The following is a 95886-nucleotide window of genomic DNA, read 5'->3' as shown; positions in this document are numbered from 1 at the left end:
CTTGCGCCACACGCTCGTGCGCGCCGGACACATTGCCGCTGGTCGTATCGAGCTTCACCGCCACGTCGCCGAGCAACGCCGTCGAACGCGCTTCAAAGGTTTGTGCGAATCGTTCCAGCGCCACACCGAGGTCTTGCGTGAGCGCGTTGTGCGCGCTTTGCTGCTGCGCAAGCGCTTGCTCCCAAGCCTGCGCGACAGTCGTCTGCGCGGTGGCGATGCTGCCGGTGGCGTTATCGAGGCGCGTGGTCACGTCGGCCAACAACCCCGCAGAGCGAGTTTCGAAAGTTTGTGCGAACTGTGTGAGTGTCGCGCCGAGTTCCTTCGCGAGCGCATCGCTGGTGCGTTGCTGCGCCGCGAGCGAGGCTTCCCATGTTTGCGCCACACCGGCGTGCGCCGCGCTGACCTGACCGGTTGCGCTTTCGAGTCGGGTGGCAACGTCGTCGACGAGTCGCGCCGAGCGTGTCTCGAACGTCTGCGCGAATTCGCCGAGCGCGCCACGCAGATCGATCGCGAGCGACTCGTTGGTGCGCAACTGCGCATCGAGCGAATCCTTCCAGACATTCGCCACGCGCGACGTCGTCGCTTCGAAGCGATCGGACAAGCCGTCCATGCGGTCTTGCATGGCGGACGACACCGTCTGGTGCCACGACGCCGTCTCGCGCGCCAGACTGGCCATCGTCGCTTCGACTTCGGGGCGAATCGCGGCACCGGCGGCGGTGGCCGTAGTCGTCACGCTGTCTTTCAGATACTGCTGCATCGCGTTTGTGAGCTGCGCGTACGAGGCATCCGTGCGGGCGTGCAAGGCATCCTGATTCGCCACGAGCCGTTCGCCGAGGCCCTGACTCTGGCGCTCCATGGCGGCCATCATGTCTTGCAGACGGTCGACCAACGCGGGCATTACCGCGGCTTGCTGCTGGAGCAGTTGCAGCGTGGTTTCGCGCTGATGTTGCTGCGAGAAGCCGCGCAGCGTCGTGACAATGCGCGCGTCGAGCGATTGCACGACTTGCGCGCGCTGCTTGCGGGCGAGCGCGGCGAGCAGGCCGAGCATGGCCGATGTGGCGACACCGGCGACCGAGGTGCCGAAGGCAAAACCGAGGCCCTTGACCGGCGAGGCAAGCGACGCACGAATGGCTTGCAGGTCGGTCGCGCCTTCGAGGGCGATACCGGTGCCGCGCAGCGTTGCCGCCATGCCGAGGAACGTGCCGAGCATGCCGAGCAGCACGAGCAGGCCGACGAGATAGGGCGTGAGCGCCGGGCCGGGCAGGCCGACGCGCTCGCCTTCCACGCGCAGGCGCACGGCGGTGCGCAGGCCGGCGGGCAGCGTGTCGAGCCACGACGGCAGCGACGTCGGCGGCGTATTCAGTTCGCCAACCGCCTTTGCTAGCGCGTTGGAAGACTGATGAAAGCGTTTGAGTTCAAGGGCGCCGAACAGATAGACGGCGGCGATGACCAGGGTGACGGCCAGCGCGAGGGTGTTGGTGCCGGCATAGCCGATGGCGATCCAGCCGACAACGGCCAGTCCGGCGACAAAGGCGACGAGATCAACGAGGTAACGATTCATGTTGTCCGGGTTCACTAACGTTTTCGCCGGGTTCAATCGCGAGTTGGGCGGCGAGCAGCCCTTCAAGCGGTTGAAGGCGGATATCGAGTTCTGCGAGCAGGATGCTCTGCATGTCCCGGTGGAAAGTGTCGAGCCACGTGCCTGCCGGGGCGAGCGGCGGTGCACCGGGCACGCGCGGTGCGGCCAGCGCGGCCTGCTCGGTATCGCGCAACTTCACGAAATGGCCTTCGAGCAGGTTCGGCACGCTGGCGAGCAACGTGCGCTCGCGGGCGCCCAGCACGCGCTCCATGACGGCATCGACGCTGGCCAGCCGGGCGGCGTCTGGCGACATCAACGCCAGCTGTGCGCGCATGCGGGTGCGCAGCGCGCCGATGGACGTGTCCATGGTCTGTTGCGACGTGGCGTAGCGCTGCCGATAGGCGGGAAACTCGGCAAACGAGGCGGCCCGTTGACGCTCGGCGGCGCTCATTGCCCGAATTTGCCCGCCGGGGGCGGCGGCTAGACCGCAATCGCGGGCGATGGCGGCGGCGAGGTCCGTGCGTACGCGTGCCAATTCCCGGCTGCCGCTGGCCGAAGCCGGGGCGGCCGTGCGCCCGCCGGGCGTTTCGGCCGGCGAGGAGGCTTTGAGAGCCGACGACAGGGCGATGGCGTCGGTCCAGCCCAGCCACTCACTCATGCGGTCCGAGAGCGACGGCGCGGCCTCAGGCGGCGTGAACGTGCTCAGACGGGCCAGCGAGCGTATGAGTGTCGGGGCGCTGATTACGGGACGCCGGGGCACTTGCACCATTCCACTGGGGGGTCAAAAACCCAGCAGTTTACACTGCGCGGCCCCCGGCACCTCCGGGTTGAGGTTCGCCGCCCGTGCCGACGATACTCATGACGCTCTCGTGACGCGGGATCTATCGCGCACAACGGTCGGTGGTGAACGGAGAGTGGGTGCTGACTGGCGGCGTGCCGATGGCCCGCACGGACCGGTGCCGAACCGTCTCTGGGCGTATCTCCGCCGCGAGGTGGAAGCGGCGGGCGAGGCGAGCCCGGAGACGGTGTGACGCCTGACGGCGAACGCGTTCAGCAGGTCGCGTCAGCGGTTTGTGCAAGGCCGCTGCGCAGATACGGCAGCAGGCTGGCGAGACCGATGGCAGCCATGGCGGCGCCGATCCAGAGCGGCGCGCGCATGCCGTAGCCCGCGTCGATCGCGGAGCCGCCTGCCCACGTGCCGAACGCGAGACCTGCCGTGATCACGGAGGTGTGCATCGTATTGACGAGCGGCCCCGGCGCGGCGGCGCGCATCACTCGCGCGACCATGGCGGGGTTGAGCGACACGCCGGTCAGACCGATGGCGGCAAACGCGGCAATCCCCACGGGCGTGATGTCTGCCCACAGGGCGAAACTGACCAACGCGAGTGCCAGCACGCTCAGGCCGACAACCAGCACGGTGAGCGTATGGCGGTCAGCAAACCGGCCCGTCACGGCATTGCCGATGATGTTGGCGATGCCGTACATCGCGAGCAGATTCGGAATCGTGGCAGCGGAAACGCCAGCGACGTTCAGGAAGATCGGCGAGAAGTAGCTGAACGCGGCGAAGGTTGCGCCGATGATCAGGCCGCTCGTGATGAAGGCGGCCCACAGCGGACGATTGAGCAGTGAACGGAATTCGGCCGCGAGGCTGACCGTTTCGCGCTTCTCGGTGGCCGGTGCCCACAGCGCGACCGCCACGGTGCAAAGGGCGGCGAGTACGGCCACCAGCCAGAAGCTGGCGCGCCAGCCGAAGTGCTGCTCGATGAACGCCGTGAGCGGCACGCCCACGACGGGCGAGAACATCAGGCCGCCGAGTACGAACGACGCGGCACGGCCGCGCACCGACGGCGCGACGAGGTCGGCGCACAGCGTGAGCGCGACACCGAACGTGGCGGAACTGGCGACGCCCATGATGATGCGAGCGAGTGCCATCACCTCATAGCGCGTGGCAACGGCCGCGAGCACACCGCCTGCCACGTTGATGACGAGCAGCCAGACGAGCGCTTGCTTATGCGGCGTGCGCAAGGCGAGCAGGAGGGCGGTGAGCACCGGGCCGCCGATGGTCATGCCCAGTGCATAGAGCGAGATCAGGTTGCCGATGTCGCCAATGCCGACGTTCATCGCATGGGCCAGCGCGGGCATCATGCCGGCGACCATGAATTCCGCCGTGGTCATGGCAAAGACGGTGAGTCCTAATAAGTACACGACCGGTGGCATGGAGGTTTTTTGCGTCATATTTGTAACGATCATTCAATATTTGGGGGAAGAAAAAGCCCGGAGGGCTTTACGCGCGAATGTCGGGTGGAGCTGGTGTATTCGGTGTGTTGCGGGTCGCGTTGGCGTCGACAGTCGAAAGCGTCAGAGCTGGGCGATCGTGCCTTCCATGATGTCTTCGAGAAACGTGCGATCGCTGACGGTGCGCCCGAGGGCGCGCAATCCGAAATAGCTGCTGAAGTACATGCGGGCGACGAGGAGTGCGGGCCGATCGGCGGAGAGTTCACCGCTGTGTTGTCCGATGGCGATCAGATGCACGAGCACCTGTTCGATACGGGTGAGATAGGCCTGACTGATCTGGCGCACTCTGGGGTCTTTGCCGCCGCGTTCGAGGGCGGCGAAAAGACCCATGCAGCCGCGTCCCTTCTTGGGATCGAGGTCTTGGTCGATCCCCCATTGCATGAGCGCGCGCAGCCGGTCCTTGACCGCGCCGGGCGCGTTGAGAATGTCGACTTGCGTCCGAAGCCCGAGCGTTTGATAGCGCTCGAGGGCTTCGTGATAAAGGTTCAGCTTGTTGCCGAAGGCGTTGTAAAGACTGCCGCGCCCGAGCCCCGTGCATTCGACGAGCGTCTGCGCCGACGTGCCTTCATAGCCGTTCGTCCAGAATGCATCCATGGCGGCGTCGATGACGGCCGCGTCGTCGAATTCTCTGGGTCTGCCGCTCATGTTGATGTGCCTTGATGTCAGGGGACGAAAACGGGGTAGCGCATTGGACGTTGTCAATGCGCCAGTCCGGTAGACGAAACTATAGGCGATTATTTAACGACTGTTCCAATAACCTGATATCGGTTGTGGAATTGGTTCAAGGGCTGTGGGAGATGCGGCGCGCAGAAACAAAAAAGCCGTCACGAGGACGGCTTCTTCGAAGAATCTTTGGAGCGGGCGATGGGAATCGAACCCACGGCTCTAGCTTGGGAAGCTAGGGTATTACCATTATACGACGCCCGCGAAGAGCGACATTTTAAGCGGGAAGCAGACAGTTTGGCAATCATGATCTGATCGTGGTGATCGGGGTTCGAGACATCGACCACCACGACCCTTCGGCGCGTTTAGCGCAGTTCCGGCATATTCAGCAGGGTGTCCTGCAACTTGATCATGGCGTCTGCGGTAGCTCGACGGCCGGAGAGCGAAAAGTCGCTCTTGAATTCGCTAAAGTCTGCGTGGCCGGTGCCGGTCACGGTCTGTGTGGCGAAAATTGTGCCATCCAGATTGCGAATCTCGCACTTGAGACTCACCGTGAAATCCGTTGCGGGCCACGTGACCAGGCTGGACGAGGACGAATCCGTCGTTATCGTAGGAACAACGACATAAGCGAGCGCGCTTTTCTTCGTCGAGGCATTGTCATCGACAGATTTCAGACGCGATACGTCCGTGAATACGTTCGAAAACACCTTGTAGAACGCAGTCTCGGTATCGGCATACGGCTTATAACTTATCTTGTCGCCCCCGCCGCCGGGTGTCGTAACAATCAGTTCGCGCAACTGATCCGTGATAACAAAGCCCACGTGCTTATCGATGCGCGTGGCGCCTTCCGGGGCATTCACTGCCGCGATGTCCGGGCTCATGCTGACCTGATGCGCGCAGCCAGAAGCCAGCACCACGATGAACATGGCGCAGAGTCGTTTGAAAACTCGCATTTTTTTCTCCGCTTCGGATGGCGTTTATTGAAGTGCCTTCAGGAATGCGTCGTCATTGAGCAATGACGTCAAGAGCTTCTGAACAAGCTTGGGATACGCCTCAGTGGCGCGCGGAATGGCGATGGCCGCCACGAAGTTCGATGACCACTCCGTCTCGGCAGATTTCACCTGGTCATAGCGCGTCGTGTTACCGCTGGTCACGACAATGCGTGCCTTGATGACGCCCTTACCGGTCGCGACACCCGTGTCGACGTCGTTCTCCAGCAACGTGCCGGTAATCTGAACGGGCGAAGCGGGCGCGAGCTTGCCGGCCAGCGACAGCTCCTGCTTGATCGCCTCTGCGAGATATTGGCTATAAGAGTTGCCATAGGGTGAAGACATGGATGTCGTGCGCAGCGCGATTTCTGACTCGGTCTTCAGGCCCGTCGCCGGTGCGAACTTGCCAACGGTGACTTTGTAATCGCCGTCCGCCTTCAGTTTGTCGACGTTATCCAACGAAGCGCTGTAGGTCGGTGCCGTCGTTGAGCACGCGCTGAGCAACGCGGCGCAGGACACCGCGAGTACAACCCCGATTCTCTTAAACATGGAAATCCCCGGATGACGTGTGAATGCTTCGCTACTCTGACGTTGCGTCGTAGCTGGTCTAATACTTTTATTTGTAATGCCGAGAAAGGATATGAGGCTGGATTAGGCCGTGTCAACCGTATTCCACATGAAAAAGAATCGATGTACGAACGATGCAACAACCTGATTTTCTCTCAATGGATCGCTCAGCGATTCTCTGAGTCCGGCGAAATACAGTGGGGGTACTTCTGGTGTTTCTGGCGATCGATGCGTTTCATCGATGGCTACAGTTCCGGGAAAAATTCTTGAGATCGATTCCCTCGATCCTCCAAATTCTTTCTTTTTACTTATCCATCGAATGCAGTATTGACGGCATTCCCGATGTGGTGCATTTCGCGCGCGCAACGTCTTTGAAGGGCCGCGAAATGTGCTGAGACACCGATGTTCCTTGGCGTCCCCCTCTCGTAACGTTACGGATTCGCCCTTCGTAACGCTTTCTCTGCTCCGCACCTCATCGCATTAGTTCGAACGTTGCACACACCGATCGAATTATTCAGATCCCATCGTCTCGATCAACTGAAGACAGTCATGGCGAAGACGTGTGCCTCTCGGTCTAAACCCTGACGCCGATTTTCAATCCCGATTCTTGATTGGCATACAAGTTGCTCAGTCTCTCCGCAGACGAACGGCAAGCTGGATTGGACGCAACCATAACGCGCTCACCAGTGATCCGATCGTCTCGGGGGGATGATCACACACGAGGCGACACATCGTTCGCACGTGCTCGGTGGCCATATCTCCAGTGCTTTGAAGCCCATAACAGAAACAAAATTGGAGAAGCCACACCATGAAAAAAGTCTCATTGGCCCTGCTCGCTTTGTTCGCCTCGATTGGCGTTGCCCATGCTCAAGTGCCGAGTGCTTCGGGCACCGGCATCATTAGCAACACCACCAACGTTTCCGGTTCTGCCGCCGCCGTGGCCCCCGGGCAGTCGTACACCGGCGCCAGCGCCACGCAGATGTCGTCGTTCACGCTGCAACCCGGCTCGACGACGAACACCTACGCCAGCACGCAGATGAATCTGGTGGGAACGACGCAGACGTCGGGCTCGGCACTGGCGTTTAACGCGTCGGTCGGCGGCGGTAGCGGCGGCGCCATCGCGCAGGGCACGACGAGCTCGACGGCCAACGGCACGCTTGCCTTCCCGAGCGCGCATGGCACCGGTACGGGCAGTGCGACGTCCGGCACTTCCAACTACGCGCAGGCCGGGAGCAACGAAGCCAACTCGAACGCGTCGGCCAGTGGTGCGAATTTCTACAGCTCCATTCAACAAGACGTTGCCTACACCGGACCGCAGTACAACGGGTTCTCGGTGACCAACACCACGAGTGCTGGCGGCAGCGCGAGTGTCGACAACATCGCTGCGACCGGGCTTGCCGCACTCACGAGCGCCAACATCAATCTTGCCAACATCCCGAACGTGAACCAGATCGGCGCGGGGGCTACTTACAACGAGTCGTCGGGCTTCGCCAACACGCTGCACAACACGGCGAGCAGCAATGCGTCGTTTGGTGTGACTGTCAAAGCGGACAACACGTCGCCGCTGGCGGTCGTCCAGCTGCCGACGCCGACGCACTAAGTAGCCGGTTGGCGCATGTCACAACTGCAACGTGACTTCGCCAACCGCTCGCCGGCAGCATCGCGTCGATAACGCATGACGCGCGCGAGCGGACAGGTGCCTTACGCATCATCGGCACCTCGTCCGCCGCGCGAGCGCACACAAAAAACACACTGAGGGGAAACATCATGAAGAAGATTGCACTCTTCGCCGGTCTCGCCATGCTCGCGTTTTCGGCGATTGGGCAGTCCATGACCGGCATGGGCAGCGGTACCGCTTCGTCGGGCGCGACCGGTGGTGCGCTCAACATGGACTCACACGCGATCTACAACACCGACACGCGTTTCTCGGCATCGACCGCCGTGGGGCCCGCGCTGACGACGTCAACCGACACCTGCATGGGATCGACCAGTGTTGGTGGCTCGGGCACGATGTTCGGCTTTTCGATTGGCACCACTTGGACGGACCATCATTGCGAGACGCTCAAGAACGCGCGAGAACTGCGCAGCATGGGGCAGGTGAAGGCATCGGTGGCGGTGTTGTGCACCATCGCCGAGAATCGCTACGCGTTGGCGGTGACAGGGGTGCAGTGCCCGATGACCCAAGACGAATGGGAGCGCGCCGGGCGTCCGACGCTAAACTCGGAAGGGCTCGCCAATACCAAGGAAGGCAATCTGGGGTTGGTGGTGCTCAACGATGCCCTCGCCGCACAAGCACAACCGCAGCCGGTATCGACACCCCAGACCAAGCAGGACGAAATCGAAAGGCGGCTCGCTCAGGTGCGTGTCGAGCAGGAACAACTCGCACGGGCACTTGATATCCAGCTTCGGGCCTTGCGTATCGCGCAGTCGGACCGCACGAAGACTGGTTCGAATTGAGCCCATGCGTTCTGGCCCCCGCGACCTTGGTTCTGCGACGAATGATGCGTCGCGTTCAAGGCACGCGGGAGTGCCACTGCTCACCTGACCCCGCCAAAACTGCGTGGCCCGTTGCCTGCCGTGGTTTGCCTGTAATGGCATTGCCCGTTCAGCCGGCTGCCGTCGAAACGCAGTTTTTCCGGATAGCCGTCATTCGCCGATTTACACGCAATGAATTCGACTGGGCTCGTATTGTCTGGCGCGTTGACCTCGATGAACGATGACGCGCCGACAACGACATTGGCCGAAGCACTCGTGCGGTAATTCGAGCAGGCATTCGATGTGACATCGAAACCGGTGCGTGCCGCATTGCTGATGCTGGTGTAGCAATAGATCATCGACACTTCAAAACCGCAGCTATTGTTGATTCGCATCGAATACTTGTGACTGCGCGTCAGGCTCAGGCAGTTGTTGACCATCGGCTGCGTCTCGGTGCCGTTCATCGCGCTGCTCGCATTGCCACCGGCCGCTGTGTTCGGCGCGCTGTACGCCCGTGCAGCGCTGCTACCACCGCCAGCAGAACTGTTCATGACAGACGCCGCGGCCTGAAGCTGTGCGGCGTTCTTCCCGCCCGCCGCTGCCAGACCCTGCGCGATCGCGCCCAACACTGCGCCGAATCCGGCACCGCTGCTCGTTTGATTTGACGCCTGTGCCGGCTCATAGCGCAGCGCAATGCGCTTGCCATCGGTGTATCTCGCGATGGCCTCGCCATTGGCGGCGTTCAGGTTGCCGTTAATGAAACTGCCATTGCTTTGATCGCCCTCAAAGCGATTGCCGTTCGCATACGTGTAAATGCCGTATCCGGTGCGCTGGCCGTCGACAAAATCACCGGAATACGTGTCGCCGCTGCTCCATGAGTAGGTGCCTTTGCCGGTACGGAGGTCGTTTTCGAACGCCCCTTGATAACGATCGCCGCTCACCCAGTAATACTCGCCAATGCCCTGACGCTTGCCAGCACGCATGGTGCCGACGAAACGTTGCGAATAGCCGCCGTCCTGAAACCAGGTCAAAGTCCCCGGGCCGTCGACATAGCCGCCGACACACGCGCCATCCCAAGTCACGGTTTCGGTGCTCGTCGCTGATGGCGTTCGGTTCCACGTCTGGCAGCCTTCCGTGGTCATTGTCCAAGTCGATGGAAGGGCTGGCGCGCGCGGCGCCGATGCGCACGCGGCAAGCGTGCTCAGGCTGCCCAGCAATACGAGTTTCGTGAAATCCAGTGCGTTTCTCATGGTCTTCTCCCCACGTTCTGAGTGCTATCGATCCGACGCTCGTATGGATCCGAATCCACCGGGTCGTGAGGACGGAGGCGGCAAGCGCGGACACCCTTGTGCAGGGTTTCGCAAGCGAAGATTACTCAGTGGGAGCCATAAGCTCCATCATCCAAGTTGATGATGGTCGAACGGCGGGGGATGACCAGCGCGTGATGCCGGTACTCGGAAAACAGTCGAGCGAGCGCTATGCCGCTTCCGGCTTTACCGCACGCGAGCGATGCAATTCGACCACCTGCACCTCGCTAGCGGCACCAGCAACGGCACGCGCGCGCAACTGCCCGCAACCGCCGTCGACGTCCTGACCGGCGCTGTCTCTGACTTTGGTCAACACGCCACGGCTGTGCAGATAGCGGACGATCTCGCGAATGCGTTCGCGATCGGGGCGCTGGTAGTCGTCGCCTTCGAGACTGTTGAAAGGAATGACGTTGAGCACGCCATATTTCCCTTTGAGCAGGCGCACGACGGCGTCGAGTTCATCGTCGCCGTCGTTGATGCCTTTGAGCAGCGTCCACTGGTATTGAATCGGATACCCCGTGTCGCGGGCGTACTTTTCACCGAGTTCGACCAGCGCGTCCGGCGCGATCTTCGGCGCACGTGGCAGCAGATGCGCGCGCAGTTCCGCCTTGGTAGTGTGCAGCGACAACGCTAACGCAGGCTTGATGCGCTGGCGCGGCAGCGCCTCGAACACGCGCGGGTCGCCGACGGTGGAGAACACGAGATTCTTGTGACCGATGTTGCCTTCGGTGCCCAGCAGGTCGATGGCTTCGAGCACGTTCTCGAGGTTATGCGCCGGTTCGCCCATGCCCATGAAGACGACTTTCTTCACGGCACGCAAACGTCGCGCCAGCACGACCTGAGCCAAGATTTCCATGCTCGAAATCTGGCGGATCAGACCGCTCTTGCCGGTCATGCAAAACCGGCAGCCTACCGCGCAGCCGACTTGCGTGGAGACGCAGAGCCCGTCACGCGGCAGCAACACGCTTTCCACCATCTGCCCGTCAGCGAGTTCCACGAGCAGGCGCGAGCCGTCGTTGCCGGCATGCTCGGAACGCACGCGCGCGAGCGCGTCCAGTTCTGCGGTGATCTCGGGAAGGGCGTTACGCAGCGCCAGCGGAAGAAAGTGCTCCGAGCTTCGACGCCGCGTGCCGGTGTCGAGCGCCTGACCGTTCAGCCAGACGCGCGCCACCCGGCCGCGATGGACGGGCTGAGCGCCGAGGGCGGCGAGGCGTTGGTCGAAGTCGGAGAAGCGCATAGGGTGCGGATTCTACGCCACTTGCGCTCGGGCACTCAAGGCGACGGCATGACATCATTGGAAGAGCCATATCACGCCGCGCCGTGACACTTCGCGCCTTGGGTCAGGTCAACCCATCACCACCGATACCGATACCCCACCTGCCCGTACACGTTCCGACGGTAATCGCCGCCCATGTTGCGGGCGTACTTCACGCTCGCGTAAAGCGACGACGTGCGCCCGAGGGTTGCATCCAGACCGGCACCGATTTCAAACCACGTCTTTGTGAGACTGCTGTCGAAGCTCGCGCCCCCCACGTTGGTCGCACCCGGCGACAGGAAGTCGTGCACGACGTCGGCGCTCAGGTACGGAGACGCCGACCCAACCCCGGCGACGTTCGCCAGATCCGGTGCAGCGAACTTGACGCCCAAACGGCCACGCAACGCATTCGTCGTGTTGCCCGACACCGTCGACAGGCTGTCGCTGAACCCGTTCAGATGCAGATACTGATACGCCAACTGTGCCTGCGGCTCGACGGTGAAGCCTGAGCCGAGAATTGCGAACCGGTGACCGATCTCGCCGGAGAGCGCGGCACCGAAGCCATTTTGCGTGGCCCCAATACCCGTCACATCGCTGTACTTGTTGCGATAGTGTGTGATCTGCGTCGTCACGTCGGCATAAGCGCCCTGCGGCAGAATTCGCGTCCAGTAGGCGCCCACCGATTGCGCCTGCATGTTGACCGAGCCAGTCGCCGCCGAGAGCGTCGGGTCGAGCGTACGTGCGCTGTCGGAGAACGACGCCGAGGCCGTGCCGAACGTGGCCGTCACCCCCGCCAGCGTGCTGCCGCCCCAGCCCGAGGCGTCGGTATTCAAACGCCACTCGCGCCCGAACTGTGCCGCGAACATGCGCTCATCCGCATCGAAGCGCCCCGACATGTTGGCGTCCATCGACTTGCCATACACGCGGCCCCACACGCCATTGGACGTATCGTCACCCGCCGTGCCGGTGGTGCGCGCGTTGCCCATGCGTTCCTGCAAGCGGCCCAGCATGGTGAAACCGAAATCGGTGTTCAACTGCGGCGTCATGGCGTAGGCAACCGTCGCTGCGCGGTAAGCGGTCTGGCCTGAGGCGTATGACGTCGACAAGAACCAGCTAGGGTCACCGCCCGCCGGACCGATCTTGCGAAGCAGGTACTGATATGCGCCCGCCTGAATCGGTGCATCAAGCTTGAATGCGCCGTCCGAGGCCGTCCCGTTGACCTGCACGAGCTGAATGCCACTGCCCGAAGTCGGTGTGCCGGTGCCCGAGACCTTCAACTTGAGCAGAGTCGTGCCGCTCGCATTGCCGTTGATGACGAGTTTGTCGGAAGCCGTTGTGCCATCGGCGGCGATGGTGGCCCCCATCAGCGCGGTTGCGTTGTTGCCGACGTAGTCGCCCGCGATCGTGAACGTGCCGAGATTGCCCGCAGTGGCCCCGGGCGACGCGCTGCCGACCGCGAGGATGCCCGCGTTCGTCACGCTGCCCAGCGTGCCGCCGTAACCGGCCAGCGTCGCACCGGCGGCCACCGTCGTCAGGCCGCTGCCCAGCGTCGCGTTGCGGTGCGAGGCGTCACCAACGATAACGGTGGCACCGCTGCCAATCGTCGTCGCGCCGGCGTACGTGCTCGCCCCGTTGAGAGCGATCGTGCCCGCGCCGAGCGCCACTGCCGAGAAGTTCGAAATCGCGCCGTTGTAGCTGAACGCGTTACCGCTGCCCGGCGTGATCGTCAGGGTGCTGGTGCCCGTGCCGCCGGACACGTCGCCGTTCACTACCGCCGCGCCGCCCAGAATCTGGAGGCTGCTGTTGCCGCTGCCCAGATCCACGGCCTTGCCGCTCTGGTCGGCCGTGATCGTGCCGTAGTTGATCACCGTCGCGTCGTTGGCACCGGTATTGACGGCAGCTGCCGTCGCGCCGCCGCCTTCAAGGACACCGCCCGCCTGATTGATGATCGTCACCGTCATGGTGTTGCGGCTGCCGGTCACGGCAATCGCCGAGTCGCTTTGCCCGCGAATGAGGCCGCTGTTGACGATGGTCGAATTGACGTAGATGCCTTGCGGCGCGATGGCCAGACCCGTGGCCGGGTCCTTGTCCACGCCGGCGAGCGTAATGCCGCGGCCGATGCCGCCGGGCGTGTTCTCGCCGACGATGGTGCCGCTGTTGACGATGGTGCCGCCACCGACCGTGACGCCTTCACTCACGTCGTTGAAGGCGCGTGCGCCGCGAATCGTGCCCGAATTGGTGATGTTGACGATACCGTCGACGTCCACGCCATCGCCATCACCCGTCACGCCATTGCCGATGATCGTGCCGCTGTTGTTGATCGTGACGACTTCCTTGGCATTGAACCCGTCGATGTTGATGCCCGAACCGTTCATGCCCTGAATCGTGCCGCCGGCATTGTTCGTGACGGAGAGCTTGAAGGTCCCGTCCGTGGTCGTGTCGACGCCGCCGGTGATGCCGTGGCGGGCGCCCTGAATCAAACCGGTGCCCGCGTTGACGACGGTGATGCCGCTGTTGGACTGGGCGTCGATACCGTCGCTGCTGCTCGTGCTGCCGGGGTTGTTGGTCGAGCGGATGATGCCCGCGTTGTTGACCACGCCGTTGACGCCGGGCCGCACGGCATCGGCTTCGTTCGCCTGAATGACGCCACCGGCGAAGTTGTTGAGGACATTGGTGCCGGTAGTGATCGCGTTGAAGTCGATCGCCTGACTGCCGCCGCCGGAGTTGTTGGTCGAGGTCAGCGTGCCGTAGTTGTTGAACACGACGTTGCTGTTCGCCTTGTTCATCTGGATCACGTCCGCGTCGAACGTGGTGATGCTGGCCCCGGCCCCGTTGGTGACCGTCAGGGTCAGGCCCCCGGTGTTGTCGCGGATCGCCCGGCCGGTGCCCGTCATGTTGATCGAGCCGTTGTTGACGATGGTGGCGTTGCCGGTCGCGGTAATGCCGACGGTGCTGCCGCCCACGGACAAGACGCCGCCGCTGGCAATCGTGCCGGACTGCCCGCTGGAGAGCGTCTGGGCCGTGTTGGACGTCTGTCCGTTATTGATGAGGAAGTTGGCGGCGAAGGCGTGCTGCTCGGCGAAAAGCGCGATGACGCCTGCCAGAATGGCAATTGGTTTCATAAACCCCGATGTCCTCTTTGGAACTTGTTCGAAGTCGCAGAGTATTCGTCGGTGTCATGACGAATTGATGAAATGCGGTGAAAGATTGGCGCGATCGGCGTAAATCACGTTATCAATTCAGTACAACCCCGCTACCGTATTTTTCTGTAAATCCCGGTCGTAGGTCTGCGCATCAAAATGGCCGCCGCTCAGGCGTTTATGCATCTCGCCGGTACTCGGCAAGCGGTCTCGGGGGATTTGTGTTTCCTGATCCCACAAGCGGGAGCGCACGATTGCCTTGGCGCAATGGAAATACACGCGGTCGATCGACACCACGATGACTGTTTTCGGCAGCTTGCCGCTGACTTCAAAACGCGCGAGCAAATCCGGGTCTACCGAGATGCGGGCGCGTCCGTTGACGCGCAACGTCTCACCAATGCCGGGAATCAAAAAGAGAAGCGACACGCGTGGGTCGGCAATGATATTGCGCAGATTGTCGATTCGGTTATTGCCCGGCCGATCGGGAATCGCCAACGTCCGTTCGTCCAGAATCTGAATAAAACCCGCCGCATCGCCTTTCGGAGAGCAGTCAGTCCCTTCATCGCCGACGGATGCCAGCGCCACGAACGGACACGCTCTGACGAACGCCTGATAGTCCTCGTTGAGGTACGTCAGCTCTTTCCAGATCGCACGCTCACCTGGCTCGCCGTAAATCGCGGCGAGTTGTTCCACACTATTGACATCATGATTCATGCGACGCTCTCGTAAGTTTCGGTACTGGTGCCATCCGCTGCGGGCAGTATAAAGTCGCTGCCGTCGCGAGTATATGGCGGTACCACCGAGGCATCACACGACGGCCGGCGTTTTACCCGCGTAGATGATTTGCAATCTGCCGACATCAAGCTACAACGCCCGCAACGCCGTCTTCAGCACCTTCCCGTAGTGATTCTTGGGCAATGCATCCACCGTGACATACCGCTTCGGCCGCTTAAATCGGGCGATGTGCGCGAGGCAATGCGCATCTAGCGCGTGAGTATCCAATTGCGTACCGGGGCGGCTCACCACGTACGCCACGATCACCTCGCCCCATTCCGGGTCGGGCTCACCGATGACGGCCACTTCGGCCACGTTGTCTGCGCGTAACAGCACTTCCTCGACTTCGCGCGGATAGATGTTCGTACCGCCGGAAATGATGACGTCTTTCGAGCGGTCCTTCAGCGTGAGAAAGCCGTCGTCGTCGAGCACACCGATGTCGCCCGTCCACAGCCAGCCGTTACGAAGCGTCTTTGCGGTCGCTTCTGGATTTTGCCAATACCCCTGCATCACAACATCGCCGCGCACCACGACCTCACCGGGCGTGCCCGGGGCCACGGGCACGCCATCGTCATCCACCACTTCGACTTCCACCATCGCGTGCGCGTGGCCGACCGACGCCAGCCGCTGTGCCCACGCCGAGTGCTTACTCGCGGCGATGCAATCGCGCGGCAACACCGTGATCGTCATCGGCGACTCGCCCTGACCGTAGATCTGGACGAAGCGTGAACCCATCACGGCAAGCGCTTGTTCGATATCGGCCGTGTACATCGGCCCGCCGCCGTAGACAATCGTTTTGAAACCCTCGGACGAGGCGCCCGAGGCCTGCGCATGGCGCACCAAACGATTGACCATTGTCGGCGCAGCGAAGCAGGAGATGCCACCGAGTGACGCCGCCAGCGCGAACATTTCCTCCACGTCAAAGCCACCCGAGGCAGGAAAAACGTGTCCCGCCGCCTGCATCATGAACACGACGCTATACAGTCCGGCGCCGTGCGACATCGGGGCCGCGTAGAGCGTGCGGTCGTTGCGTCCAATCGCATCCACATCCGCGAGGTAACACGCCGCAAGCGACCAGAGATTGCGATGCGACAGCATCACACCCTTGGGGCGCCCCGTTGTCCCGGACGTGTAGAAGATCCACGCCAGATCCGCATTCTCCCGGGAGACGGCTGCACTCGTTTGCGATGCCGCGCCACCCGCAGCATTCACCCAGCCCCCGATGCGTTCATCGTCCGGCGCGATGCGAATCGCCGGGACGTCCAGAAACTCGGCAACGGCATGGAGATCTTCCGCTTCCGCCAGCACCACCTCGGCTTGCGCATCATTGACGATGAATGCCGCCTCGCGCGGATGCAGCTTGGCGTTGATCGGCACGGGGACCAGACCCGCCCACCAGATCGCATACAGCCATTCGAGATACTCCGGGCGATTGCGCATCCACAGCGCGACGCGCGCACCTTCCGCCAGACCGAGCGAGCGCAGGCCGCCGGCAATGCCGGCACAACGTCGCGCCAGCGTGGCGTAGTCATACTGCGGCGATTCACCAAGATAGGTGGCAATGTGCGAAGGGTGCCGCGCAGCAGCGCGGGCAAGCGTATTGGCAATGTTCATGACAGGAAGCGATCGCGCATCACCCGGTGAGCGGCTGATGCGCGATCAGAAGGAAGTAGGAAAACAGAGCAGAGCAACCCGCGCGCGAAATCCGTCGCGCGCGTCGTCAAATCAATGCGCAGGCGTACGTGCGGCACCCGGCGCAACACGACGGCTCGCGTCCCCCGAGCGTTGCGTCGCCACCGTCAGAAACGCGAAGAGCAGCAGCCCGTAGAGCAGCACCATCACACCGAGCGTGCTCATGCTCGCGCCGTATCCACCGAAGGTGTCCTTCGCCCAACCCGTCAGATACGGGCCGACGAAACCGCCAAGGTTGCCGACCGAGTTCACTAGGCCGATACCGGCTGCCGCCGCAGCCCCCGTCAGGAACATGGGCACCAGCGGCCAGAACAGGATGTTCGACGCCAGAATTCCCGACGCGGCGATGCAAAGCCCGACGATCCCCATGACCGGTGAAGTCGCATTCCCCGCGATCACCAGCCCCACGGCACCGATTGCTGCGGGCACGAGGATGTGCCAGCGCCGCTCGCCGGTCTTGTCGGAGTGCCGCGCGTTGATCACCATCGCGACACCCGCGCACAGATAAGGCAACGCGCTGAGCAGCCCGGCGCGCGTGTTGTCCAGACCGCCGATGCCCTTGATGATCTGCGGCATCCACAGGGTGATGCCGAACAGTGCGGTGATGTTGCAGAAAATGGCGAAGGCCAGCAGCAGCACCTTCCCGGAGAGCAGCGTCTGCATCACGCTGTACTGACGCGCACTTTCCTTCGCCGCCCGTTCCTGTGCGAGCGTGCGCACGAGCCAGTCGCGCTGCGCGCCGGTGAGCCACGTCACCTTGTCGGGTGAATTGCCGAGTACGAAGTAGGCGATGACGCCGACCACGACCGCGAGCGCGCCTTCGAGCAGGAACATCCACTGCCAGCCGCGCAGACCAGCGAAGTCGTGGAACGACGTGAGGATGGCGGTGGACAACGGTGCCCCGATCAATACCGCGAGCGGCAGACCCAGAATGAAGATCGCCGTCGCGCGTGCCATGGCGCGTCCCGGGAACCAGAGGCTGAGGTAGAGCACGATGCCCGGGAAGAACCCCGCTTCGGCGACACCCAGCAGGAAACGCATCACGTAGAACGACGTCTCCCCTGACACAAACGCGAAGCCTGCCGAGACGATCCCCCACGTGACCATGATGCGGGCAATCCAGATGCGTGCGCCGACCCGGTGGAGAATCAGGTTGCTGGGCACCTCGAAGACGAAATAGCCAATCGAGAAGATGCCCGCACCGAAGCCGTAGACGGTCGCGGTGAACCCGAGATCGCCATTCAGATGTAACGCGGCGAAGCCGACGTTCACCCGGTCGAGAAACGCCACGATGTAGCAGAGAATCAGAAACGGCAGAATGCGGCGCAGTAGCTGACTGATCGTCTCCTGCGCGAGACGCGAGTCCAGCGCGGCGGCGTTATCGCCGCTCGCGACCGGTGGGCTCGCCTGAGATGCGGGGGTCGGGTTCAAGGGGTGTCTCCGTCATGGTGCTGTTATGAATGCTGGTCGCTGCCAGCTGAGTGATACGAACTTGCGGTATTGCACGACTTCTTTACGATTTTCTGATTCACTGACGCTTTACCGGCGTGGCCCTCGCGCCAGCCTCACTGCTTGTAGTCATGCCCGTGGCGTTCCAGCTTGCGCAACAGCGGCGGCCATTCGCGATCGCCCGAGCCGCGCAGATCCGTCACCCATTGCTCTGCGGTCAAGGCGGCAATGTCATGCGGTGGAATTCGCAGTGCAGCGCCCGTCGCCTGCGCGAGCAGTTGCGCGCGAGCCGCTTTCTCCAGATAGAACATTTCCACAAACGCATGTCCGACCGAACGCCCGACGGTGAGCGTGCCGTGATTGCGCAGAATGAGCGCCGTGTGCTCGCCGAGGTCGAACAGCAACCGCTCGCGCTCATCGGTAGTCAGCGCGATGCCTTCGTAGTCGTGATAGCCGAGACGGCCGACAAAGCGCATCGCGTGCTGGGTGATCGGCAGCAGACCGTCTTCCAGCGCGGAGAGCGCCATGCCGGCTTCGGTGTGCAGATGCATCACGCAGGCAGCATCCTCGCGTGCTGCATGAATGCACCCGTGAATGACGAAGCCAGCCGCATTCGGGCGATAGAGCGAGTGGCCGATGACGCGGCCTTCAAGGTCGATCTTCACGAGGTTCGACGCCGTGATTTCGTCGAACGACAAGCCCAGCGGATTCACCAGAAAGTGATGCTGCGGCCCGGGCACGCGCGCCGACAGATGGGTGTAGATGAGATCGTCCCAGCCGTTGAGCGCACACAGTCGATACGCCGCCGCGAGATCCTCGCGCACGCGCTGCTCGCCCGGCGTCGTGCCGGTGTCGGCGAGGACTTCGCCGGCGGGCAGGTCAAATGAAGAAAAAACTGTGTCAGACTTCTGCATTCCGTTCTCCGAACCGACGTACCGCTAGCAAAGCGGCGACGATATTTATAAACTAAACGTTCAGTTTAGTATTTGTCTGGACCGAGCGAATGTCAAGTCAGTTGAATCCCGAATCTTCCACGTCAGGCCGGCGCGGTCGCAAACGTAGTGTCGAAGCGGAGCGCGCTGTGCTCGACGCGGCTTATCGGTTGTTGCTGGAGCAGGGGCTGGCCGCCACGACGATGGAGGCCATCGCGACGGCTGCCGGTGTGAGCAAGGCGACGATCTACAAGTGGTGGCCCAACCGCGCGTCGGTGATCATGACGGCGTTTCTGCGTGAAGCGGGGCAGGCGCTGCCGTACCCGGAAGAGCTCAAGCTCGACAGCATCTTTGCGCGCTTGCTCAAGATGGCCGAAGAGTTTTGCGGGCCGATGGGCACGATGATCAGTGCGCTGATCGCAGAAGGGCAGTCGGACCCGGAGATCGCACAGGCGTTTCGCGACGGTTACGTCTCGGCCCGCCGCCAGCAGGGCGTGGAGATTGTGCGCGACGCCGTGGCGCGCGGGCTCATCAAGCCGGGCGATCCCGATGTCGTGCTCGATATCCTCTACGCGCCGCTCTACTACCGTCTGCTTGTCGGCCACAAGCCGCTGACGCGCGCGTTCGTGCGTGAGCACGTGAACCTCGTCATGCAAGGTCTGATCGGGCCGAACGGCACCGTGCCCACCTTGGCTGCGAAAGCCGCACGCGGTGCAAAAACGGTGCCGTCGAGAGGCGCGACGGCTAAAGCGGCGGCAAAAAAAGCTTGACGCGTCGAACCGGGTTGTGAATAAACTAAACGAATAGTTTAGAAATTAAAACAACGATACAACCTGACGGAGACGCCCTGTATGAACACATCTTCTGGCCGCACGAAGCGCACCTCGTTGGACGCGTTGCGCGATAGCGAACATGCTGTCGTTGTGACGGGGGCGAGCGGCGGCATCGGTCTGGCCGTCGCCAACCGTCTCTACGACGATGGCTGGCACGTGGTGGCTACCGACCTCGATCTTTCGCGACTGCGCGATGTATTCGGCGCGCGCGCCGGTGAACCGAGAATGACACTGGCCGCCATCGATGTGACCGACCATGCCGCCGTCGACGCGCTCGCTGCATCGCTGGGTGAACGTGGCGGCGTGGCTGGACTCGTGAATGTGGCGGGCTTGTTGCAGGACGCCATTCCGTTGCTCGAGATGGACGACGCCATGCAGCGCCGCGTCTGGGAAGTGAACTACTTCGGCGCGCAGCATTGCCTGCGTGCGTTTGCGCCGCTGATGACGCAGGCCGGAGCGGGCGCCGTCGTCAACATTACGTCGATCAACGAGCTGCGTCCGCTACCGCTGCACGCCTATTCGCCCACGAAGGTAGCCTTGGGGGCGCTCACGCAACTGGCAGCGGGAGAACTTGGCGCGTCAGAGATTCGCGTGAACTCGGTGGCACCGGGCTTCACGCTGACACCGATCTTTGAAGACAAGCTTGCGACCGGCAAGCGCAGCGCATCGGCCATCGAAGCGCATTCGGCATTGGGGCGTCTGGTGGGGACCGATGAGATCGCGGCGGCGGTGAGCTTCCTGATGTGCGACCAGTCGAGCGCGATCACCGGTGTCAGCTTGCCCGTGGACGCTGGCTGGCTGGTCAGTTCGCACTGGATGAACTTCCGCGAACTGGCACGCGCCGGCGCAGCGTAAAACGGGGCAACAGGTAAGAGAGATCTTGCGGCGGGTGCAACATCCGCCGCAGGGGCTTACATGAAGAGGCTTGCGGTGTCCGACATGAACTTTGCGACCGGAGCGAGCCGGCTTGCCCACGAACCCACTGCAACCATTCCGTCCAAGATAGCCATCCAGGGCATTTCACACCTCCAGTGTTGGGTTTCATCGATCTCGCTGTGTCGGCGAGTTGATGCAACGATACCGGGCAGGGGAAATTGGCGAAACTGAGACAAATCACAGTCGGCCGTTACTTCGCCCTCGCACGCACTACCGGGGCGCCGCCAAGCAGTTTGACCAACATCAGTGCGCCGGCGCCCCCGCTTGCGATCGCCAGCAGCCACCACAGGGCCGGCATGTCGAAGACCGTCAGATTCTTCTCGTCTGTCGGCAAGTTCATGGTGCTTATAACCACGGCGGTGTTGTAGAACACATGCAGCAGGATGCCGGGGAGCAGTGAGCGAGTCCGTTCGTACAGTTTTCCGGCCACCAGTCCGAAGATGAGGGCGACGACGAACTGATAGACGTTCAGGTGAGCCAGACCGAAGACTGCGGCTGAGTGCGCGATGGCCGTGCCCGCCGGATACTGCCGTAGAAAGCTGCGCAGGATGATGCCGCGATACAGCATTTCTTCGACAAATGGTGCGACCAGACACACGAGTACGAAGGAGCCGAGCCCGGTCTGCCGGTAAAAGTCATTGGAGGCTTGCAGCCATCCTCCTATCGGGAACATCTTCTCCACGCCGGTGCCGATCACCGTGATGACCAGCATCAATCCCGGCGTCAATAGCAGGATAGGCACCGTGAAAAGTCCCAGCGTGGCGCGCATTGAAGCCCGCCCCTGATGAAACAGGTCCCGATAGCTGAGCCTGGTGTAGTGAAGCATTGCCCAAAATGCCAGCCCATAAGCCAACACGCGGCCAATGCTGTACGCCGCCATCGGGCGAATGCCGACGATATAGCTCAGTTGCACCACGATCGCATCCGTCACCATCTCGACAAAGAAGATCGCGATCACAACAAAGAAAGCTTCCAGCAAGTTCGGGAAGCAGTATTCGGCCGGTCTGTTGTTCATGTCTTATGGTCTTGGGGGCTGATCGATGATTGCCCGCTATTGGTCCGCTATTTGCCAGTCACTTCCCGGTCGTATTCGCGACGCCCGCCAGTACGGTCGGTGCGACGAGCGTCACATAATCCTGACCACGGTTCGCGACAATCTGTCGGAGAAATCCCGTGAACTGCGATGCCTTGTCGACGGTTTGCTTGCCGTTTGCCGAGTCGATTTCGAAGCCGAAATACGTGGGCACGACGACCTTGTCGTTCACGGCCCACTGAATGACTTCCGTGACGGACTTCACACCGTCGTACTTCGCGTGGAGGTTGGCAATGTCGGCGGCAGCGCGGTCCTGATAGCTTTGCATCGACGCTTTCAGCGAATCGGCATTGCCGCCGGCCTTTGCCTTATCCAACTCTGCCTGATAACGCTCGACTTCCGAGACCGCGTAAGCGCGGGAGGTGTCCAACACCTGCTTGGCTTTCAGGGCGGACGGGCCGTCCATGCCGGCCAATTGCGCCTGACTCTTTTCGTCGATTTGCTGAACGACGGCCTTCTTTTCTTCCAGCAGTTTCGCGTAGCGATCCACGTCACCGGCGGTGCCCTCGATGGCTTTGCTCAGGTTGTCGTTGCTGGCCTTGAGGTAGCCGTTGATGTCATCAATCTGCGCGTCACGAACCTTGTTCAGCGCGGCGACGGCGTCGTTGAGCTCACAGCGATACTCCACGGCCGATCGATTGCTCGCGTCCTTGAACGTTTTCCAGCTGGTGCTCTTGCAGGCCGCACGATCCGACAACGCCGAACCGTAGGTGTGGGTCTGATCGCCCGGGTAACTGGCCGCTTTCACCGAGCCGATTTCCGAGTCTTCGCAGCCCGTCAGCAGGCCGCAGAGGAGTGCCGTGGCGACGCAATATCGAATGCTTAAATTCATTTTTCCGCTATCTCACAAATCTCACATGAACGACAGGCCATCCCCGGCGAGTCCACCGCAGAGATAACGGCATCCGTCCAAAGATATTTAATCTCTTAACGGAAGACACTCTCAATTTTGTGAGGTGTCGCGCAAACAGAAACGGGCGCGCCAAAACTACGGCGCGCCCGTTTCATTACGTCAAGCCAACGGTATTACCACCGATATTTAGCCGTCCCGATCACCGATGCCGTCGAGCCGTAGTAGCAGGCGCCGCCGGAGCAATACGCCGCGTACTTGCGATTGAACAGGTTGCTGCCGTTGACGGCAAAAGACCAATTGCCGGTGTCGTAATGGATGGCGGCATCGAACAGTGCCACGGCCGGCACGTCGAACGTGTTCTGCACGTCGCCCGCCGACGGTCCGATCACGCGCACCCCGGCACCGAAGCCCAGCCCGCGCAGCACCCCGCCATGCAGCGTGTAGTCGAGCCAGAGCGAGCTCAGGTAACGCGGCATCATCGTCGGACGCTTGCCCAACTGCGACGCCGTGTTGGTCTTCATGACCGTCTGATTCAGATACGTGTACGACCCGATCGCGCTCAGCGAGTCGGTCAATTGCAGACGCGCTTCGAGTTCAATACCGCGTGAGCGCACCTCGCCCGTCTGGATCACCGACCCGTTGTGCGCCGGATCGGCCGTGGTCACGTTCTGCTGCGTCAGGTTGTAGAACGACACCGTGTACAGCGCGTTATACGACTTCGGTTGGTACTTCACACCGATTTCGTACTGCTCGCCCGTCGTGGGCTTGAGCGCCTGATTGAAGTAGTCGACGCCTGCCGTGGGCTGGAACGACTTGGCATAGCTGAAGTACGGGGCAATGCCGGAATCGAACAGATACGACAGCCCGCCACGCCACGTGAACGCATGCGGACTCTGGTTCTGAATGCTCGCACTCGTGGTGGTCTGCGTTTGCACGTTCATCGACGTCCAGTCCTGACGCAGACCGAGCAACGCGGTCCATCCGCCGTACTGAATCTGATCTTGCGCGTACATGCCGAACTGGTTGGTCGCCGTATCCACCCGCTTGTTCGTCGTGGTGATTCGACCCAGCGTGCTGTAGTTGGGCGCAAACACGTTGAGTGTGCCAATGGGCCCCGTGCCGCTGCTGGTGCCGCTAAGCAGGCGCTGGTAGTCGAGCCCGACCAGCACCGTGTGCTGAAGCGGTCCGGTCGACAGCTTGCCTTCGATCTGGTTATCCCACGCGAACTGGCTCAGGTGCTCGCGGTCGAGAAACGCGTTCATCGATACCGTCGAGGTCGAGCCCGACAGGTAGTTCAGGAAGAACGACTGGTGATAGTCGATGTCGTCGTGCAGGTACCGCAGATTCGAGCGGAATTTGAGGGTGTCGTTGAACGCATGTTCGAACTTGGCCCCGAACGAGTACTGCGTGCGCCGGAAGTAATCGACATCCGGGTTGCCGACGTAGGTATTCGGATCGATCTTGCCGTTCGGGTTGCCGCTCACGACACCGCTGACCGGCAGCGAGTTGAACAGCCCGCCGGCCGGGTCGCGCTGGTAGCTGGCGAACAACGTCAGCGAGGTGTCGCGCGACGCCCGGATGGTCACGCTCGGCGCAATCGCCAGACGCTGGTCCTTGATGCCGTTGACCTGCGAATTGGCGTCGCGCGCCAGACCCGTCACGCGATAAAGGATCGTGCCGTCATCCGTCAGCTTGCCGCCCATATCGAAGCCCGCTTCAAAGCGGCTATGGCTGCCGACCTGCAACATCAGCTCATGCACGGGCTCGTCGCTCGGCATCTTCGTAATCAGATTGACGATGCCCGCAGGACTGCCCGCGCCGTAAAGCACCGACGCCGGGCCGCGCAACACTTCGATGCGTTCAAGGAAATACGGATCGATGCGCGGATTCGCGTAAAACGCGTTCGGCTGAAGAATCAGCCCGTCGAGGTAGGTGTCGTACGAAAAGCCTCGGCCACGCAACTGGTCGAAGCGGAAGTCGGTGGCGTCCTGCGACGACACGCCCGGCGTGTAGCGCAGCGCCTGATCGATGGTGGTCGCGCCCTGTGCGTCCATCTGGTCGCGGGTGACGACCGACACCGATTGCGGCACGCGCACGAGCGGCGTATCGGTCTTGGTCGCCGACACACTGCGCTTGGCGACCACGCCGTCGGTGCGCCCCGTCGGCGACTCCTCCCGGTCGGCCCGCACTTCCTGGGTCGGCAGGGCCACCGCGGACGGCACCCCGCTGTCTTGCGCGTGCGCCGTGCCAGACAAGGCAGCGAAGGCCAGCGGCGCGCCCAAGGGGGCCAACAGCGGCGCCCAGATCAACCCGCTTCCCCGGCGCCGCAGCCATCCCGGAACGCCCGTCCGGTGCTTGGCTGACTTCAGATTGCGCGACGGCTGCCGCGCGACGTTATCGTGTGTGTTTGTCATGTTAATAAAAATGCGTATCATTAACTTTTTACGTGAAGCGTCGTCCGCGGCGTCTTTGTCGGCCGGGGTACGGAGGGTTTGGCGGGGGAGTTGAGTTGTGTGCCGCGACGGTTCGGGCCGGCGCTGGCAGTCAAGGAGTGCCTGACGGGAGCCGATCATATCGCCGTTGGGGCAACGTGCGGCGACAACAATCGCCGCGAATGCGACAGATTTTGTCCTGACGGGACGGATTTGCAGATGTTATCAAGCGAGATGGACACCAAACGTACGCCAGTCACCGCCACCGGTCGGCGTCCGTTACCCCCGGTGATCGCCAATGCGATTGACTACCCTCATGGCATGCGGGAGCCCGCGCACACGCATTCGCGGGCGCAACTGATCTATGCGACGGCGGGGATGATCCGCGTGCGCACACCCGGCGCGTCGTGGGTGGTCACGCCCACAATCGGGCTGCTGGTGATGCCGCGCGTCGAACACGAGCTGGAAATGGTCGGCGACGTGGCCTTCCGCACGATCTATCTCACGCATTTCGAGGCCCCGCAGGACGATCTGGAGGGGGTGCTGATGCCCGTGACCGGCCTGCTGCGCGAAGCCATCGTCGCGATGACCGAAGCCCCCGAGCACTATGCGCCGGATAGCGTGCCGGGGTTGCTGGCCAATCTCATCGAGCGGTTGCTGGGCGACGCGAGGCCGGGCGAGTTGGACGCGCAGTGGCGGCTGCCGCTGCCGGTACACCCCCGTCTGCGCAAGATTTGTGAAGCCCTGCTCGCCGAGCCCGCCAACAACGACACGCTCGAACTCTGGGCCGACCGGCTCGGGGCCAGTTCGCGCACGGTATCGCGCTTGTTCCAGCGCGAAACGGGTGTCGCTTTCGCCAAGTGGCGTGAGCATATGCGGGTGTGCGAGGCGATGTGCCAGCTATCGACGGGCTGCGCGCCCGGTGACGTGGCCTCGGCGCTTGGCTACGCGGATACGGCCACTTTTGCCAGCATGTTCCGTCGTGTGCTGGGCGTGACGCCGCAGCGCTATCAGGCCGGGTTCGTGGCGACGCGGGCTGCTCAGACGTCCTGACCGAAGAAGCTGCGAAAGGCGGTGGGCGGCAGCCCGAACTTGCGCTGAAAGACGCGCCGCATCTGCTCTTCCGAGGCGAATCCACAACGGCCGGCGACGAGGGCAATGCCACTGGTCGTTGTCTCCAGCATGACCCGCGCCCGGGAAATTCGTACTTCCTGTACGGCGGCGAACGGCGAGCATCCCATCGCGAGCCGGAAGCGCCGTTGAAACGTGCGTGAGGTCTGCCCCATTTCGGCGGCCAGTTCGTCGACGCTCCACGTTTTGTGAAGACTTGATGCCACCTTGGCCATCAGCGATGAGAACTCCGCTGCCCCCGCGCGCTCCTGCATCAGCAGCGTTTCACTGAACTGCGCTTGCCCGCCGGGCCGCCGTAGATACACCACCAACTTCCGGGCAATCGACGCCGCCACACGGTAGCCGCAGTCCGCTTCGACCAGCGCGAGTGCCAGATCGATGCCTGCGGTGACGCCGGCAGACGTCCACACATTGCCGTCGTTCACAAAGATCGGTGATGGCTGCACGGTGACCTTGGGGTAGGCGGCCTGCAAGTCGTCGCACCGCCCCCAATGCGTTGTGGCGCGACGGCCGTCGAGCACACCAGCCGCTGCGAGCAGGAACGCCCCCGTGCAAACCGAACAAAGCCGACGGACCGACGCGTGCCCGTCGGCAATCGCATGCCGGATGTCAGCGTCTGCGCAGGCGTCGTCGACGCCCGGTCCGCCGGGAATCAGCACGGTGTCGGCGTCGGCAATGGCGTCGAGACCCGCGTCCACCACGATGTCGGGCCCGGCACTGGCACGCACGTGCCCGGGGCGCACCGTTGCCGTAGTCAGCACATACGGGGGAGCGGGCAGGTCACGATTCGCGAGCGCGAAAACCTGCATCGGACCGGCCAGATCCAGCGGCTGATATCCGTCGTATACGACGAATACGATGTTGCGTGGCGGAGGTGGCAGGAAAGGTGGGGAATTTGAGTTTTTTTCCATTTCTCACCTCCTAGAATCGGCTCGTTCATTTCTGATGTGAGGGTCGATGGTATGACGAATGCCGCGTTTCGTGTGGGGGTAGTGATGTTCCCGGGGATGACCCAACTGGACATGACCGGCCCGTTGGAAGTCCTGAGTGCCGTGCCGGGCTGGACCGTCGATCTCATCGGGGAGACCTTGTCGCCGGTGCGCTGCGCGCGAGGATTCTCGTTCATGCCGACGGTCGATTTTTCAAACGCCCCGCAGTACGACTTGCTGGTGGTGCCCGGTGGCCCCGGGGTGGACGAGGCGATGTTGAACCGCTCGCTCGTCGCGTTTGTTCGTGATCAGGCGGCCCACGCCGCCTATGTGTTCGGCATCTGCACCGGATCGCTGCTGCTCGCGGCGACGGGCTGCCTTGCCGGGCGCCGCGCTAGCTGCCATTGGCAAGCGGTGGAATTTCTCACGCACTTCGGCGTGGTGCCGAGTCGTCAGCGCATGACCATCGACGGGCGGTTTTTCACGTCTGGCGGTGTGACCGCTGGGATCGACATGGCGTTGAAGGTGGTCGGCGAGATCGTTGGCGTCGAGGCCGCACAAGGGATTCAGTTGTTGCTGGAATACGACCCTGAGCCGCCGTATCGCGCAGGCACGCCCGACGTCGCACCTGCGGCCGTGGTCGAGCGGCTGACGCTGGCCAGCGCGCAACGCAAAAACAATCGGTTGAAGGCCGTGCTGGCGGCGTCGCAGGCGATCGGCGGGACCGGGACCCAACCGGGCGGCTATCCGTTCTTCTGAGCGGACACGATGACGAACAGGAGACACCCGATGCACATGAACAACGAGACAGGCGAGCATGCGTCGCCAGACGCGCCGAAGAGCGCGTCGGTGAACGTACCGGAAAAGCCCATCGACTGGCGCACGATTTATCTGGCGAGTGTGGGCGGCGGGCTGGAGTTCTATGACTTCATCGTCTACGGCATTTTTGCGACCTACGTCGCGAGGTCATTTTTCCCGACGGGCACCGGCACCACACCGTTGATCGCGACGTTTGCCGCATTTGCCGTGGGTTATGTCGCCAGACCGCTTGGCGGACTGGTGCTGAGTCATATCGGCGACAAGTTCGGCCGTCGTGTGGCGTTCCAGCTCTCGCTCGTCGTGATGACGTTGACGACCGCAGGGATGGCGCTCATGCCGACCTACGAAGCCATCGGCGTGACGGCAAGCATTGCGTTCGTGGCGTTGCGGTTCTTGCAGGGCGCGTGCATTGGCGGCGAGCTGCCCGGGGCGATCGCGTATGTCGTCGAGACGGCCCCGAAACGCAGCGGTCTTGCGTGCGGCGTCATGTTTGCTTGTGTGAATTCGGGGAGCCTGCTGGCGACGCTCGTCAGCGTCGGGTTGCACGCAACACTGACGCAAGGCGAGATGCTTTCGTACGGCTGGCGCATCGCGTTTCTTGTCGGCGGCGCACTAGGGGCGGCGGGGGCGCTGATGCGCCGCGGGCTGCGAGAAACCGAACTCTTCCTGTCGATCAAGCAGCAGAAGCGCGCCCGGCTGCCGGCCGTTGACGTGGTGCAATACCACTGGCGCCAGATCGTCGCCGCTATCGGTATCGTCGGATTGAATCAGGCGCTCATTGCGCTGCTGAGCGTGGCGATGGTGCCGTACCTCATGCAAGTGGCGAGCTATCCCGCGAATACCGCGAGCGAACTGGTCATGTTCGCCATCGCCACGATGTCGGTCTGCATTGTCATCGTCGGCTATCTGAGCGACACCTTCGGCAAAGCCAGAATCTACCTGCTGGGGGCCGTCTTGATTGCAGCGGGGAGCTATCCGTTCTATGTCGCCGTGGCGGCGGGGGCCACCCATCCGTTTCTGCTCTTCGGTCTGGCCGCCATCGCGGTGTCGTTCATCGCGGGAACATTCGGTGCGCTCGCATCGGAGTTGTTTCCGACGAGTCTTCGGTTCAGCGGACTGGCCATTGCCTACAACCTGGCGGCGGCGCTGCTGGGCGGATTTACGCCGCTCGTCACGTCGCTACTGACCAGCGCCACCCATGACCGCGCCGCCCCCGGCCTGTTCATCACGGCAGTGTCGCTGGTGGGATTGCTGGGCGTCATTGCGACAGTGGTCGGGAAGTCTCGGACATCGACACGGCACTCGCAGATGCGGGTTGAGCGCGGGGAAGCTGTCCGATAGCCGTTTTGCCGGTTGCCCCATCGGAACACTGTCACATTGGCCGTCTAACGTGGAGGTCCCTACCAAGCTGCCGGGCCTCTGCGATGACTGCTCACGACACCCAACCCGATGATGGCGACGCCATTCATGATGCGAATTGCGACGTGAATCTTGAGGTCGCGCCCGATCTCGCACGCCGTCGTCTGCTCGCCGCCGCGGGCATCGGTGCTGTGGGACTGATGGCACCGTTTGGCGCCGAAGCCGCAGGCAAGGCAGCAGCAACGACGGCCCCGGCAGGCGCCTCGTCCGATCCCGTTGTCACGCCGCCGGTCGCAGGCTTGCATCTCCAGTTCGGTGCCGATGCCTCGCGCGAGATCGTGGTGTCGTGGCACACCCTCCAGCCGGTCAAGCGTCCTCGCGTACTGCTCGGCCGCCCCGACGGCCGGCTGGAGAAAACGGTCGCTGCCGATGAGGTCCACTATGTCGACGGCAAGTCGAAGCAGACGGTGTATGCCTATCACGCGAAGATTGGCGCTCTGGCTTCCGACTCCGCGTATCTCTATGCCGCGCTGCACGACGGCGCAGAACCGCAGTTCGGCACGTTCCGCACGGCACCGCGCGGACGCCAGCCGCTGCGCTTTACCAGTTTCGGCGATCAGGGCACGCCGACGCTCGGCAAACTCTTCACGCCGCCCGCCGGTGTCACCTTGCCGCCGACGTACGTGAACGACAACCTCGGTTCGCCGGTGGCAGGCGACACAGTGCTCGGCGTCGAGCGTTTGCGCCCGCTGTTCCACCTGTTCAATGGCGATCTTTGCTACGCCAATCTCGCGCAGGATCGCGTGCGCACGTGGTGGGACTTCTGGAACAACAACACGCGCAGCGCCCGCAACCGCCCGTGGATGCCGTCACCGGGCAATCACGAGAATGAACTCGGCAACGGACCGATCGGCTATCAGGCTTACCAGACATATTTCTCGGTACCGCCCGCCGAGGGGCAGTCGGATATAACGCGTGGCCTCTGGTACGCCTTCACGGCGGGGGCCGTGCGCGTGATCGCCATCGCCAACGACGACGTGTGCTATCAGGACGCTGGCGACTCTTATGTGCGCGGCTATTCCAACGGCGCGCAAAAGGCATGGCTGGAAAAAGAACTGACGGCCGCCCGTGCCGACCGGTCGATCGACTGGCTGATCGTCTGCATGCATCAGGTGGCCATTTCCACCGCCGACAAATTCAACGGCGCCGATCTGGGGATCCGTGAGGAATGGCTGCCGCTGTTCGACAAGTACGGTGTCGATCTGGTCGTGTGCGGCCATGAACACCACTACGAGCGCTCGCACCCGATCCGGGGCCAGCAGGCCAACGGCACGCTGACGCCGATTCCGGTCGCTACCGGCACGCAAGTCATCGACACCACCCAAGGCACCGTTCACATGGTGATCGGCGGTGGTGGCACTTCGGCACCGTCCAATCAGTTGCTGTTCAACCCGCCGTGCTGCCGGGTCATTACCGGTGTGGGCGAGCGCGACGAGAAAACCGGCAAGCGCCCGCCGATCTACGTCACGGAAGACGCGCCGTGGTCAGCCGTGCGCAATGCGGCCCGCGCTTACGGCTTTGCGTCGTTCGACGTCGATCCGGGGCGCCATCCCGGCGATATGACGGAGATTCGCGTGACCTACTTCGACGTGGTGGGGCTGGACGGCCAGATCGCGCCTTTCGAACGATTCACGTTGCGCCGTCCGCGTCGCGATGGGGCGGGCCGGGGGTGAGGTGTTGCCGGGACAGTGAGGGGCGGTCGGGCTACCGAATTGGGATAACATCTCGGCTGCCTCGCTCACTGAAAACAACGCCCGAAGCATGATCCAGCGCTCTTGGTCCGGCTACATTACGAGTACTGCGTGTGTCAGGTGGGTCACCCGGCTGCCGTCGGTCCCGCTGATGTTCGTTGCGCTCCTGCTGACCTACACGGCAGCGATACCGGTCATTCTCGTGACGCTGGCGATGCCCGAGCTTTCGCTCGCCGGGCCGGGGCTCGGCAGTCGAGGCGCGGGTGCGATGATCTTGTTGGGCTGCCTGATCGCGCCACTGCTCGAGACGGCCGTCTTCCAGTGGGCGTGCATCCGGTTGCTCAACCGGTTCAAATGCCCGACGGACATTACGATTGCCATCTCCGCAGCGCTCTTCGCACTGGCCCATACCTACAGCGCCGTCTATGTGCTGATGACCTTTGTCGTCGGACTCGTGCTGGCCGCCACCTTCGTCATCGAAGACCAACGGGGCGGCCGCCCGTTTCTGGTGACCATGGCGGTGCACATGATGCGAAACGCCATCACGACGGTGTATTTCCTGTATTTCGCTACGCCGGGATAGCCCCGAAATTGCGGGGCTACCCCGGTCGCGCAGGGCATCTCAGGGAGACGTCCGTCCGTGCGCCGCGCGCAGGCGGCGCGTGATATCGGCGTCGGTGATCACGACTGCGTCGAACGTGTGCTTGTCGTCGCTGGCGACCACGCCGGGCAGACAGTTTGCCGACGTCGCGCCGCAGAACACGTCGACATGATTGCCCTTCACACCGCCACCGGCGTCCCCGGCGAAGAAGTAGCCGTCGTGCCGGATCTTCTCGCCATCGACGTCGACCATGACGCCACGCGCCGCCGCGATGTACACCACGGTGCCGTAGGGAATGACGCTGCTATCCACCGCAATAGTGCGCAACGGCACCAACTGGTAGCCGTTCACGCCGTCACCGAAAGGCCCCTTGGCGACTTCGAAGTAGCTCTTTCCCGTGCTCTTGATCCACGGCTTTTTGCGGGCATCGATCTTGAGCGTCGCGGCACAGTCCACCTGCTGGGTGCCCGTGCCCGCGTAGTTCAGCGTGCGGCGTGTGTTGCCTTGCGAGACCTGAACGGTCCCTTCAATGGCGCTCAGACACCAATCGCGTGGCGAGATGTTGTCCGACAGCGCATTGCCTGCGGCGTCACGCAACGGGATACCGGTGGGCACGCTCGCTACCGTGTTGACGTAGTAATGCGTCGCCCAGAGCTTCTTCGGCGTGGCGCTGGCGGTGGGCGCCGGAAAATCGAAATCGGACTGCTGGGCGGTGCCCGCGTAAGCCATCAACGGCGACGCGAGCAATGCAATGACGACAAGGCGGCGAAGCGTCATGATTTTCCTTTCGTGGCTGGCGATCAGGTGCATGGCGAGAGTTCGACCGGAATGATTTTCGTGTCCTTATCGGTGATCAGGCTTTTGAGCGTGCCCATGTACGAGAAGTACATGGCGGCGGCGCTCTCATCGAGTTGGGACGGCATCGGCAGCAACGCTGCCATTTTTGCGTTGGCGATCCCGTGGACCGACAAGCTGATGCTGCCGTCGAACTTGCTCGCGTTCGCCGATGTCGAGAGGAAGCCGAAAAGGTTGGAGAGCGAGAGCGAGCCGGATTTGGAGAAGTAATGAATCTTCATCTCGATCGAAATGCCGTTCTTCTTCTTGGCATCGTCGGTCCGGTACTGCTTGAACGTGTAGAGCGTCAGGAATTCCGTACCGTCGGCCTTGGCTTTTCCAACGACGGCCTCCAGCGTCCCCCCGGTGATGACTTGGTAGGTCGTGAGGCTGGTTTCAAGCTCGTTCAACTGTTCGGGCTGGATATCGAGCTCGCTGACCTTGGTCGTGGCCAGCAGGGTCTTTTGGGGAGCAAACAACGGCTGAAGTTGCTCCACGCTGAGACTCTTGTTCAGGAGGGCAGCTTCGGACGTACAGGCTGGATCTGCCGCCCAGCCCAGAGAAGGCACAAAGGCGATGGCCACCGCACTGACGGCGGTGATGGCCGAATACCGGTTCATATCGTTTCCCCTGCGGCGCTTGGCGCCGTTACAGCATCGTCATATTTTTACCCCGCTGCGTGCCGGTGATGGCCGAAGGGGGACTTGTCATTCAAAACGTGCTATCTACGACGCGCCGTGACGGGTGACCCGATGCCACCGGCGCGCGTCAGAAAATAAGGGAAACGAAATTCGTTGGGAATCCTTCAAATGGACGATGGGCGGTACCGGCCTTCGTCCGGGCGGGGTTCGGCGGTATCGGGGAATTCAATTCCCGGATTTTCGGTACAACGCCAGCCCGCCTGCGAGGGAAAACATCACGACGGCACACACGCGGTTCAGGCGTTTCAGGCCGCGAGCCGTCATCAGACGCGCCGCCTGTACGCCACCGGTCGCGTACAACGTCATCACGACGATATCGACCAGCGCAAACACTACCGCGAGCACGGCGTACTGCGGCACCTGCGGCATCGAGGTGTTGACGAACTGCGGCAGGAAAGCGGACAGGAACAACAGAATCTTCGGATTAGTGAGCGTCACGCCGAAGCTGCGCAGAAACACCCGGCGCGCACTCATGTCCGCCTTGATGCGCACCTGACTCAGATCCTTCGGATGGCTGCGCCACAACTGCACCGCCAGCCACACGAGATAGAGAACGCCAACCCATTTGACCGTCGCAAAGAGCATGGCCGAGGCAGACAGCAACGCGCCCAGCCCGGCACCGACCGCCGCCACGATGGCGATGTCGGAGAGTGCCGCGCCGCACATCCCGACCAGCACGACCCGCCAGTTACCGGAGATGCCGTTGGCCAGCGCCAGCAACGTGGTCGGGCCGGGAATCAGGCCGCCGATGAGCGCGGCGGTGGCATAAATCGCAAGCGTGGAGAGTTGCATGACGACGCACCGAAAGGGGGAATCGGCTGCCAGTCTTGCAGATAACCCGCGCGTCGGCAAGCGGATGGCGGGGCCGCTTGCCGGGGCGCTTGCCGGGAACACGTCGGTCAGTCGACGTGGGCCGCGAAGCCGGTCTTGCCGGGAGCGATGTCGTCCTTGAGCGTGAGCGCCGGAATCTCGTACTGCCCATGGTTCTGACGACGGAACGCGATCGGTGGCGTCGTCGCCAGCGTGTCGAGACGTTCGCCAAGCTGGCGCGTCATCTGGTCGAAACGCGCTGCATCCGTGCGGCCCGTGCGGTAGATCACGTGCGGCGGCAGCACATCGAAACCCGGGTAGAACAGCATGCCGTGCTGAATCGGGAACAGCACGTCGTCAATCGGGCCATTGATGCCGCGCGGGCTGTAATGTGAATCCCAGCCACCGGTCGTCACAACGAGCATCGCGCGCTTGCCGGCCATCGACCCTTCGCCGTAACGCAGACCCCAGCGCGCGTCGGAGTGCTCACCGACGCCATAGGCGAAGCCGTAGGCATACACGCGATCGATCCAGCCCTTCATAATCGCTGGCATCGAGAACCACCACAGCGGGAATTGCAGAATCACCGTGTCGGCCCAGCGCAGCTTTTCCTGTTCGCGGACAATGTCTGGACTCTGCTGGCCGCTTTCAAAGGCCTGCTTCGAGTCGAGCGACGGGTTGAACGGTGCGTCTGCGGCATGCACGAGCGAGTCTTGCGCATCGACAGTGGCCTTCCACTGCATGGCGTAAAGATCCGAGACTTGTACGTGGTGTCCGGCCGCTTCGAGCCGTTGCACGGCAAAGTCGCGCAGCGCGCCGTTCAGGGAGCGCGGCTCCGGGTGCGCATAGACGATCAGGACATTCATGACCAACCTCCATTTCAAACTGGGAACCTCAGCAAAGCGTTGAGGGAATGAAGGCAGCTTAGGTGGGGAGCAGGTATATTGGAAATGAATTGCTGATATTGCAGGTATAACCATGGTTAATTTAAGAAGTATTGACCTGAATCTGCTCGTCACGCTCGACGTGTTGCTGGACGAGCAGAACGTGACGCGCGCGGCGCAACGGCTGCACTTCTCGCAGCCGGCGGTGAGCGTGCATCTGGCGAAGTTGCGCGAGCTACTGGGCGATCCGTTGTTGTTGCCCGGCCCGCGCGGCATGCGCCCGACAGTACGGGCCGAGGCGCTGCGCGAGCCACTGCGCGACGCGCTGGCGGCGCTATCGAAGGCGGTGGCGCCTGCCGACCCGTTCGATCCGGCGCGTGCCGATCACACATGGCGCATTGCGGCGACCGACTACACCGAGTCGACGGTGATCTTGCCGATGCTGCCTGACTTGCGCGCCGTGGCGCCGCACACGCGTCTAGCGCTGATTGAGATGACGCCCGCGCTGATGGCGAAACAGGCGGAGCAGGGCGATATCGATCTGGCGTTTCACACGACGGACGGCTCGCCGGACGGGCTGCGCCGTCGCAAGCTATTCACCGAGCGCTATGTGCTGGTGGCGCGTCGCGATCATCCGAAGTTGCGACGCCGTCCGACGCTCAAGCAGTTCTGCGCGCTGGAGCACGTGATGGTGTCGCAGAGCGGTGGTTTTCAGGCGGGGACAGACGAGGTGCTGGCCGGGCTCGGCCATGCGCGTCGCGTGGTGCTATCGGTGCCGCACTTTCTCGTCGCGCGCGCCGCGATTGCGACGTCGGATCTTGTGGCCATGGCACCCGAGCGACTGGTGCGCGACGACCCCGCGCTGCAAATCGTGGCCGCCCCGGTCGAGGTTCCGGGGTTCGAGATATCCATGCTGTGGCACGAGCGTGTGCACCGGGACCCGGCACATCAATGGCTGCGGGAGCGTATTGCGAACGCGGTGTAGAAACGGCAGGTCGGTAATTCGATTCGCGTCTTCGGCCTGCCGATCGAACAAATCTTCAGCGAGGGAGAGTGAGCGTACGGCGCTCGTAATCGAGCGACCCCATCTCGGCGAGCCGGCTGATCGTGCGCGAGAGATCGCGCCAGTCGCGCATGGCATCGAGCGCGGGAATCAACGGCGCGTCCGAGGCGATGATCAACGTGCGCTGCCGGTCGTAGCAGATATCCACCAGCCAGAGAAATCGCTGCAAGGTGTCGGGCCGTCGCAGTCGCTCGACATGCAACGCGTCGACGATCAGCGATTGCCAGTGTTCCGCCAGCGCCAGATAGTCCAGATGCGAGCGATGCGCGACGCACAAGTCGTCGAAATTCGCCCACAAGACATGCTCTCCCGAACCACGTGCCGCTAATGCGCGGCCCGCCAGCGAAACCTCCACCGCTGCGCCCGGCGGTGCGCCTTCGAGTTGGGCGTAGTGCTGCGGCAGCACGCCGTTCGCCACGTCGAGCGGCGCAATCCAGCGCGAGAGCGACGCGGGTTCGCCCCCCATCCGGTAATCGGTGGCACCGTCGAAATGCACGATGGCAAAGCGCTGAACGATGACCGCGATGGTCGCTTCGAAACGCGCGTGATATTCCGGATCGGGCAACAAGTCCTGCGGCGCGTAGTTCGACGTCAGCACCAGCTTCACGCCACGGGCGAGCGCGATATCGAGAAAGCGGCCGATCAGAAACGCGTCGGCAATGTCATGCACGTGGAATTCATCGAAGCACAGCAACGTCACGCCAGTGAGCCAGCGATGGGCGACGGCGGCAAGCCGGTCGTCGCACTTCGGTTCGCGTACAAGCTGACGATGCATGTCGCGCAGAAATTCGTGGAAGTGCACCCGGCGCTTTTCCCCGGCGGCCACACTGAATGCCGCGTCGACCACCAGACTCTTGCCGCGGCCGGGCAGGCCGTAGCAATACACGCCGTCGAAGGGGCTGGCGGGCGTGCCAAGGGCAGCGAGCGCCGCGAGGGCGTCACGCTGACGGCTATCGGGAACAACGTGGCGCTCGGCCAGCGCTTGCATTACGCGCGCGGCGTCGATCATGAGAATAAGGCTCCGCATTACAACGACCGGCCCGCCAGGGGCGGCGGGGACGGTGTCAACGAGCGCCACTATACCGGCGCGGCGCGCCGTCGGCCAATATGGAATTTGCGTGCTTGTCATCGCATTCCGGCATCGCCGGGGTGCTTCCGGCTTTGCCGCGATTGCTGCTAGAATCGCCGGCAAGGCCGTTGCTGCCTGCCGCTCGCACCCGCAACCCGGGCACGGTGAAAGCATCGCAAGTCAAATGTCTGGCATGTCCGTCCCGTTCCATTGGCGACACGCATCAGCAACGCGAGCACTGATCAACCCCGTCGCCGTAGAACGCTATCAAGGATGGCAAACATGCGAACCTATCTCGACGCCAAAATCATGGCCAAATCCCTGCGCGAGCGTCTTTCGCGCGAGGGCATCGATATCTCCCACGCGCAGGCACTTGAATCCGTCGCCGCCCAGTTCGGCTTTGCAGACTGGAACGTGCTCGCCGCGAAACTCGCCTCGGCTTCCGGCACCGACGGCATCGTCTTCGACACCGTCGCCCCGATTCACCGGATTTTCGACGAAGCGAAAGCGCGCGAATTCTACGTCGACTTTCTCGGCTTCCGGCTCGATTGGGAACACCGGTTTGCCGACGGCATGCCGCTCTACTGTCAGGTCTCGCGTGCCGGCATGACGCTGCATCTGTCGGGCCACTTCGGCGATGCCAGCCCGGGCGCCACTACGTTCGTGTTCATGCATGGCGTCACGGCTTATCAGCAAGAACTGTCCGGTAAGCGTTACCCGAACATGAACCCCGGCATCGAAGAACTCGATTGGGGCAAGCAGATGACGGTCACCGATCCGTTCAATAACCGCATTCGGTTCTGCGAGTCGAACGGCTGACCGGATCGGCACGCGACGCCGTCGTCGCTATCGTCATTCGTCGTGCACCGGGCCGTCCCAGCCGTCGAGATACTTCGGCAGGTCGTCGCGCACGTCGAATAGCCGGTGGCGATAGAACAGATGCATCGTCGGGCGCAGGGCGGCGGGCAGTTGGCCGCCGTGTGCCCGCGCGAGCAGCGCGTTGGGAACGACGCACATGTCCAGCCGGTTGGTGCCGTGCAACGTCTCGCCGCATTGCGGGCAGAAGCGTCGCGTGAGGCTGCGGGTCGGATGGGCAAAGACCTGCGTTGCACCCTCCATGTTCAACTGGTCCGGCGACCACGCCGTCGCCGCCAATACCGGTGCACCGTAAAAGTCGCGGCAGGCATGGCAATGGCAGTTGGCGCGAGCGGCAGGCTCGCCGCGCAATTGCATCGTGACGCCTCCGCATTGGCAGGTTACGGACAGGGTGTGAGTGGTTGTTGTCATCGAACGAATCCCGGGACGATCCCGTGACGTTGGCGAAGGCGCGTGAGCGCGAAGGCGTCAGGATACGGCAGTCGGCGTGTTGTGAAGCCTACCGAAAGTCGCAGGCCGCCGTCGCTGCGCCGGTATCACTCACGCCGCTCATACACGGCATGAATGGCCCTTTCGAAACTCGGGCTTTGCCCGCGCGTGCGGGCGATGCGGTAACGTACTGGCATCTCTCGTCATGGGAACGCCAGACATGTCCGATGCTTTCGATCCGGCGCGCTATTTTCAGCGCATCGGCTATACCGGTCCGCATGAAGCCACGCTCGACGTCTTTCGTCGCGTGCACGCGCTGCATCCGCTGACCATTCCGTTCGAAAATCTCGACCCGCTGCGCGAGCGGCCGGTCAGCGTCGATCTGCCTGCGGTCGTGGCCAAGCTGATCGACGGCGGACGTGGCGGTTACTGCTTCGAGCAGAACCTGATTTTTGCGAAGGCACTCCAGTACCTCGGCTTTGCCGTCACGCCGCTGATCGGCCGGGTGGTGTGGGGGCGCACGTTCGATGCCGAAGCGTCGCAAACGCATATGCTGCTGCGGGTGGATCTGAACGGCGAAGCGTGGCTGGCCGACGTGGGCTTCGGCTCGGTCACGCTCACTGCGCCGCTGCGTCTGCATTCGACCGAAGCGCAGACAACACCGCTCGAAACTTATCGATTCGCGGTGGCCGATGACGGCGAGTACCACCTGAGCGTGCAATCGGCCGACAAGTGGCTGCCGGTGTATCGCTTCGTGACGCGTCCGGCGGAGTGGGTCGATTACAAGCTGGGCAACTGGTTCACGTCGACCGAGCCGGAGTCGGTGTTTCGCAAGACTCTGATGCTGTGCCGTGCGCTGCCGCAGGGCCGGATTGCCGTGTTGAACACGCGGATGACGGAGCGTGGCATGCGTGGCGAGTTGGTCAACGAGACCGAGATCACTTCGTCGGCACAACTCGAACGACTGGTGCGAGATCGCTTCGGCCTGAACACTACCGATATCGATTTTGACGATCTGTTCCGACGTGCCCAAGCCGGTGCGGCGCTAGCCGCTGGTTGATTTGCCCGAAGCACCAACGAAAAGGCCGCGCCCTAACGGGACGCGGCCTTTGTCTTGTCGACGATCGCGGCAGCGATCAATCCGTCATTAATCGGCGATGACAGTGCCCGGCCACATGCGCACGGCCAGTGCCCCGAGGGCAGCGAGCGTCGCGAGCGATGCCACGCCCGTCCAGCCCCACAGCGACAACGCTTGCGCACCGAGTGCGGCCCCGACCGACATGCCGATGAACACGCCCACGAACAGCACGGCGTTCAGGCGGCTGCGGGCGGGCGGCTCGATGCCGTAGACGATGGTCTGATGCGAGACCAGCGCCACCTGCACCCCCAGATCGAAGCCGATGGCGGCCAGCCCGATCAGCCACAACTGGGCATGGGCGCTGAGCAACGGGGCAAAAAGCATCGCCGCAAACGACACGGCCACCAGCGCAGCACCGAGACGCGTGACCACCTGCGGCCCCTTGCGATCGGCAATGCGTCCGGCGAGCGGTGCACCCAGTGCACCTGCCGCACCGGCCAGACCAAACGCACCGGCGGCTGCCGCACCCAGATGGAAGGGGGCTTCGTGAAGCATGACCGCCAGCGTCGACCAGAAGGCGCTGAAGGCGACCGAGAGCAGCCCCTGCGCGAGCGCCGCACGGCGCAGTGCCGGGTGCTTGCGCCACAGGCCGATCACCGAGCCGAGCAATTGGCGATAGGTCATCTGCGTGGTCGGATGGAACGACGGCAGACCGCGCCAAGCCACTACGCCGAAGCCCGCCACGCTGATGGCGGCGACGACATACATCGCCCGCCAGCCGAAGTTCTGCGCGACGAATCCCGAAATCACCCGCGAGAGCAGAATGCCCAGCAGCAAGCCGGTCATGACCGTGCCAACCACGCGTCCGCGAATCGATTCGGGGGCGAGTGCGGCGGCGGCCGGCACGATGTCCTGCGCCATGGTGGCCGTCAGCCCGATGGCGAGGCTCGCAAACAGCAGCGTGCCGATGCCCGGTGCCACGGCGGCGAGCAGCAGTGCCAGCGACAGGGCCGCACCCTTGATCAGCACGATGCGGCGGCGGTCGAACCGGTCGCCGAGCGGTACTAACAACAAGATGCCGAGCGCGTAGCCGAGTTGCGTCAGGGTCGGCACCCAGCCAACGGTCGTGTTGGCCGCGTGAATGTCGTCGGTCATGATGCCCAGCATCGGCTGGGCGTAATACAGCGAGGCCACCGTCAGGCCAGCGCCGGCGGCAAGTAGCAGAATCAGTCGCGCCGACAGTTCCGGCTGAGGCCGGGTGTCGGACGGACTGGCATTGGAAAGCTGGGCGGAACTCATGCGATTGCTCCAGTGAGGAAACAGTACGGGGCGTAGTTTCCCCTTTGGTGCGGTGCAACGGTAGACCTATAATCCGTAGAACCTTTATACGTGCGACGTATGACCAAAGCCCCGGAATCGCCTGATTCACCTAACCTCCCGACGGAAAAACCGCCAATCATTGCCCCGGGCGTCCCAGCCCTCAAGGCCAGCGGGGCCGACCGCGTCGAGCTGATGCAGACCTTCGTGCGCATTGTCGAAGCGGGCAGCCTGTCGGCGGCAGCGGCGCTGCTGGGCACCACGCAGCCCACGGTCAGCCGTCGTCTGCAAATGCTGGAGCGCTCGCTGGGGCTGCGGCTGCTGCAACGCTCCACCCATCAGATGAAACTCACTGAAGACGGGGAACGTTGCTTCGCTCGAGCAAAAGAGCTGGTGGAAAGCTGGGAGGCGTTCGAAGCCGATTTGCGCGGCACCGGTGAAGAGCCGGAGGGGACGTTGCGCGTGCTGGCGCCGCACGCGTTTGGGCAAGAGTTGCTGGTCGGCCCGCTGGTGAGTTTTCTCGAGCGTTATGCGGGCATCAAGGTGCACTGGTTCTTGCAGGATCGAGAACCCGATTTCATTGCAGAGGGCATCGACTGCGCCATTCACGTGGGCGAGTTGCGCGACCCGTCAAACGTGGCGATCACGTTGACCGACGTGCCGCGCATCGTGGTGGCTTCGCCCGAGTTGCTGCAAGACCGGCGCTTGCCCACGCATCCGCACGAACTGGCGCAGATGCCGTGGCTGGCGCTGACGACGTTCTATCGCAATGACATCACGCTCACGCACAAGGACACCCGAGAAAGCGCGCGAGTGACATTCGAACCGCGCATGAGTACCGACAGCCTGTACGTCTTGCGCAGTGCCACATTGCGCGGGCTGGGCGTTGGCGTGAGTTCGGCGTGGGTGATGGCCGAAGACGTTGCGCAGGGGCGCCTGATTCAACTCATCCCGGACTGGCGCTCGACGGCGTTGCCGATGTACATCATCTATCCCTACGCGAAGCATTACCCGGCGCGCTTGCTGCGCTTTGTCGAAGCGATGCGCGCTGCGGTGCCGTCGGTGATCGACAGCGAGCAGCGCAAGATTCGCGATCTGTAACCTCACGCCTGCACGAGTTTCCCGGCTTTGCCCTGCAACAGCGCTTCGTTGCGCTGGGCGGCGTCGCGCAGGTAGTCCCATAGCGTGGTGATGCGCTTGAGCGTGCGCAACTCTTCATGGCAATAAATCCAGAAGCTGCGCGTGACAACGACTTCATCGACTAGCAACGGCACGAGCCGCGGGTCTTGTGCGGCCATGAAGCAGGGCAGAATCGCCAGGGCTTCGCCCTGCAACGCGGCTTGATATTGCGCGATCACACTCGTGCTGCGCATCACGACGTCGCAGCCCGGCACGACATCTTCCAGATAGCGCAACTCGTTACTGAACGACAACTCGTCGACATAGCTGACGAAACGGCGGCCGCTCAGGTCGGCAAATGTTTCCACGCCGCCATACTGCGCGAGATAACCGGGCGTCGCGTACAACTGCAACCGGTAGTCGCATAGCTTGCTGCACACATACGGCCCACGCTGTGGCCGCTCGATGGTGATGGCGATGTCGGCTTCGCGCTTCGACAGACTCACGAAGCGCGGCACCGGCAATACGTCTAGCTGAATGGCGGGGTACTCGCGCTGAAAGTGCGAGAGCACGGGCGTAACGAAATACGTGCCGAAGGCCTCCGTCGAGCCGATGCGCACGTGGCCGGAGAGCGTCTGCCCCAAGCCGGCCACCTGCTCGCAGGCCGACTGCAACGTGGTTTCCATCTGCTCGGCATGCACGAGCAACTGCTGGCCCTCGTGCGTGAGCGCAAAGCCCGCATTGCGCGACTTGTCGAACAGCAACGTGCCGAGCGATTGCTCCAACGCCCGGACGCGGCGCGAGACCGTCGTGTGATCGACGCCCAGCCGCAACGCTGCCGCACTCACGCGCTGCGTGCGCGCGACTTCCAGAAAGTATCGAAGGTCGTCCCAGTCGGGGCGCGGTTCTGCTCCGGTGACCGGGGCGGGGGATGCGTGCTTGCGGGTCGCCATGGGTGCCGTCTCCTATGTGCATTTATGCACAAAGTAGATGCAGCTATGTGCTATGTAAAGCAAATTCGCACAAATACAATTCATGAGCGCTGCGCATAGACGACAGCGACGCACGATAAAAACCAGGAGACAAAGCGATGAAGATCAAGCCGTGGCTGCTCGCGCTGGGACTGGGCGCGGGCTTTGGGATGACGTCGGTTGGCAGCATGGCGCAATTGCCGGACCGTCCGGTGAAGGTGGGGGTGCTCACCGACATGTCGGGCACGTATTCGGCAATGGGCGGCGCGGGCTCGGTGGTGGCCGCGCAAATGGCGATCGACGATTGTCTGGCCGCCGAATGTAAGGGCATGAAAATCGATCTGGTCTCGGCCGACAACCAGAACAAGGCGGACGTGGCCGCCAACAAGGCCCGCGAATGGTTCGATCGCGACAACGTCGACGCAGTGGCCGACCTGACCAATTCCGCCGCGGCGCTCGCCGTGCAGAAGATCGCCATGGACAAGCAGCGCATCGCGCTGTTCTCCGGTCCCGCGACTACACGCCTCACCAACGAAGACTGTTCGCCCACGGGCTTCCACTGGATGTTCGACACTTACTCGCAGTCGGCCGCAACGGCGCGCGCGATGGTCAAGAACGGGGGCAAGACGTGGTACTTCATCACCGTCGATTACGCGTTCGGGCACTCGCTCGAGAAGGATGCTGCCGATAACGTGAAGGCGCTCGGCGGTACGGTGGTGGGCCAATCGCGCCACCCGCTTAACGCGTCGGATTACGCCTCGTTCCTGTTGTCGGCGCAAAGCTCGAAAGCCGAAGTGGTCGCGCTCGCCAACGGCGGGCAGGACACCGTCAATGCGCTCAAGCAGGCGCGCGAATTCGGCATCGTGCAACGCGGGCAGAAGCTGGCGGCGCTGCTGGTGTTCCTCTCCGACGTGCACGCGCTCGGCCTGAATACCGCACAGGGCCTGATGTTCACGGATGGCTTCTACTGGGACTTCGACGATGCCTCGCGCACGTGGTCGGCTCGCTTCCAGAAAAAGTACAAGGACCTGAAGCCGACGATGGTGCAGGCCGGCGTGTATTCGAGCGTGCTGCATTACCTGCGCGCCGTGGCCGCGACGAAGAGCGTGGATGCCAAGGTGGTTGCGCAAAAGATGCGTGAAATGCCGATTCGCGATCCGATCATGCATAACGCCTCGATTCGCCCCGATGGCCGCGTGATTCATGACATGTACTTGTTCCGCGTGAAGTCGCCTGCCGAGTCGAAGGGCCCGTGGGACTACTACTCCACGGTCGCGACGGTGCCCGCCACCGAAGCGTTCCAGCCGCTGTCGAAGTCGACCTGCTCGCTCGTGAAGACGACCGCCGCGGCGCGATAAATGAATGGCCTGCCGGGCAACGGCCTCGCGCCGATTGCCTATCTTTGAGTTACCGGCGGCGCTGTGTGGTGTGGATGTTGTTCAACATCGCCACGCAGGCCGCCATTCCTGAACTTTGCATTCGTTTCGATCTGGAGAGCGTGTCATGTCCCTGCCTACTATTCCGCTGCTCATCGATGGCAAGCGCGTTGAGTCGAAGACGTCGCAATGGCGCGACGTCGTGAACCCTGCCACGCAGGAAGTGATTGCACGCGTGCCGTTTGCTACCCCGGAAGAACTCAATGCCGCGGTCGCGTCGTCGAAGGCGGCTTACAAGACGTGGCGTGCCACGTCGCAGGCGTCGCGCATGCGCGTGATGCTGCGCTTTCAACAACTGCTGCGCGATCACACGGGCGAACTCGCCGAACTGATCACGCGCGAGCATGGCAAGACGTTGCCGGATGCCGAAGGCGAAATCGGCCGTGGTCTGGAAGTGGTCGAGCACGCGTGTTCGATTGCCTCGCTGCAACTGGGCGAATACGCGCAGAACGCCGCGGGCGGCGTGGATGTGTACACGCTGATCGAACCGCTGGGGGTGTGCGCCGGTATCACGGCGTTCAACTTCCCGGTGATGCTGCCGTGTTTCATGTTCCCGCTGGCCGTTGCCACCGGCAACACGTTTGTGCTCAAGCCGTCGGAACAAGACCCGAGCGCTTCGCTGCGTCTGGCCGAACTGGCGCTCGAAGCCGGTCTGCCCCCGGGCGTGCTGAACGTCGTGCATGGCGGCCCGGACACCGCCAATGCGATCTGCGATCACCCGGACATCAAGGCGGTCTCGTTCATCGGTTCGACGCATGTCGGCACGCATATCTACCGTCGCGCGTCGGAAGCCGGCAAGCGTTGTCAGGCGATGATGGGCGCGAAGAATCATTGCGTGATCCTGCCGGATGCCGATCGCGAACAAGCGATCAATCACCTGCTGGGCGCGGCATTCGGTGCGGCCGGTCAGCGTTGCATGGCCACGTCGGTGGCCGTACTCGTGGGCGAGGCCCGTGAATGGGTGCCTGAACTGGTCGAACGCGCCCGCGCGCTCAAGGTCGGTCCGGGCACCGATCGCAAGGCCGATCTCGGTCCGGTGGTCTCGAAGCAGGCGCGTGCCCGTATCGAGAAGTTGATCGGTGCCGGCGTGGAAGAGGGCGCGAAGCTGCTGCTCGACGGCCGCGGACACGTTGTGAAGGAAGCGCCGGAAGGCAACTTCGTCGGCCCGACCATCTTCGACGGCGTGAGCGCCGAGATGTCGATCTATCGCGACGAAATCTTCGGGCCGGTGCTGTGCATGACCGGTGTCGATACGCTCGACGAGGCGATCGCCTTCGTCAACGCCAACCCGAACGGCAACGGCGTGGCACTGTTCACGCAGGATGGTGGCGCGGCGCGTCAGTTCCAGAACGAGATCGACGTCGGTCAGGTCGGTATCAATCTGCCGATTCCGGTGCCGGTGGCGTGGTTCAGCTTCACGGGCTCACGCGGTTCGAAACTGGGCGATCTGGGACCGAACGGCAAGCAGGCGATTCTGTTCTGGACGCAGACCAAGACCGTGACGGCTCGCTGGCAAGCGCGCGGCACCGGCCCCTCCGGTGTGAACACGACGATCACGCTGAAGTAATACCGACGGCTAATTTTCGGGAGACATGACGATGGCTACGGAAACGACCTCTCAGCCCACATGGCGCGTCGCGTTCATCGGGCTGGGCAATATGGGCGGCCCGATGGCCGCGAATCTGGTCAAGGCGGGTCACGCGGTGCGCGGCTTCGACCTGTCGGGGGCGGCCGTCGACCGGCTCGCTGCCGGAGGCGGTCAGGCGGCCAAGTCGATTGCCGACGCCGTGCGCGACGCACAGGTGGTGATCACGATGTTGCCGGCCAGCGAGCATGTGCTTGCCGCCTACGACGGTCCGGAGGGCGTGCTGGCCAATGCGCCGGCCGATGCGGTGCTGATCGACAGCAGCACGGTGCCGCCGGAAATTCCGCGTCAGTTGGCGAAGCTCGCGCGTGCCGGTACCGCCTTGCTCGATGCGCCGGTGTCGGGTGGTACGGCGGGGGCGGCAGCAGGCACGTTGACGTTCATGGTCGGAGGCGATGCTGCCCTCGTCGAACGCATGCGGCCGTTGCTGGCCAACATGGGCCGTGCCATTCATCATGGCGGTGCGCTCGGTGCCGGTCAGACGCTCAAGCTGTGCAACAACATGCTGCTCGGCATTCTGATGGCGGGCACGAGTGAAGCGTTGCGGCTCGGTATTGCCAACGGACTCGACCCGAAGGTGCTGTCGGCGGTGATGCAGCAAAGCTCGGGGCGTAACTGGACGTTGGAGGTCTACAACCCGTGTCCGGGCGTGATGGAGAACGCGGCGTCGTCGCGCGGCTACACCGGCGGGTTTGCGACCGACCTGATGGCGAAGGACCTGCGCCTTGCGCACGGGGCCGCAGCGAGCAGCGATGTCGCGACGCCGCTGGGCGATCTGGCGAGACGCATCTTTGAAGTGCATCGCGCCAATGGTCACGGTGCGCTCGACTTCTCCAGCATCTTTCAAGACCCGGTGACGCTCGCGCAGGCACTCGACGTGAAGTAACGACGGCCGTGCGTTATCAAGATAAAACGCCCGACGGCTTGGCAGCCATCGGGCGTTTTGTCATACGAGCGTTCGACCGGTAAAGCGGGGCGCTTCCCGCAGATCAGCCGGCAATCATGTGATGCAGTTGATCGAGTTCCTGATTGAGCGCGCGCTGCTCGTCACCCGACAAGCCGCCACCGTGCTGGGCCGCCATATCGCGCGCTTCCTGCGCGATGGCATCGAGCCGGCGATGCAGCTCGTAGCCGCGCGGCGGCGGGTAATAGCCTTGGTTCACGTGGTTGTCGATGTCGCGCGATTCGTTGCCGATGCGCCGGTCGATCTGCTCGCGACGTTGCACGGCCACGGTATGCGGGTCTTGCTCGACCACGACGCGCGCGGCAGGCGCGGGGCGAGGGGGCTCGACGACGCAGCCAGACAGCGTGCCAACCACGCCGGCGAGGCCGGCGACCAGTGCGAGAGCGGCCAAGCCGCGAGACTTACCCTGAGTGCGATGTGGATTCATGATCGTTATTGAGCACTTGTACACGCCAAGACGGCGCAGTTGCATTCTCGCGAGAGGCGCACGCGGCGGGTAGCGATGTTGCATTCGGTTGCAACCATTTCAGCCGCGGCAATGTGACGCAGGTGCCGGGGCGGCACCGTTCTGGCGCGGCAGCGTTGGCGGACATGCCCGCCGGACGGTCGCCACCGGCTGGGTAGAAATTGCCGGAAATCGTTGCCGGACGCGGGGCAGGGGCGTATGATGCCCGCGAATTGGCTCCCCCCACAGCCTGTCCTGAGCGCTTGCGAGCGCCATTTGCCGCCATGATCGTCCGTCCCAATCTGCATTGGCTGCGCATGCTTTTCGTCGTGCGCGGCTCGATCGTGCCCAAGATCGCCACGCAGCTCATCTTCACCACGATCATTTCGATTGTCGTCACCGTGGCGCACGGCCGTGTGTTCGAGTGGAAGATTCCGCTCACGTTTGTGCCGTTCTCGCTCATCGGTATCACGCTCGCGATCTTTCTCGGTTTTCGTAACACCACGAGCTATGCCCGCTATTGGGAAGCCCGCGTGCTGTGGGGCAGTGTGCTCAATGAGACGCGTGCACTTGCCCGCCAGTCGATGACGCTGGTCTCGGACACCTCGGATTCGCCGCGTTTCGTGGCCTACCTGATCGCCTTCGTGCACGGCATGCGCCACCAGTTGCGCGGCACGGACCCGCGGGCGGACTTCGAGCGCCTGCTCAGCCCGGAAGACGTGAAGTGCCTGATGCGCAAGCAATTCAAGCCGATCACCATTCTGCTGATGGCGGGCGAGTGGTTGCGTGAGCGCCGGCTGAAGGGCCAGATCGACGCGCCGCTTGCGCAGGTCATGGAGATGCACCTCGACCGGCTTGGTGAAGCCATCGGCGGCTGCGAGCGTATTGCCTCGACACCGATCCCGTTCACGTACGGCGTGATCCTGCACCGCGTGACGTATCTCTACAGCGTGCTGCTGCCGTTCGGTCTGGTCGACTCGATCGGGCTCATGACGCCGGTTATCGTGGCATTCATCTCGTACACGTTCTTCGCCCTCGAAGCGGTGAGCGCCGAGATCGAAGAGCCGTTCGGGCTCGAACCCAACGACCTCGCGCTCGACGCGATGTCCGACACCACCGAGCAATCGCTGCGCGAGATCCTGCACCGCCAGCACACCGCGAAGCTGCGCGAGCGCGGCGATCACCACATCATCACCTGAGCATCACCTGAGACGGTTTTCCGCCTTCGCAAGCCTTTGATACTAAAGTGCTTGCTTTACTATTTTGCGCGACTATACTCAAGCACATGCTTGACCATGACAACACTCTCGATCTGACGTTTCAGGCGCTGGCCGACACTTCCCGCCGCGCCATGCTCGTGCGCCTGGCGCAGGGGCCCGCGTCGGTGAGTGCGTTGGCGCAGCCGCTGGCGATGTCGCTACAGGCGGTCATGCAGCACCTTGCCGTGCTTGAGGGCGCGGGACTGGTGCGAACGGAAAAGGCCGGCCGTGTGCGTACGTGCCGGATCGAACCTCAGGCGCTGAGTCTTGCAGAGCGATGGATCAACCAGCGCCGACATGAGTGGGAGGGCCATCTCGACCGGTTGGGCGAGTATCTGGCCAGCCTGCCGCCCGAAGGAGAGATTCATGAGGACAGCAAGTGATGGCGTGGCGCCCCTGCCACCGATGACGATCGGCCGCACCTACGCGGCCGCGAGCGATGCCGTGTTCCGGGCCTGGACGACGACGGAAGCGGTCAAACGCTGGTTTTGTCCGACGGGCTATACCGTTCCAGAAGCGCAGGTCGATGCGCGTGTGGGCGGTATTTTCGAACTACGGATGCAGTCGCCCGAAGGCGAGTCGCACTGGATTCGCGGGCGTTTCACCGAAATCGACGCGCCGGTGCGGCTGGTGATCGAGATGGACGTGACGGATGCCACCGGGCATGTCTTGTTCCGTGCCCACACGACGGCGGGTTTCGCCAATGTCTCCGAGGGCACGCGGCTTGAAGTCGAGCAACGCTATACGGTGGTCGATCCGGCGTTTGCATGGATGCCCGCCGGTGCCAGCCAAGGCTGGGCGCAGACGCTCGACAAACTCGCCCGCGAAGTCACCCGCTTCGATGTGGACGCGCCTTCGCATCGTTCGGTCGTGCACGCGACATTCCGTATCGAACGGCAATATGCCGCGACGCCGGCGCGCGTCTTCCGGGCACTGACCGAGCGCGAAGCCAAGGACCGGTGGTTCACCGGCGGCGCGGGCTTCACGCAGCTTGAGCGCTCGATGGATGTGCGCCCCGGTGGCCGTGAGCACTCGAAAGGGCGCTGGGCCGGTGGCATGGTCTCGACGTTCGATGCGCAGTATTTCGACGTCGTGACCGATACGCGTCTGGTCTACGCCTATGAAATGCACCTCGACACGCGCAAGATCTCGGCGTCGCTCGCCACCATCGAACTGCGCGCGCATGACGGCGGCACACAACTCGTCATGACGGAGCAAGGCGCGTTTCTCGACGGCTACGACGACGCCGGTTCGCGCGAGCGGGGCACACATTTCTTGCTCGACGCCCTCGGCGCATCGCTGGCCAACTGAGACGCTCGCGCCCCGAGATCGTTACGGGGCGCGGTTTCTCAGGGTTTGCACCAATGTCGGGCATGCGATTCTCATCGAAACACGCAATAGTTCGTGGACAAATATCGCGTTTTTCATTGCATTTGCGAGTTCTAGACTTCCTTCCATCGACGGCGCTTTAACAAAACAAAGCCGTCGCAACTGACAGGAGTTTTCAAACATGAACCGCAAGAACATCGCAATCGCCCTTATCGCCGCCGCCGCTTCGTTCGGAGCCGCCTCCAGCTACGCTGTTGAAAACGGTAACAACTACCCTGACGTCGCTTCGCAAGGTGCGCCGCTGACCCGCGCTGCCGTGCTGGCCGATCTGGCCCAAGCCCGCGCCAACGGTCTGATCCCCCAAGGCGACGCCGACTATCCGGTGTATGTCGCTTCGGGTGAGGCCAAGAGCCGCGCTGAAGTGAAGAACGAACTGGCCCAAGCCCGTGCCGAAGGCCTGATGGCAGAAAACGACGTGGATTACCCGATTGTCGTGTCGCAAGGCCCGAGCGTCTCGCGTGCCGACGTCAAGCAAGAACTCGCCCGCGCCCGCGCTGCCGGCGAACTGAATGTGAGCGAAGGCAGCTGATCTGCCAGTATCGCCCGCAGCATCAAGTGAAAAGCCGTCCCATTGGGGACGGCTTTTTTCATTGGGGCTTGGCGAAGCGCCGACGGCCTCAGGCTTTCATGAAGCGCAGCGCCAGACGCGCCAGTTTCGGCACGAAGGTCGGGCGCAGCAGGCGCTTGTCGTAGCCGTCCATGCGGCGCGCGTCTTCCTCCAGACACAGCGCGATCAGGTCGCGCGGTTTCAGCGATTCACCGATCTCGGCCGTGCTGGTCGCGGGGAAGTTGGCATCGCGCGCCACGCCGTCGGTGTCGATGCCGCGTGCGATCGCCATGCGGTCCCAGATCAACGTGACCCACACGGCGACGACACGCGCGTAAAACCATGGGCGTTTCCAGAACGGCAGGTTGCGGCGATGCCACGCCACCCAGTTCGCGAAGAACAGGATGTGGCGTGCCTCCTCCTGAATCACCGGTTCGAACGTTTCCACGAGAGCCTCGGGGAAATAGCCCGAACGCTGGGCCGATCGGAACAGCCCGAACGCGACGAAGCTGTCGATGCACTCGCTGAAGCCGGTTTTCATCCATGCCCATTCGGGATCGTCGGGCGGCGGATACGGAGGCTCTGGAGCCAACTCGATGCCGTAGGCTTCCACCAGCTTGGACAACACCACCTTGTGACGCGCTTCTTCCTCGCCATCCATGACGAGGGCTTCGCGTAATAACGGATCTTGAATGGTCGCCGCGTAGGTGGCCACGCGAATGGACGCGCGGCCCTCGGTCTGCACGGCGATGTCCCAGATGGGCAGCGCGGTCAGCCGTTTGAGGGCGTCGGGAGGAAGCGCCGGCCAGTCGATGACGGCGGGCTTGTAGGGGTTGTGAGACGCCAGCAGCATGCGGCAAAACATCTGCTTGTGGGAGTCCGAACCAATTGCCACCGGGCCATCGACCTCGTATTGCCAATGGCGCATGACGTGGTCTGCCTCGGCCTCAGCGACGGCTATCGTTTGCGCGTCGGACGTCTGTTCGGGATATCGCATGAGGTATCGGTCAGGTCTGCATTCGCAAAAATCATACCATCAAGCATGACGCACGCGCCGTGCAGAATTGTCTGTTCGCGGCGGGCGAATGCGAGACGAAATCCCGGCGTAAGTGAGACGCCCACCCGTCAAAAGTGCGTTTGAAATATGCTGTAATTGTTTCGTTTGACGCAACGCGCGTTATCGCTCGGCAGCGTTTATCCTGAGTCAAGGGCTCACTAGACTGGTGAGCCCGCTGTCGCTGTTTTTCAGCTTCTTTGCATTGGACTCATCATGACGTTGACCCTTGAGCAACTTTTTCCGCAGCATCGTCCCGAAGGTGAAGCCGTGGCCACGGCTCTGGACAGTCACGCCGTTGTGCAGGCGCTGTCGCTGGCGTGCGCCGAGCACCCGCTCGTCTTGCTGCGCATGATGTACCCGGCCACGGATGCCACCACGCACCGCAGCCGCGACGAACTCGCCGAAGTGCTTCACCGCCACGGCTTGCATCAGGTCGCCGGCCTGATCGAAGAAGAGTCGCCGTATCTGATGTTCACGTCGGTCGCGCACGCCTTCCTCACGCTCGTGGAAATTCGCCGCTATTCGGCCGCGATTGCCGTGCATCTCTACTATCGCGGGTTGGCCGGCACCGATGCCGAAGAACGCCTGCGCACCGACGCCAAAGTGCCGGCCGACGGGCATTTCAAGCCGTTCGATTAAGCCACAATGAAGCCGCCCGGTTCAGTGGTTCGACAAGCGGCTTTATGCGCTGGATAGTGAGATAGCGGACGCAGCGCGCAGACTTGCACTGCGCGCCGTGTTGCGCTGTGTCGATTATTGCCCAGCGCTTTTCTCTTGCGCTTCCGGCGGCGTGGGTGTCATGTCCGGCGCTTTGTCGCCGTCCCAGCCGAACGTGACCTGCCGCTGCGCCTTGCGCTGTTCGCGCTCGCGCGTCATCTGCTCCTCGAACTGACGGCGGCCTTCCTTGGACTTCGCAATCATCTTGTTGCGGTCCTGGTAGAACGGATACATCTCGTCGGTCAGTTTGATGTTGCCGCGCCGGAACGCCATGGTCGCTTCGCGCGCTTCGGCGGCCGGCCAGCCGAGTTCTTCCAGCACCGAACGTGCGCTGCGAAGCGACGACTCGAACACTTCCCGCTCGATGTGCTTCACGCCCCGGTCGCGCAACTGGAACAGATGCCCCACGTTGCGCGCCCGCGCGATGATCGGCACCTCTGGAAAATGCTCACGCAGCAGATCCACGATCTCCAGTGACTGATCGACATCGTCGACGGCGACCACTACCGCACGCGCATTGGCGACACCGGCGATGCGCAGCAGGTCGAGCCGCGTGGCATCGCCGTAGAACACGCGAAAACCAATCTGCCGCAGGCTCTCGATGGTGTCCGGATCATGATCGAGCACCGTCACCGACACGCCTTGCGGTATCAACGCCCGCCCGACGATCTGGCCGTAGCGGCCAAACCCGCAGATCACCACACTCGCCGTCTGCGGCTCGGCAATCTCTTCCATGCGCGGCGAACCCTTGAGGCTGTAGCGCGGCAGCAGCCACTTGTCGATGGCGACCAGCAGCAGGGGCGAGATCAGCATCGAGAGCGCGACGGCACCAATCAAAAATGACGACACGGCAGGCGGCAAGACTTGCGGGCCTGCTGACTGGAACACCACGAAAGCGAATTCACCGCCCTGTGCCAGCAGCAGCGTGAAGATCGGCCGCTCCTGATACGGCAGCTTCATCAGGCGCGACAACCCGTAGATCGCGAGCCCCTTCACCGCCATGAAGCCGACGACCACTGCCAGCATGCGCAGCGGCTGCGCAAACAACACGCCGAAATCGATGCTCATGCCCACGGCGATGAAGAACAACCCGAGCAGCAATCCCTTGAACGGCTCGATGTCGGTTTCGAGTTCGCGGCGGTATTCGCTTTCTGCCAGCAGCACCCCGGCGAGGAACGCGCCCAATGCCATCGACAAACCGACCCACTGCATCAACGCGGCAATGGCGACGACGAGCAGCAGCGCAGCAGCCGTGAAGATTTCCGGGGTCTTGCTGTTGGCAATCCAGCGCAGCAGCGGCCGCAACGCCAGCCGGCCACCGAGAATGATGGCGGCGATCACGCCGACGATTTTCAGGGCTTCGAGCGCACGCTGGGTGCCGGTCAGCGCGTGGCTGTCGATCGAGTTGGCGAGCAACGGCAGCAGCGCAAGAATCGGGATGGCGGCGACGTCCTGAAACAGCAGGATCGAGAAACCGGCTTGTCCGCTGGGGGTGCCGAGCAGGTTGCGCTCGGCCATCACCTGCAAGGCAATTGCCGTGGACGACAGCGCCAGTCCGAGCGCCGCGACGAGTGCAATGCGCCACGGCGCACCGAGTGCGAAGCCGGCGCAGAACAGCAGTACCGCGCAGCCGATGACCTGCGCGGAGCCCCAGCCGAAGATCGGCCGCCGCAAATTCCACAGACGGCGCGGCTCCAGTTCCAAGCCGACGAGAAACAACATGAGCACCACACCGAACTCGGCAAAGTGCAGCACGTCTTCCACACGCGAGACGAGTCCCAACCCCCACGGGCCGATGGCGATGCCGGCAGCGAGATAACCGATGATCGCGCCGAGCCCTAACGCCCGTGAGAGCGGCACCACGATGACGGCTGCCGCGAGATAGATCAGGCTGGCGAGCAGCCACGACGGGACGTGTTCCATCAGAGGGCCCTCCCGGAACGTGCGTCGGTGTCAGTGTCGGGGGCGGCGTCAGCGGTGGCCGGTGCGCTCAGCGCAGGCGGCGAAACGTCCGGCGGGCAGCGCGGACGGTCGCTGTCGGGGATGTCGCTGCACTCGGGGGCGGCGTCCATCGAGATCAGCTCCGGCCATTGCGGATAGGTCGCCAGACGACCAGCGAATTCGCTCACGTGCGCGTCAAGCGCGGCGTCGCCGCTGCGGCGCGCGCCGTAAAACACCTGTGGCGGCAGGAAGCGCATGCCGCACAGACGTGCCGTCTGCTCATAGGCCGGCAGAAAGTCGGCAAAGTCGTGCTGGTTGTAGCCTTGCTCGCTGTAGCTCGCCTGCGGGCCGCCCGTGCTCGGCACCAGCCAGAGATCCTTTCCGGCGAGCGCGTGGCCGTCGTGTCCATACGCCCAGCCCCACGTGAGCACCTCGTCGAACCACAGTTTTTGCAACGGCGGCATGCTGTACCAGTAGATCGGATGCACGAGCACGATCAGGTCGGCACGCGCCACGCGCTGCTGCTCGGCAGCCACGTCGATGCTGAAGTCGGGATAGGTCGAATACAGGTCGTTGACGTCGACGCCGGTGATGCTGCGCGCGGCGTCGAGCAGGCGGCGGTTCACGCGTGAGTCGCGCCACCGCGGATGCGCCACGATGACGTAGATGGCGCGTCCGGACGTGTCGTCGGCCGCCGTGGTGAGGGCTGGGAGGGAAGCGGGTTCGGTCATGCGAGCGAGAATACCGCATTCGCATGACGGCGGATCGCATCGATGTTAAAGACTGTGGTGGCAGCAGCCGTTAAGTGTGGATATGCTTCACTGAGCTTTCGATGGGTCCGTTCCGCCCGGTCCGATACCCGGCGCCGACGGGGGTTGAAGTCACATAACAAGAATTTTTGCGCGGGGGCCGCTTGGCGGTCGATACCTGCGCTACACCGACATGTCGCCGCAAGCCTTTCGCAATACCGTCAACATGATCTATCACGGCCGCAACGTCGCTCTGGCGTTGCTGCTGGTCGCACTCCTCTACAACCAGACCTTCTGGGTGTTCGTGAGTGCTGTCGCGGCAGCGCTGTGTACCGGCGCGCTGCGCGAGGCCGACCGCATGCCCGAAGACGAGGACGTGCCGCCGCGCCCGCTTGTCATTCAGGTGCTGCGTATCTCCGTGCCGCTACTGCTCACGATGTTCGCCATCGGCTATGGCGTGGTGTGGTTCAACCGTAATTTCGGCTGACGGCGCTGCGGCGTCACAACACCATGGCGCGCATGGCCCGGCCGGTTGCCTCATCGGCCGGATAGAACGCTTCGAGCGCCAGTTCGGCGAGCGTGACATCCACCGGCGTGCCGAACACCGTCGTCGTGCTGAAGAACGACAGCAGGCCGTCGTCGGTGCGCAACTGCATCGGCACGAAAATGCTTGCCGATGCCGGTACCGCAGGCGGCGGCTCGCGCGATGCCACCGGATACGCCTTCAACTCCTCATACAGCTCGCCCAGCGTGGCATCGCCGCTCGCATGAATCTGCTGACGCAGACGATGCAGCAGATGCGCGCGCCATTCGGGCAGATTCGCGATGCGCGGTGCCAGCCCGTCCGGATGCAGCGACAGGCGCAGCACGTTGACCGCGCCGCTCAATAGCGACGGGTCCACGCCAGCGAGCAGCGGCATGACGGCGCGGTTTGCCGCCAGCAATGTCCAGTGGCGATCGACGGCCAGTGCCGGGTAAGGCTCGTGGCCATCGAGCACGCGCTGCACGGCTTCGCGGGCGACGGCCATGTCGGGCGCATCGAACGCGCGTGCTTCGAAGCGTGGCGCAAAGCCGGCGGCGACCAGCATCGCATTGCGCTCGCGTAACGGGATGTCGAGCGCCTGCGCAAGATGCAGCAGCATCTCGCGGCTCGGTTGCGCGCGGCCCGTCTCGACAAAGCTCAGATGGCGCGTCGAAATCTCCGCTTCCAGCGCAAGATCGAGTTGGCTCATGCGCCGGCGCTGACGCCAGTCGCGCAACAGGGTTCCGATAGCAGGTGTCGTCATGAAACGGATGATAGCGGCTGGGTAATGCACCGCCATTACCTCGCAGGTAATCGACGGCGTGTCGTCGGCTCACGAAGATGTCAGTCAGCGAGACCCGATGTCTCGTCGTCCTGATCACCCGTCGCGACGTTGTCGTCGGCGCACGGTGCGGATCGGTCCAACTTCGCTGGAGGTCGCCATGATGTCATCCCGTCAAACGTCGTTTCTGTCTTCGGCTCAAACGTCGGTTCAATCGGTATTTCTTGTCCGCGTGCTGCTCGCCGACGCACTCGTGAGTGGCGCCGTGGGGCTGTTGCAGGTGCTGGCGGCTGCACCGCTGGCCGCACTGCTGGATCTGCCTGCCGAAGGGCTGCGCGTGACCGGGCTGGTGCTGCTCATCTATGGGGCGGCGCTGGTCTGGCTGGTGCGCCGCACGACCCTGCCGGCCAGCGCCGTATGGACGGTGATCGCCATCAACGCGATCTGGGCGCTCGACTGTGCCGTGTTGCTGGCGTCGGACTGGATTGCGCCAAACGCGCTGGGCGTGGTGTTCATCGCCGTGCAGATCGTGACCGTGCTGGTGTTTGCCGAACTGACGTTCATCGGGTTGCGCCGCCGTCGGGCGGCGCAGGCCTGACGGTTATTTCACGAACTGGATGTCGTTCGGTGCCTGCGGCGGCAGCTTGATCGCCAGCACCTTGAATTCGCCGCTGGTGTTTTGCGACCCGGCGTGCACGGTGCCACGCGGAATGATGATGAGATCACCCGGGTGCACGTCGCGCTGCTGGTCGCCCAGCCAGAACGTGCCGCTGCCGGCGATTACGTACTGAATCTCATCGGCGTCCTGATGCGTGTGGCGCGGCACGTTGCCGCTTTGCACGGCGACGGTGCCGTTGGTTGTGGCCACGAGCGTGCGCGAGCGTAGCGTGCCGACGTTGGGCACGAGCTTGCCGATCTGCTCGTCGGTCATGGCGCCGACGTCGATGATTTGCGGGGTGAGGGCGGTGGCCTGTGCCACGGCGCTGGGCATCAGGTGCGACGAAAGAAAGCCGGCGGCGAAGGCGGCAGGTACGGCAGCAAGCAGGACGTAGCGACGCATGTTCTTGTTCCTTTTGTGGGTGCTTTGTGAGCCTTTGTGAGCGGCAAGCAACGGAATTCACGAGCGAGCGACTTGCAGAACCGCCATGAAGGCGGGCGGCCCCCGCCGCACGATCAAGCGTGCAGCAAGGGCCTGTGCCGGACTATACGCGCTCCAGCGAGAGGGCGGGATGCGGAATTGTCGGTAGATGCGCAGGGGGCAGCGGCGGCCCCGATGACAGGAACCACCACTTGATACTGCCGATGACGTTCGATTATTGCGGCGGTTGCGCAGGCACGTCGCCGTGCTTGTGCAGCAGCGCATTGCGGCGCGCGTAGGTGAAGTAGATCACCATGCCGATGGCGAGCCACACGACAAACGCGATCCAGGTTGCGGCTTGCAGGTGGGCCATCAGAAACAGACAAAGGCCTGCCGAGATCAGCGGCACCACCGGCGCACCGGGCACTCGGAACGCGCGCGGCAGGTCAGGTCGGGTGCGGCGCAGCACGAGCACGGCGACCGACACCAGCGCGAACGCCGACAGCGTGCCGATATTGATCAGCTCGGCGAGCACGCCCAGCGGCACGAACCCGGCGATGACGGCGAACACCACGCCGATGATCCACGTGCCCGCAAACGGCGTCTTGTGTGTCGGGTGGATGCGCGAGAGCATCGGCGGCAGCAGGCCGTCGCGCGACATCGCGTAAGTGATGCGGGTCTGACCGTAGGTCATCACCAGAATCACGGTCGTCATGCCGAGAATCGCGCCCAGATCGACGAAGCCCGCGACCCAGTTCTGCCCCGCATATTGCAGCGCCAGCGACACCGGGTGATCCACGCCCGCGAACTGCGCGAACGGCACGATGCCGGTCATGATGGCGGCGACCGCCACATACAGCAGCGTGCATACGATCAGCGAGCCGATGATGCCGATCGGCAGGTCGCGCCCCGGGTTACGCACTTCTTCGGCGGCGGAGGTCACCGCGTCGAAGCCGATGAACGCGAAGAACACGAGTGCCGCAGCGTTGAACATGCCGCTGGTGCCGAACGGCATGAACGGCGTCCAGTTGGCCGGCTTCACGTGCCATACGCCCACGGCGATGAAGAGCAACACCACGCCGATCTTGATCGCGACCATCAGGTTGTTGATCCGCGCCGACTCGCGCACGCCGTACGACAGCACCCACGTGACCAGCAGCATGATGACGACGGCGGGCAGGTTGATGAAGGTGGTCACGCCCGGCACGCTGCCCGGTGCCGCCGTGATGACGGCGGGCAGGTGCAGGCCGAAGCCGGCTGCGAGCGACTGGAAGTAACCCGACCAGCCGACCGACACGGCCGATGAGGCCAGACCGTATTCGAGCATCAGATCCCAGCCGATGATCCACGCGACGATTTCGCCGAGCGTTGCATAGCTATACGTATAGATCGAGCCGGAGACGGGAATCGTGGACGCGAACTCGGCGTAGCACAGCGCGGCAAAGCCGCAAGCCGTGGCCGCGATCATGAACGAGACGGTGAGGGCCGGGCCGGCGGTGAGCGCGCCCGTGCCGGTGAGAACGAAAATGCCGGTGCCGATGATGGCGCCGATACCCATCAGGACCAGATCGATGGGGCCGAGCACCTTGCGGAGACTGCCGGTGCGGCTTGCCGCCAGCATGTTCTCGATGTTTTTGGTTCGAAAAAGACTCATGACCTGCAAAAGGTTCCTGCAACGTATGTCTCTGACGCGCGCGTGACGCGCGCCATGGAGAAATCCCGCGGGCAACAATGTCCCGCGACCTGGCTGCAAGGGCACCCTGGGCTTGTGGCCGCTCGTTCCCATGCCTGACGGATTGGCCGCAGGGAGAGCAAGCGCCGCTCATGCCTGATCGCTGTCGGGTGCGTGGCTGCCCATCAGGCATCGGCCACGGATGACGAGGGCCGCTCACGGTAAGCACGGGTGGTGCATACCGGACGCGGCATGGCGATAGGCAACCGCGACGTGCAAAGGCACGCCGGGGCGGGACGAACACGATCGAGACTTACGGAGGATCTTGCCGGACTGCCGTGAACGTCGCGCGGTGAGGCTGCGACGGCACGTCTGAGAGATCTGCTAAGTGGTCTGCAATGTGACGGGTGCCCGTTAAGCTGGCTAGCAAAACACCGGCGCCGGGGCACCGGTGTGTCAGTTGCGCGCTTGCGTTGCTAAGGGCTCGCTGTCCTGCGGGCCGGCCATCGGCACCTGATCGGCGCCTCCGCCTGGCCGGCAATGCTCACATTTTAAGCGTTTTTCCCAAAACGCGTGCAGTGGCCACTGAATTAGGGTCACGTACTCCGGGTGCCGGTTCGGGCATCAGCGATCACCGCCCGGGCGCCCGCCGCCGCCACCACCGTGGCCTCCGCCACCGCCGCCGTGGCCGCCCCCATTACCACCGCCGTGACCCCCACCGCCGCCGCCGGGCGGGCGCGGACCCTGTCCACCACCCCCGCCGGGAGGCCGTGGGCCGGGGCCCGCCCCGTGACCGGGAGGGCGACCCGGACCCGGGCCGGCACCGTGACCGGGCGGGCGTGGGCCGGGACCGGCACCGTGTCCCGGTGGGCGGGGGCCGGGGCCTGCGCCATGGCCGTGACCGGGCGGGCGCGGGCCCGGACCCGGGTAATGGCCGCCCGGCGGACGCGGTCCCGGTCCGCCACCCCATTGCGGCGGACGCGGGCGCGGCGGCGGGCGGTGCCAGTAACGCTGATCGTTGTACCAAGGGCGGCCACGGTAATAGTTGCCCCAATACGCGCCGATGGAGAACGTCACGATCGGCAGACCGATCATCGTGCCGTAGTTCAGCACGGGCACCGGACTGCCCTGATACGGATAGCTCAGCAGCGCCGCGTAGATCCAGCCGCGCGAGCCGGGCAGGCCAATGTCGCACCACGTGTAATCGGACAAACAGCCGTACACCGTCACCGGCATGCCCGGACCAGCCTGCGAGACGACCGGGTAGTCGCTCGCCGGGCCGGCCCGCACGTTGGCCGGGGAATTGATGACGGCCTGACTCGCTTGCGCCGACGCCACGCCGGGCAATGCCGCGAGTGTGACGACCGTTGCGGCGCCCGTGATGACGAGCGGCAAGAAGCTTTTGTTCATTGCATTCTCCCTGTCGTAACCGTGTGTCCGGCGTCAGGCGAAATGCGCGCCGGACGACACGCTTCGTAATGTTGTATTCAGTTCGACTGGCAGAGTGCCCACTTGGTTTGCTGTCACGCGTATCGAAACCGGACGGCAATGTTTGTGCGCATTACAGGGCTTACAAAATGGGACGGCATTTTCGGCGCCTGCCGTGCCACGCCCATCAACCCGCTGCGCCTCAGAATACCTGCCGGAACGCCCAGTAGAGCCCGCCGGCGAGCACGATCGCGGCGGGCAGGGTCAGGGCCCACGCCAGTAACAAATTCCGGATGGTGTCCCACTGCAAGCCCGAGCCGTTGATGGTCATGGTGCCGGCCACCCCCGACGACAGTACGTGCGTGGTCGACACGGGCAACCCGTAGAGATCGGCCGCGCCGATGGTCGCCATCGCCACCATCTCGGCCGATGCCCCTTGGGCGTAGGTCAGGTGCTTCTTGCCGATGCGCTCGCCCACGGTTACGACAATGCGCCGCCAGCCGACCATCGTGCCCAGCCCCAACGCAATCGCCACGGCCACTTTCACCCAGAACGGGATGTATTTCGTCGCCTCGTCGAGTTGCGCGCGGAACGCGTGCAGTGCACGCGCCGTGTCGGGGGCAATTGCCGTGTCGCGCCGCCGTTCAAGCAGACGAATCGATTCAGCGGCGAGGTACATGTCGTTGCGCACATTGGTCACCGAGGTGGCGGGCATGCGGGCAAACGAGCCGTGGCTGGCGACTTCCTGCGCGATGTCGCCGGTGAGGACCGACAACGCAGGCACGACATCGGCCGTGAGGGTCTCGGTGCGCACGAAGGCGGTGAGAGCGTCGCGAGGCGGCGCTGTTGCCGTGATCGCGGTCGCGACGCCGTCGGGCAGCGGCGGATGGGCGGCCAGCGAGCGCTGTGCGGTCTGGGCCGTGGCGACAAACTGAGCGACCTGTGCGTCCGGCATGGCGTGGTTGAGCGCGTAGGCCATGGGCACAGTGCCGACCAGAATCAGCATGATGAGCCCCATGCCCTTCTGACCGTCGTTGGACCCGTGCGCGAACGACACCCCGGTGCAGGTGAGGATCAGCAAGCCGCGAATCCACCATGGCGGCGGCGTGCGCGGTTTCGGCGATTCATAAAGCGCCGGGTTGCGCACGCAAAACTTCAGAGCGACAAAGAGCGCCGCAGCGCAGCCGAAACCGATGATCGGGGAGAGCAGCAGCGAGTATCCGACGGTGGTGACCTGCCCCCAGTCGATGCCGCCCGCGCCGCTGGTCACGTCGCGTCCGCGCATGAGTGCATTGGCAATGCCGACACCGACGATCGAGCCAATCAGCGTGTGCGACGACGAGGCGGGCAGGCCCAGCCACCACGTAGCCAGATTCCACACGATGGCGGCGATGAGCAGCGCGAAGACCATGGCGAAGCCCGCCGACGAACCCACTTGCAGAATCAGTTCAACCGGCAGCAACGAGACGATGCTGAACGCGACTGCGCCGCTGGAAAGCAACACCCCGAGAAAGTTGAACAGGCCCGACCACATCACCGCGATGCTGGGGGGCAGCGAGTTGGTGTAGATGACGGTGGCGACCGCGTTGGCCGTATCGTGAAAGCCGTTGACGAACTCGAAGCCGAGGGCAATCACGAGCGCGATGACCAGCAGCGCGAACGGCAGCAGCGCCATCGAGTGCTCGCCGGTGCGGCCGACATCGCGAACGAGACTATAGGTAGTGAAAACGAGCCCCGCGACGAGCATCGTCAGAAAGACAGCAAGGCGGATGCGATGCCGCCGCCGCCGCGCCCGGGCGAGCGGTCCGCTGGACTCACCCGCCGCAGGCGGTGCGAGCGGGTGATCCGGTGCGAGCGCCGGATCGGGTGACGCGGCGCTTGCCTCGCCGGGGCGGGTCACGATGGGGCGGGGGCCCTGTCGATGGCGTTGTTCGCGTCGATCAGTACAGCACGACCGAGCGGATTGACTCGCCGCGCTTCATCAGATCGAAGCCTTCGTTGATCTGGTCGAGGCGCAGCGTGTGCGTGATGAGATCGTCGATGTTGATCTTCCCTTCCATGTACCAGTCGACGATCTTCGGCACGTCGGTGCGGCCGCGTGCGCCGCCGAAGGCCGAGCCCTTCCACTCGCGGCCCGTCACCAGTTGGAACGGACGCGTGCTGATTTCCTGACCCGCCGCGGCCACGCCGATGATGAACGACTGGCCCCAGCCCTTGTGGCAGCATTCGAGCGCCTGACGCATGGTCGTGACGTTACCGATGCACTCGAACGAGTAGTCGGCGCCGCCATCGGTCAGTTGCACGATGGTGTCGACCACGTTCTCGACTTCGTTCGGGTTGATGAAGTGCGTCATGCCGAACTTCTTCGCGAGTTCCACGCGGCCCGGGTTGATGTCGACGCCGATGATCTTGTCGGCACCGACCATCTTGGCGCCCTGAATCACGTTCAGGCCGATGCCACCGAGACCGAACACCACGACGTTCGCGCCCGCTTCGACTTTCGCCGAGTACACCACGGCACCCACGCCGGTGGTCACGCCGCAGCCGATGTAGCAGACCTTGTCGAACGGCGCGTCGGAGCGCACTTTCGCCACGGCGATTTCGGGCACGACGATGTAGTTCGAGAACGTGGAGGTGCCCATGTAGTGGAAGATGGGCTTGCCGTCGAGCGAGAAGCGCGACGTGGCGTCCGGCATCAGGCCGCGGCCCTGCGTGCTGCGGATCGCCTGACACAGGTTGGTCTTGCGCGACAGGCAGAACTTGCACTGACGGCACTCGGGCGTGTACAGCGGAATGACGTGATCGTCTTTCTTGAGCGTGGTCACGCCGGGGCCGACGTCGACCACGACGCCCGCGCCTTCATGGCCGAGAATCGCGGGGAAGATACCTTCCGGGTCAGCCCCCGAAAGCGTGTAGTAGTCCGTATGGCAGATGCCGGTGGCCTTGACCTCGATCAGCACCTCGCCAGCGCGCGGCCCTTCCAGATCAACTTCCTCGATGGTCAGGGGCTTGCCGGCTTCCCAGGCAATGGCGGCTTTGGTTTTCATTGAGACATTCCTCGTTGCAACGACGTTTGGGGTGATTCCCTTCGCGACGTACCTTACCGCGTTCTAAACTTGCACGCGAGTCTTGACACGCGGGTTGCATGAAAAAAGCAGCGCCGGGTGCGCAATTTGCAAGGCGCGCCGGGTGTGCGCGCACGGGTGACATTTGCTGGCGTTTGCCGGCGTTTGCCGACCCCGGTTCGACATTAGCGCCCGTGTGTGACGTCTCGTCGGGCGACTTCCTGACGCAGCTGCCCCGGTGTCTTGCCTGTTATCCCTTTGAAGAATGCGATGAACGCGCTTTCGCTGGCGAAGCCGAGCGAATGCGCGACCCACGCGAGCGTTCTGCCGCTCGATAACCCCTCCACCGCACGAATCAGCCGCCATTGCTGGCGCCACTGCTGATAGCTCATGCCGGTCTCGCGCTGGAAGATCCGCCCGATGGTCCTGACGCTGGCGCCGACGGTGCGTTCCAGATCGGCGAGGGCGGGCGGCAATTGTTCCGGATGCGCAAACAATGGGGCGAGGCGCCGGTCGGTCGGCAGCGGTAACAGCAACGGTTGGCGCTGAGCGGTGGCGGTCTCGGCCAGACACAAGGCCAGCAAGTGGCTGGCGGTGCCGGTCGACCAGTCGGTGTCCCACGCGGCGAAGGCGATGCGCTCGAACACTTCACGCAGCAGCGCGCCTACCTCGATGACTTCGATTTGCGCGGGCAGCGTGTCGATCCACGGCTCGCCGAGAAAGATCGAACGGTATTCCACCGGTGTGCCCGTCACTGCGCGATGCGGCACCCCGGGGGGAATCCATGCGGCGCGGGTGGGCGGCAGCAGGCACAACTGATGTGCCAGCGTGATGCGAACACAGCCGTGCTGCGTGAACAGCCACTGCCCCATGCGGTGTTGATGGGCCCCGGAATCGTGATTGCCGAGCGTCGACGCGATGCCGATCGCGCTGCGCTGCATCGCGTCCGCATCGAATGTTGCCTGAGGGTCAAGCCATGCCATGACGGGGCCGGTGCAATGAATGTCCGATTTGATGGATAAATCGGCGGAATACCAATAATACGTCAGACCACGTCCCCGCAAGATGCTGCCTTCACTTTCCCGGAGCTTTCCATGACTTTGCCTACCCGGCGTGAGATGGCGTTGCCCATCGCGCTCCTTATGTTTCCGCAGATCGCGGAGACGATCTACAGCCCGGCGCTCGTCGATATCGGCGAGGCATTCGGCGTGGGGCCTGCTGCCGCCGCCAGCACGCTCTCGGTCTACTTTTTCGCGTTCGCCATCGGCGTGGTCGTCTGGGGGCGTATGTGCGATGTGATCGGCCGCCGTCCGACCATGCTGTTCGGTCTTGCGATCTATGCGCTGGCGTGCGTCGCGGCGCTGTTCGTCGATACCTTCGGCGCCTTGCTCGCCGCTCGCGTGACGTCGGCATTCGGGGCGGCGGTCGGATCGGTGGCGACACAAACGATCTTGCGCGACCGGTATCAGGGGCCAGCGTTGGGGCAGGTGTTTTCGATGGTGGGCATGGCGCTCGCGGTGAGCCCGGCCATCGGGATGTTCTCGGGGGCGGTGCTCGCGGGCTGGCATGGCTATGTCGGGGTGTTCGGTGGACTCGCGGTGCTGGCGGTCGTGTTGCTCGGCTGGAGTGTGATGCGCTTGCCAGAGACGCGTCCGCCGCAGGTCACGAAGGTGCCGTTGTTTGCGACGTTGTGGGTGATGCTGCGCGACTTCGATATCTGGCGCTCGGCGGCGCTCGTCGCGCTGTTCAATACCTGCCTCTTTTCGTACTACAGCCTCGCGCCGTTCATGTTCGAGCGGCTTGGTGTCAGCACGGCGCTGTTCGGCTACTCGGGACTGGCGCTCGCGCTCGGCTCCGGCATTGGCGCAAGTCTCAACAAGCGATTGCTGGCACGCGACGTTGCGCCGCAACGCATTGTGATGACGGCCAGCGTGCTGGCGACGATCAGTGGCGCCGCGATTCTGCTGCTTTCCGAAACGTTGTGGTTCCTCGTGCCGGTCATGCTGCTGGTCGTCGCGTTCGGGCTGGCGATTCCCAACATTCTGAGCAGCGCACTGGCGCGCTATCGTGACCGTCTGGGCACCGGAGGCGCAGTGCTCGGGCTGTATTACTACCTGCTGATCGGCGCGGGGCTCACGCTCTCGGGCATGGCGCAGACGCTCGGTGGTACGTACTTCCTGTGCGGTCTCGCGGCCGTGATGCTGTGCGCTACGCGAGCGCTGAAAGCGCCTCGCGAGAGCGGTGTCGGCGGCTGATCAGGCAAGCGGATCACGAAGGCTGCGCAGCCGGCTCGTAGATGGTCAGCGGGCCGCAGTTCTCTTCGGTCACGAAGAAGGCGAGCAGGCGGGCAGGGTGCACCGGGTCTGGGTTTTCGGTCATCGTATGCAGGGTGCCGGGCGGCTCGAACCACGTTTGATTCGCGTGATAAGTGACGGGTACCTCGGCATTGAGTTGCGACCGGATTGTGCCTTCGATCACGACGGCGGTGACAGCGCCCGGATGACGATGGGGCGGCGAGAAGGCGAGCGGCGGAAATTCCACTATTGCGGTCGTGACCGATTTGCCGGGGGCGTTGGCCAAGGGTTCGCACGACAACGGGGTGACCTTGGTGGCGGGGCGCGCCGCAGCACCGTTGCCGGTCGATGCGTTTGCCATGGCGGTTGGCGTTGCGCTCCCCGTGGCTGATGCCACCTGCGTGGTGAGCGCGTCGTTGGCGCGCGCCGCCAGCGTGCAGAACGTATCGAGCCAGCCGGGGAGGGCGCGTTGTGCGGGGGGTGTCATGGCCAGACCGGCCGTAGCGATACCCAACGCCGCGAGGACACCGGTGGTGCGGTGTGCCATCAGCGGCGCCACGTGGCTAGTGCGTGGCGAGCGAGGCACGCGCGCTGTACGCGAGAGTTTCGGAACGTTGAACATGGCGAATCCTCCGGAAAGGACTTCAGCTTAGAGAGCCAATGTCCTGTCAGGAAGTGCCAAAAAATGGCAAATCAACTATGCCATGTGAGTGCGCAAAGGAAAGCGCTTCAGCGGCGTGCACCGCTGCCTAGCGGTGCCACGATGTGATACAGCCCGTGCATATCGATGGGCCGTGCAAACCAATATCCCTGCCCTTCGTCGCAGCCCAGCTCTTTCAACCGTTGCGCTTGTGCCTGCGTCTCGACACCTTCGGCCGTCACGCGAAGTCCAAGCGAGTGCGCCATGGCGATGACCGCGTTCACGATGGCAAGGCTCGGCGGATGCACGAGCATGTCGCGCACAAAAGTCTGATCGATCTTCAGCCGGTCGATGGGAAAGCGCGTGAGGTAGGCGAGGCTCGCGTAGCCGGTGCCGAAATCGTCGACGGCAATCTCCACGCCCATGTCATGCAGCGCCCGCAGCGTACCGACGGCGGCGCTCGAATCCCCCAGCAGCACCGTTTCCGTGATCTCAATTTCCAGATGCCGGGGCTCCAGCGCATGCGCGAGCAGTGCGCGCTCGACCATGCCCACGACGTCCTGCCGGGCAAACTGCTGCGCCGACACGTTCACCGAGATGCGCGGCAAATGGCCGCAGCGCCGCAGCAATCGGCTCGCTTCCCGGCACGCGGTCTGAATCACCCATTCACCCAGCGGCAGAATCAGCCCGGACGTCTCCGCAATGGGGATGAACTCCGCTGGCCCGACGGCCCCGCGCACCGGACTGCGCCAGCGCAGCAGCGTTTCCGCGCTGCGAATCTCGCCATCCGCCAGACTGACCTGCGGTTGATATACCAGATGCAACTGCGAATGCGCCTGTTCGTTCACGGCCACACGCAGCAGGCTCTCCAGCTCGTTGCGTCTGCGCGCCTGCGCATCCATTTCACTGCTGAAAAAGCGCATGCCGCCGCCACTGGCACTGGCCTCGGCGAGCGCAAGGTGGGCGCGCCGCAACAGCGTCTCCGGCGTGTTGCCATGTTCGGGATAGCTCACCGCGCCGATGCTGGCGTCGAGGGCGACCGGGTTTTGGTCGACGTCGGCCCATTGGGCGAGACGCGTTTGAATGCGCGAGGCCAGCAAGCGCGCCGCGTCACCGGTTTCGTTTGTCACGATGACGAACTGGCTGCTGCCGAGGCACGCCAGCGCGTCTTCCGGGCCGCTCGCTTCGCGCAGCCGCTCGGCGGCGATGCGCAGTGCGAGTTCAGCGGTGGGCGGGCCGAACGTGCTGCGCAGCTTGCGAAGGTGATCGAGTTCGACAAGCAGCACCGTCAGCCCGACCTGTTGCCGGGCGCAGCGATGGATGGCGAGTTCGAGCCGCTCGTTCAGCAGGGTCTGGTTCGGCAGGCGGGTGACGGGATCGTGGTGGGTGACATACCAGAGCCGCGAGGCGACCTGCACCTGTTGCGAGAGATCGAGCACGATGCCGACCCAGCGGCGCTCGCCCGGCGCGTGCTCCACACACGAAAGCGCCAGACGAATCGGCAGCCAGCTGCGCACGTGCGTGAGCAGATGCCACTCGTCGTCGTAAGGCACGTCTTCGTTGGGGGACAGACTTGCCAGGGCCGGGAGGCGGCGGCGCGCGAGTTCCGAGGGATCGAGCAGGGAGAGGAAGCTGCGTTGACCGAGAAGGTGCTCGGGCAGGTAGCCCGTCAGGCGGGTGAACGCCGTGTTCATACGCTCGATCATGCCGTCGTCGTTGCAAACGAACATGGCATAGGGGGCGCTGTCGAGCGCAGCGCGGCTCAACTCGGCCTGTACGTCGGGCACGGGGCGCGGCACCGGATCGTTCATGATCGCGCCTGTCGAGCACCGGGAATGACAAACTTCCACAGCAGCATGCAACACCTCCCTGGCGTCGCGAATCTCTTGATTTTCGAGCGATCTTTGTCGCCCGATTTACCTTGTTTTTCAAAAGGTTATGTGCATCATTCTGCCACGGTAAAAGCGCGCGTGTGCAAGGGAAAATGCGGAGGCGGCGGGGCTTTCGGAAACCGGTTCGCGCGTGCATGCTGTGCGATGTCGGCAGGTGCGGGTGACCTGTCGAAAATGGGAGGGGTGTGCCAACGAGGCCGGTGAAAGAAACCTTACCTGCCCGCTCGTTCATATGGCCTCGCACACGGGGCTTCGGTATGATGCGGCCTGACTCGAATGGGGGCAGGCGGCACACCGCGGGATCGACATTCGATGATTCGCAATTGTTAAGGACTACAGTGTTGTATTGCGTCTGCGCGTTGACAGGCAGCACGGCATCGAGGGACAGGCACCCACAGCAGGTACCCCGGTTTGCACGTGTGCGTGTCGCGCTATTTTTTCTATGCCTGTGGTGGCTCGCCATGGGGTCTGCTGCTGCGCAAGCGCCGGGCGGCGGTGTTGCGTCCGGTGCCACCGCAGCACCGGCCGCCCCCTCGACGGCGGGCACGCGCGAAGCCAACGTACGGCAGGTGGTGCTGGGCATCATCAGTTTCACCCGCTGGCCCACCACGCCAGCCAAGGTGCGGTTGTGCGTGAGCGGCAACACCGACTACGCGCGAGACCTGCTCGCCGGCCCGTTGCCGAGCGCGGGCCTGCCGGTCGAGGCACAACGCCTGCCGGTGGGCGACCCTGCGGTTGCCACCTCGTGCGACGCCCTCTATCTCGGTGCCGTGAGCGACGCCGAACGCCGGCAAGTGTTGAGCAGTATCGCTGGCCATCCAATGCTCACGATCAGCGAGCGCAATGACTCGTGCACGCTCGGCACGATGTTCTGCCTGAACATCGACGCCGATCGTGTGACCTTCGACATCAACCTCGACACCGTCGCGCGCAGCGGCGTTCGTGTCCACCCCAATGTGCTGAAGCTGGCGCGCAAGCCGGGGACACCATGACGATCCAACGCCCCCCCATCCCCCCACCGACCGGCGCGCCCGACGCACCGTTCATGCCGCAAGCCCCCCTCGCCGGACTGTCGTCGGCCGAGATGCCGGGGCATGCGGCCGCCGACACTCACGTCAACGGTGCCTCGCATGACCGGCCGTTGTCCGCACCTGCGGGTGCTGCCGGTGAACCGGCGCGGCATCGCCGCCGGCCATCGCTGCAAGGTGTTTTGCGACGCACCCACTTGCGCCTCGCCGTCTCCGCCGTGGTACTCGCCGCCGTCTCGCTGACGCTGGTGGCGTGGATCGCGTTGCGTGTCTATGCCGAGAACAATTTGCTGCTGCTAGGCCGCTCGCTTGCCTACACCGTCGAAGCGGCGGTGGTGTTCGGTGACCGCGTAGCGGCGCAGGAAGCCATTGCCCTCATCGCCCATGAAGAGGATGTCGTGCAGGTGCGCGTGCTCGATGCGCGTGGCGCACAGTTCGCGCTGTGGCGGCGGCCTGACGGCGGTGCGCTCGCCACGTTGGAGCGTGCCGTGGCCGATGTGGCATTGCCGGGGCCGGTGACGCTGCCGATCCGGCACGACGGCGATGTCGTCGGTCATATCGAAGTGCAGGGGCAGGGGCATCAATTCTTCGTATTCCTATTGAGTGGTGTGGGCGGCGTGCTGGCGTGTTTGCTGGTGACGTTTGCCGTGGCGACCGTGTTGGCCAAGCGCATGCACCGCGATATCGTCAAACCGTTGCGGGCGCTTGCCGAAGTCGCGCACGCGGTGCGTCGCGAGCGTGCGTTTCATCAACGCGTGGCGGCGACGCCCATTGCCGAACTCAAGGAACTGGGCGACGACTTCAACGCGCTGCTCGATGAATTCGAGGGCTGGCAGAACCACTTGCGCGCGCAGAATGCGACGCTCGCCCATCAGGCCAATCACGATCAACTGACCGGCTTGCCGAATCGGGCTTATTTTGAATCGCGGCTTGCGCAGGCGCTGGTCGATGCTCACGAACTGGGCACACATGTCGCGCTGCTGTATCTGGACAGCGACCGGTTCAAGGAAATCAACGATCACCAAGGCCACGATGCCGGGGATGCCGTTCTGGTGGCGATTGCCGAGCGTCTGCGGCAGCCGCTGCGTGAGGGCGATCTGGTGGCGCGTCTGGGCGGTGACGAATTTGCCGTAATGCTGCCCGGCGTGCGCCAGACGTCGAACGCCGTGCGCCTCGCGCAGAGCCTGCTGGTCGCGATGGAAAAGCCGATTGCGCTGCCCGGTGGCGGCGAGATCGTCACGTCGATGAGCATCGGCGTGGCGCTGTACCCGACGCACGCGCCAGACGCTCCGGCGCTGTTGCGCGCGGCCGACGCCGCGATGTATCAGGCCAAGCGTGCCGGTGTCGGCACGTGGCATGTTGCGGAAAGCCCCAAGGGATAAGGCGGCGCGCAGCACCTAAGATGATCAGAACAAAGCAATATCCGCAGTACCCGCAGTACCCGCAGTACCCGCAATACACGCAGTACCCGCAGCAACCAGAAAAATAAGCAGCACCATAAAGATAACGACGACCGGATTACACACCGCAATGGGGAATCACCTTGAACTTCGCAGTTGACACCACACAATCGCGCCCGGGCACTTCACCGGTTCATGCCGGTTTCGAAGGCGCCGCGCGTTTCATTTCGCGCCACTTCACGCGACACCTCAACCGTTTGAGCACGTTCAGCCGCCGCCTGATCCTGCTGACCTGTCTGATCGGCGTCGGTGCGCTTGCCGGCTGCCAGACCACGCCGGTGCACGGCCTCACGGCGGAGCAGATCGCCGCACTCAAGTCCGAGGGCTTTGTGCAGACGGATGAAGGCTGGGAGTTCGGCCTGTCCGACACCGTGCTGTTCGATACCGATAAATTTGTGCTGCGCGACGCCGCGCGCCAGACGGTCATGCGTATCGGTCAGACGCTCGTGAAGGTCGGTCTCGCGGAGGTGCGCGTGTACGGTTACACCGACTCGGTGGGCAGCGATACCTACAACGAACAACTCTCGGGCCGCCGAGCCGATGCCGTCGCCGCTGTCTTGGTCGATGCCGGGATGCAACGCGGGGGGATTCAGGCCGTCGGTGCGGGCAAGCGCAATCCGGTCGCGGACAACAGCACGGCCAGCGGACGGGCACAGAACCGGCGCGTTGCCATCGTTATTTCGACGCGCTGATTCACGTCGACAAATCACGTCGACAAGTCGCTTCCTCGGAGCGCGGCCCAGGCGCCGGGGCCGCCGGCCAAGGCTTGGCGGCTCGTCACGGCAGCCGCGTCGACCGGATGAAGTGGCTTCGGCGGCGCGGCGGTAAGGCAATGTAAGTCCTTGCTAAGGCGTTGCCAACGGCCACAATCAGGCACAATGTCGGCTGTCGTCGACGGGCTGTGGCTGAGTTTGATCATGGCTGCGCCGCTGTCATCGATGCCCCCGATGTCCCCTGATGTCTTGATGTTCCCGATACCGCCGATGCCCCGGTTTTCTCTCAAAGACGGTCTGCACCGCGTTCGCGCTGTCTTGTGCGTGCCCTCACTGCGCGCACGCCCCATGCTCTCCACGCTCAACGTTCTCGCGGCAACGGCCGCCCTGACGCTATGCGCGCCGCCCGCGATTGCGCAGAACACGCGGGTCGGCACTTGGGCCACGGCACCTCAGGCGGTGGCGCAGCATCCTGCCGCGCCGTCGTTCAACCGCGCGCCGGCCGTTGGCGGCCGCACAGTGCGGCAAGTCATTTATCCGAGCCTGTCCGGTGGTGAAGTGCGGGTGCGCTTCACCAATGCCTATGGCACGCAGCCGCTCGTGATCGAGCGGGCAAGCGTGGCGGCATCCGTGCGTGGGGCGGCGATCGATGTGTCGACTTTGCGCGCGCTGACCTTCGGCGGTCAGCCGGTCGCGAAGATTGCGCCGGGCGCATCGCTCGAGAGCGACCCGGTCGCCATCACGGTTCGGGCGGGGGCGCCGCTGGCCATCAGCCTGTTCACCCGTGAGGCGCAAACGCCGACCACGTGGCACAAGATTGCCCAGCAGACGGCGTTTCTGAGCGGGGCCGGCGATTTCGTCGATAGCGAAGCGCCGACGGCGTTTCGTACCAAGTTCACCAACACCCTGTGGCTGGCCGGCGTGAGCGTCGTGCCAGCAACACCTGCACACGCCATCGTCACCATCGGCGACTCGATCACCGACGGCATGCGCAGCTCGATCAATGCCAACCATCGCTGGCCGGATGTGCTGGCGCGCCGCCTCGAAGCCGCCGGCCGGCGCGATATCTCAGTGCTGAATCTCGGCATCAGCGGTAACCGCCTGCTGCACGATTCGGCGTGCTACGGCGAGCGGCTGGTGGCTCGCTTCAGGCGCGACGCGCTGGAGCAGCCGGGCGTGCGCACGGTGGTCGTGCAGATCGGGATCAACGACATTAACTTCGGCTACGTGCCGCCGCACGCCGGTCTCGACTGCGACGTGCCACACGTGATCGTGAGCGCCCCCGAGGTGATCGCGGGCTATCAGACGCTGATTGCCGCGGCGCGTGCCCGAGGGGTGCGGATTCTGGGCACCACGATTCCGCCCGGCAAGCTGCCACCCGAGCGGGAAGCCGTGCGTGAAGCGGTCAATACGTGGGTGCGCACGGGCGGGGCGTTCGATGGCGTGATCGATTTCGACGCGGCGTTGCGCGATCCGGGGCAACCGACGCGAATGCTGCCGCGGCTCGACAGCGGCGACGGCACCCATCCGAGCGATGCCGGCTACGCGGCGATGGCCGATGCGGTACCGCTGCCGCTGGTGCTGGGTACCGGCAAGTAAGGCGGCGTACTCACTTTCGCGCTGCCTCGCAGCGGGCACTAAGCGGCAAGCGATAGCGCTTCGATCAGCGCTCGCGCCTGACGCCGACCGTGATTTGCTGCAACCGCTCGACTTCCGGCGAATGCAGCCACTCCGGATGCGCCAGACAGTGTTTGAGCAGGACCGTGGCGTCGTCTCCCCAGTACAACTCGCCGTCGCAGGCAAACGTCGGCACGCCGAAGACCCCGGCTGCAATCGCCGCCTCGGTGTTCGCGCGCAGCCCGGCCTTGACCTCGGGGGCGTCGGTGCGCGCCGCCGCGTCTTCCGGCGACAGCCCCAGCCGTTTACTCAGATCGCGCCAACCCGCCTCATCGGTGACATCGCGCCCTTCCGCCCAGATAAAGCGAAAAATCGTGCGAACCACCTCGTGCGTGGCCCCGAGCGCGACGGCCAACCGCAAGACGCGAATCGGGTGGAACGGGTGAACGGGCGGCATGCGAAACGCAATCCCATCCTGCTCCGCGCGAAATTGCGCCATGCGATACGTGAAGATGCGCTTGGCCGGAATCTCGGCTGGCCCCTGCGTCTGCACATGGACGAGGATCGCCCCGAGCACGATGGGCTTGAGTTCGATGGTGAGCGAGCGGGGCAGCGTGTCGAAGCGCTCGAACTGGAGATAGGCGAAGGGCGATGAGAAATCGAAATACCAGTCGGCGTGGTGCGTCCGGGTATCGGTAGCTTGCGACATAAGGCGGGTCTCCGGGTTTTTTGGGTTCTGGATGTCACGCAAAGCAGGCTTCGGAGAGTGTAGCGCAGACCCCTGCGAGTCACCTGCTGGTGGCATTTGCCGCAACCCGCTGCGGAAAACCTAACGAATTCAGCGAGTTAGCCGGGGTTTCCATAAATATCGGGAATATTTATATATCGTATCCGATATAACGATTTTTATTATTGAAGCGGTTTTCTTAGACTGGCAAGCATTCAAGAGGAGTGCAGCCATGACAACGAGAACCCACGACGCCCGTCCCGCTTCGGCATCCCGCCCGGATACGCTGGTGCCGGATCAACACAACCCGTGGGCCGGCCTCGTTCTCTCGACAGTCATTGCCTTTGTCGCCCTGCTGCTCGGCCGCCAGATGCCGCTCGTCGGTGGCCCGGTGTTCGGCATTCTGCTGGGCATTCTGGTGCGCAACATCTTCGCCCCCGGCGCACGCTACGAAGCCGGTATCAAGTTCGCTTCGAAGTATGTGTTGCAGTGGTCGATCATCGCGTTGGGCTTCGGCCTGAGCTTGTCGCAGGTGGCGCACACCGGTCTTGACTCACTGGCTGTCACGGCCGTGACGATTACCGCCGCCGGTCTGTCGGCATGGGGGCTCGGCCGCATGCTCGGCGTCGGCGGCAAACTCAAGCTGCTGATCGGTATCGGCACGGCGATTTGCGGCGGGTCGGCCATCGCGGCTGTCACCCCGATCGTCAAGCCGGACGACCACGAAACCGCCTTCGCCATTTCGACCATCTTTCTGTTCAACATCGCCGCCGTGGTGCTGTTCCCGATGCTCGGGCACATGCTCCATCTCTCGGATCTGGGCTTTGGCATGTGGGCCGGTACCGCCATCAACGACACGTCGTCGGTGGTCGCCGCCGGGTACAGCTACAGCAAGGAAGCCGGTGACTACGCCACGATCGTCAAGCTGACCCGCGCCACGCTGATCATCCCGATCTGTCTGACGCTGGCCGCCATCGTCGCCTATCGCGCCAAGCGCTCGGGTGCCGGTAACTTCAGCCTTGCCCGCATCTTCCCGTGGTTCATCCTGGGCTTTCTGGTGGCCTCGGGCATCCGTACCGCCGGTCTGGTGCCGCCGATCTTGCAACCCTGGATTCACGACGCGGCTGAATTCCTGATCATCGTGGCACTGACGGCCATCGGCCTGTCGTCGAACCTGCGCCGCATGGCGTCGACCGGCATCCGGCCGATTCTGCTGGGTCTCGGGGTGTGGGCGGCGGTGTCGGTTAGCAGCCTTGCCGTGCAGCTTGCGATGGGACAACTCTGACCCAACGACGACGCCAAACGGGCTTAGGGCGGATCTGGTCCTAGGGCAGACCCGGCGGGCAAGCCGGCATGTGTCGCCTAGAATGCAATCACGCACCGTCGCTGACGGTGCGTGAAGCATTTCTGGGAGACGAACATGGGAACCTCGTTCGGAGAGATCTGGTACACGATCGGCGCGCTGGCCGTCATTGCGCTGCTCGCGGGCATGGTGTGGGAGTTGGGCGTGTGGTGGACGCGGCACCCCGACAACAGCGCCGTGCAGCGCCTGGAACACGCCTGGGCCCGTATCCGGCATCCACGGCAATGAGTGGGCGCGGCAGCGCCGTCCTGATACGCTGAACGGCCCGCGCTGCCTGAAATGACCACGGCCGGCATATCAGCCGGCCGCGTGGGTGAGTGTGTCTTGCCTGCTGACGGAAATACCGGACCGTCAGGCCGCCATGAATGGCGTGAGGCTCAGGACTTGTCGAACTTCAGATGGCTCGGGACGTTCTTGTCCCAACGCGCCAGATCTTCCAGCGGATAGGGCTTGCCACCGTGCAACGCGCGCTTGATGCGGCTCTTGCCGCTGGGCAGCGGTACATTGGGCAGCGCATCGCCTGCCGGTGTACCGGCGTGATCGAGATAATCACGCTTGAACTCCGCCTGCGTCATTCCCCACTTCATCAGAAACTCGCGGCTGCCGCGATTCTTGATCACACGGCCCGTCGAGCGGCAGCCGAAGTGATAGACCACGCTCTTGCCGACGATCCGGAAGGTGCGGCAGCCGACCAGCCAGAGCTTCATCAGGAAGTCGTCGTCGCTGCTCATACCCGGTCCGAACTCGATGCTGTAGCCCCCGACCAGATGCCAGAGACTGCGGCTCACCAGCGTGGGTTGCGTGGGCACGCCGTTGACATCGTCGCGCCCGAGTGACTTCGCGAAAGCCAGTAGCGCGGCTTCGTCGAAGGTTTCGGTCGTGGTGCCGAAGTCTTGCGAGACGACTTGTTTGCTCACGCCCGCGTTGGGCTCGATCATCACCGACGACAGGTAGTAGACCGGCGTGTCGAGCGCACGGGCGGCCTCGATGAGCGCGGTGTCCCAGCCGGGCGTCACGAACATGTCGTCGTTCAGGAACAACAACTGATCGTGCGACGCCAGCGGGGCGAGCTGGTTGAGCGCGAGACAAACGCCGACGTTGCCGGTGCTGTGCGTGTGGCGCAAGCCTTGCTCACGCACCCAGGCGAGTGTGCCGTCGCTGCCGTCGTTGACGTGGACCAGAATCTCGTGGGCATCGCCCGAGTGCCGTCGCACGCTGTCGATACACAGCTTGAGGAACGGCAGGTTATTCCAGGTCGGGATCAGGATGCTTAGCATGGAGGGACTACGGCCTCGGGTTAGGAACGTTCGGCCGCAACAGCGGTGTCGCGTGGGCTGTCAGGATAGGCAAGCGCGGCCAAAAGCGCCAGCATCGTGGCGTAGAAAGCCACAGTGACCTTCAGGTTGAAGGTCTCGACCGTCAGGCCGAACACGGCAAACGACACGGCAGTCATCAACCCCATGAGCGCAGCCCGTTGCTCGCGTCTGCGTGGTTGCAAGGCGCCGACGCGAATGAAGAAGTAGGCCGGGCCAAGATACACGCCGAGGATCGCCAGCAGCCCGAGCAGCCCGTAATCGGCGAAGTACGCGAGGATCTGGTTGTGAACCTCGCCCTTGCCGTAATCGGCCGCCATCGGGGTGAGATCGCCTGCCGCTGCCATTGCGGGCATCGCGTTCCGGTATCCGTGTGCCCCGAGCCCCGTCCACGGATTCTCGCGGATGAGCTTCACGGCCGTCTTCCACAATTCGAGCCGGATGCCGATGGACGTATCGGCCTGGCCGGCGCTCAGACTCGCAAGATCCGAGTGAATGTTGTTGAATCGGTCTCTGACGGTGCTCGAGAGGAAGCTGCTGGCCACTAGCACGACGGCCACCCCTGCAATGACGGCCCGGCGCTTCAGGTTAGCCGAATGCGGTCGGCAAAGCAGCCAAATGACAAGCAAAACGGGTAATGCTACCCAGCCCCCGCGTGACTGACTCGCCCACGATGCGTAGCATCCGGCGGCCCCCCCGATCAGCTTGAAGATGACAAGCCAGAACCGGTCACGGGCAAGCCAATGAATCGACACGACCGAGAGCACGCCGAGCAGCAGCGCGATATCGCCAAAGTGAATGGGGTTGAGAAACGTGCTTTCCGCACGAGGGGCGAGCGTTTCAGCCGTCGAATACAGCGCCATGAAGGCCGCCGAGATGGCGCCCAGTCCGAAGGTCAGATCGATCCACCGGGGAATAATCGATGCAATATGGCGCAGCCCGAGAAAGACCAGCACGGCGAGCAGAAAGCGAGCCGGGGAATCGAGCGTATTGGCGACCACGTCGCGGTGCAGCAATTCGACGAAAACGATCGCGATGATCGGCAGACACAGCGAGGCGACGAAGACATTGAAGTATGGGCCTGCCGGGATGTCGGGGCGCCCCCTGGGGCACTTGCGCATCGCGAAAAGCGCGGCTGCGCCACAGGCGACGATGAGGAACACCACGGTATTCCCGCCACGCGGAACGACCAGCGCGGCAGCCGGGAACAGCAGAATGAGGATGCCGACAATCGTGGCAAACAGATGCCGACCGGGATTGCGGGTCGGCGCATGGGCCTTGCTCATTGGATACCTGGCAGACTTCGTCAAATAAAACTGCACGAAGTATGCCAGAAATGGCGGTGGGAACCGGCCTTTACGTGCCCCGGTTTGTGAAGGCGCAACAAGCCGTCTCGCCGAGGCCTGCCCCGTCTTGACTCAGAGGTTCATTGCCCCAAGCACGCCGCACAGGTGCAGCGCGACGTGGGTCCATGCGGCTTCGTCGTAGGAATCGCCCTCGCGGGCCTGCCGTTGCGCTGCGTGAAACACGCGCCACATGGCGGCGGCGCTCGATGGCGTACCGCCCGCCAGCTGATATTGGCGTTGCAGCGCCTCCGCGAGCCAGGGCTGCTCCTGCGCGCAGGCTTCGGCGTAGGCTTCGACGGCGATACGGGCAAAGGGATCGATCGCCGGGTCGAGCACGACTTCCTGGCGCGCTGCCATTTTCGGCACGGCGGAGAGGGCGTGGCTGTGGACGGCGGCCTGGCGTGTGTGGTGGTGTTTCATGTCGGTCTCGTCTCGTTGGCCGCACCGGACGTTCCGGCGCGGGCTTCCTTACGTGGACTCAAGTTGACTCAGGTGGACCCGGTCGCCCGGTCACCTGGTCGGTCAGTCAGTCGTTTTCCATGTCGCGGATGAACAGCATCGCCGCGAGCTTGGCCTGATCGATACTGGCGAACGTTCGGCCGTCCATCGGCCAGACATCCACCAGCACGGCGTAATTGCCGGGCCGATCGGCCTGCATGATGCGAATGTAGTGCTGGCGGAACACGCAACGCGCGAGTTCCACGGTCGGATGCGGACGGCGAAAATGGGCTGATGACATGACAGTCTCCAGGGAATCGGCCCTCCGGCCTCGACGGGCCGTTACCTGAATTCAGCAAATCTCATGCCATGCGTCTCGAAAATCTTAACTATTTGATTTGTAAGGCGTGACGCGGTAGGAAGGGCAACCGCCCCCGTCGTAACCTTGCTAAAACGTTACGGAAACGAAACATCGCCGGAACGCGGGACGTAACAAGCGACGGTTGCCCGGCTTGAGCGGCTTGAGCGCCCTGAGCGGGATTACGCGGCACCGAGGCGGCGTGTGGTATTTGTGTTCCACTAAAATGGGCAGATACGCGGGTCGACGTCGCAAATTGCGGCGCCTTCCTGTGGCGCCCTCCATGATTTCGCTCCCGGACACCCGTCTTCGCCACGCTGCATGAACCTTCGCTTTCTCGAAACCTTCGTCTGGCTCGCCAAGCTGCGCAATTTCCGCCTGACCGCCGAACGGCTGCACACCACGCAGGCGGGCGTCTCGAGCCGGATCGCGTCGCTAGAACAGAGTTTCGGCGTGCGCTTGTTCGATCGCAGCGCGCGCGAGGTCACGCTGACGGCCGCCGGCCAGAAGGCGCTGGCGTATGCCGAGCGCATCGTCATGCTGGGTCAGGAGATGAAGCGCGAGCTCTCCGACCCCGACATGCCGCCGGGCGTGCTCAAGATCGGCGTTGTGGAGTCGATCGTGCACAGCTGGTTCCCCGATCTGGCGGCCCGGATTCACCGGGAGTATCCGCAACTCGAGATCGAGGTCACCAGCGAGACGACCATCAACCTGTGCAAGCAACTCGAAGCGGGTTCGCTCGATCTGGTGTTGCAGACCGACATGCAGCACGGCACCGGCATCGATAACCTGCCGCTGGCCGAGTTTCCGATGCGCTGGGTCGCCAGCCCCAAGCTCAACCTGAAAGGCGAGACGCTCGATGTGGCCGACCTCGCGGCCTATTCGCTGGTGAGCTTCTCGCGCAATTCGGGGCCGCACAAGACGCTGGAGCGGATGTTCTCCGTCGCAGCCGAGCGGCCGGTGCGGGTGCACTGCATGACCTCGGTGGCGGCGATCATCCGGCTGGTGGTCGACGGCTTCGGCGTTGCGATGCTGCCGCCCGCCATCATTCAGCGCGAACTGGGCGAGCACAGCCTGCATCTGCTGCGCGTGAACGCCAATTTCCCCAATCTGCCGCTGGTCGGCTCATTTCGCACCGGCGCACTGCTCGCCGAGAACGTCGCCCGCCTTGCGCAACGCACCGCGAGCGAGTTCGCGCTCAACATGGGGCCGGATATCGCCATTCCGCCCGCCGCCGCCATGACGGCCCCGGCCTGGGGCGACGCGGAGTCCTGATGACCCCGGCGGCCGCCCGGCTTTGTCCGGCGCGCCTGCGCGCGGCCATCGGCGGCCCATGCTTGACTAATGGGTGACTAATGGCTGACTAATGGGCAGGTCATCCGAGGGTCATAAGAATTTGCTGTTACGGCAAATTTGATTTCTTGTTGGACGCCTTTTCCCCGGTTTTGCACACTCGGAACAACGGTCGAGCCATGCGCATGCAGCGATGCGATGCGCCGGCCGGCCCCCGATTGTCGAAACCGATGGAAATTGCCTCATGACTGCCACTGCCCCGCGCGCCCAACTCTGCATCTGGACGAATATCGACCCGGCTTTCGAAGCGGACTTCAACCGCTGGTACGACCGGGAGCACATGCAGGAGCGCGTGGCGATTCCGGGTTTCCGCTTTGCACGCCGCTTCAAGGCGCTGCACGACACGCCGCGCCCGTATCTCGCGCTGTACTGCACGCAGGACGCCGGTGTGTTCACCAGCGAGCCCTACGCGCAAGCCTTCAACCACCAGACGGAATGGTCGCTGCGCAACTTCGCCCGCATGCAGGGCACGCAGCGCCGCGTCGGCACACTCGACGTGGAAGCCGGTGAAGGGCAGGGCGGTCAACTTGCCGCCTTTGTGCTCGACGAGGCCACCGTCGCCAAGTCGCACGCCCGTCTCGCGTCGCAACTGACTGAACTGGCACAAGCCGACGGCATCGTGCGCGCCACGCTGCAAGTCACGGTGCCGCGTCTGTCGGTCTCGCTCACCGCCAAAGACGCGCCGCTGCCGCCCGCCGATGCGGTCGTGCTCATCGAAGGTAGCGACGCTGAAGCCGTGCGTGCCGCTGCCGAGGCGCTCGCCGCCACGTACGGCGTGCCTGCTGCCGATGTCACCCGTTTCGCGATGCTCTGGCGCCTCGGTGCCGGTGACGACTGATTCTCCCCGCGCCACCTCACGCGATCTCACGCCCCGATCCGCCCCCTCCCGGAGACACACATGACAACTTACACGGACGCTCGCGACACCCGTGGCAACGACGCTGACACCGCCGCTGCCGAGGCGCGCAAGCAACGGTCGAAAAAAGGCCGTCTCGCCACGGCCAGCATGGTCGGCACCACGCTCGAATGGTATGACTTCACGGTCTACAACACGCTCGCCGCGCTGGTCTTCAACCACCTGTTCTTCCCGTCGGTCGATCCGCTCGCAGGCACGATTCTCGCGTTGTCGACGTATGCGGTCGGTTATGTGTCGCGCCCGCTGGGCGGCATGGTCTTCGGCAACCTCGGCGACAAGATCGGCCGCCGCGCCGTACTCGTGCTCACACTCGTGGTGATGGGGCTGACAACGGGCCTGATGGGGTTGCTGCCGACGTATGCGTCGATCGGCATCTGGAGTCCGGTGCTTCTGGTGGCGCTGCGCTTCGTGCAGGGCGTGGCGCTCGGCGGTGAATGGGCCGGTGCGGTGCTGCTGTCGGTGGAACATGGCGATCAGCGCAAGCGCGGTCTGAACGCGTCATGGACGCAGGTCGGACCGTCGTTCGGCACATTGCTGGCCACGGGGTTGATTGCACTCATCACGCTGGCGATCTCGCCGGAAGACTTCCTCTCGTGGGGCTGGCGCGTGCCGTTCCTGCTGAGCCTGGTGCTGGTGGCCTTCGGCCTGTGGGTGCGTCGCGGGGTGGAAGAAACGCCGATGTTCGAAGCGATGGCGCACTCGGATCGTCAGGCGGAAATGCCGATTGCCGACGTGTTCCGCTCGCACTGGCGCAATCTGCTGGTCGCCGGTGGTTCGCGCATCGGTTCGGATGTGCTCTATGCGCTGATGGTCGTCTTCACGCTGACGTACGTGACCGGCACGCTGCACCTGTCGCGCCCGCTCGCGCTCACTGCGGTGCTGATCGGTACGGCCTTCAACGCGCTGACGGTGCCGCTGTTCGGCGCGCTTTCCGACAAACTCGGCCGTCGTCCGGTGTATGGCTTCGGTGTGTTGTGTGCGGTGATCTGGGCGTATGGGTTCTTCGTGCTGCTCGATACGGCGAGCCCCGCGCTGATCGTGTTGTCGGTGGTGATCGGGCTGGTGATTCACGCGATCATGTACGGGCCGCAGGCGGCGTTTGTCACCGAGCAATTCCCGACGCGCGTGCGTTACGCCGGGTCGTCGCTGGCTTACACGCTCGCGGGCATTCTCGGCGGGGGCTTCGCGCCGCTGATCATCGTGAGTCTGTACAAGGAGTTCGGGACGACGGTGTCGGTGTCGCTCTACGTGACGGCGGCGCTCGCGATTACGGCGATTGCGCTGTTTGCTGCGCGCGAGACCGCGCACAAGCCGCTCAAGGACTGAAGGTTCGCGACACGTCGCGATCGGCAAGAAACGAAAACGGCACGCTACCCGGCGTGCCGTTTTTTATTTGTCGCGATGTCTGCCGTCTACCGTCTGGCGCCGTTGCGCATCACGCTTCGCACAACGCTTCGAGACTGGCCAGATCGCCGCGCTGGGCCAGTTGATGCACCTGACGCGCGAAGCCGTCGAACTGCGGTGCCTGTTCGCTCAACCCGCAGGCCCAGTCCATCAGATCGGTGATGGCGCCGAGCGCGATCAGCTGACGGGCTTGTTGCAGGTGTTCGGGCGGCGGACGCACGATGACGGCATTGGCCTCGTCATGCGCCGGGGCCCGGACGTCATCGCGTTGCAGGTCGAGCAAACGTGCGAGCGTGTTGCGCAGGTCGGCGAGTTCGATCGGCTTGAGCAGGCAGGCGGTATAGCCCCCGTCCGACGCCACCACCTGCGGCGACGCCGAAATGGCCAACACCGGCATGCCGGGCCAGTAACGTCGCACCGCGCGCGCGACGCTCAGCCCGTCGGCGTTCGGCATCATGTGATCCGTCAGCACCAGATCGGGGGCCGTCTCAAGCGGATTGCCCAGCGCGGCAATCAGCGCGACGCCGTCGCCGAACGTGCTCACGGTGAAGCCCAGACTGGCCAGTTCGTCATGCAGGAACTGGCGGATTTCAGGGGAATCTTCTGCGAGCCAGATGTGATGGCCGGTGCCGTCGAGCGAGGGGAGTGCATGCATCGCGCCTGCGAGCGACTGCGCCACAAGATCGCCTTCGTGCGCGATCTGTAGCGGCAGCGTGAACGCCACGCGTGTGCCCACGTTGGGGGTGCTGTCGATGGAGATCGTGCCTTTCATGCGCTCGACCCATTGCCGCACGATGGCCAGACCCAGCCCGACACCGGGCAGCCGCCGCGCACGGTCGAGTCGCGCGAACGGTTCGAACACACGCGACAGGTCTTCCTTCGCGATACCGCAACCGGAGTCTTCGACGCCGAAACACACGTGGACCAAGTCACGTCGCGTAATGTCGGGCGATGCGGAGAGCGCGAGAGTGATGGTGCCGTCGGCGGTGTACTTCGCGGCGTTGTCGAGCAGGTTGCCCAGCACCTGCCGCACCCGTTTGGCATCGAGGGTGAGCAACGGCGGCAACGTGGCGCGAATGTCGAGCAGGAACGCATTGCCGTGCTTGCGCGCGAGGCTCATGCCCTCCTGCGCGACGCCGTCGATGAAGGCGTGGGTGTAGACAGGAGCGACGTGCAGCGCGTCGGCCGCGCCACCGCCGGCGTATTCGATCAGGTCGTTGATCATCGCGAGCATGTGATGCGCGCTGCGACGGATGATGCGGCCCCGGTCGGCGTCTTCGCGCCCGCCGGCCTGAACGAGATCGGCAAAGCCGATGATCGACGTGAGCGGCGTGCGCAGATCGTGGCTGATGCGCGCAAGGAAGTCGCTCTTGGCGCTGCTGGCTTCGTCGGCGGCGATCAGCGCGGCTTGTAGCTCACGCGTGCGCGAATCGACGGCGTTGGCGAGTCGCGCCTGTTCTTCGCGACGGGTCTCCAGCACTTCCTGCCGGGCAGCGCGCTGCTTGCGTTCCAACTCACGCGAACGGCCGGCCACGATGACCGACAGCATGATCAGCACCGACAAGTTGGTGCTCCACGCCATCGCCGTGTTGGCCAGCCAGTCTTCCGGCAACAGGCCCCTGATGATGGCCAATCGCCAGAACAACACCACGCAGCCCGGCGAGAACGACAGCAGGCACAGCCGCGCGTTATTGAGGCCCCGCCGCCAGCCGTCGAGCATCGACACCACCCAGACGACGTTGAAGACGCTGAGCAATTGCAGATGCGTGAAGGCCGCCGCGCGGTGATCGCCGAACGCCACCCAGACGGTCATGCACGCCATGATCGCGATCATGGCGCGATAGACCCACCGCCAGAGCCGCACCCGGTTGAGGCCCGAGAAGATGACGACCATGGCGCTGAAGACGCCCGCCGTGAGCGTCGAGAACAGACTCGGCGCGCGGACGATGAATTCGCCCCCCTGCGGCAGGATGTAGCGGTAGATGAAGCCTTGGAACGCCATGTCCTGCGCCACCTGCGTGAGCGTGGTGAGCGCGAGCAGGGTGAACACGATGTCGCGCCGCGCGATGCCGAGTACGAGCGTGTACAGCGCAATGGTCAGCATCGAGCCGGCCAGCAGCATCGCCACCATGGCGTTGCGCGATTCGATTCGCCGGAAGTCGTCCGGCACCCACAGTTGCGGCACGATGCTGACCGACGAGCGGGTCTGCACGCGAACGGCGAACGTCAGGCTTTCGCCGGGGGCCAGCGAGATCGGGAAGACGGATGTCTCGGAGCGAATCGGATGCCGGGCGAGCGGCACGGTGTGCCCTGCAAGCCATGTGATCGTGGGTTGCGTGGTGCCGGTGGGCATCGCGTAAAAGCGCACGTCTTCGAGCCGCACGATGCCGATGCTGAGCCAGCGGGTGACCGGCTGGGTGCTGGGATTATCGATGACCCCGCGAATCCAGAACGCCGACTCGCTGTAGCCGGGGTTGAGCATCTTGGGCGTGACGTCGCGCCAGCCGGGGGCGGCGAGCGCTTGCGCCGCGTCGAGCTTGGCCGAGGGGTCCACCAGCAGGCGCAGTTCCTTGTCGAGCTTGAGCGGCGACGGCGCGTCGGCGATATCGATGGCTGATGGTGATGGCGATGCCGTTGCCGCTTCCGATGTCGATGTCGAGACCGGCGTGGTGGCGAACGCACCGTGGGCGAGCGTCAGCCAACCGAGCAGTATGACAATGGCCCACACTGCCCGCCGCCATCCTTGCGCCGGACTTCCCGCAGGCGCAGCGGTCATTGCGACGATCCCGGCGCGTCCCCGGGGGCGGCATCACCGGTGCGTGTGTCTTGGCTATCGGGCGTATCGGGCACGGTGTGTGCGCCGCGCTCGCGAAAGCCGCTGGGCGGCATGCCGAAGCGCTCGCGAAACGCGGTCGCGAAGTTGGCTGCGCTGGCAAAGCCGACGGCACTGGCGATGTCCTGCACGTCGAGCGAGGTCTCCGTCAGCAGGCGGCGCGCTTCCTTCATGCGCTCTTCGCGCAGAAAGTCGAAGACGGTCACGCCCACGCAACGGCGAAACGCCAGATTCAGCCGCCGGGTGTTGGTGCCGACGGCGTTGGCCAGTCCCGCCAGTTCCGGCGTGACGTCGAGCTGACCCAGCAGCAGCGCGCGCGTGGCGCGATAGAGCACGGCATCGAGCGTGTGGGCCTGCACCGGCAACGGTGCTTCGTGGGCGATCGCCGCCACGGGTGCGGCGGGCATGGCCGCAGTGGTCGTGGCGGCCGGCGCGGGCGCATTGGCCTTGAGGTGAATCGACAGGCGCAGGCGCACTTCTTCGAAGTCGTAGGGCTTGGTCACATAGTCGACCGCGCCCGCCGTAAGGCCGGCGACGCGCTCGCCCGGCAAGGCGGCGGCGGTGAGGAAAATCAGGGGAATGTGGCGCGTGCCGGGGTCGGCCTTGAGCAGGCGGCAAGCCCCGAGCCCGTCGCAGACCGGCATGCGGATATCCATCAGGATGAGATCGGGCTGCACGGTGCGCGCCTTGGTGTAGCCATCGCGGCCGTCCTGCGCGATGTAGACCCGGCAGCCTTGCTGGCTGAGGAAATCCATCAGCAGCATGCGGTCTTCCTGATTGTCGTCGACCACGAGCACGCGCGCGCCGGACAACTGGCGGGCATGGGCGGAGGCGGACCATGGAGTGCCGGCACGGCGTGCAGCAGCCGTGGAATGAACTGTGCCGGACGGCGGCAAGGGCAGGGGGCGATCGCTCATGATGGCCGTCATTCTTTCACATTCGATCCGGCGTACCGGGGGGATGTGGCGCGTTTTGCCATGCACGCCAAATATTTTTCCGTCAGGCAAACGTCACATGCTGTCGGGCAAAGGTGTCGTGCCGTCTGGCAATAGCGACTCAGGTAAGGTCAGCCGTCGGGTTCGCCGCAGCGATGACCGGCGTGCAGGCGATCGGGGGGTCGTTTGCCGTTGGCGCGCTGCTCTGTGCGAGCCCGGCCCCCCCGGGGGGGACCGGACACCGGTTTTGCAAGCCTGCCGATACCCTGACGAAACCTTATTCCGGTTCGGTCCACACGACGTTGGCGCCGACCGAGCACAGGTTCTCGACAAAGCGCGGATGCGCGCGTTTGATCGGCAACGCATTCTTGATCGTCGATTGGCCGTCGATACTCGACGCCACCATCAGCAGCGCAATCGCCACCCGAATGATGTACGGACTCTCGACCACCGCCGGCGAGAGCGGAATGCCGCCGAACGTGATCAGGCGATGCGGGTCGGACTGAAACACGTGCGCGCCGAACTTCGACAATTCCGTCGACCAGCCCATGGCACCGTCGTAGACCTTGTTCCAGAACATGGCGCTGCCTTCGGCCTTCACGCCCAGCGCAATGAAGATCGGCAACAGGTCGACCGGGAAATAGGGCCACGGTGCGGCTTCCACCTTCGTCAGAATGTTCTTCGTGAACGGCGTCTGCACCTTGAGCGGGCCCTGCGCCGTGGCGGTGGACCAGCCGTCGCGATGCTCCACCTTCACGCCGAATTTGGCGAACGTGCGGTCGATCAGCGGGAACTGCTCCGGGGCGGTGTTCTTGACGGTGATCTCGCCGCCGGTAATCGCACCGAGCGCGAGGAACGTGGTGATTTCGTGGAAGTCTTCCGAGAAGCGGAATTCACCGCCGCCGAAACTCGACACGCCTTCGATGGCCAGTTGCGAGGTACCCACGCCTTCGATCGGCACGCCCAGCATCTGCATGAAGCGGCAGAACTCCTGCACGTGCGGCTCCGACGCCGCGTTGTTCAACTGCGAGCGTCCGTTGGCCGAGGCGGCGCACAGCACGAAGTTTTCCGTAGTGGTAACCGACGCGTAGTCGAGCCAGTGGTGAATCGCCGGGCGGGCGCTGTCGGCGTGGATGAGCAGCGAGCCTTCGGTGCGCTCGACGCGTCCGCCGAAGTGGCGCAGCACTTCAATGTGCGGATCGATTTCGCGCACACCCAGCGTGCAGCCCTTGATGTTGTCTTCGATGCGCGCGACGCCAAAACGCGCGAGCAGCGGCGGCACCAGCATGATCGACGAGCGCATCTCTTCGGGCAGATGGTCGGTGCGCGGGTCGAACTTCGTATTCAGGTGATGCACGTCGAGCGTACCGGCGTCGAAGTCGACGCTGACATCGCTGCCGAGCTGGCGAAAGATGTCGAGGATCTTGCGAACGTCGGTGATCTCGGGCACGCCGATGAGGCGCACCGGCTTGTCGGTGAGCAGCGTGGCGCACAGCACCGGCAGGACGGCATTCTTGTTGGCGGAGGGGGTGATGCGGCCGCGCAGGGGCTGGCCGCCGTGGACTACCAGATGGGACATGGGCTTCCTTCGGGCTTCTTGCGTCAAGCGGGGTGGTCCGTGAATCCGTGAATCGGTGGATCGGGGGATCGGGTTGAGGCGAAATATACCCCGATTGCGCCGGGTGTGCGACGTGACCCGTGCGTCGCCGCTCAGCGCACCGCCGCGTTGGCGAATGCCTCGGCAAAGATCGCGTGGAAGTCGGGGGTCTCGGCGGCCGCCGCCCGCGTGAGTACGCGCGCTTCCAGCTCGTCCAGATGGGCTGTCGCCAATGCCACCGCCGCCTGCGTTTCGCCTGCCCGCAGCCGGGCCACCAACTGCGCGTGCTCGGTGGGCGCGCAATGGATGAACTCCGCCGGGTCGAACAACGCCTTGTAGAGCTCGGTTTTCGCGACCAGTTGACGGGCGAAGGCTTCGAGCTCGGCGCTGTTGGCCGTGTCGATCAACTTCAGATGGAATTCGCCAGCGAGCCGGATCGAGCGCTCGTGCGTGCCCTGCGCATGCGAATCGGCCTCCTCAGCCACGTGCGCGTCGAGCTGCGCGAGTTGCACCGTGCTCAATTGACCGCAAACACTCGTGATCACGCCGGTTTCCAGCACGCGCCGGGCGCGGTAGGTCTGGCGGATGTCGTCAAGCGAGGGTTGCGGCACAAAGGCGCCGCGATTGGGTTCGAGCACCAGCTTGCCTTCGAAGCCCAGCCGGGCGAGCACCTTGCGCACCGCCCCGCGCGTGCAGTCGAACGCCTGCGCGAGGTTGCGCTCGCGCAGCGGCATGCCCGGGCGCAGCTTGCCCGAGAGCAAGGCCTGCGAAATGGCGGCATACACCCGTGCCTCGATTTGCTGTCCCGCGCTCCCGGCGCCGAGGGAATCTTCTGCCGGTGCCTCGTGGGCCTCTGCGGTGCGGCTCAAACCAACCCTCCTCATGAATCGAAATGCGAACCCGGCCGTAGACCCGGCGGCGGACTCAACGGCGAATTGCCAGCAAATTCTTTACACCCGTGCGCCAGCAAAGCCCCGGCAGACGTGTCTGTGGGGCGCATTGTACCCGTCGCCTCCATTCGCTTGTTCGTCTGCGGAAAACCCTCGGTTTGACCCTTGCCGCCCCCGCGACCTTGCATTTTGGCATCGCACTGCCGATAATGGTCAACAAAAATGGTTAACCATTTTATGGCTAAAACCATCGAGCCGCACGACAGCGGCCATCCCCCTTGGATTTGTTTGGGTCTGGAGACGTCATGAAACTCGTACATTGCCTGGCCGCGTTGCCTATCGCGGCCTTCTACAGCGGCGGCTGGCTCGCCGAACATGTGGGCACCCGGCTCGCCGGTCTGCCGTTCCTGATGACATGGAACATCGTCTGGTTGCTGCTCACCTCGGTTGTCATGGTGGTGATGTTCCGCTTTGACGGTTCACGCGAGGCCGCTGCGGCCGACCGTGCCAGCGCGGCGTCCGCCGCCAAGGGCCAGAAGGCCCCGGGAGCCGCGTCATGAATGCCGCACTCACCGTGATTGCGGCGTTTCTCGCCTTTGCCTTGTTTATCGGCCTGCGCGCACGCCGCGGCCGCAAGATGAGCCTTGAGCAATGGGCCGTGGGCGGGCGTGGCTTCGGCACGCTGCTGGTATTCCTGTTGATGGCCGGCGAGGCCTTCTCGACTTTCACGTTTCTGGGCGCGAGCGGTTGGGCCTACAGCAAGGGGCCGCCCGCGTTCTACATCCTCGCTTACGGGGCGCTCGCTTATCTGCTCGGCTACTGGATGCTGCCGGCGGCATGGCGTCACGCCACACGTCACAACTGCGTGTCGTTCTCGGACTTCTTCGCCACGGCGTACCGCTCGCGGGCGCTGGGCGTGGTGGTGTCGCTGGTCGCCGTGCTGGGCATGAGCGCGTTGCTGATCATTCAGTTGCGCGGGCTCGGCATCATCGTGTCCGAAGCGTCGTACGGCACGATTACGCCGACGGTTGCGATCTGGTGCGGTGCCATCGCGATGGTGCTCTACATCACGGTGTCGGGCATCCACGGGTCGGCGAGCATCGCGATTTACAAGGACATCCTGATTCTCGTGATCGCCGTGTTCCTCGGCATCTATCTGCCGTTGCACTACTTCGGCGGGTTTGGCGAAATGTTCGACCGTATCGAAGCGGCGCGTCCGGGCTTCCTGCAAATGCCGACGAGCGGTCTCACGCTGTCCTGGTACAACTCGACGATTCTGCTGACCTCGCTGGGCTATTACCTGTATCCGTACGTCTTCACGTCGGTGTACGCGGCGAAGAGCGAGACGGCCGTGCGGAAAAACACCATCCTGATGCCGCTGTATCAAATGGTCATCGCGTTCATGTTCTTCGTGGGCTTTGCGGCGATTCTGCAAGTGCCGGGGCTCACCGGTGCCGATTCGGATCTGGCGTTGCTGCGCATCGTGAAGCAGACGTTCTCGCCGTGGTTCGTCGGCGTGATCGGTGGCGTCGGGGTGTTGACCGCGCTGGTGCCGGGTTCGATGATTCTGCTCAACGCGTCGACGCTGCTCGCCAAGAACGTCTATCGCGACGGCTTTGCACCGCACGCCAGCGATGCCTTCGTGGCCAAGCTCGCCAAGCGCGTGCTGCCGGTCTTCGGGCTGGTTGCGGTGTTCTTCGTGTTGCGCGGTGGTGCGACGTTCGTCGCGCTGGCGCTGTTTGCATCGAGCTTGCTCACGCAGTTGTTCCCGTCGTTCGTGGCCAGTTTGTTGCCGCGTCCGTTCGGCAACAAGTACGGCGCGTTTGCCGGGATTGGGGCGGGCGCCGTGGTGCTGGCGCTGGCCGTGACGCTCGACGTCAATTTGCATACGTTGCTGCCGGGCGCACCGGACACGGTGGCATCGATCAACATGGGGCTCGTCGCACTGGCCGTGAACGCGGTAACGTTCGTGATCGTCAGCGTGTTGACGCGGGCTCGCAATGTGGCGCCGGGACTGGCGCAGGGAACTTGATTCATGACCGCACTGGAAACTCTGGAAATTCGCAATGCCCGCGCACTCGACGGGTCGCCCGTCGCCGTGCGCATCGAACGCACGGCCGACGGCCGGGCGACGATTGCCGCCATCGGGGCGTCGTTGCCTGATGCACCCGCTGCGGCCGGCGGTATCGAGGCGATCGATGCGCAGGGCGCGCTGCTGATGCCCGGTCTGGTGGAAGCGCACACGCATCTGGACAAGACCGCGTGGGGCATGCCGTGGTACGTGAACGAATGCGGTTCGCGCCTGATCGATCGCATCGACAACGAACGGGCGTGGCGTGCGAGCAGCGGGCATGATGCCGGTGCCGCCTCGCTCGCGCTCGGCCGTGCGTTTCTGGCGGCCGGCACGACGCGACTGCGCACCCACGTCGACATCGATACCGACGCCGGGCTGCGCCATCTCGACGGCGTGCTTGCTACCCGCGAGACGCTGGCCGACACGCTCGACATGCAGATCGTGGCGTTTCCGCAATCGGGCGTGCTCGATCGCGAAGGCACCGTTGCCCTGCTCGACGAATCGCTCGCGCGCGGTGCCGACGTGCTGGGCTGGCTCGACCCGTGCGCCATCGACCGCGACCCGGCGAAGTCGCTCGATGCGATGTTTGCGCTGGCCGACAAGCATGGCTGCCCCGTCGACATTCATTTGCACGAGCCGGGCGAGATGGGCGTGTTCTCGTTCGAACTGATGCTGGAGCGCATTGCTGCACTCGGCATGCAAGGCAAGGTCGTCGTCTCGCACGCGTTTTGTCTGGGGGAACTGGACGCCGCGCGTGCCGAGGCGCTGCTCGCTCGCCTGGCCGACGCCGGTGTGTCGCTCATCACGACCGCGCCGCCGTCGCGCGTGGTGCCGCCGCTGATGGCTTGCCGCCGTGCCGGTGTGCCGCTCGCGGGCGGTAACGACGGCATTCGCGATACGTGGACACCCTATGGCTCGCCAGACATGCTGGAGCGCGCCATGATGATCGGCCTGCGCTACAACCTGCGCCGCGACGACGAGCTCGACATTGCGCTCGACTGCGTGACGCATCAGGGCGCGCAGGTGTGCGGCTTTCAGGACTACGGCTTGCAGGTGGGCGCACGCGCCGATCTGGTGCTGGTGGATGCCTTGAACGCCGCACAGGCCATCGTCACGCGTGCGCCGCGTCGCTGGGTGGTGGCGAACGGACGCGTTGTCGTGCGTGAGGGCATGGCGGTATGACGCTTTGGCTTGCGATTGTCGCGGTCGGCCTGACGCTGCGCCCGACACTCACGTCCATCAGTCCGCTGCTGCCGCAGATTCGCGAAGCCACCGGGATGAGCTTTCCGGTGGCGGCGCTGCTCACGTCATTGCCCGTGCTCGCCATGGGCGCGGGTGCCTTCGCCGCCAGCAGCCTGACGCGGCGGCTGGGCGAACGGCGCGGCGTACTACTCGGACTGGCGGCGCTCGCGCTGGCGTGTGGCGTGCGATTCGTCGCCGACGACACGGTGCTCATGCTGGCGACGGCGCTTGCGTCGGGCATCGGCATCGCCATCATTCAGGCATTGCTCCCCGGTGTCGTGAAAGCGAACTACAGCGCCGCGCGCATGACTGCGATGATGGGCATTTATTCGGCGGCGCTCATGGGCGGCGGCGGGCTGGGCGCTGCGGCGAGTCCGTGGGCGTCGTCGCTGGCCGACGACTGGCGCGTCGGGCTGGGGATGTGGCTCGCCGTGGTCGGTGCCGCCGCGCTCGCGTGGTGGCGCGCACCGCTCGGCGTTCCTGCGGTGACAGGGGTCGAAGTTTCGGAGGCGCTGGCGGCGCGCCACGCCGAGTTGTTGGGCAAACATGGCGAATATGGCAAGAAGCGCACAAACGCGAAGCCTGCGACGAGCGCCGCGACGCGTGAGCCTTCCATGCTCGATCTGCTGCGCAATCGCCGTGCGTGGACACTGGCGGTCTATTTCGGTCTGATCAACTGTACCTACACGACGATGGTCGCGTGGCTGCCGCCGTTTTATCAGCAGGCGGGCATGAGTGCGACGCAAAGCGGTGCGCTGCTCGCCGGGCTGACGGCCTGTCAGGTCGTTGCGGCGCTGGCCTTGCCGTGGCTGGCGCGGCGCAATGTCGACCGTCGCCGATGGCTCACGCTGGCGCTCGTGGCGACGCTCGCCGGGCTGGTCGGTCTGGTGTTCGCCCCCGAGGCGGCGCCGTGGCTCTGGATCGGTGCAATCGGTTTCGGACTGGGCGGCACGTTCTCGCTCGGCCTTGTCCTCGCGCTGGATCATCATGCGCACCCCCGCCATGCGGCCGCGCTCGCGGCGTTCATGCAAGGCGTGGGCTTCTGCATCGCGGCACTGGCCCCGTTCGCCGCTGGCGCGGTGCGTGCGCTGACCGGTGGTTTCACCCCGGCGTGGGTTGCCCTCGTCGGCGTGAACCTTGCCCTGATTGCGCTGACCTGGCGCTTCGATCCGGAAGGTTATGCGTCGGCGCTCGGCCGGCGATTCTCCCTACCGTGATTCCGGTCATCCTGTGCGTCCCGTTGCCGCACGGGGCGGCACACGAAGTCATGCGACCCGCAAGCGTCAGGCTTCGCACGCGTTGCGCACGCGAGACACGCTTCGGACACGCAAAAATCATGCGAGCCCCGCGGCAATTCACGCTAAGATGACCCATCGTGTGATGCCGCAGCGGGACTTCGGCGCGAGACCGGTGTCCTGACTTTGCACTTCCAGAAATCAGGGGAGAACGGATGCTCGGAATGGCGCGCTGGACAGTGGGACGACCGCTCGGGACGATGCTCGGCGCGCTCGCATTGTTCGCCACCTGCGCCGCGAGCACCGCCGTTCTGTTTCCCTCGACTGCCACGGCCGCCGATACCTCAATCGTCGGCAAGCTTTTCCCGAAAGCGGCCTCGGCGCCTTCTGCGGCTTCGTCTCCTTCCGCCGCCTCTTCCGCTTCTTCATCTTCTTCAGCTTCCGCCGCAAGTTCCGCTACCGCTACGCCTTCGTCTGCCGCCACGGGCACCGATCAGCGCGTGTTGCGCAGCGACGGCGCGAACGTCATGTTGCATGTGTTTCGTCCTAGCGTGGCGTGCAACGGACTCGCCGTGCTGAGCCCCGGCGCGGGCGACGACCGTGACGCGCTGGCGTGGCTTGGCCGCGCACTCTCGCAATACGGCTGGCTCGCCATCACCATGGCGCATAAGGAAGACAACGGCCGCGACGCGTTACGCGATCGCGTGCGAAGCGGTGGCATGCGCGACGGTTCGCTGGCGCTTCCTACGGATCCCGAAGTGTATGACGACCGTCTCGAAGACACAGGGGCGGCACTGCGCTGGGGACGCTCGCAATGCCGTACCGGCCCCACCGTCTTCTTCGGCCATGCGGCTGGGGCGGCGACAGTGATGTTCGAGGCCGGCGCAAAGAACAAGCTCGGGCTGGACAGCGACGACCGTTTCGATGGCTACGTGGTGCTCTCGCCGCAAGGGCCCGGCCCGATCTTTCCGGCCGGGGCATGGCATGACATCCGCAAGCCCATGCTGCTGGTCACGGGCACGCGCGACGCGCCGCTCGACGGCAAGTGGCAGGAGCGCACCACGCCTTATGCCGATCTGCCGCCGGGCTGCCACTGGCTTGCCGTGGTCGACGGTGCCACGCACTACAACTTTGCGGGCTTCGGCTACGGGCATCCCGATATCGAGGCGAAGGTCCTGCCGCTGATCGAGCGCTTTCTCGACAACCTGCGCGCGCACCGATGCGCGGTGCCCACACCGGCGGCGGGCGTGAAGCTCGACACGAAGTAAGACACCCATGGCCGAACAAGACCTCACCCGCGGACCGATCGGCAAAACCCTCTTCTGGTTCTCTCTGCCCGTGCTGGGCAGCAACGTGCTCCAGTCGCTCAACGCGTCGATCAACGCGATGTGGATCGGGCACTATCTGGGCGAGTCGGCGCTTACGGCAGCGTCGAACGCCAACATCCTGCTGTTCTTCCTGCTCGGTGTCGTGTTCGGCATTAGCATGGCCAACACCATTCTCATCGGCCAGTCGATCGGTGCGAAGAATCACGTGCTCACGCAGCGCATCGTCGGCACGAGTGCGACGTTCTTCGTGCTGATGTCCACGGCGGTGGCGGTCTTCGGCTACATCTTCACGCCGGAATTGTTGAACGCGTTGGGCACACCGAGCGACGCTCGCGCGTTTGCCGTCGCCTATCTGCGCATCATCTTCGTCGCGCTGCCGGTGATGTACTTCTACAACTTCGTGATGATGGCGTTGCGCGGCGCGGGCGACGCGCGCACGCCGTTCCGCTTCATGCTGCTCTCGGCCGGGCTGGATGTGGTGCTTAACCCATTGCTGATCTTCGGCTGGGGGCCGGTGCCGCCGTTAGGCATCGCGGGGTCCGCCGGGGCCACGCTTATCGCACAGACGGTGAGTCTCGCGGCGCTGCTCTATACGCTCTACCGCCGGCGCGATCCGCTGTGGCTGCCGCGCAAGGACTGGCGGTATTTGCGGATCGACCCGGGGCTGCTGCGGCTGATCGTCGTGAAGGGCCTGCCGATGGGCCTGCAAATGGTGGTGATCTCGTCGTCGGCGATGGTGATGATGGGTTTCGTCAACGGCTACGGTTCGCAGACGACGGCGGCGTACGGCGTGGCGTCGCAGTTGTGGACGTATGTGCAGATGCCGGCGCTGGCCATCGGTGCCGGTGTGTCGTCGATGACGGCGCAGAACGTCGGCGCGGGGTTGTGGGACCGGGTCTCGCGCATCGGACGCGTCGGCGTCGGGTTGAATTTCGTCATGACAGGCACGCTGGTGGTGGCCATCCTGCTGTTCAACCGCCAGTTCATGAACGCGTTTCTGCCGGACGACGGTTACGCGATTTCGGTGGCACAGCACATCAACGCCGTGGTGGCGTGGTCGTTCGTGCTGTTCGGCGTGACGATCGTGTTGTTCGGGGTGGTGCGTGCGACAGGGGCGGTCACCGCGCCGCTGGTGATCCTGTTCGTCTCGCAATGGGTGATCCGGCTGCCGTTTGCGTGGCAGTTGCAG

At 63.9% G+C, this 95886-nt stretch carries 86 protein-coding genes and 1 tRNA gene (1 of these 87 cut by a window edge); 39 read left to right on the top strand and 48 right to left on the bottom strand.

Going from position 1 to position 95886, the window contains the following annotated elements; all coding sequences use genetic code 11:
- From CDV46_RS12240 to CDV46_RS12210, 7 genes are all read right to left on the bottom strand, one after another.
- The coding region (locus tag CDV46_RS12240; protein ID WP_087722713.1) for a DUF802 domain-containing protein at positions 1-1561 on the bottom strand (1561 nt) is incomplete at its 3' end.
- Positions 1542-2348 carry a DUF3348 domain-containing protein gene (locus CDV46_RS12235; protein ID WP_087722711.1) on the bottom strand — a complete coding sequence of 269 codons (807 nt, stop codon included), beginning with the start codon at positions 2346-2348 and terminating at the stop codon, positions 1542-1544. The genes CDV46_RS12235 and CDV46_RS12240, both read right to left, overlap by 20 nt.
- Before the next feature lie 281 nt (positions 2349-2629).
- Positions 2630-3814, bottom strand: a complete 1185-nt coding sequence (locus CDV46_RS12230; RefSeq protein ID WP_254916029.1) for an MFS transporter — start codon at positions 3812-3814, stop codon at positions 2630-2632.
- Between the two features lie 123 nt (positions 3815-3937).
- Positions 3938-4519 (bottom strand): TetR/AcrR family transcriptional regulator, encoded by a 582-nt coding sequence (locus CDV46_RS12225; RefSeq protein WP_087722710.1) that lies wholly within the window; start codon positions 4517-4519, stop codon positions 3938-3940.
- Positions 4520-4727: 208 nt separating this feature from the next.
- Positions 4728-4801, bottom strand: a tRNA-Gly gene (locus CDV46_RS12220).
- Positions 4802-4902: 101 nt separating this feature from the next.
- The gene (locus CDV46_RS12215; protein WP_087686482.1) at positions 4903-5463 is read right to left on the bottom strand and encodes a hypothetical protein; all 561 of its coding nucleotides are present in this window, start codon (positions 5461-5463) and stop codon (positions 4903-4905) included.
- Between the two features lie 51 nt (positions 5464-5514).
- Positions 5515-6075 (bottom strand): hypothetical protein, encoded by a 561-nt coding sequence (locus CDV46_RS12210; protein WP_087722708.1) that lies wholly within the window; start codon positions 6073-6075, stop codon positions 5515-5517.
- A gap of 826 nt (positions 6076-6901) precedes the next feature.
- Here CDV46_RS12210 and CDV46_RS12200 point away from each other — a divergent pair.
- Positions 6902-7693 (top strand): hypothetical protein, encoded by a 792-nt coding sequence (locus CDV46_RS12200; RefSeq protein WP_087722704.1) that lies wholly within the window; start codon positions 6902-6904, stop codon positions 7691-7693.
- A gap of 167 nt (positions 7694-7860) precedes the next feature.
- The gene (locus tag CDV46_RS12195) at positions 7861-8550 is read left to right on the top strand and encodes a hypothetical protein (RefSeq protein WP_087686485.1); all 690 of its coding nucleotides are present in this window, start codon (positions 7861-7863) and stop codon (positions 8548-8550) included.
- 80 nt (positions 8551-8630) lie between these two features.
- Here CDV46_RS12195 and CDV46_RS12190 read toward each other — a convergent pair whose 3' ends face one another.
- The 7 genes from CDV46_RS12190 to CDV46_RS12160 all read right to left on the bottom strand — a co-directional run bounded on the left by CDV46_RS12190 (position 8631) and on the right by CDV46_RS12160 (position 19099).
- A complete protein-coding gene (locus CDV46_RS12190) occupies positions 8631-9818 on the bottom strand; it encodes an MORN repeat-containing protein (RefSeq protein ID WP_087722702.1) in 1188 nt (395 codons plus the stop codon).
- A gap of 226 nt (positions 9819-10044) precedes the next feature.
- Positions 10045-11112: an RNA methyltransferase gene (locus tag CDV46_RS12185; protein ID WP_087722699.1), complete on the bottom strand. Its 1068-nt coding sequence runs from the start codon at positions 11110-11112 to the stop codon at positions 10045-10047.
- 116 nt (positions 11113-11228) lie between these two features.
- Complete coding sequence (locus tag CDV46_RS12180; RefSeq protein WP_087722697.1) at positions 11229-14252, bottom strand: autotransporter family protein; 3024 nt, start codon at positions 14250-14252, stop codon at positions 11229-11231.
- A gap of 117 nt (positions 14253-14369) precedes the next feature.
- Positions 14370-14984, bottom strand: a complete 615-nt coding sequence (locus tag CDV46_RS12175; RefSeq protein ID WP_087686489.1) for a pyridoxamine 5'-phosphate oxidase family protein — start codon at positions 14982-14984, stop codon at positions 14370-14372.
- Between the two features lie 150 nt (positions 14985-15134).
- The gene (locus CDV46_RS12170; RefSeq protein WP_087722695.1) at positions 15135-16658 is read right to left on the bottom strand and encodes a class I adenylate-forming enzyme family protein; all 1524 of its coding nucleotides are present in this window, start codon (positions 16656-16658) and stop codon (positions 15135-15137) included.
- 111 nt (positions 16659-16769) lie between these two features.
- The gene (locus CDV46_RS12165) at positions 16770-18167 is read right to left on the bottom strand and encodes an MFS transporter (protein WP_217896734.1); all 1398 of its coding nucleotides are present in this window, start codon (positions 18165-18167) and stop codon (positions 16770-16772) included.
- 134 nt (positions 18168-18301) lie between these two features.
- Positions 18302-19099, bottom strand: a complete 798-nt coding sequence (locus CDV46_RS12160) for a class II aldolase/adducin family protein (protein WP_087722694.1) — start codon at positions 19097-19099, stop codon at positions 18302-18304.
- An 89-nt stretch (positions 19100-19188) separates the two neighbouring features.
- Between CDV46_RS12160 and CDV46_RS12155 the strand changes: the two genes are divergently transcribed.
- Both CDV46_RS12155 and CDV46_RS12150 read left to right on the top strand, forming a co-directional pair.
- Positions 19189-19887 (top strand): TetR/AcrR family transcriptional regulator, encoded by a 699-nt coding sequence (locus CDV46_RS12155; RefSeq protein ID WP_087686493.1) that lies wholly within the window; start codon positions 19189-19191, stop codon positions 19885-19887.
- Between the two features lie 81 nt (positions 19888-19968).
- Positions 19969-20805 carry an SDR family NAD(P)-dependent oxidoreductase gene (locus CDV46_RS12150; RefSeq protein WP_087722692.1) on the top strand — a complete coding sequence of 279 codons (837 nt, stop codon included), beginning with the start codon at positions 19969-19971 and terminating at the stop codon, positions 20803-20805.
- 271 nt (positions 20806-21076) lie between these two features.
- Here CDV46_RS12150 and CDV46_RS12145 read toward each other — a convergent pair whose 3' ends face one another.
- The 3 genes from CDV46_RS12145 to CDV46_RS12135 form a co-directional block, all read right to left on the bottom strand.
- Positions 21077-21865, bottom strand: a complete 789-nt coding sequence (locus CDV46_RS12145; RefSeq protein ID WP_303395612.1) for a CPBP family intramembrane glutamic endopeptidase — start codon at positions 21863-21865, stop codon at positions 21077-21079.
- A 94-nt stretch (positions 21866-21959) separates the two neighbouring features.
- Positions 21960-22811: a hypothetical protein gene (locus CDV46_RS12140; protein ID WP_087722690.1), complete on the bottom strand. Its 852-nt coding sequence runs from the start codon at positions 22809-22811 to the stop codon at positions 21960-21962.
- Between the two features lie 194 nt (positions 22812-23005).
- Entirely contained in the window at positions 23006-25246 is a 2241-nt protein-coding gene (locus CDV46_RS12135; protein ID WP_087722688.1) for a TonB-dependent siderophore receptor, read from the bottom strand.
- 252 nt (positions 25247-25498) lie between these two features.
- Between CDV46_RS12135 and CDV46_RS12130 the strand changes: the two genes are divergently transcribed.
- A complete protein-coding gene (locus CDV46_RS12130) occupies positions 25499-26317 on the top strand; it encodes an AraC family transcriptional regulator (protein WP_170935829.1) in 819 nt (272 codons plus the stop codon).
- Here the strand turns inward: CDV46_RS12130 and CDV46_RS12125 are convergent.
- The gene (locus CDV46_RS12125) at positions 26305-27306 is read right to left on the bottom strand and encodes a GlxA family transcriptional regulator (protein ID WP_087722686.1); all 1002 of its coding nucleotides are present in this window, start codon (positions 27304-27306) and stop codon (positions 26305-26307) included. The genes CDV46_RS12130 and CDV46_RS12125 overlap by 13 nt on opposite strands.
- 51 nt (positions 27307-27357) lie before the next feature.
- Here CDV46_RS12125 and CDV46_RS12120 point away from each other — a divergent pair, with 51 nt between their 5' ends.
- From CDV46_RS12120 to CDV46_RS12105, 4 genes are all read left to right on the top strand, one after another.
- Entirely contained in the window at positions 27358-28083 is a 726-nt protein-coding gene (locus tag CDV46_RS12120) for a DJ-1/PfpI family protein (protein ID WP_087722684.1), read from the top strand.
- 36 nt (positions 28084-28119) lie between these two features.
- Complete coding sequence (locus CDV46_RS12115) at positions 28120-29484, top strand: MFS transporter (protein ID WP_176399063.1); 1365 nt, start codon at positions 28120-28122, stop codon at positions 29482-29484.
- A gap of 83 nt (positions 29485-29567) precedes the next feature.
- Positions 29568-31235 (top strand): metallophosphoesterase, encoded by a 1668-nt coding sequence (locus CDV46_RS12110; protein WP_087722680.1) that lies wholly within the window; start codon positions 29568-29570, stop codon positions 31233-31235.
- Positions 31236-31404: 169 nt separating this feature from the next.
- Positions 31405-31836 carry a CPBP family intramembrane glutamic endopeptidase gene (locus tag CDV46_RS12105; RefSeq protein ID WP_176399062.1) on the top strand — a complete coding sequence of 144 codons (432 nt, stop codon included), beginning with the start codon at positions 31405-31407 and terminating at the stop codon, positions 31834-31836.
- 39 nt (positions 31837-31875) lie between these two features.
- Here CDV46_RS12105 and CDV46_RS12100 read toward each other — a convergent pair whose 3' ends face one another.
- The 4 genes from CDV46_RS12100 to CDV46_RS12085 form a co-directional block, all read right to left on the bottom strand.
- Complete coding sequence (locus tag CDV46_RS12100; protein WP_217896733.1) at positions 31876-32631, bottom strand: 3D domain-containing protein; 756 nt, start codon at positions 32629-32631, stop codon at positions 31876-31878.
- Positions 32632-32654: 23 nt separating this feature from the next.
- Entirely contained in the window at positions 32655-33308 is a 654-nt protein-coding gene (locus CDV46_RS12095; protein WP_087686504.1) for a hypothetical protein, read from the bottom strand.
- Between the two features lie 246 nt (positions 33309-33554).
- A complete protein-coding gene (locus CDV46_RS12090) occupies positions 33555-34181 on the bottom strand; it encodes a LysE family translocator (protein WP_087722674.1) in 627 nt (208 codons plus the stop codon).
- Positions 34182-34288: 107 nt separating this feature from the next.
- The gene (locus CDV46_RS12085; RefSeq protein ID WP_087722672.1) at positions 34289-35065 is read right to left on the bottom strand and encodes an NAD(P)H-dependent oxidoreductase; all 777 of its coding nucleotides are present in this window, start codon (positions 35063-35065) and stop codon (positions 34289-34291) included.
- 112 nt (positions 35066-35177) lie between these two features.
- On the opposite strand from CDV46_RS12085, the gene CDV46_RS12080 reads away from it, so the two are divergent.
- A complete protein-coding gene (locus CDV46_RS12080) occupies positions 35178-36068 on the top strand; it encodes a LysR family transcriptional regulator (protein ID WP_087722670.1) in 891 nt (296 codons plus the stop codon).
- Between the two features lie 55 nt (positions 36069-36123).
- Here CDV46_RS12080 and zapE read toward each other — a convergent pair whose 3' ends face one another.
- Entirely contained in the window at positions 36124-37155 is a 1032-nt protein-coding gene (gene zapE / locus CDV46_RS12075) for a cell division protein ZapE (RefSeq protein WP_087722668.1), read from the bottom strand.
- A gap of 342 nt (positions 37156-37497) precedes the next feature.
- Between zapE and CDV46_RS12070 the strand changes: the two genes are divergently transcribed.
- Complete coding sequence (locus CDV46_RS12070; protein ID WP_087722790.1) at positions 37498-38034, top strand: glyoxalase superfamily protein; 537 nt, start codon at positions 37498-37500, stop codon at positions 38032-38034.
- A 33-nt stretch (positions 38035-38067) separates the two neighbouring features.
- Here the strand turns inward: CDV46_RS12070 and CDV46_RS12065 are convergent, their stop codons facing one another.
- Positions 38068-38502 carry a GFA family protein gene (locus CDV46_RS12065; protein WP_087722666.1) on the bottom strand — a complete coding sequence of 145 codons (435 nt, stop codon included), beginning with the start codon at positions 38500-38502 and terminating at the stop codon, positions 38068-38070.
- A gap of 238 nt (positions 38503-38740) precedes the next feature.
- Between CDV46_RS12065 and CDV46_RS12060 the strand changes: the two genes are divergently transcribed.
- Positions 38741-39580, top strand: a complete 840-nt coding sequence (locus CDV46_RS12060; RefSeq protein WP_087722664.1) for an arylamine N-acetyltransferase family protein — start codon at positions 38741-38743, stop codon at positions 39578-39580.
- A gap of 87 nt (positions 39581-39667) precedes the next feature.
- Here the strand turns inward: CDV46_RS12060 and CDV46_RS12055 are convergent, their stop codons facing one another.
- Entirely contained in the window at positions 39668-40897 is a 1230-nt protein-coding gene (locus tag CDV46_RS12055) for an MFS transporter (protein ID WP_058376013.1), read from the bottom strand.
- A 99-nt stretch (positions 40898-40996) separates the two neighbouring features.
- On the opposite strand from CDV46_RS12055, the gene CDV46_RS12050 reads away from it, so the two are divergent.
- Complete coding sequence (locus tag CDV46_RS12050; protein ID WP_441339326.1) at positions 40997-42016, top strand: LysR family transcriptional regulator; 1020 nt, start codon at positions 40997-40999, stop codon at positions 42014-42016.
- Between the two features lie 2 nt (positions 42017-42018).
- Here the strand turns inward: CDV46_RS12050 and CDV46_RS12045 are convergent, their stop codons facing one another.
- Positions 42019-42987, bottom strand: coding sequence for a LysR family transcriptional regulator (locus tag CDV46_RS12045; RefSeq protein WP_087686512.1), 969 nt, complete (start codon positions 42985-42987; stop codon positions 42019-42021).
- A gap of 188 nt (positions 42988-43175) precedes the next feature.
- On the opposite strand from CDV46_RS12045, the gene CDV46_RS12040 reads away from it, so the two are divergent.
- The 3 genes from CDV46_RS12040 to mmsB all read left to right on the top strand — a co-directional run bounded on the left by CDV46_RS12040 (position 43176) and on the right by mmsB (position 46972).
- Positions 43176-44363: an ABC transporter substrate-binding protein gene (locus CDV46_RS12040; protein ID WP_087722788.1), complete on the top strand. Its 1188-nt coding sequence runs from the start codon at positions 43176-43178 to the stop codon at positions 44361-44363.
- 145 nt (positions 44364-44508) lie between these two features.
- On the top strand, positions 44509-46008 hold the full coding sequence (locus tag CDV46_RS12035) for a CoA-acylating methylmalonate-semialdehyde dehydrogenase (RefSeq protein WP_087686513.1): 1500 nt from the start codon (positions 44509-44511) through the stop codon (positions 46006-46008).
- A 31-nt stretch (positions 46009-46039) separates the two neighbouring features.
- Positions 46040-46972: a 3-hydroxyisobutyrate dehydrogenase gene (mmsB, locus tag CDV46_RS12030; protein ID WP_087722660.1), complete on the top strand. Its 933-nt coding sequence runs from the start codon at positions 46040-46042 to the stop codon at positions 46970-46972.
- Positions 46973-47075: 103 nt separating this feature from the next.
- Here the strand turns inward: mmsB and CDV46_RS12025 are convergent, their stop codons facing one another.
- A complete protein-coding gene (locus CDV46_RS12025) occupies positions 47076-47477 on the bottom strand; it encodes a hypothetical protein (protein WP_058379893.1) in 402 nt (133 codons plus the stop codon).
- A gap of 302 nt (positions 47478-47779) precedes the next feature.
- Between CDV46_RS12025 and CDV46_RS12020 the strand changes: the two genes are divergently transcribed.
- The 4 genes from CDV46_RS12020 (at position 47780) to CDV46_RS12005 (ending at position 50672) form a co-directional block, all read left to right on the top strand.
- Positions 47780-48694 (top strand): bestrophin family protein, encoded by a 915-nt coding sequence (locus CDV46_RS12020; RefSeq protein ID WP_058376009.1) that lies wholly within the window; start codon positions 47780-47782, stop codon positions 48692-48694.
- Positions 48695-48780: 86 nt separating this feature from the next.
- A complete protein-coding gene (locus CDV46_RS12015) occupies positions 48781-49137 on the top strand; it encodes an ArsR/SmtB family transcription factor (protein ID WP_087686515.1) in 357 nt (118 codons plus the stop codon).
- Positions 49121-50065, top strand: coding sequence for an SRPBCC family protein (locus CDV46_RS12010; protein WP_087686516.1), 945 nt, complete (start codon positions 49121-49123; stop codon positions 50063-50065). Before CDV46_RS12015 ends, CDV46_RS12010 begins: the two co-directional genes overlap by 17 nt.
- A 199-nt stretch (positions 50066-50264) precedes the next feature.
- Positions 50265-50672 (top strand): DUF4148 domain-containing protein, encoded by a 408-nt coding sequence (locus CDV46_RS12005; RefSeq protein WP_087686517.1) that lies wholly within the window; start codon positions 50265-50267, stop codon positions 50670-50672.
- Positions 50673-50760: 88 nt separating this feature from the next.
- On the opposite strand, the gene CDV46_RS12000 is transcribed toward CDV46_RS12005, so the two are convergent.
- Positions 50761-51618, bottom strand: a complete 858-nt coding sequence (locus CDV46_RS12000; protein ID WP_176399067.1) for a ferritin-like domain-containing protein — start codon at positions 51616-51618, stop codon at positions 50761-50763.
- 342 nt (positions 51619-51960) lie between these two features.
- Between CDV46_RS12000 and CDV46_RS11995 the strand changes: the two genes are divergently transcribed.
- Complete coding sequence (locus CDV46_RS11995; protein WP_058376004.1) at positions 51961-52386, top strand: hypothetical protein; 426 nt, start codon at positions 51961-51963, stop codon at positions 52384-52386.
- 114 nt (positions 52387-52500) lie between these two features.
- Here CDV46_RS11995 and kefC read toward each other — a convergent pair whose 3' ends face one another.
- Positions 52501-54387 (bottom strand): glutathione-regulated potassium-efflux system protein KefC, encoded by a 1887-nt coding sequence (gene kefC, locus CDV46_RS11990; RefSeq protein WP_087722655.1) that lies wholly within the window; start codon positions 54385-54387, stop codon positions 52501-52503.
- Positions 54387-55136: a glutathione-regulated potassium-efflux system oxidoreductase KefF gene (gene kefF, locus CDV46_RS11985; protein ID WP_087686520.1), complete on the bottom strand. Its 750-nt coding sequence runs from the start codon at positions 55134-55136 to the stop codon at positions 54387-54389. Before kefF ends, kefC begins: the two co-directional genes overlap by 1 nt.
- Before the next feature lie 211 nt (positions 55137-55347).
- On the opposite strand from kefF, the gene CDV46_RS11980 reads away from it, so the two are divergent.
- Complete coding sequence (locus CDV46_RS11980) at positions 55348-55641, top strand: hypothetical protein (RefSeq protein WP_058376002.1); 294 nt, start codon at positions 55348-55350, stop codon at positions 55639-55641.
- A 13-nt stretch (positions 55642-55654) separates the two neighbouring features.
- On the opposite strand, the gene CDV46_RS11975 is transcribed toward CDV46_RS11980, so the two are convergent.
- Complete coding sequence (locus CDV46_RS11975; RefSeq protein ID WP_087686542.1) at positions 55655-56440, bottom strand: helix-turn-helix domain-containing protein; 786 nt, start codon at positions 56438-56440, stop codon at positions 55655-55657.
- 178 nt (positions 56441-56618) lie between these two features.
- Here CDV46_RS11975 and CDV46_RS11970 point away from each other — a divergent pair, with 178 nt between their 5' ends.
- Complete coding sequence (locus CDV46_RS11970) at positions 56619-57056, top strand: hypothetical protein (RefSeq protein WP_217896732.1); 438 nt, start codon at positions 56619-56621, stop codon at positions 57054-57056.
- A gap of 3 nt (positions 57057-57059) precedes the next feature.
- Here CDV46_RS11970 and CDV46_RS11965 read toward each other — a convergent pair whose 3' ends face one another.
- The 6 genes from CDV46_RS11965 to CDV46_RS11940 form a co-directional block, all read right to left on the bottom strand.
- Positions 57060-57518 carry a cupin domain-containing protein gene (locus CDV46_RS11965; protein WP_058376001.1) on the bottom strand — a complete coding sequence of 153 codons (459 nt, stop codon included), beginning with the start codon at positions 57516-57518 and terminating at the stop codon, positions 57060-57062.
- A 253-nt stretch (positions 57519-57771) separates the two neighbouring features.
- Positions 57772-59190, bottom strand: coding sequence for an amino acid permease (locus CDV46_RS11960; RefSeq protein WP_087722653.1), 1419 nt, complete (start codon positions 59188-59190; stop codon positions 57772-57774).
- 642 nt (positions 59191-59832) lie between these two features.
- Positions 59833-60618: an SH3 domain-containing protein gene (locus CDV46_RS11955; RefSeq protein ID WP_087722651.1), complete on the bottom strand. Its 786-nt coding sequence runs from the start codon at positions 60616-60618 to the stop codon at positions 59833-59835.
- A 220-nt stretch (positions 60619-60838) separates the two neighbouring features.
- Positions 60839-62407 carry an inorganic phosphate transporter gene (locus tag CDV46_RS11950; protein WP_441339332.1) on the bottom strand — a complete coding sequence of 523 codons (1569 nt, stop codon included), beginning with the start codon at positions 62405-62407 and terminating at the stop codon, positions 60839-60841.
- A 169-nt stretch (positions 62408-62576) separates the two neighbouring features.
- Positions 62577-63683, bottom strand: coding sequence for an S-(hydroxymethyl)glutathione dehydrogenase/class III alcohol dehydrogenase (locus CDV46_RS11945; protein WP_087691210.1), 1107 nt, complete (start codon positions 63681-63683; stop codon positions 62577-62579).
- A 203-nt stretch (positions 63684-63886) separates the two neighbouring features.
- Positions 63887-64684: an AraC family transcriptional regulator gene (locus CDV46_RS11940; protein WP_087691211.1), complete on the bottom strand. Its 798-nt coding sequence runs from the start codon at positions 64682-64684 to the stop codon at positions 63887-63889.
- 111 nt (positions 64685-64795) lie between these two features.
- Between CDV46_RS11940 and CDV46_RS11935 the strand changes: the two genes are divergently transcribed.
- Entirely contained in the window at positions 64796-65956 is a 1161-nt protein-coding gene (locus CDV46_RS11935) for a multidrug effflux MFS transporter (RefSeq protein ID WP_087722647.1), read from the top strand.
- A 13-nt stretch (positions 65957-65969) separates the two neighbouring features.
- Here the strand turns inward: CDV46_RS11935 and CDV46_RS11930 are convergent, their stop codons facing one another.
- Positions 65970-66617, bottom strand: a complete 648-nt coding sequence (locus CDV46_RS11930) for a cupin domain-containing protein (protein WP_254916026.1) — start codon at positions 66615-66617, stop codon at positions 65970-65972.
- Between the two features lie 107 nt (positions 66618-66724).
- A complete protein-coding gene (locus tag CDV46_RS11925; RefSeq protein WP_058375995.1) occupies positions 66725-68446 on the bottom strand; it encodes a putative bifunctional diguanylate cyclase/phosphodiesterase in 1722 nt (573 codons plus the stop codon).
- Positions 68447-68988: 542 nt separating this feature from the next.
- On the opposite strand from CDV46_RS11925, the gene CDV46_RS11920 reads away from it, so the two are divergent.
- The 4 genes from CDV46_RS11920 to CDV46_RS11905 all read left to right on the top strand — a co-directional run bounded on the left by CDV46_RS11920 (position 68989) and on the right by CDV46_RS11905 (position 73327).
- A complete protein-coding gene (locus CDV46_RS11920) occupies positions 68989-69519 on the top strand; it encodes a YfiR family protein (protein WP_087691214.1) in 531 nt (176 codons plus the stop codon).
- Positions 69520-69572: 53 nt separating this feature from the next.
- On the top strand, positions 69573-70937 hold the full coding sequence (locus tag CDV46_RS11915; RefSeq protein WP_254916025.1) for a diguanylate cyclase domain-containing protein: 1365 nt from the start codon (positions 69573-69575) through the stop codon (positions 70935-70937).
- 161 nt (positions 70938-71098) lie between these two features.
- Positions 71099-71707 (top strand): OmpA family protein, encoded by a 609-nt coding sequence (locus CDV46_RS11910; RefSeq protein WP_369597105.1) that lies wholly within the window; start codon positions 71099-71101, stop codon positions 71705-71707.
- 369 nt (positions 71708-72076) lie between these two features.
- Positions 72077-73327, top strand: coding sequence for an SGNH/GDSL hydrolase family protein (locus tag CDV46_RS11905; protein WP_087722780.1), 1251 nt, complete (start codon positions 72077-72079; stop codon positions 73325-73327).
- A 64-nt stretch (positions 73328-73391) separates the two neighbouring features.
- On the opposite strand, the gene CDV46_RS11900 is transcribed toward CDV46_RS11905, so the two are convergent.
- Entirely contained in the window at positions 73392-74054 is a 663-nt protein-coding gene (locus CDV46_RS11900) for a 2-hydroxychromene-2-carboxylate isomerase (RefSeq protein ID WP_087722645.1), read from the bottom strand.
- Positions 74055-74304: 250 nt separating this feature from the next.
- On the opposite strand from CDV46_RS11900, the gene CDV46_RS11895 reads away from it, so the two are divergent.
- A complete protein-coding gene (locus CDV46_RS11895) occupies positions 74305-75357 on the top strand; it encodes a YeiH family protein (RefSeq protein ID WP_217896731.1) in 1053 nt (350 codons plus the stop codon).
- Between the two features lie 135 nt (positions 75358-75492).
- Positions 75493-75663 (top strand): hypothetical protein, encoded by a 171-nt coding sequence (locus CDV46_RS27105; RefSeq protein WP_170936092.1) that lies wholly within the window; start codon positions 75493-75495, stop codon positions 75661-75663.
- Positions 75664-75812: 149 nt separating this feature from the next.
- On the opposite strand, the gene CDV46_RS11890 is transcribed toward CDV46_RS27105, so the two are convergent.
- From CDV46_RS11890 to CDV46_RS11875, 4 genes are all read right to left on the bottom strand, one after another.
- Positions 75813-76712 (bottom strand): glycosyltransferase family 2 protein, encoded by a 900-nt coding sequence (locus tag CDV46_RS11890; protein ID WP_087691216.1) that lies wholly within the window; start codon positions 76710-76712, stop codon positions 75813-75815.
- A gap of 20 nt (positions 76713-76732) precedes the next feature.
- Entirely contained in the window at positions 76733-78034 is a 1302-nt protein-coding gene (locus CDV46_RS11885; protein ID WP_087722642.1) for an O-antigen ligase family protein, read from the bottom strand.
- A 132-nt stretch (positions 78035-78166) separates the two neighbouring features.
- Positions 78167-78514, bottom strand: a complete 348-nt coding sequence (locus tag CDV46_RS11880) for a hypothetical protein (RefSeq protein WP_087691218.1) — start codon at positions 78512-78514, stop codon at positions 78167-78169.
- Positions 78515-78620: 106 nt separating this feature from the next.
- Entirely contained in the window at positions 78621-78833 is a 213-nt protein-coding gene (locus CDV46_RS11875; protein ID WP_087691219.1) for a hypothetical protein, read from the bottom strand.
- Between the two features lie 378 nt (positions 78834-79211).
- On the opposite strand from CDV46_RS11875, the gene CDV46_RS11870 reads away from it, so the two are divergent.
- The 3 genes from CDV46_RS11870 to CDV46_RS11860 all read left to right on the top strand — a co-directional run bounded on the left by CDV46_RS11870 (position 79212) and on the right by CDV46_RS11860 (position 82485).
- Positions 79212-80165, top strand: a complete 954-nt coding sequence (locus CDV46_RS11870) for a LysR family transcriptional regulator (protein WP_087691220.1) — start codon at positions 79212-79214, stop codon at positions 80163-80165.
- A gap of 262 nt (positions 80166-80427) precedes the next feature.
- Positions 80428-81081: a DUF4286 family protein gene (locus tag CDV46_RS11865; RefSeq protein ID WP_087691221.1), complete on the top strand. Its 654-nt coding sequence runs from the start codon at positions 80428-80430 to the stop codon at positions 81079-81081.
- Between the two features lie 60 nt (positions 81082-81141).
- Entirely contained in the window at positions 81142-82485 is a 1344-nt protein-coding gene (locus CDV46_RS11860) for an MFS transporter (RefSeq protein WP_087691222.1), read from the top strand.
- Between the two features lie 109 nt (positions 82486-82594).
- On the opposite strand, the gene CDV46_RS11855 is transcribed toward CDV46_RS11860, so the two are convergent.
- The 4 genes from CDV46_RS11855 to CDV46_RS11840 all read right to left on the bottom strand — a co-directional run bounded on the left by CDV46_RS11855 (position 82595) and on the right by CDV46_RS11840 (position 88797).
- Positions 82595-85339: an ATP-binding protein gene (locus CDV46_RS11855; RefSeq protein WP_087722640.1), complete on the bottom strand. Its 2745-nt coding sequence runs from the start codon at positions 85337-85339 to the stop codon at positions 82595-82597.
- Positions 85336-86160, bottom strand: a complete 825-nt coding sequence (locus tag CDV46_RS11850; protein WP_441339331.1) for a response regulator transcription factor — start codon at positions 86158-86160, stop codon at positions 85336-85338. The genes CDV46_RS11855 and CDV46_RS11850 overlap by 4 nt, the downstream gene beginning before the upstream one ends.
- Positions 86161-86608: 448 nt before the next feature.
- On the bottom strand, positions 86609-87910 hold the full coding sequence (locus CDV46_RS11845) for a UDP-N-acetylglucosamine 1-carboxyvinyltransferase (RefSeq protein WP_087691224.1): 1302 nt from the start codon (positions 87908-87910) through the stop codon (positions 86609-86611).
- Positions 87911-88041: 131 nt separating this feature from the next.
- The gene (locus CDV46_RS11840; protein ID WP_254916022.1) at positions 88042-88797 is read right to left on the bottom strand and encodes a GntR family transcriptional regulator; all 756 of its coding nucleotides are present in this window, start codon (positions 88795-88797) and stop codon (positions 88042-88044) included.
- A 326-nt stretch (positions 88798-89123) separates the two neighbouring features.
- Between CDV46_RS11840 and CDV46_RS11835 the strand changes: the two genes are divergently transcribed.
- The 6 genes from CDV46_RS11835 to CDV46_RS11810 form a co-directional block, all read left to right on the top strand.
- Positions 89124-89378, top strand: coding sequence for a DUF3311 domain-containing protein (locus CDV46_RS11835; protein ID WP_087722634.1), 255 nt, complete (start codon positions 89124-89126; stop codon positions 89376-89378).
- The gene (locus CDV46_RS11830) at positions 89375-90850 is read left to right on the top strand and encodes a sodium:solute symporter family protein (RefSeq protein ID WP_058375984.1); all 1476 of its coding nucleotides are present in this window, start codon (positions 89375-89377) and stop codon (positions 90848-90850) included. The genes CDV46_RS11835 and CDV46_RS11830 overlap by 4 nt, the downstream gene beginning before the upstream one ends.
- 12 nt (positions 90851-90862) lie before the next feature.
- On the top strand, positions 90863-92074 hold the full coding sequence (locus CDV46_RS11825) for an amidohydrolase family protein (RefSeq protein ID WP_441339330.1): 1212 nt from the start codon (positions 90863-90865) through the stop codon (positions 92072-92074).
- Positions 92071-93351, top strand: coding sequence for an MFS transporter (locus CDV46_RS11820; protein WP_087722630.1), 1281 nt, complete (start codon positions 92071-92073; stop codon positions 93349-93351). The genes CDV46_RS11825 and CDV46_RS11820 overlap by 4 nt, the downstream gene beginning before the upstream one ends.
- Positions 93352-93593: 242 nt before the next feature.
- Positions 93594-94637, top strand: a complete 1044-nt coding sequence (locus tag CDV46_RS11815; RefSeq protein WP_140413349.1) for an alpha/beta hydrolase — start codon at positions 93594-93596, stop codon at positions 94635-94637.
- 7 nt (positions 94638-94644) lie between these two features.
- On the top strand, positions 94645-95886 hold the 5' portion of the coding sequence (locus tag CDV46_RS11810) for an MATE family efflux transporter (RefSeq protein WP_087691230.1). The gene runs 279 nt beyond the window's last position; 1242 of the gene's 1521 nt are visible here — the first part of the coding sequence; its start codon is at positions 94645-94647; the stop codon falls past the right edge of the window.

The sequence above is a fragment of the Pandoraea sp. PE-S2T-3 genome (assembly GCF_002179965.1).
Classification (GTDB): domain Bacteria; phylum Pseudomonadota; class Gammaproteobacteria; order Burkholderiales; family Burkholderiaceae; genus Pandoraea.
The sequence above is the reverse complement of the archived record's forward strand: the minus strand, read 5'-3'. Positions and strand labels throughout refer to the sequence as shown.

Excerpts from the sequence above, each read along its gene's own strand:
- CDV46_RS12235 (WP_087722711.1), bottom strand. The coding sequence starts at position 2,348 with ATGGTGCAAGTGCCCCGGCGTCCCGTAATCAGCGCCCCGACACTCATA.
- CDV46_RS12230 (WP_254916029.1), bottom strand. The coding sequence starts at position 3,814 with ATGACGCAAAAAACCTCCATGCCACCGGTCGTGTACTTATTAGGACTC.
- CDV46_RS12225 (WP_087722710.1), bottom strand. The coding sequence starts at position 4,519 with ATGAGCGGCAGACCCAGAGAATTCGACGACGCGGCCGTCATCGACGCC.
- CDV46_RS12215 (WP_087686482.1), bottom strand. The coding sequence starts at position 5,463 with ATGTTCATCGTGGTGCTGGCTTCTGGCTGCGCGCATCAGGTCAGCATG.
- CDV46_RS12210 (WP_087722708.1), bottom strand. The coding sequence starts at position 6,075 with ATGTTTAAGAGAATCGGGGTTGTACTCGCGGTGTCCTGCGCCGCGTTG.
- CDV46_RS12200 (WP_087722704.1), top strand. The coding sequence starts at position 6,902 with ATGAAAAAAGTCTCATTGGCCCTGCTCGCTTTGTTCGCCTCGATTGGC.
- CDV46_RS12195 (WP_087686485.1), top strand. The coding sequence starts at position 7,861 with ATGAAGAAGATTGCACTCTTCGCCGGTCTCGCCATGCTCGCGTTTTCG.
- CDV46_RS12190 (WP_087722702.1), bottom strand. The coding sequence starts at position 9,818 with ATGAGAAACGCACTGGATTTCACGAAACTCGTATTGCTGGGCAGCCTG.
- CDV46_RS12185 (WP_087722699.1), bottom strand. The coding sequence starts at position 11,112 with ATGCGCTTCTCCGACTTCGACCAACGCCTCGCCGCCCTCGGCGCTCAG.
- CDV46_RS12180 (WP_087722697.1), bottom strand. The coding sequence starts at position 14,252 with ATGAAACCAATTGCCATTCTGGCAGGCGTCATCGCGCTTTTCGCCGAG.
- CDV46_RS12175 (WP_087686489.1), bottom strand. The coding sequence starts at position 14,984 with ATGAATCATGATGTCAATAGTGTGGAACAACTCGCCGCGATTTACGGC.
- CDV46_RS12170 (WP_087722695.1), bottom strand. The coding sequence starts at position 16,658 with ATGAACATTGCCAATACGCTTGCCCGCGCTGCTGCGCGGCACCCTTCG.
- CDV46_RS12160 (WP_087722694.1), bottom strand. The coding sequence starts at position 19,099 with ATGCAGAAGTCTGACACAGTTTTTTCTTCATTTGACCTGCCCGCCGGC.
- CDV46_RS12155 (WP_087686493.1), top strand. The coding sequence starts at position 19,189 with ATGTCAAGTCAGTTGAATCCCGAATCTTCCACGTCAGGCCGGCGCGGT.
- CDV46_RS12150 (WP_087722692.1), top strand. The coding sequence starts at position 19,969 with ATGAACACATCTTCTGGCCGCACGAAGCGCACCTCGTTGGACGCGTTG.
- CDV46_RS12140 (WP_087722690.1), bottom strand. The coding sequence starts at position 22,811 with ATGAATTTAAGCATTCGATATTGCGTCGCCACGGCACTCCTCTGCGGC.
- CDV46_RS12135 (WP_087722688.1), bottom strand. The coding sequence starts at position 25,246 with ATGACAAACACACACGATAACGTCGCGCGGCAGCCGTCGCGCAATCTG.
- CDV46_RS12130 (WP_170935829.1), top strand. The coding sequence starts at position 25,499 with ATGGACACCAAACGTACGCCAGTCACCGCCACCGGTCGGCGTCCGTTA.
- CDV46_RS12125 (WP_087722686.1), bottom strand. The coding sequence starts at position 27,306 with ATGGAAAAAAACTCAAATTCCCCACCTTTCCTGCCACCTCCGCCACGC.
- CDV46_RS12120 (WP_087722684.1), top strand. The coding sequence starts at position 27,358 with ATGACGAATGCCGCGTTTCGTGTGGGGGTAGTGATGTTCCCGGGGATG.
- CDV46_RS12115 (WP_176399063.1), top strand. The coding sequence starts at position 28,120 with ATGAACAACGAGACAGGCGAGCATGCGTCGCCAGACGCGCCGAAGAGC.
- CDV46_RS12110 (WP_087722680.1), top strand. The coding sequence starts at position 29,568 with ATGACTGCTCACGACACCCAACCCGATGATGGCGACGCCATTCATGAT.
- CDV46_RS12105 (WP_176399062.1), top strand. The coding sequence starts at position 31,405 with ATGTTCGTTGCGCTCCTGCTGACCTACACGGCAGCGATACCGGTCATT.
- CDV46_RS12100 (WP_217896733.1), bottom strand. The coding sequence starts at position 32,631 with ATGACGCTTCGCCGCCTTGTCGTCATTGCATTGCTCGCGTCGCCGTTG.
- CDV46_RS12095 (WP_087686504.1), bottom strand. The coding sequence starts at position 33,308 with ATGAACCGGTATTCGGCCATCACCGCCGTCAGTGCGGTGGCCATCGCC.
- CDV46_RS12090 (WP_087722674.1), bottom strand. The coding sequence starts at position 34,181 with ATGCAACTCTCCACGCTTGCGATTTATGCCACCGCCGCGCTCATCGGC.
- CDV46_RS12085 (WP_087722672.1), bottom strand. The coding sequence starts at position 35,065 with ATGAATGTCCTGATCGTCTATGCGCACCCGGAGCCGCGCTCCCTGAAC.
- CDV46_RS12080 (WP_087722670.1), top strand. The coding sequence starts at position 35,178 with ATGGTTAATTTAAGAAGTATTGACCTGAATCTGCTCGTCACGCTCGAC.
- zapE (WP_087722668.1), bottom strand. The coding sequence starts at position 37,155 with ATGATCGACGCCGCGCGCGTAATGCAAGCGCTGGCCGAGCGCCACGTT.
- CDV46_RS12070 (WP_087722790.1), top strand. The coding sequence starts at position 37,498 with ATGCGAACCTATCTCGACGCCAAAATCATGGCCAAATCCCTGCGCGAG.
- CDV46_RS12065 (WP_087722666.1), bottom strand. The coding sequence starts at position 38,502 with ATGACAACAACCACTCACACCCTGTCCGTAACCTGCCAATGCGGAGGC.
- CDV46_RS12060 (WP_087722664.1), top strand. The coding sequence starts at position 38,741 with ATGTCCGATGCTTTCGATCCGGCGCGCTATTTTCAGCGCATCGGCTAT.
- CDV46_RS12055 (WP_058376013.1), bottom strand. The coding sequence starts at position 40,897 with ATGAGTTCCGCCCAGCTTTCCAATGCCAGTCCGTCCGACACCCGGCCT.
- CDV46_RS12050 (WP_441339326.1), top strand. The coding sequence starts at position 40,997 with ATGACCAAAGCCCCGGAATCGCCTGATTCACCTAACCTCCCGACGGAA.
- CDV46_RS12045 (WP_087686512.1), bottom strand. The coding sequence starts at position 42,987 with ATGGCGACCCGCAAGCACGCATCCCCCGCCCCGGTCACCGGAGCAGAA.
- CDV46_RS12040 (WP_087722788.1), top strand. The coding sequence starts at position 43,176 with ATGACGTCGGTTGGCAGCATGGCGCAATTGCCGGACCGTCCGGTGAAG.
- CDV46_RS12035 (WP_087686513.1), top strand. The coding sequence starts at position 44,509 with ATGTCCCTGCCTACTATTCCGCTGCTCATCGATGGCAAGCGCGTTGAG.
- mmsB (WP_087722660.1), top strand. The coding sequence starts at position 46,040 with ATGGCTACGGAAACGACCTCTCAGCCCACATGGCGCGTCGCGTTCATC.
- CDV46_RS12025 (WP_058379893.1), bottom strand. The coding sequence starts at position 47,477 with ATGAATCCACATCGCACTCAGGGTAAGTCTCGCGGCTTGGCCGCTCTC.
- CDV46_RS12020 (WP_058376009.1), top strand. The coding sequence starts at position 47,780 with ATGATCGTCCGTCCCAATCTGCATTGGCTGCGCATGCTTTTCGTCGTG.
- CDV46_RS12015 (WP_087686515.1), top strand. The coding sequence starts at position 48,781 with ATGCTTGACCATGACAACACTCTCGATCTGACGTTTCAGGCGCTGGCC.
- CDV46_RS12010 (WP_087686516.1), top strand. The coding sequence starts at position 49,121 with ATGAGGACAGCAAGTGATGGCGTGGCGCCCCTGCCACCGATGACGATC.
- CDV46_RS12005 (WP_087686517.1), top strand. The coding sequence starts at position 50,265 with ATGAACCGCAAGAACATCGCAATCGCCCTTATCGCCGCCGCCGCTTCG.
- CDV46_RS12000 (WP_176399067.1), bottom strand. The coding sequence starts at position 51,618 with ATGCGCCATTGGCAATACGAGGTCGATGGCCCGGTGGCAATTGGTTCG.
- CDV46_RS11995 (WP_058376004.1), top strand. The coding sequence starts at position 51,961 with ATGACGTTGACCCTTGAGCAACTTTTTCCGCAGCATCGTCCCGAAGGT.
- kefC (WP_087722655.1), bottom strand. The coding sequence starts at position 54,387 with ATGGAACACGTCCCGTCGTGGCTGCTCGCCAGCCTGATCTATCTCGCG.
- kefF (WP_087686520.1), bottom strand. The coding sequence starts at position 55,136 with ATGACCGAACCCGCTTCCCTCCCAGCCCTCACCACGGCGGCCGACGAC.
- CDV46_RS11980 (WP_058376002.1), top strand. The coding sequence starts at position 55,348 with ATGTCGCCGCAAGCCTTTCGCAATACCGTCAACATGATCTATCACGGC.
- CDV46_RS11975 (WP_087686542.1), bottom strand. The coding sequence starts at position 56,440 with ATGACGACACCTGCTATCGGAACCCTGTTGCGCGACTGGCGTCAGCGC.
- CDV46_RS11970 (WP_217896732.1), top strand. The coding sequence starts at position 56,619 with ATGATGTCATCCCGTCAAACGTCGTTTCTGTCTTCGGCTCAAACGTCG.
- CDV46_RS11965 (WP_058376001.1), bottom strand. The coding sequence starts at position 57,518 with ATGCGTCGCTACGTCCTGCTTGCTGCCGTACCTGCCGCCTTCGCCGCC.
- CDV46_RS11960 (WP_087722653.1), bottom strand. The coding sequence starts at position 59,190 with ATGAGTCTTTTTCGAACCAAAAACATCGAGAACATGCTGGCGGCAAGC.
- CDV46_RS11955 (WP_087722651.1), bottom strand. The coding sequence starts at position 60,618 with ATGAACAAAAGCTTCTTGCCGCTCGTCATCACGGGCGCCGCAACGGTC.
- CDV46_RS11945 (WP_087691210.1), bottom strand. The coding sequence starts at position 63,683 with ATGAAAACCAAAGCCGCCATTGCCTGGGAAGCCGGCAAGCCCCTGACC.
- CDV46_RS11940 (WP_087691211.1), bottom strand. The coding sequence starts at position 64,684 with ATGGCATGGCTTGACCCTCAGGCAACATTCGATGCGGACGCGATGCAG.
- CDV46_RS11935 (WP_087722647.1), top strand. The coding sequence starts at position 64,796 with ATGACTTTGCCTACCCGGCGTGAGATGGCGTTGCCCATCGCGCTCCTT.
- CDV46_RS11930 (WP_254916026.1), bottom strand. The coding sequence starts at position 66,617 with ATGTTCAACGTTCCGAAACTCTCGCGTACAGCGCGCGTGCCTCGCTCG.
- CDV46_RS11925 (WP_058375995.1), bottom strand. The coding sequence starts at position 68,446 with ATGAACGATCCGGTGCCGCGCCCCGTGCCCGACGTACAGGCCGAGTTG.
- CDV46_RS11920 (WP_087691214.1), top strand. The coding sequence starts at position 68,989 with ATGGGGTCTGCTGCTGCGCAAGCGCCGGGCGGCGGTGTTGCGTCCGGT.
- CDV46_RS11915 (WP_254916025.1), top strand. The coding sequence starts at position 69,573 with ATGCCGCAAGCCCCCCTCGCCGGACTGTCGTCGGCCGAGATGCCGGGG.
- CDV46_RS11905 (WP_087722780.1), top strand. The coding sequence starts at position 72,077 with ATGCTCTCCACGCTCAACGTTCTCGCGGCAACGGCCGCCCTGACGCTA.
- CDV46_RS11900 (WP_087722645.1), bottom strand. The coding sequence starts at position 74,054 with ATGTCGCAAGCTACCGATACCCGGACGCACCACGCCGACTGGTATTTC.
- CDV46_RS11895 (WP_217896731.1), top strand. The coding sequence starts at position 74,305 with ATGACAACGAGAACCCACGACGCCCGTCCCGCTTCGGCATCCCGCCCG.
- CDV46_RS27105 (WP_170936092.1), top strand. The coding sequence starts at position 75,493 with ATGGGAACCTCGTTCGGAGAGATCTGGTACACGATCGGCGCGCTGGCC.
- CDV46_RS11890 (WP_087691216.1), bottom strand. The coding sequence starts at position 76,712 with ATGCTAAGCATCCTGATCCCGACCTGGAATAACCTGCCGTTCCTCAAG.
- CDV46_RS11885 (WP_087722642.1), bottom strand. The coding sequence starts at position 78,034 with ATGAGCAAGGCCCATGCGCCGACCCGCAATCCCGGTCGGCATCTGTTT.
- CDV46_RS11880 (WP_087691218.1), bottom strand. The coding sequence starts at position 78,514 with ATGAAACACCACCACACACGCCAGGCCGCCGTCCACAGCCACGCCCTC.
- CDV46_RS11875 (WP_087691219.1), bottom strand. The coding sequence starts at position 78,833 with ATGTCATCAGCCCATTTTCGCCGTCCGCATCCGACCGTGGAACTCGCG.
- CDV46_RS11870 (WP_087691220.1), top strand. The coding sequence starts at position 79,212 with ATGAACCTTCGCTTTCTCGAAACCTTCGTCTGGCTCGCCAAGCTGCGC.
- CDV46_RS11865 (WP_087691221.1), top strand. The coding sequence starts at position 80,428 with ATGACTGCCACTGCCCCGCGCGCCCAACTCTGCATCTGGACGAATATC.
- CDV46_RS11860 (WP_087691222.1), top strand. The coding sequence starts at position 81,142 with ATGACAACTTACACGGACGCTCGCGACACCCGTGGCAACGACGCTGAC.
- CDV46_RS11855 (WP_087722640.1), bottom strand. The coding sequence starts at position 85,339 with ATGACCGCTGCGCCTGCGGGAAGTCCGGCGCAAGGATGGCGGCGGGCA.
- CDV46_RS11850 (WP_441339331.1), bottom strand. The coding sequence starts at position 86,160 with ATGCTGCTGATGGATTTCCTCAGCCAGCAAGGCTGCCGGGTCTACATC.
- CDV46_RS11845 (WP_087691224.1), bottom strand. The coding sequence starts at position 87,910 with ATGTCCCATCTGGTAGTCCACGGCGGCCAGCCCCTGCGCGGCCGCATC.
- CDV46_RS11835 (WP_087722634.1), top strand. The coding sequence starts at position 89,124 with ATGAAACTCGTACATTGCCTGGCCGCGTTGCCTATCGCGGCCTTCTAC.
- CDV46_RS11830 (WP_058375984.1), top strand. The coding sequence starts at position 89,375 with ATGAATGCCGCACTCACCGTGATTGCGGCGTTTCTCGCCTTTGCCTTG.
- CDV46_RS11820 (WP_087722630.1), top strand. The coding sequence starts at position 92,071 with ATGACGCTTTGGCTTGCGATTGTCGCGGTCGGCCTGACGCTGCGCCCG.
- CDV46_RS11815 (WP_140413349.1), top strand. The coding sequence starts at position 93,594 with ATGGCGCGCTGGACAGTGGGACGACCGCTCGGGACGATGCTCGGCGCG.